Raw genomic sequence first — 106268 nt, forward strand, 5'->3', positions numbered from 1 at the left:
GCCCGCCGGGTCGATCTTGAACAGGAACTGCGCAGCAGCGAGTACCACTATCGCGGCCTGGTAGAGAGCCTGTCGGCCATCGCCTGGGAGGCAAGGGTCACCGACTACACCTACAGCTATGTATCGCCCCACGCCGAAGATCTTCTTGGCTATCCCCTCTCCCATTGGCTGATTCCAGGCTTCTGGCGCAACATCATTCACCCCGCCGACCTGATTCGTGCCCAGACTTTCTGCGATCACGAAGTGCTGGCCGGACGCGATCACCGCCTCGATTACCGGGTGATTACCGCCGACGGGCGCTGCCTGTGGGTGCGCGACATCGTCAGCCTGATCGAGCATGGGCATGAGCCGGTGATGCGCGGGTTGATGATCGACATCACCGACGCCAAGCGCACCGAAGAAGCGCTGCGCCTGTCGGAACAGAAATTCGCTTCCGTGTTCCAGCAATGCCCTGACATTCTGGTGATCGCCCGCCTGAGCGACGGTTGCCTGCTGGAGGTCAACGAAGCGTTCGAAGAACAGATCGGCCTCAAGGCCGAGGACGTCATTGGACTGACCGCCACCGACCTGAACATCTGGGGGATTCCCGGCGTTGGTCCGGGTCTGTTGCAACGCTTGCAGGCCGGCAGCATCCGCAACCTGGAAATGCCCTTCCGTCGCAGCAACGGCCAGGTGTTCACCGGGCTGATCTCCGCCGAACCGTTCGACCTCGACATGACACCGGCGCTGGTGGTCGTGGTGCGGGACATCACCCAGCTCAAGGAAACCCAGCAACAACTGCAAACGTCCGAAGAGAAGTTCGCCAAGGCTTTCCATGCGTCCCCCGACGGCCTGCTGCTGTCGCGGCAAAGTGACGGCTTGCTGATGGAGGTTAACGAGGGTTTCAGTCGCATCACCGGATTCAACAGCGCCATGTCGGTGGATCGTTCGGTGCTGGACCTGGGGATCTGGGTCAATCTCAATGAACGCAAACAAATGCTCGACCTGCTGCATCGGGACGGTTTTGTCCGCGACTTCAGTTGCCATATCCGCCGCAGCGACGGGCAGATCCGCCTCTGTGAAGTGTCCAGCCGTCCGCTGCCGATCGGCGATGACGACTGCATGCTGACCATCGCCCGGGACATCACCGAGCGGCACCTGATGCAGGAAAAACTGCAACAAGCCGCGACCGTGTTCGAAAGCACCGCCGAAGGCGTGTTGATTACCGATACCCAACAGCACATCAGTGCGGTCAACCGTGCTTTCACCGAAATCACCGGTTACAGCGAAAGCGAAGCGCTGGGCCACACGCCACGGCTGCTTGCTTCGGGCTTGCATGACAGCGCGTTCTACGCGGCCATGTGGCATCAATTGACTGCCGAAGGTCATTGGCAGGGCGAGATTTCCAATCGGCGCAAAAATGGCGAGCTGTACCCGAGCTGGCTGACCATCAGCGCCGTGCGCAACCGTGACAAGTTCATCACCCACTTTGTCGCGGTATTCGCCGACATCTCCAGCCTCAAGCATGCCCAGGCCAAGCTCGACTACCAGGCGCACCACGACCCGCTGACCGGCCTGCCGAACCGCACGCTGTTCGAAAACCGCTTGCTGATGGCACTCAACAACCAGCAGGAGAACGGCGGCCAGGGCGCCGTGCTGTTCCTTGACCTTGACCGCTTCAAGCACATCAACGACAGCCTCGGCCACCCGGTGGGCGACCTGCTGCTCAAGGGCATTGCCGTACGTCTCAAGGAGCAGTTGCGGGACATCGATACCGTGGCACGCCTGGGCGGTGACGAGTTCATTATCCTGCTGCCGGGCCTGCAACAATCCAGTGATGCCGACAACATCGCCACCAAATTGCTCAATTGTTTCGCCGCGCCGTTCCAGGCCGGCGAACACGAGTTTTTCATCAGCTCCAGCATCGGCACCAGCCTCTATCCCAAGGATGGCTGCGACGTTGCCACGCTGATCAAAAACGCCGACGCGGCGATGTACCGCTCCAAGGCCAAGGGCCGCAACCGCGTCGAAAGCTACACCCGCGACCTCACCGCCCAGGCCAGCGAACGCGTGGCGCTGGAACACGAACTGCGCCGCGCCATCGAGCGCAACGAATTGCACCTGTGCTACCAACCGAAAATCAGCCTCGACGACTACAGCCTGGTCGGCGCCGAAGCCCTGATCCGCTGGCGCCACCCGACCTTTGGCGACGTGCCGCGAGAACACTTCATCCCGCTGGCTGAAGAAAACGGCATGATCCTGCAAATCGGTGACTGGGTCCTGGAAACCGCCTGCCGGCAGATGGCCGAATGGCACCGCCAGTACGAAAGCCCCGGCCCGTTGTCGGTCAACCTTGCCGGCGCCCAATTGCGCCAGCCCAACCTGCTGGGCCGCATCGAACAGTTACTCAAGGACAACGGCCTCAACCCCGGATTCCTGCAACTGGAAATCACCGAAAACTTCATCATGAGCCAGGCCGAAGAAGCGCTGGCGGTGCTGCATCAACTCAAACATCTGGGCGTGCAACTGGCCATCGATGACTTCGGCACCGGCTACTCGTCCCTGAGCTATCTCAAGCGCCTGCCGCTGGACATCCTCAAGATCGACCAGTCCTTCGTCCGCGGCCTGCCGGACGACCCCCACGATGCGGCGATCGTACGCGCCATCATCGCCCTCGGGCGCAGCATGCAATTCACCGTGATCGCCGAAGGCGTCGAGACCCAGGCGCAACAGCAATTCCTCGCCGCCGAGGGCTGCGAACAGATCCAGGGCTACATCGTCAGCCTGCCCTTGCCCGCCGACGAATTCGCCGCGACGTTTCTTCGTACAACCGTAATGGCTTTTTCGGATAGCACAGCCGCGAAACCGTCGCTATAATCCGCGACCTACTGAGGGCCTATAGCTCAGTTGGTTAGAGCAGAGGACTCATAATCCTTTGGTCCACGGTTCAAGTCCGTGTGGGCCCACCAAACAAGAAAGCCGCGCATTGCGCGGCTTTTGCGTGTCTGACAGATCGGTTTTTGCGGAGACGTTTTTATCGCCTCAATGGGCAAAGTTCTCGATCTTCACCTGTCCGTCGGGAAAGGTTGCGATGATCTCCAGCTCGCCACCCATGGCGCGGATGTAATTGCGCAGCGTACTGATGTACATGTCGGTTCGTCGCTCCATCCTGGAAATTGCCGCCTGATTGACATGTAGCGCCTTGGCCAAGGTCTCCTGGCTCAGCTCCTGGGCCTTACGCAACTCGTGCAGAGGCATTTCTTTAAGATGCTGTTGGAACTGCCGCTCTGCGTCAGCGCGAGATTCCGGCGTCATTCGAGCTTGGAGCTCAGCAAATTTCTTAGCCATCGTTGCGGCCCTCATTACGCAGTGTTTCCAAATGTTCGTCATACAAGTTATCCGCCAGCGGGACATGCTCGTCGTACCAGCGGTCTTGACCGGTTTTGTCCCCGCCGATCAACAGTAGAGCGCATCGACGAGGATCAAACGCATACAACACACGATAAGGCCTTCCCGCATGCTGGACCCGCAGCTCTCGCAGATTGCCATGTCGCGAGCCTTTGATGTCGCTGCTATGGGGAAAACGCAGGCCTGGCCCAAAGAGCTCCAGCAGATCGACGCTGGCCGAGACAGAAGCCTGTTCCTTTGCATCCAGCCCCTCCCACCAGCCTCCAAATTGATCGGTGTACTCAACATCCCAGCCCATGCAATATGCCACCCAAGGAATATGACCTCAAGGGAATAACTCTATGGGTTTGAGCGGCCGTCCGACCACCCCCTGTTTCTTGCTGAATTGTTAATGACAGTTTCCAGCCACGCCTGAACGTTGAGTCCTGGACACACTTGCTTGATCAAAATATCGGATGACGCCTTAGGACCTTGTAGGCAAACTCCGAATCTTGCTGTTGGGCACTTTGCCGCCTTGTTGCGCTTTTCTTCGACGGGATAGTCTCCGGACGTCGCTGAGCATTCAGCGATCGGGCTTGGAAACCCGACGAAATTAGACGCAACAGATTGCCCACCTCAATTTCGAGTTATGGCGGCTGTGCGTGGGACGTCCCTGGGCGTGCCGGTTTCCTAGTTTCCCGGTTTTCCAACCTGCGCACAGCTGCCACCCATTCGCTTGGAAACGAATGTGACAGCTCCTTAAAAAATTAGGAGTTTGAACATGAGCACATCCGCACCTTCAGAACTTAAAACCGTTGGCTTCACACCCTTCCTGTTTCTCTCGGACCAACCACTGTTCCACGTCTGTCGAGACGTCCCCATCGCCGACGCCCTGGCCCAAGCCTCCGACCTGCTGTTCCTCGCAAAGTCCCTCACCGTGGACGCTGCCTACACCCAAGACTCCGACCGCCACGCCTGGGCCGCGCACTACCTGACAACGATGAGCAAAGCAGTGATTGATGATGTGGTGAAGGTGCTGACGCGACGGCCTGCCGGAGCAAGCAAGGACGCGAACCGATGAACCTGTAGGAGCGAGCTTGCTCGCGAAGAAATCACAGGCGACGCTAACTGTCTGGTTTCTCGCGTTATCGTTCACGACCTTCGCGAGCAAGCTCGCTCCTACAATGTATGTACGCGCTGCTCGGGCCAGATCCGTTCAAGCGCCTCACCCGTCAACACCACCTCATACGTATCCGCCGCCCGCCCCCATTGCTCCACAAGAGCCATCCCGTCCACCAGCGCCGCAGCCAATTCGGCAATCGTCTCAGCCTGATCCTCGATGATTTTTTGCGTCCGAACCCACACCCGATCCGTCATCGCTTTAAGCTGCGCCGTTATGCGCTCGCTCGACGCTGGGTCGGTATCGGGGTAGACGATGTTGCGCAGCAGATGCTGAAGCTCTCTGATTTTTGCGTAGTCCTGCTCCGCCCCCTGCTCGCCTTTGAGGATGGCGGTGGCTTTGGGCTTATCGACGCGTTTGGCGGCTGATGATTTTGAAGGCAGTGTCTGCGCCATGGCGCCCGCCAGGAGCACCATCATCCGGGCTTCCAGATGTTCCTTCATGGCTTCTATCGACGAAATAGGGCGCACCAGCGTAATGGAGGCCCCCCCCTGGTGTCGTAAATCCCTGGTCACGGTCAGGGTCACGCCGCCCGTTTCAAAGCCCAGGGCGCGGGCCACCACGTAGTGCCCCATTTCGTGATTGGCGATCTGCAATGCGCGGTCGCGTACAGCGGCAGGCAGGTTCATCGTCATGTCCATTGCCTCGGATCCTTCGTTCTCGCATTCGACTACGAGTGACGGTCGCTGTCCATCCTGTCGCCCCGCACAATCATGTAGGAGCGAGCTTGCTCGCGATGGACTTGAACACGCCGCGTCCATTCAGACAGCACGCGTTATCGTTAACGTCCATCGCGAGCAAGCTCGCTCCTACGTCACCTTATTTGGGCAAAGCGTAGGCAATCACATAATCCCCACGATCCGTCGACTGACGCGCACCGCCGACCGTCAGCAGGATGTACTGCCTGCCGGTTTTCGGTGAAACGTAGGTCATCGGCCCGGACTGGCTGCCCACCGGCAGGCGCGATTTCCAGATTTCGTTGCCGTTGCCGGTGTCGAAGGCGCGCAGGTAGAAGTCCTGGGTACCGGCGAAGAACAGCAGGCCCGACTGGGTGGCGAGCGATGCGCCGAGGGTCGGCATGCCGATCGGAATCGGCAGGTGCATGCGGATGCCCAGCGGGCCGGTGTCCTGTACGGTGCCTACCGGAACTTGCCACATCAGTTTGTGGGTCTTGAGGTCGATGGCGGACATGGTGCCGAACGGTGGTTTCTGGCACGGGATGCCGACCGCCGAGAGGAAGCGCTCGCGCATGGCGCCGAACGGTGTGCCTTCCTGCGGCACCACGCCCATTTCGATGCCGCTGGCCCCGGCTTTGATCTTGTCGCGCGGGATCATGTAGTTGGCCAGACCCAAGCGCATGTCGTTGACGAACATGTAGTTGGTGTTCGGATCAACCGAGACACTGCCCCAGTTCATGCCGCCCAACGAACCCGGGAATTGCAGGGCGCGGTCCATGCCCGGCGGGGTGTAGACGCCCTCGTGGCGCATGCCTTTGAACTGGATGCGGCACATCAACTGGTCAAACGGCGTGGCGCCCCACATGTCGGATTCGGTCAGGGTCTTGTTGCCGATTGAAGGCATGTCGACCGAGAACGGTTGCGTCTGTGAGTAGCGTTCGCCGGGAACCTTGCCTTGCGGCACCGGGCGCTCTTCGACGCGGGCAATCGGCACGCCGGTTTCGCGGTTGAGCAGGAAGATCTCGCCCTGCTTGGTGACTTGCGCCAGGGCTGGCTGGGTGCCGCCCTTGTCGTCCGGCACGTCGTACAGCAGCGGTTGCGCCGGCAGGTCAAAATCCCACAGGTCGTGGTGAGTGGTCTGGAAGTGCCAGCGCACCTGACCGGTCTTCACATCGATGGCGACGATGGACGAGTTCCACTTGTCGTCGAACTCGGTGCGTTGCCCGCCGAAGAAGTCTGGTGTCGCGTTGCCGGTCGGCAAGTAGACCAGACCAAGCTTGGCGTCGTAGGACATGGCCGACCACACGTTCGGCGTGCCACGGGTGTAAGTCTCACCGGCCGGCGGACGTTTGGTGGTGTTCGGATTGCCCGGATCCCACGCCCACACCAGTTCACCGCTGCGCACGTCGTAGGCACGCACCACGCCCGGCGGTTCGCCGGTGGAGTAGTTGTCGGCCACGCGGCCACCGACGATCACCACGTCCCCTGCGACCAATGGGGTCGAGGTTTGCTGGTAGTAACCGGGCTTCACTTCGCCCATGTCGGTGGTCAGGTCGACGGTGCCCTGGTTGCCGAACTCTTCGCAGGGCTTGCCGGTGTCGGCGTTGATGGCGATCAGACGGACATCGCCGGTCGGCAGAAACAGACGTTTCGTACAGGCGGTTGGCTGATTGTCCGAAGACGCCGGGGTTTCGGAATAGCCCAGGCCGCGGCAGCGCTGCCAGTTGGGCGCGGTGCCTTGCGGGTCGAACTTCCAGCGCTGGGTGCCGGTGTCGGCATCCAGGGCGAAGACTTTGCCGTAGGCGGTGCAGGTGTAGACCGTGTCACCGATTTGCAGCGGGGTGTTCTGGTCTTCGGCGCCGGCACCGGTGCTTTGCGGGATATCACCGGTGCGGAAAGTCCAGGCAACCTGCAACTTGTCGATGTTGCCCTTGTTGATCTGGTCCAGCGCGGCAAAGCGGTTGCCGGCGGTGGTGTTGCCCCAGTGCGCCCAGTCTTTCTGCTCGGTGCCCGGCAGGACCGGCGTGACCGCAGGTTCAACGGAGGCCTTGACCACGTGGGTCGGCACGAACATGTAGGCCATCGTCGCCACAACGCCCACACCCAGAATGCTGGCCAGACCGTAGGCGCCACGCCCACCGGTCGCGCCCGAAGCGCGGACCAGGGTCGGATAGATCAGCGCCACCACCAGACCGATCACGGCGAAGGTCAGCACCCGCGAGACCAGCGGCCAGTATTCGAGGCCCGCATCCCACAGGGCCCAGATCGCGGTGAGGACCAGCGCCACACCATACAGCCAGGCGCCCAGCGGCTTGCGATGGGCAATCAACAGGCCGGCCACCAGCATGGCCAGGCCCATCAGCAGGAAATACCAGCTGCCACCCAGCGCAATCAGATAGCCGCCGCCACCCGCCAGGCCGAGCCCGATCAGTGCAATCAGCACACCCAGCCCCGCCAGCAACCATTTGCTGCCGGCGGCAGCCCCAGAATTGTTCATGTCGGACATTTTCCCCATTTGTGACAAGGGCGGAATAATGTACCAACTGGTTACTTATGGCAATTTGTCGCAGGCAGAAATGTCATGAACGGTACGGAGGCCAGATCAGGGATCCGTCGCGAGCGTCGTACAGAATCTGCCTGTAACATGCTTGCGCACTGATCCATGCCGCTGGAGATAACCCTTTGCCTGACACTCGCCCACCCGTTCTCGACGAAATCGACCGCCAGTTGATTGCCGCCCTGCAGATCAATGCTCGCGAGAGTGTGGCCATGCTCGCCCGGCAACTGGGCATCGCCCGCACCACCGTCACCTCGCGCCTGGCGCGGCTGGAAAAGGCCAAAGTGATCACCGGCTACGGCGTGCGCCTCGGACAGCGGGTAGTGGATGGCGGGTTGCAGGCGTATGTCGGGATCACGGTGCAACCCCGTTCCGGCAAGGAGGTGTTGCGCCGCCTGAGCGCGATGGCGCAGGTACAGCAGTTGTGTGCGGTGAGTGGCGAATTTGATTATGTGGCGTGGTTGCGCACTGATTCGCCGGAACAGCTGGATCAGTTGCTGGATCAGATTGGCAGTGTGGATGGGGTGGAGAAGACCACGACGTCGATCATCTTGAGCAGCAAGATTGATCGGGGGCAGCCGGTTTGACTTTTCAGGCCTGGGTTCATCGGTGACTGAACTGGCGCTATCGCGAGCAAGCTCGCTCCCACAGTGGTCAGTGTGTACATCGATATCGTCATATTGACCAATAAAATGGCAAAACGACGACACTTTGCGTCTTATTAACGTGTTCTGTGCTCTCTAAAATGACCGGCATCTTTTCCTATACTCAGATGCGCATTCCGCGTCGGGTCGCCAGCAAGGTCAGCCATGAACAAGAACAATCGCCATCCTGCAGACGGTAAAAAACCAATCACCATTTTCGGCCCGGACTTTCCCTTCGCCTTCGACGACTGGATTGAACACCCGGCCGGGCTGGGCAGCATTCCCGAGCACAATCACGGTGCCGAAGTGGCGATTGTCGGCGGCGGGATTGCCGGTCTGGTGGCCGCGTATGAGCTAATGAAACTGGGGCTGAAACCGGTCGTCTACGAAGCCTCTAAAATGGGTGGCCGTCTGCGCTCCCAGGCATTCAACGGTGCCGAAGGCATCGTGGCCGAACTGGGTGGCATGCGCTTTCCGGTGTCGTCCACCGCGTTCTATCACTACGTCGACAAGCTCGGCCTGGAAACCAAACCGTTCCCCAACCCGCTGACGCCTGCATCGGGCAGCACGGTCATCGACCTCGAAGGCCAGACCCATTACGCACAGAAGCTGTCGGACCTTCCTACGCTGTTCCAGGAAGTGGCTGACGCCTGGGCCGACGCCCTGGAAGCCGGTTCCCAGTTCTCGGATATCCAGCAAGCCATTCGCGACCGCGACGTGCCGCGCCTCAAGGAACTGTGGAACACCCTGGTGCCACTGTGGGACGACCGCACCTTCTATGACTTCGTCGCCACCTCCAAGGCGTTCGCCAAGCTGTCGTTCCATCACCGCGAAGTGTTCGGCCAGGTCGGTTTCGGTACCGGCGGCTGGGATTCGGACTTCCCGAACTCAATGCTGGAAATCTTCCGCGTGGTGATGACCAACTGCGACGATCACCAGCACCTGGTGGTCGGTGGCGTGGAACAGGTGCCACAAGGCATCTGGCGCCATGTGCCGGAGCGTTGCGCGCACTGGCCGGCCGGCACCAGCCTCAGCTCCCTGCACAGCGGCGCACCACGCACCGGCGTGAAGAAGATTGCCCACGCGCCGGGCGGTCGTTTCGCCGTCACCGACAACTGGGGCGACACCCGCGAATACGCCGCCGTGTTGACCACCTGCCAGAGCTGGCTGCTGACCACCCAGATCGAATGCGACGAAACCCTGTTCTCGCAAAAGATGTGGATGGCCCTGGATCGCACCCGCTACATGCAATCGTCGAAAACCTTCGTGATGGTCGACCGCCCGTTCTGGAAGGACAAGGATCCGGAAACCGGCCGCGACCTGATGAGCATGACCCTCACCGATCGCCTGACCCGTGGCACCTACCTGTTCGACAACGGCGACGACAAGCCAGGGGTGATTTGCCTGTCGTACTCGTGGATGAGCGACGCGCTGAAAATGCTCCCGCACCCGGTGGAAAAACGCGTGAAACTGGCGCTGGATGCACTGAAGAAGATCTACCCGAAAGTCGACATCGCCGCACGGATCATTGGCGATCCGATCACCGTGTCCTGGGAAGCCGACCCGCATTTCCTCGGCGCGTTCAAAGGCGCCCTGCCCGGTCACTACCGCTACAACCAGCGCATGTACGCGCACTTCATGCAGGACGACATGCCGGCAGAACAGCGCGGGATCTTCATTGCCGGTGACGACGTTTCGTGGACGCCAGCCTGGGTTGAGGGCGCGGTACAGACCTCACTCAACGCAGTGTGGGGCATCATGAAACACTTCGGCGGTGCAACTCACGCCGAGAATCCGGGTCCAGGAGATGTATTCAACGAGATCGGACCGATCGCCCTGCCCGAGTAAGAGGAATCCGAAATGCGCGTAGCCCTTTACCAATGTCCACCGTTGCCGCTGGATGTCGCCGGCAACCTGCAACGCCTGCAACAACTGGCGCTGGAGGCAAAAGGCGCGGACCTGCTGGTGCTGCCGGAGATGTTCCTGACCGGCTACAACATCGGCGTCGATGCCGTCGGCGTGTTGGCGGAGGTGTACAACGGTGAGTCGGCGCAGCAGATCGCACGCATTGCCAAGGCAACCGGGATTGCCATCTTGTATGGCTATCCCGAGCGCACCGAGGACGGGCAGATCTACAACGCCGTGCAGTTGATCGACGCCAATGGCGAGCGCGTGTGCAACTACCGCAAGACGCACTTGTTCGGCGACCTCGATCACTCGATGTTCAGTGCAGGTTCCGATGAGTTTCCCATCGTTGAGCTCAACGGCTGGAAGCTCGGTTTCCTGATCTGCTACGACCTGGAGTTTCCGGAAAATGCCCGACGCCTGGCCCTGGGCGGCGCCGAGCTGATTCTGGTGCCGACCGCGAACATGATTCCGTTCGATTTCGTCGCCGATGTCACCGTGCGTTCCCGCGCCTTCGAAAACCAATGCTATGTGGCTTACGCCAACTACTGTGGCCATGAAGGCGACATCCACTATTGCGGCCAGAGCAGCATTGCTGCGCCGGATGGCAGCCGTATCGCTCAGGCGGGACTGGATGAATCGCTGATTGTCGGTGAGCTGGATCGACAGTTGATGGTCGATTCCCGCGCCGCCAATCGCTACCTGATCGATCGTCGTCCCGAGCTTTACGGCGAGCTGAACAAGTCCTAATCCGCTAGCATTGGCACTTCACTGTTCTGGAAGTGCCCATGCCCGCGCTGAATCACCCTCGCCCCCACACTGAAACCCTGGCCAACGGCTTGCGGGTGACGCTGCGTCATGCCCCGAATCTGAAGCGTTGCGCAGCAGCGTTGCGGGTCGCCGCGGGCAGCCATGATGTGCCGCTGGCATGGCCGGGCCTGGCGCACTTTCTTGAGCATCTGCTGTTTTTGGGCACTGAGCGTTTTCCTGCCGGGCAAGGGTTGATGGCCTACGTCCAGAGTCATGGCGGCCAGATGAACGCGCGAACCAGCGAGCGCACCACGGACTACTTTTTCGAACTGCCACCCCCGGCATTTGCCGGTGGGCTGGAGCATCTGTCAGACATGCTCGCCCATCCGCGTATGAATCCGGACGATCAGCAGCGGGAACGGGAAGTGCTGCAGGCAGAATTTGTCGCCTGGTCGCAAGATGCGGCGGCGCAACAGCAATTTGCACTGTTCGACGGACTGGCAGAAGCACATCCGCTTCGCGGTTTTCATGCCGGCAATCGCGCCACCCTGCCTGTCGAGCAGCCCGAATTTCAGCAGGCGTTGCAGGAATTTTATCAGCGGTTTTACCAGACCGGGCAGATGACATTGAGCCTGGCCGGACCGCAAAGCCTCGAAGAGCTAAGGACCCTGGCTGAAGCGTTTGGCAACGTCATCGCCAAGGGAGAAAGCATTGAGCAACACCCTCCTGTACCACTGATGTCGAGCTCAGAAAGAAGTTATCAACAGGCTGAAGCACGGCGACTGGATTGGCTGTTCGCCCTCGAATCGCTGCCCGAGTCTTGCGCCGAGGCGCTGGCATTCTTGTGCCACTGGCTGAATTCGGCAAAACCCGGTGGCTTGTTGGCGGACCTGCGAGAGCGCGGACTGGCCGATCACCTGAAAGCCCAGTTGCTGTACCAGTTCGCCGGTCAAGCCTTGCTACATATCGAATTCACCCTGCCCGCCGCCGACTCGGCAACAGGGATTCACGAACGCCTTATGGACTGGCTGAGCTTTTTTGCCCAGCAGGACTGGACCCCGTTGCGCGAAGAATACGCAACCCTGAGCCAGCGCCAGCAACAGGTCAGCAGTGCCTTGCAATTGGCCCGGCTGGACAGCGAACAACGCGAAGTCGGGTTATCTGGCCAAGGCGTTACAGCGCTCAAGCAAGTCCTCAATCAAATCGGCGCTGTGGATAACTTCAGCGGCCCATGGCAGTTACCCGCACCCAACCCGTTCCTGCGCACCGAAACACCCGCGTCCAACGCTGGACTGATTCGTGGCCAGACCAGCGCCCACCGTGGCCTGCGTACCTTTGCCCAGGATCGCTCGCGCAGCCGTCGTGAACGTTCGCCGATGCAATTCAGCCAGGCCTTGCCGGACAACAGCGCGGAAGGTGCGATTTATCTGCGCTGGCGTCTGGACTCGAGTCCCGCCAGCGCCCTTCAATCACGCCTGGAAAATAACCTGCAAGCGCTGTGCGAAGACGCACGTCAGGCCGGCGTGGATGTCTCCTTCAGTGCCTCGGGCAACGAATGGCTGCTGAAAATGACCGGACTGCAGGAGCCGATGCCCAGCGTATTGGAGCATGCGCTGAAAGAGCTGACACAACCTGAAGCTGCCGTCTCACAAGCCGCGCCGGCGAACGTCGCGCTGATACCCATTCGACAGCTGCTCAAGGTATTGCCCGATCACTGCCTTGCGCACACCGCGAACACGGACGATGCGCAGCAACTCTGGTCGAGTGCACGCTGGGATGGTCTGGCGATTGGCCTGTCCGCCCAGACTCAAGCGGCCATGGGCCTGGCCTTGAGCCGTATACCCGGCACGCCGGACAATCAATTGACCCCGGCGCCAACCTTCCCGTCACAACGTCTGTGGAACGCCGTCGACAGCGATTCCAGCGAGCACGCACTGCTGCTGTTTTGCCCTGCCGCAACCGGGGAGTTGGCCGACGAAGCCGCATGGCGCCTGCTTGCGCACTTCTGTCAGACGCCGTTCTACCAGCGCCTGCGAGTGGAGTTGCAACTGGGCTATGCGGTGTTCAGCGCCCTGCGCCAGATTCACGGGACAACCGGATTACTGTTCGGCGTGCAATCACCGAACGTAGCGCCGGCAGATCTGCTGCAACACATCGAGCAGTTCCTCAGCGGTTTGCCAATACTGATCAATGCCCTCGACGACAACGCGTTCATCGCCGGGCGCCAGACCTTGGCCGAGCAATTTTCCCAGACTGCATTGCCCACTGCCCAGGCTGCGGAATTGCTTTGGCAGGGCAAGCTGGGCGGCCGCTCGTCGGATTATCTGACGCAATTGCCCGAGGCAATCCTGCTGATCGAGCGCTCCGAACTGCTGGTCGCAGCACAGCGATTGAATCGGGCCGAGAGCGGTTGGCTTTGCCTAGCGAACAGCCCTGCACCAGGCGCGCCATGGCAAGCGGCAAAATGATCATTACCGGGGCAGTAAGGAGCTTTCTCAAAGTTTCACGGGCAATTTCTTTGAAATTTTGAGTAACATAGCAACCTAACTATTTGGAACATCTCTGACCTGAGGTGGACTAAACCTATAGATAGCGCTGTCCCACCTACCTGAAGGAGTTCAATTGATGGCCTGGACCAAACCTGCCTACACCGACCTGCGTATCGGCTTTGAAGTCACCATGTACTTCGCAAGCCGCTAATCTCTGCTTTGGCAGATGTGCAGCACAACGCCTCGGTTATCCGAGGCGTTTTATTTTCAGCGTTGAATTGATGGAGCGTCCATGTTTGTCCAGATTCTAGGTTCCGCCGCCGGCGGCGGCTTCCCCCAGTGGAACTGCAACTGCGCGAACTGCGCAGGCTTTCGCGACGGCAGCCTGCGGGCCAAGGCGCGGACGCAGTCGTCCATCGCGCTTTCCGATGACGGCGTGAATTGGGTGCTGTGCAACACCTCCCCGGACATTCGCGCCCAACTCCAGGGTTTCGCCCCGATGCAGCCTGGCCGGGCTCTGCGCGATACCGGGATCGGCGCGATTATCCTGATGGACAGCCAGATCGACCACACCACCGGCCTGCTCATGCTGCGCGAGGGTTGCCCGCATCAGGTCTGGTGTACGGACATGGTCCACGAAGACCTGAGCAGCGGTTTTCCGCTGTTCAACATGCTGACCCACTGGAACGGCGGGCTGAGCTGGAACCGCATCGAGCTCGATCTAAGCTTCACCATTCCCGCCTGCCCGAACCTGCGCTTCACTCCACTGCCTTTGCGCAGTGCCGCGCCGCCGTACTCGCCGCACCGCTTCGACCCGCATCCGGGCGACAACATCGGCCTGATCGTCGAAGACCGGGGCACTGGCGGCAAACTGTTCTACGCACCGGGTCTGGGCAAGGTGGATGCCGCGCTGCTGGAAATCATGGCCGGCAGCGATTGCCTGCTGGTCGACGGCACGCTGTGGGATGACGATGAAATGCAGCGTCGTGGCGTAGGCACCCGCACCGGTCGGGAGATGGGCCACCTGGCGCAAAACGGCCCCGGCGGCATGCTCGAAGTGCTGGAGCAACTGCCCACGCAGCGCAAGGTGCTTATCCACATCAACAACACCAATCCGATTCTCGATGAAGATTCGCCCGAGCGCGCGGAGCTGGATCGGCGCCAGGTTGAAGTGGCGTATGACGGCATGAGTATTGTGCTGTAGCTGAGGGCCCCTTCGCGGGCAAGCCCGCTCCCACAGTTGACCGCGTTCCAATGTGGGAGCGGGCTTGCTCGCGAAGACGGCCGACCATGCACCAAAGAATCCACCGGATGTATCCCGGAGAACCCCGATGACCGACACCCCGATGTCCCCCGCCGAATTCGAAGCGGCCCTGCGCGCCAAGGGCGCCTACTACCACATCCATCACCCCTACCACGTGGCGATGTATGAAGGCCGGGCGACCCGCGAGCAGATCCAGGGCTGGGTCGCCAACCGTTTCTACTATCAGGTGAACATTCCCCTGAAGGACGCGGCCATTCTGGCGAATTGCCCTGACCGCGAGGTCCGCCGCGAGTGGATTCAACGCCTGCTCGACCACGACGGCGCGCCCGGTGAAGACGGCGGCATCGAAGCCTGGCTGCGACTGGGCCAGGCCGTCGGCCTCGACCCGGACCAGTTGCGTTCCCAGGAGCTGGTGCTGCCCGGCGTGCGTTTCGCCGTGGACGCCTACGTCAACTTCGCCCGCCGCGCCAGCTGGCAGGAGGCCGCCAGCAGCTCGCTGACCGAACTGTTCGCCCCGCAAATCCACCAATCGCGCCTGGACAGCTGGCCGCAGCATTACCCATGGATCGACCCGGCCGGATACGCGTATTTCCGCACGCGCCTGGGTCAGGCACGGCGTGATGTCGAGCACGGCCTGGCGATCACGTTGCAGCACTACACCACCCGTGAAGGCCAGGAGCGCATGCTGGAAATTCTCCAGTTCAAACTGGACATTCTTTGGAGCATGCTCGATGCCATGAGCATGGCCTACGAACTGAAACGCCCGCCGTATCACAGCGTGACCGGAGAACGGGTCTGGCACAAGGGAATCACCTTATGAGTTTCGATCGCAGCAAGACCCCGACCTGGCGTCCCGGCTACCGCTTCCAATACGAACCGGCGCAGAAAGGCCACGTGCTGCTGTACCCGGAAGGCATGATCAAGCTCAATGAAAGCGCCGCACTGATCGGTGGCTTGATTGACGGTGAACGGGATGTCGCGGCGATCATCGCCGAACTCGAGCAACAGTTCCCCGGCGTACCCGAGCTCGGTGACGACATCGAGCAATTCATGGAGGTGGCCCGTGCGCAGCACTGGATCGAACTTGCCTGACTCATCAAGGCAAGTGCCGCCCAAACCAGAAGTCGGCCTGCCGCTGTGGCTGCTCGCCGAGCTGACCTATCGCTGCCCGCTGCAATGCCCTTACTGCTCCAATCCGCTGGATTTCGCCGAACAGGGCAAAGAGCTGAGCACCGAACAGTGGATCAAGGTGTTCCGTGAAGCGCGGGAAATGGGCGCGGCGCAACTGGGCTTTTCCGGTGGTGAACCGCTGGTGCGCCAGGACCTCGCCGAGCTGATTACCGAAGCCCGCAAACTGGGTTTCTACACCAACCTGATCACCTCCGGCATCGGCCTGACCGAGCAGAAAATCAGCGACTTCAAGAAGGCCGGCCTCGATCACATCCAGATCAGTTTCCAGGCCAGCGACGAGCAAGTGAACAATCTGCTGGCCGGCTCGAAAAAGGCCTTTGCGCAGAAACTGGAAATGGCCCGGGCAGTGAAGGCCCACGGTTATCCGATGGTGCTGAACTTCGTGACCCATCGGCACAACATCGACCAGATCGACCGCATCATCGAGCTGTGCATCGCGCTGGAAGCCGACTTCGTCGAGCTCGCCACGTGCCAGTTCTACGGTTGGGCGCAGCTCAATCGCGTCGGGCTATTGCCGACCCGGGAGCAACTGGTGCGCGCCGAACGCATCACCAATGAATACCGCGCCAAACTGGAAGCCCAAGGGCATCCGTGCAAGCTGATTTTCGTCACCCCGGACTATTACGAAGAACGCCCGAAAGCCTGCATGAACGGCTGGGGCAGTATTTTTCTGACGGTCACGCCGGACGGAACCGCCCTGCCCTGTCACGGTGCCCGACAACTGCCGGTGCAGTTTCCCAACGTACGTGACCACAGCATGCAGCACATCTGGTACGACTCGTTCGGCTTCAATCGCTTTCGCGGTTATGACTGGATGCCCGAGCCGTGCCGCTCCTGTGACGAGAAAGAAAAAGACTTCGGCGGCTGCCGCTGCCAGGCGTTCATGCTCACCGGTGATGCCAGCAACGCCGACCCGGTGTGCAGCAAATCGCCACAACACGGCGTGATCCTCAAGGCTCGCGAAGAAGCCGAACACGCGACCCAGACCATCGACCAACTGGCCTTTCGCAATGAACGAAACTCACGCCTCATCGCCAAAAGCTGAACCGTTCAGCGCTGCCAAAGCCGTGGCTGCCGGTATCGATTTTGCCGAACTGCAGGTCGGTCCAAGCGGCCTGTTCTGGAACGAGTACCGACCCGAAGACGCGGCGTGCCGGATCTGGCATTGGCGTGAGGGCACAGCGAAATGCCTGACGCCGCCGGGGTTCAGCGTGCGCAGTCGGGTGTACGAATATGGCGGTGGAGCGTTTTGTCTGACGGACGACGGCATCGTTTTCGTCAACGAAGCCGACCAGCAGTTGTATCGGCAATCACTGCAAGACGAAGTACCCGAAAGGCTGACGTCCGGTGCGTGCCGTTTTGGCGATCTGCAGTTCGCCAACGGGCAGGTGCTGGCGGTCGAGGAGCATCGAGACCAACACCGACTGGTGGCGATCGATCTGCTGGATGGCACACGCCATCTGCTGGCCGAAGGTGCTGATTTTTACGCGGCACCGACGCTGAGCCCTGATGCCCGACGCCTGGCCTGGATCGAATGGAGTCGCCCGGATCAGCCATGGACAGCGACCCGCTTGATGGTTGCCGAACGCCTCGCCAACGGTCGGTTTGCCGAGACTCGTTGTGTGGCGGGCGACGGCGCTCAAGAGTCTGTGCAACAGCCACGGTTTGATGCCGATGGTCGCTTGTACTGCCTGACGGATCGCGGCGGTTACTGGCAGCCATGGGTGGAATCCGGGAAAGGCCTGAGCCCATTGCCAAGTGCCAGCGCCGACCATGGCCCGGCGCCCTGGCAACTCGGCGGCAGTACCTGGTTGCCGCTGGGCGACGACCGTTATCTGGCCAGTTGGACCGAAGGCGGGTTTGGCCGTTTGGGCATCGGCGGCGACTCCTGCGCCGACTTCACCGGCGACTACAGCCGCTTCCGCCATCTCGCCGTGGATGGGCAGTTCATCTATTGCATTGCAGCATCGCCCGTCAGCTCAACCGCCGTCATCGCCATCGACCGTCAGAGCCGGCAAGTGAAAGTACTGGCCGGCGGCATCGCACCGCTTCCTCCCGAGCGGATCAGCCGCCCGCAGACCTTGCGTTACCCCTGTGGCTCCGGCGAAGCACACGGCTTCTTCTACCCGGCAATGACCGGCACGGCGAAACCGCCACTGGTGGTGTTCATCCATGGCGGCCCGACTTCGGCGTGCTACCCGATGCTCGATCCGCGCATCCAGTTCTGGACACAGCGGGGCTTCGCCGTGGCCGACCTCAACTATCGCGGCAGCAGCGGTTATGGCCGGGCCTATCGTCAGGCGCTTCATTTGAGCTGGGGTGATGTGGATGTCGAAGACGCTTGCGCGGTGGTCAGTTACCTCAACGAACGCAGCCTGATCGACGGCGACAAGGCCTTCATTCGCGGCGGCAGCGCCGGTGGCTACACAACACTTTGCGCCCTGGCGTTTCACAACGTGTTCTGTGCCGGAGCCAGTCTGTATGGGGTCAGTGACCCAGTCGCGCTGGGGCGTGCGACCCACAAATTCGAAAGCGACTATCTGGACTGGTTGATCGGCGATCCTCTGCTGGACGCCGAACGCTACGCCGCCCGCACTCCGCTGCTGCATGCCGGCAACATCCGCGTGCCGATGATCTTCTTTCAGGGAGAACTGGATGCCGTGGTCGTCCCGCAACAGACCCGCGACATGGTCGCGGCGCTGCGGGACAACGGCATTGCGGTTGAAGCGCATTACTACGCGGAAGAACGCCATGGCTTTCGCAAGGCCGGCAATCAGGCCCATGCGCTGGAGCAGGAGTGGTTGTTTTATCGGCGGGTGATGGATTCAGTGGACTGAAGCCGCTCCCACAGGTTCTGTGGTTTGCACAAATCCTGTGGGAGCGGGCTTGCTCGCGAAGGCGGCCGACCTGCCGCCGCAAAATTCAGCGCTTGGCGATGATGTAAACAGCATGCACGATCCCCGGAATATAACCGCACAACGTCAGCAGAATATTCAGCCAGAACGCTCCGCCGAATCCTACTTGCAAAAACACACCCAGCGGCGGCAACAGGATGGCGATGATGATGCGAATAAAGTCCATGGGGGCAGCTCCTGATTGGGGTGGACTCGTTCGAGCCCTACAGCTAATCGACCTGTGCCGTTTGTCAGGGTTCAGCCCGATTCTTCAGGCCAGTATTTCCAGACCGTGTTTCTGCACGATACTCAGCAACTTCAACGCCATGCCACTGGGGTGCTTATCCCCTGCTTCCCATTGTTTGACCGTGGAAGCACTGGTGTTCAGGTAGCGCGCAAACACCGGTTGGCTGACATTGTTGCGTTCGCGCAATGCCTTGATCTCCTCAGCGGGAATCGCATTCGGCACCGTTGCAAGACAAGACTCATCGAATTCACGCATGGTCGCCTTGCTGATTGCACCGATGGCGTACAGGGCACTGGCCGATTCGTGGATCGATTCCGATAGCTCACTTTTGAATTTTTTACTCATTTGGTATCTCCACAAACTCCTTTGCATCCAGCAGGCGCTGAATTTCCATTTCGGTCAGCCCACCATATGTCTTGGCCAACTCTCGCAAGTCGAGCAAATGCCTGGGACTGATATTGCTCTGATCTTTCTTCGCATACAGGAACTGATAGATCCAATAAGCACCTCCCTTGGCCAGGATAATCGAGCGATGGCGATTGGCGTTCAACGCTTCTTCCAGACCCCGCCACCCAGATTGTCAGCCTGGCCATTGAGCATTTCGGTGAATGCCTCCTGGAGTTCGTCATCACCGATCCAGGCCTTGGCGGCCTGCATCGCAAAACGTTTTGTCTTGAACAGCCTCGGCGACATAGGTATCCCTTCCGCAAAAACATACCACCCAGTGGTATGGAATTCAAAGCCAACGACGAAACAAGGTTCAATCGCTGGCACCGGCACTCCCTGCCGATGCACGCTAGAAAGCCATTGATGGGCTAACCGCTCAAGCCGAAATTGCCTTTGGCAAAAACCAGCCACAAAAAAACGCCCCACACCAAAAATTCCGGGCGTGAGGCGTGCGTATTACCGCGAGACGGTTCGGGAATGTGTGCAGGGCGCGTCGGATCAGACGGCAATCCCTTTGCGGCACTGCAATTGCGCGGTGCGTACTCGGGAGAAGGCGCGCGCCAGGCGCAGGAGCATTTCATCGATGTTGGCGTTGCTGACATTCAGCGCAGGGGTAAAGCGCAGGCAGTCGGGTTGCGGGGCGTTGAGCAATAAACCTTCGTAGAGCGCGGCCTTGACGACCGCGTCAGCGGAGTCGTCCGACAGCGTCAGCCCCCACAGCAGCCCTTGTCCGCGCAACTCGCCATGACCGTACCGATGGGCCAAACGCCCCAACCCCTCACGCAGGTGCTGACCGGCTTCTGCGACGTGCTTGAGGAAAGCCTTGTCCTGCACCGTATCGAGCACCGAAAGTCCCGCCGTGGTCATCAGTGCATTGCCATGATGGGTACCGGTCATCTCGCCGGGTTCGAAGCAGCAGGCCTTGCCCCGCGCCAGCAGCGCGGCCAATGGCACGCCGCCGCCCAGGCCTTTGCCGAGCACGACGATATCCGCCGTGACCCCGCAGGACTGTTCCGCAAGCAAGGTGCCACAACGGCCGATGCCGGTTTGCACTTCGTCGAAGATCAGCAAAATGCCGAGTTCACGGCACAAGCGTTCGACACCCTTGAGGTAATGCGCGGTGGCCGGGATCACACCGGCTTCGCTCTGGATCGGTTCGAGCATGATCGCGACGGTCCGTTCATCCACGGCCGCATGCAAAGCCGGAAGGTCATTGAACGGGACATGACTGAAGCCCGGCAGTTGCGGCTCGAATCGGTTGGCCAATGTCGAACTGTCCGACGCCGACATCGTCGCCAGGCTACGGCCATGGTTACCGTTGTTGGCCACAATGATTCCCGACGCACCACCGCGATGCTGTTGACCCCATTTGCGCGCCAGTTTTATCGCCGCCTCACAGGCTTCGCTGCCGGTATTGAGCAGGTAGGCCTGATCACTGCCGGTGCTGGCACACAGGCGTTCGGCAAGTTTGAGCATGCCGCGGTTATGCAGGCCGAAACCCGGATTGATCAGCGATTGAGCCTGGGCAGTGATGGCGTTGACCAGTACCGAAGGGCTATGACCAAGGCTGTTGGCCCCACCGCCCTGGGAGAAATCCAGATACGCACGGTCATCGCTGTCCCACAGCCATGAACCCTGGCCGCGCACAAACACCTGTTTCGGCCGCTCGATACCGGGCATCAAGTACTCGCTGGAAAGACTGTTGTCTTTGGAAGGCAGGGAGGCGTCCATGACCAGATCATCAAGACTGGGAGGACTCCGGCGCAGACTGAACAGATTCATCTGAAACAACCTCTTTTGAGGTTTTTTGCCTTACCTATGTAAACAGCATCGTAGCAAAGGGTATTCATCGCGCTCTGTGGCCCTGTAAGCCCTGTGAATGCGGTTAGACTAGGCTCAGGCAAGGCATACAGCCATTTCGATTTCCCAGCATTTTCGATAAGTAATACTTATGGATTTCAAGCAACTGCGTTATTTCGTCGCGGTCTATGAAGAAGGCCATGTGGGCCGGGCCGCCGAACGCCTGTCGATCTCCCAGCCGGCGCTGTCCCAGCAAATCCGTCACCTCGAGCAAAACCTCGATGTGAGCCTGTTCGAACGCAACAGCAAACGCCTGTTGCCGACCCTCGCGGCCCACACGCTGTACAACCACGCCCTGCCTTTGCTCGATGGCCTGCAACGGGCACGGGAGGCGCTCGGCAACTTCAAGGGTCAGGCGCTGCGCACCCTGGCCATCGGTGTATTGCAGACCGTGCATACCAGCCTCGTTCCACAGATGCTCGAACGCGTGCGCAAGGCGCAGCCGCATCTTGTCGTGCAGATCTACGAACTGACCGGACTGGAAATCGAGCGGCGACTGCTCAACGGTTCTCTGGATATCGGCATCAGCTACCTGCCGCCCCGCCAACCTGGCCTGCATGGCGTGATGCTGTACGAAGATGAACTGACCCTGGTCATCCCGGCAGAGCACCCGCTGCGTGAATTCAAGAAAGTGTCCATGAGCCAGGCCGCCGAGCTGCCGATGTTGCTGCTGGGCGAGGAGTTTCAAATCCGGCAGATCTGGCAAACCCAACTGGCGAACCTCGGACGTCGCCCGCAGGTGCAAGCCGAACTGAACAACATGGCCGGTATCCTCGACAGCCTGCCGCACACACGCCTGGCGACGGTGCTGCCCGGACGCTCGCAAAAGACCCATGGCAACCACGAACTGCTGTGGAAACCCCTGAGCGAACCACGAGTACCACTGAAAGTCGGATTGGTGTGTCGGGATGTGCAACGGCAGCAGGCCTCGCTGGCCTTGCTGCGGACATTGCTGGAAGAAGTAATCAATGGCCCGGCTGAACGCTTGAACAGCGCGCAGGCTCTGGACGGGCTGAGCTAGGAAACTTTTCTTCGGGCAAAAGAAAACCCCGCCGAAGCGGGGCTTTGCAGACTGTTTCCCTGACATCCATTTCACTCCGCCATCCTGGCAGAATCCTACGTGTCCCTGTTGTTGCTTTGCGCTTCCTGCGCTACGTCCATGAGAAGTAGATTAGCTGTGGATCCAATTTGCATCTATGGGAGAACAGCAGCACGTTATGTAAGAGAATGCTTACAAACCATTACGTCATCAGAATTGTCCTGCATCCAGCAGGAACAACGATTCGCTACCGGCCTTGACCGACGCGCTCAACGAGTGAATCCGCGGCAACAGACGGGCGAAATAGAACCGTGCGGTGCCCAGTTTGCTGGCGTAGAAATCGTCTTGCGCTTCCTTGCCCAATGCGGCCTTGGCCATCAGGGCCCACATGTAGGCATACGCCACGTAGCCGAAGACCTGCAGGTACTCGACCGATGCCGCGCCGATTTCGTTCGGATTGCTCTTCGCCCGGTCCAGCAACCACGCGGTCAATTCATCGAGGGTGGTGACGGCGTCGTTGAGCGGCTTGGTGAACTCCGCCAGGTCCGCGCTGGCCGTTGCGGTGAAGTGACGAATCTCGTCGGCGAACAGGTTGTAGAACGCCCCGCCGCTGCCGACGATCTTGCGCCCCACCAGGTCCAGCGCCTGAATGCCGTTGGTGCCTTCGTAGATCTGGGTGATGCGCACGTCACGCACCAGTTGCTCCTGGCCCCACTCGCGGATGTAACCGTGGCCGCCGAACACTTGCTGGCCGTGAACGGTGGTTTCCAGACCGAGATCGGTCAGGAATGCCTTCGCCACCGGAGTCAGCAAGGCCACCAGGTCTTCCGCACGCTTGCGGGTGGCGGCATCTTCGCTGAACTTGGCGGTGTCCAGTTGCATGGCCACGTAAGTGGAGAATGCACGGCCACCCTCGTTCGAGGCTTTCATGGTCAGCAGCATGCGACGCACGTCCGGGTGGACGATGATCGGGTCAGCCACTTTGTCCTTGTTCTGCGCGCCCGTCGGCGAACGGCTTTGCAGACGGTCACGGGCGTATTCCACGGCGTTCTGGTACGAGCGCTCGCCCGTGGCCAGGCCCTGGATACCGACACCCAGACGCTCGTAGTTCATCATGGTGAACATCGCCGCCAGGCCTTTGTTCGGCTCGCCGACCAGGTAACCCACGGCCTCATCGAAGTTCATCACGCAGGTCGCGGACGCCTGGATGCCCATCTTGTGTTCGATCGACCCGCAGTTCGCCGGGTTGCGAGCGCCCAGGCTGCCATCGGCATTGACCATGAACTTCGGCACCAGGAACAGCGAAATGCCTTTCGGCCCCGCCGGTGCATCCGGCAACTTGGCCAGCACCAGGTGGATGATGTTTTCGGTGAGGTCGTGTTCACCACCAGTGATGAAGATCTTGGTGCCGCTGACCTTGTAGGAACCGTCGGCCTGAGGCTCGGCCTTGGTGCGAATGATCCCCAGGTCAGTACCGGCGTGTGGCTCGGTCAGGCACATGGAACCCGCCCAGGTGCCAGCGTACATGTTCGGCAGGTACGCGGCTTTCAGCTCTTCGCTGGCGTGGGCGTTGATCGACAGGCAGGCACCGGCGGTCAGCATCGGATACAGACCGAACGACAGGCTGGCGGAGTTGACCATTTCTTCGACCTGGGCCGAAACGGCTTTGGGCATGCCCATGCCGCCGTAGGTCGGATCGCCACCGACACCGACCCAGCCGCCTTCCGCGTAGGTCTGATAGGCCTGCGGGAAGCCCGCCGGCGTGGTGACGGCACCGTCTGCCCAATGGCAACCTTCCTCGTCCGCGGCACGGCTCAGCGGTGCAATGCTTTTGCTGGTGACTTTGCCGGCTTCTTCCAGGATGGCTTCGACCGTTTCCGCATCGACGGTCTCGGCTAGCGCAGGCAGTTCGGCCCAGAGTTTGGCGACCTCGAAAACCTCATTGAGGACGAAGCGCATATCGCGCAGGGGCGCTTTGTAGTCAGCCATGGCAAACCTCGCAAGATCTATACAGGTGATTCACAGGAAGAGTGGTTTCGTTGGGTCGGAGTGTACCTCAACAACTTTTGTGACACATAGGGTCAGCTCATGACTATTTTGTTATTTTTAGTCATTGCGATATGGAGAGGCGAAACATAAGAACTGTAGGAGCGAGCCCGCTCGCGAAAAACCCCAAGGCGCCACTGGACATCTGGTTTACGCGTTATCGTTCACGACCATCGCGAGCAAGCTCGCTCCTACAAGGTAGGTGTCAGAGCGCAAACATCTCGGCCGGCAGTTGCATCAGACAGTCGCTCCCCGCTTCGATGGCCGCCCGATGAGCGGTGGTGCGTGGCAACAGACGCTTGAAGTAAAACTCGCTGGTCGCCAGTTTACCCCGGCAGAAGCCGGCATCACCGCTGCCAGCATCGAGCTGCGCCTGAGCCACCAGCGCCATGCGCAACCACAGGTAGCCAAGGATGATGTAACCGCTGTACATCAGGTAATCCACCGACGCGGCACCGACTTCGTCCGGGTTTTTCATCGCCGCCATGCCGACCCTGGTGGTCAGCTCACCCCACTGCTGATTCAGTTGATTGAGCTGCGCCACATACCCGGCCAATTGTGGATGTCCGGCGTTCGCCGCGCAGAACTTGTGGACTATTTTGGTGAACCCGCGCAGCAGCTTGCCCTGGCTGCCGAGTACCTTGCGCCCGAGCAAGTCCAGTGCCTGAATGCCGTTGGTGCCTTCGTAGATCGGCGCAATGCGGCAGTCGCGTACCAGTTGCTCCATTCCCCACTCACGAATGAACCCGTGGCCGCCAAACACCTGCATGCCATGGTTGGTCACTTCCAGGCCGGTGTCGGTCATGAAGGCTTTGCAGATCGGCGTGAGGAACGCCAGCAGGTCTTCGGCATCCTGGCGCGCCGTTTCATCCGGACTCAGATGTGCAACATCGAGTAACTGCGCGGTGAAGTAAGTCAGCGCGCGGTTGCCTTCGTTGAAGGCTTTCATGGTCAGCAACATCCGCCGCACATCAGGGTGCACGATGATCGGGTCGGCGGCTTTTTCCGGGGCTTTCGGGCCAGTCAGCGAGCGCATCTGCAATCGGTCGTTGGCGTATTTGATCGCGCCCTGGAAGCTCGCCTCGCCCAGACACAGACCTTGCATGCCCGTGCCCAACCGCGCGTGGTTCATCATGGTGAACATGCAGTTGAGGCCCTTGTTCGGCTCGCCGATCAAAAAGCCCTTGGCCTCGTCGAAGTTCAGCACGCAGGTGGCCGAGGCCTTGATGCCCATCTTGTGTTCGATCGAGCCGCAGGACACGTTGTTGCGCTCACCCGCTTCGCCCATCGCGTCGGGCAGGAACTTGGGCACGATAAACAGCGAAATCCCCTTGGTCCCGGCCGGTGCGTCCGGCAATTTGGCGAGCACCAGGTGAATGATGTTGGCGCTCATGTCGTGCTCGCCCGCAGAGATAAAGATCTTGCTGCCCGAGATCGCATAGCTGCCATCGGCCGCTGGCACGGCACGGGTCTTGATGATGCCCAGGTCGGTGCCGCAATGGGCTTCCGTCAGGCACATGGTGCCGGTCCATTGGCCAGCGGTGAGTTTCTTCAAATAGGTCTGCTTCTGCTCCTCGGTGCCATGGGCGTGGATCGCCGACATCGCACCGTGGGTCAGGCCGGGGTACATGCCCCACGAGGTGTTGCTGGAACCCACCATCTCGCTGATGACCAGGCCCAGAGAGATCGGCAACCCTTGGCCGCCGTAGACCGGGTCCGCCGCCAGGCCATGCCAGCCGCCCTCGACATATTGGGCGAAGGCCTGCTTGAAGCCCGCAGGCGTAGTGACCACGCCGTTGTCGAAATGGCAGCCTTCTTCATCACCGCTGCGGTTGAGCGGCGACAGCACGTTTTCGCAGAACTTCGCGCCTTCTTCGAGGATCGCATTGACCATGTCCGGGCTGGCATCGATGGCCCCCAGCGCGGCGTAGCTACTGTGAAAGTCGAAGACGTGGTCGATCAGAAAGCGCATGTCGCGCAAGGGAGCTTTGTACTCGGGCATGGTCATTCTCCGTCGGCAGTTTTTTCCAACCTACTGCCGCCGACACTACGCCACAATCAATGTCCAGTCGCTGAATGCGCGATCATCACTCAACCGTAGCGGCGTCCATGCGTACGGCGCCACGGCGGTTCTGCCCGAACGCCATCACGCAGTTGCGCCCGGCGCCCTTGGCGCTGTAGAGCGCCTGGTCAGCAGACTTGAGCACCTCTTCCGGGGTGCGTTGATCGATACGTTCGGCAACGCCGATACTGACCGTCACCGACACACTCGATGCGCCGGAACCGGCTCGCCGCTGGCGCCCCTGATTGTCGTCCTGCGGGCGGTTTTCCTGATTACGCAGCTGAATGTTGTAAGTGGCGATGGACTCGCGGATGACTTCCAGGTGCGGCATGCACTCTTCGAGGGTCTTGCCTGCAAACACCAGGGCAAATTCCTCACCGCCATAGCGATACGCCTTACCGCCACCACCGATTTTCGACAGTTTGCTGGCCACCAGCCGCAGTACCTGGTCGCCGACATCGTGGCCGTGGGTGTCGTTGAATTTCTTGAAGTGGTCGACGTCGCTCATGGCCAACACGTAGTTGCGCCCCAGCCGTTGCATGCGTTCATTCAGCGCACGGCGGCCCGGCAGCCCGGTCAGTTCGTCGCGGAAGGCCATTTGATAGGCTTCGTGGGCAACGGCGGCGGCGATCATCAGCATCACCTGGCTGCACATGATGTTCAGTGTGAACGGCAGGATAAAGGTCTTCGGCAGCATCCAGAACAACCCGAGCAATCCCACAAGTTGCGCGGCATGCAGCGGTCGCGGGTTGCGCCAGTATTGCCAGGTCAGCAGCACAAACACGGCAATGAACACCGGATAGGACAACTGGATCAGACTCATCCAGGCGCCATGCAAGGCGGGCCAGCGAATCTCCGACAACCAGATCAGCAGCGCGTGTGGATAACTTTGCTCAAGTCCCAGCGCCACGCTGCCGACCGCCAGCAATACGGCGAAACGCGCAACCATGTCCTGGAACAGATGAGTGCGTTCCTGCCACGCCGCGAACACCCCGAACAACAATGGCAGCAGCAGGCAACACAGGTGAAAGACCACGGCGGCATCGTCACGCACCTTGCCGTTGTCGCGGTAATAGTCGGTCTGGGTGTCGAGCAGGAAGTAGGCGATGTACACCGTGACCATCAGAAACAGTTCACGCTGGCGTCGGTACACCGCGCAATAGGCGCCGCCGAGTAACAACACCAGGGTGGGCAGCACGTTGAACAGCGAGGTGAAAAAGACGTTCAGATCCTTGATGTAAGCAGCCGCAAGCCCCGCCAGCAACAGCAGTAATGACGGCAGGAAATGACTGAAACGTACAGCGGATGAGCGCGGCAAGGGTAAAGCTCCGACCCGTCAGATCAATAGATGGCAATGTGCCCACTACTGTAACGGCAGAAACCCCGAATTGCTGAGTGAAATACTGAGGTAATTGTAAAAGGGCGCCACTGGCATCCATCAGATGCCAGTGGCGCAAGGGGAAATACGGTTACAGGTCGTTGTTGAACGGTTGCAGCGGACCTTCCAGACGTGTGCGACCTTCGGCACCGACCGGTCTGAGCTGGATGTCGGCGTCCTGCGCCTGCCTCGTTGTGATCTTCGGACTGGCCGGTTTTTGCCCGACGGAGTTTTCATCTCCCTTCTCGCCCTGCGGCAGTACCAGCGAAGGATGGTCAAACGGCGCCCGTTCCCACGCCACCCGAGGATCGGTCAACCCGACCTCCATGAACTTGACCAGCGCATCCACTTCATCCGGGGTGAGGTTCAGCCGGGTCATGTCCGGGTCGAGGTTCGAACCGTTGTGCTGATTGACCGCCGGGTGCTCGAAACCACTGGTATTGCTGGCATCCTCGCCACGCCGATCGCCACCACGGTTGTAGAACTCCATGACCTGCTGCAGCGTTGCGCGACTGCCGTTGTGGAAGTACGGGCCGGTCAACGCGATATTGCGCAGGGTTGGCGTCTTGAAGGCGCCATCGACCGCGTCGCGGAAATCGACATTGGGCTTGAGCGTCGCATCACAGGGGATAGCCGGGCTCAAACGCGCTTCGAAGGTGCACACATCGACGTCCAGTGGATCAGGGATCGTGCCGCCCTTCAGTACGGTGTTGTACTGACGGGTGAAAGACAACGGATTACCCCACGCATCCGAGCCACCGAGTGCCAGGTCTTCCGAGGTCGGGCGCACCCCGGTGTTGTAGAAGCCGTTGTCATAGAGCGTGGTCAGGTTGTCGGCCATGATCATCCGTTCGATACGCTCCCGAGGATGGAACAGCAAGCGGCTGCCGGCGTTGGTCAATTCCGCGCCGCCGTGGCAACTGATGCACTTGCCTTTGCCCAGGAACAGGTTCATGCCCTGGACCTGCTGGCTGTTCATGGCAGTGTGATCGCCTTGCAAATAGGCATCCAGCGGTGCCTGGTCCGAGATCAGCGTGGACTCATACATCTGAATCGCCAGCCCGAAGAACAGCGGGAAGTTCGCCTCCATCTGGGTGTATGGCGCGCCGCCCAGCGAGACCTGCTGCGTGGCATTCCACAAGCGCGGCTGGAACGCGTTCTTGATCAGCTCACGGTACGTCGGCCGACGGGCACCGGATACCGGCCCGAGCACCGAATCAGTGGATGAAATCCGCTGCTGCTTGAGCATCAAGGTGTCGAGCATGCGCCGGCCAATGTCGGCGAAGGTACGCCCGCCGCAGGACATTTCCACCGGGCTGCCGGGTGGACCTACCGCTTGCGAGGCGGCGGAAGCATCCTTGAGCGCCAGCCTGACTTTGGTCGCCACGCCACTGCGATCGCTAGTCACGAAAATCCCGGCGTCAGGGTCGCGATTGCCGAACGGCGAGAAGCCGTTGAAGACGTTATTGGCCCGGCCATCCCAGAAGTTGCGCACGTTGAACGCGGCGTTGATCACCGTGGGTGCGTTGCGTCCGGTGCTGCGGCGAACATTGATCCCGCCCACCTGGAAGATGCCGTCCGGTTGCTGGATGCACCTGTCGAAACGCGACTGACGAGGCTTGACGAAGTTGGCGTCGAACACGCCTTGCGAACCGATCACATCGTCAGTCGAATAGACAATCGCCGAATTGCGATCCAGGGGATCTGCCAGCACATGGGTCGGGAAGTCGCCTTTCTTCAGCAGGTAGTTCGGACCGCCCTTGCCTCCTGATTTGGTGGTGTAGCTTGGCACGTCCCCCGGAATGTCCGAGGCGGTGAACGGTTTGTTGAAGATCGACGAGACGTTCGCGTTAGTGTTCGCCTGACCCGGGTTGATCTGGTTGGTAGTGCGGTGATCGGCGCCCGCGTGGAAGTGACATGACGCGCAAGCCGTGGAACCGTCACTGCCGATCTCCATATCCCAGAACAGTGCCTTGCCCAGAAGCACTGCCGCCGAGCGATTGAGCACGTAGTCGGTCATCAGGTCGACTTTGCGCCCGCCTTCGGTTCCCGATGGGTCGGGCGGGAGCAGCCCACGCAGCGATTGCAGAGTGGGCACGTCCGGCACGGGCGGATCGACCACTACCGGGTCAGCGGCCCAAACGTTCATGACAGGCAGGCCGGTGACGAAGAGAGTCATCGCCATCGCCCTGGCCAAACAGGTGGTTCGGAAGATGCTCAAATACTTAAACATGACGACGCTCCCGATTCAGTACGGAGTAGTCAGCCTCCGCGGTTACCCTGTTACAAGATGAGCTCATCGCCATGAATCTTGCTGTTCGCTCGAACAACCACGCCAACTTTAAGTTACATGGGTATTGCGAGACCTGACTGGCAAAGCACTCTCGTGACTCAGGCATTCTTAAACAGTGATATTTCGCAGCACTGGGTAGCGCTTCACGAAACTCTAGACGTAACAAAACATTTCATCAGGAAAATTTCAATATTTTTTTAATTTAATCGAATCAAGAAACCCTACTAACTACAGCAACTGCGCACTATCCCTCAGTTCTGGTTAAACTTTACCCATTAGTGGGTGACATTCCCCGGACAGCCAGTAACAGGCGGCTAACAACGACCTCAAAGGCCATATTTTAAAGGGCAAAGCGACACCAGACGCATTTTTTTGAAATTGGCAGAGTATTTGCTCCTCCAAGCACCGCGATGTAAACGGCACTTTAAAAATCCTGAAACTTCGCATCGCCAGTCAATAACCCCCCACCAGACATACAACAAACCATTCGCGCGCAAGTTGCACTGCGCTAGCTATTTTTTATTTAAACCTCCCACACAAGACTACTTTCTCACCCTTTCTTAAACATCCCTCTTGCACACCTAAGACCTTAGTAGTATTCAATAGGCAACACTTCTCATCTGCCACTACCGGCGATACACTTACCTACAGTTTTCACAGAACTCCAAACTTGGGTGTATATCCCCACCTACTTTGGTGTAAACCACATAACATACAATTATGTGTATATCACCAACTTCAGCGCAGCCCGCATGTTTGCTGGCTAACAATCAATTGTGCCAATCAGGCACGACTACTGCTATGTGCCCCTCAGGCTCAAGGAAATGTCTCTCGCGTTTGCGTCCGTAACCGGCCGACGCACGCAGGTGAAAGCATCCGAACGGCAAGTGCCGACCTTACACCGGCACTGAATCCGCTGGATCGAGCCCCCATTCGACATTCACGGCTTTGCGTTTCTCTTGCGCAGGATCAAGCGCATCAGCAGATCTGTGATCCCGATTGGCCGGCAATTGGTCCTGCAAGATTCTGGAGTGAGCCATGAGCTTATCTTTGTTCGAAAAAACGCTCGCGATACCGCTGCTGCCTCACAAACGACTCAACGGCATCTTCAGTCGCCATGCTCTGCTCGCCAGTGCTGTCGCCATCGCACTGGTCATTGGTGGTGGTGGAGATGCATTTGCCAAAAACGGAGCTGGCGGTGGCGGTGGCGGTGGGGGCGGAGGCGGGACTGCCAAGCCCCCGGGAGTGCCCTCGCCGTTCACGACGCCCACACTGCCCGATCCGATTTTCACAAACCCGACGGCGATTCATGGGTTTGATGTGACCGGTTTTATCCAAAACATGACCCTGGACACCACCAATACGAATTGCCCTACAACCAGCGACCCGGGTCGCTTCGGGGGGACTGTCCAGCTGAATGGCGTCACGATTGTTGTCCCTTGCAACACCGTTATGCAGATGCCGGCCAATACCCTGACCTGGGCTGAATTCGTCAGGGGTGGAACCCTGGCGCTCGGAAAATCTCCGGCGGTCTATCCCTCGTTCGAGATCCATGTAGTAGGCAATACCGTCTCCAACAAGCAGATTGCCGGGCTGATCTTTGTCTCCCAGCAATCGGTCAACGCCGGGAGCGGTGTCATCACCCGGATCGACTACACCAACGGCAACCTCGAAGTCGACAGCGGGAACCCGACGCAACCCACGATTATTCAGATCAACGACCCGAACGGACGTTTTGGCCGCGCCCAAAGCCCCGACCCACGCTTCTCCGTCGATGATGCCAACCCGACCATCCATGCCGCCACCGGCTACCCGATGTGCGTGCCGCGCACGATTTCCGGGGACGATGCGCTCTGCCCGCAGAAAAACCGGCCAAAAGTGGTCACCCCGACCACGACCAACAACTGCCGCAACTTCAGCCAGGCTGGCGTCACGCCTCCGGCCAGCGGAGAGCTCTCAGGTCCAGCGGTGGGGCAAACCTATTGCAGCCAGTACGTCATGAAGAGATTCAGCGATGCGACACGTACGGCGACGGACCCCGACCCGACCCAACAGGCACCCTTCGAAGTCGGCGACTTCATCAGTTGGTCCGGCACTCTGTTCAAGTCAGCAACAACAGGCCTCCCGGACTTCGTCTCTGCACACACGATCGAGGCGAATGTCGGGATCTACACTCAACCGGGTTCGCAGCCCAGCTACCTGGCTATCGGGGAATTTGGCATCGGTACGGCCGACCCGGCCGCAACGGCCATCAACGGAGTAGCCCAAGAGACGCAGGACCGGATTTTCCTTGAAGCCTCGACCACCGACATCAAGACCCCGGTCGACATTTACCTGATAGATGTCAATCCATCGACGGGCGTACAAACCAATCGCTGGGTGACACCCTATGAGATGACGGGTGAATGCAACCCTGCGCTGGGCCTTGCGACCAGTTGCCTGGGAGCCTCGGGCGGTATTACCACACAGAACACCGGTCCTCAGCCACAACGCGCCAGACTACGTGCGACCAAAGCGCCCGCTGGGCTGCTTAGCCAGCCGACGCGTACCTTGCGCGTCGTTGCACGGTCACTTTGCGTTCCGCAGCAAGCCTTATCCCAGGCCGGTGTGGACAGTTGCATCCAGAATGCGGCCCGGCTGACCGTCGCCAATGGACTGGTTGCCGGACAGTATGTGGCGCCGGTGTTCGAGTTCATCTTTCCGGAAGGCGTCAAGCCTGGCGATCCGGTGGTGCCTAACGACTTCTGGCACCTGCCGTTCATACGTAACGGCGAAGGCGCGACCTCCCCGACTGGCGTCGGCCCCCTGGATCCGACGCCATGGTGATCAAGGCCTGACCCCAGTGCAAAAAAAACCGCCGCTCCCGGGAGGAAGCGGCGGTTCTTTTGAACATCCCCTAAGGCTTAGTAGCCCAGGTCGAAGTTCTCTTCTTTCATGTCCATCAGGTTGTTGGCGCCCGACAGCATGGTTGCGACGTGAGTGCGGGTACGCGGCAGAATGCGCTGGAAGTAGAAGCGCGCAGTCTGCAGCTTGGCGGTGTAGAACGCCTCTTCGGAAGTGCCGGCAGCCAGTTTCTCGGCAGCCAGACGCGCCATGTCAGCCCAGAAGTAGGCCAGGCAGGCGTAACCGGAGTACATCAGGTAGTCCACGGAGGCCGCGCCGACTTCTTCGCGATCCTTCATGGCGGCCATACCGACCTTCATGGTCAGCTCGCCCCATTCCTTGTTCAGTGCAGCCAGCGGCGCGACGAACTCTTGAACCGCTTCGTTGCCTTCGTTGGTCTGGCAGAACTTGTGGACGATCTTGGTGAAGCCTTTGAGAGCCTCGCCCTGGGTCATCAGCACTTTACGGCCCAGCAGGTCGAGTGCCTGGATACCGGTGGTGCCTTCGTACAGCATCGAAATACGGCTGTCGCGAACGTTCTGCTCCATGCCCCACTCGGCGATGAAGCCGTGGCCGCCATAGATCTGCACGCCGTGGTTGGCCGCTTCAAAACCGACTTCGGTCATGAAGGCCTTGGCGATTGGCGTCATGAAGGCCAGTAGTGCGTCGGCTTTCTTCTTCTCTTCTTCGTCCACGCCGTACTTGACGATGTCGACTTGCTTGGCGGTGAAGTAAACCATCGCGCGGTTACCTTCGGCGAACGCCTTCATGGTCAACAGCATGCGACGTACGTCAGGGTGCACAATGATCGGGTCAGCGGCTTTGTCCGGCGCTTTCGGGCCAGTCAGCGAGCGCATTTGCAGACGGTCGCGAGCGTATTTCAGGCCGCCCTGGAAACCGACTTCAGCGTGGGCCAGGCCTTGCAGCGCGGTACCCAGGCGAGCGGTGTTCATGAAGGTGAACATGCAGTTCAGGCCTTTGTTCGCCGGGCCGATCAGGAAACCGGTGGCGCCGTCGAAGTTCATCACGCAGGTGGCGTTGCCGTGGATGCCCATCTTGTGTTCCAGGGAACCGCAAGACACAGCGTTACGCGTGCCAACCGAGCCATCGGCGTTGGGCAGGAACTTCGGCACGATGAACAGGGAGATGCCTTTGGTGCCAGCCGGTGCATCCGGCAGGCGGGCCAGTACGATGTGGACGATGTTGTCGGCCATGTCGTGTTCACCGGCCGAGATGAAGATCTTGGTGCCGGAGACTTTGTAGGAACCGTCGGCCTGAGGCTCGGCCTTGGTGCGCAGCATGCCCAGGTCGGTGCCGCAGTGCGGCTCGGTCAGGCACATGGTGCCGGTCCATTCGCCGGAAACCAGCTTGGTCAGGTAGGCCTCTTGCTGCTCAGGGGTGCCGTGCTCGGAGATGGTGTTCATCGCACCGTGCGACAGCCCCGGGTACATGCCCCACGACCAGTTGGACTCGCCGACCATTTCACTGATGGCCAGGCCCAGGGATTCCGGCAAGCCTTGGCCGCCGTGCTCGACGTCATGAGCCAGGCTCGGCCAGCCGCCTTCAACGAATTGCTTGTAGGCTTCCTTGAAGCCAGTCGGCGTCTTAACGCCAGACTCGCTCCAGGTGCAGCCTTCGAGGTCGCCCACACGGTTCAGCGGAGCCAGTACCTGCTCACAAAACTTGGCGCCTTCCTCGAGAATGGCGTCAACCATGTCCGGCGTTGCGTCGGCACAAGCCGGAAGGCTCTGATAGTGCGCTTCGTAGCCGAGCAGTTCGTCACGAACGAAGCGAATATCACGCAAGGGGGCCTTGTAGTCAGGCATAGCGATAAACCTCTGCTGATGTAACCGGGAATGAACGACCGCATGGATTTGTTGTTGCGATCAAACAGTTGTTTGAAACATACGTTTACGCCGAAATCTTGTCAAGCGTCGATCTTTTGCCGTTCGTCATCGCAGCTTTGGACACACAGGCACACGGCAACGCAGCCGCGCTTTCAAAGCAGCCCGCCACACTGAAAAGATTAGTTGAGCAAGAAAGACTTACGCAGAAAAACGCCGCGAACAGGCGCGGCGTCGAGGGTGCGGTATCAGTGAAGAATCAAGCGTAGGTATCGATCAACGTTCCGAGCACTTCATCGGAGGCCTTGGCGATTTTTACGCCCAGCTCCGCCTGAATCTTGCCTTGGGCCATTTCGACCACGTTGCTGGCCAGATCCGATTGCTGGCTACGATCAACCGATCGCAGACGATCGACCTGCGCCTCGGAAGACTGGCTGGTGACCGAACGTTCGATGGTGGTGTTGGCAATCTGCCCGGCGGCTTGATCGACTCGGTTCTGCCCTGTCTGAAGAGTGCTCAGACCGGCATAAAAAGCGGTGTTTCCTGAGATTTCCATGGGAGAACTCGTCCTTTCAAAGGATCAACAACGGCCATTGAAGCAGAGTGGCAGGCAAAACACCCGTCAAAAACACTAATGGCACAGTGCCTTGCAATAGGCAAAGCCCGCATTCCCAAACCTCAGTCCAACAGGTCCAGTTGCAAGTGCTCGGCCACGGCTTCTGCCGTCACGGTCTTGAGTTTGGGCACACGCCCCAGGCACGGCGCCGGGAGGCGCTCGGCCAGGGTGGCGAGGTTTTCTTCCAGCCGCGAGGTCTTCGGGTCGATGATGTTGGCCACCCATCCCGCCAGTTGCAAACCGTCCCGGGCGATCGCTTCGGCGGTCAACAAGGCATGGCTGATACACCCCAGGCGCACGCCGACCACCAGGATCACCGGCAGCTTCAATGCAATGGCCAGGTCCGACAGATTGTCCTGATCCGCCAAGGGTACGCGCCAGCCGCCAGCGCCTTCGATCAGGGTGAAGTCCGCCTGCAGCCCGAGAATCTGCCGCATCGGCGCCAGCAACGACTGCACCGTCAACGCCACGCCCGCCTCCCGTGCCGCCAGATGCGGAGCAATGGCCGGTTCGAAGGCCACCGGATTGATCTGTACGTAGGTCAGCGGCAGCGAACACTCCGCCAGCAACGCCAGTGCATCGGCGTTGCGCAAGCCTTTGGGCGTCACATCGCACCCGGACGCGACCGGCTTGCCCGCCGCCGTGCTCAGCCCCGCCGAACGCGCCGCATGCAGCAGCCCCGCAGCGACTGTGGTTTTGCCGACATCCGTATCCGTACCGGTGATGAAATAGGCTGCGCTCATAAGGGTTTCTCCAAAACGGCGTACACCACTTGATAAGTCGCCGGCAGGCCTCGGGCCTGACGAAACTGCTCATAAGCCTCGATCAAACCCAGAATCCGCGCCCGGCCAGTCAAGCCACCCGGTCGACCGGGATTGAGATTGTGCGCACCCAGCGCCTTGAGCTCATGGGTCAGGCTGCGCACATCCGGGTAATGCAGCACATGCGCAAGGTTTTGCAGACTGACCACCCTCAAGCCGCTGGCCGCACACAACTGCTGATAAACACCAAACTCCCGAAAGCGGTTGACGTGCACCATGCCATCGACCTGTCGCCAGCTGTCGCGCAGTTCAAACAACGTCCCTGTACAAAGACTAGCAAACGCAAAAATGCCACCCGGTTTCAGCACTCGATAAGCTTCACGAAGCACCGAGTCGAAGTCCGCACACCATTGCACCGCCAGGCTCGAGAAGATCAGGTCGCAGGTCGAGTCCTGGAGTGGCAAACGCTCGGCATCGCCCGCCACGAAATGCGTGGCACCGCCCAACGGCCGGGCGTGGTTGAGCATGCCCTCGGCGATATCCAGCGCCACACCGTGACTGCTCGGAAATTGCTCACCCAAGGCACGACTGAAATGCCCGGTGCCGCAGCCCAGGTCCAACCAACGCTGCGGTACAAAATCCTGCGGCAAACACCGGAGCAATTGGCTGCCGACATCACGCTGCAACTCGGCCACGCTGTCGTAGCTTTGCGCCGCACGGGAGAAAGATGCAGCGACCTGGCGTTTGTCGGGTAAGCCGCCGGGCAGGTTGGGAAGGGATAAATCAGTCATCGCCGGACTCATGCAAAAAGGCCTGGATCGCCCCCGCCACACCGTGGGGATCTTCCAGAAGAAACGCGTGGCCGGCCTGCTCAATCAGACCGACTTCTATATCCGGCAGCAACGCCAGTAAATCGCCCGCCGCCTCCGCCGGTACCAGCCCGTCGAGGCCGGCGAACAGATGCAGTTGCGGACCCCGGAACGATTGCATTGCCTGCCGTGTATCCAGTTGCGCAAGTACTTGCAGACCGCTCAGCAGCACTGGCGCGGCGGTGTTCGGTGCGCCAGCGAGCAAAAGCCGCGACAATCCACGCGGGTCTTCGGCGCCTTGGGCGCAGAGCAGTGAAAAGCGTTTCAAGGTCGCGCGCGGATCGGCTGCACATCCCGCCAGAAACGCATCGAAGGTTTCCCCAGGCATGGCGGCCGACCAGTGTTCATGCGCGACAAAAGACGCGTTGCTGGCCAGCGTGAACACGCCGCAGCAGCGATCGCCACGCCGGGCCGCCAGTTCGCAGGCAAGCATGCCACCCAATGACCAGCCGCCCAGCCAGGCGTCTTGCGGCAATGTCGCATCAAGCTCATCGAGCCACTCTTGAAGATCGCTCGACTCCAGGTCGGGCAACGGCTCGATCTCGACACGCAGGTGCTCGTCCAGGCCGCGTAAAGCCGCAGCCAAAGGCTCCAGCGGTGAAACGCCGAGGCCCCAGCCGGGCAGCAGAATCAAACGATCACGCATGGCTTGGCTCCGGCTGCAGTTGTTGAAAACAATCGGCCAGTCCGTTTAACAATAGCTGCACCTGGGCCTCGCTGTGGGCTGCCGTCAGCGTGACCCGCAGTCGGGCGCTGCCAGCGGGTACGGTCGGCGGGCGAATCGCGGTCACCATCAACCCGCGCTCGCGCAGCATTTGCGAAAGACGCACAGCGCGCCCGGCATCACCGACCATGATCGGTTGAATCGGTGTGAAGCTGTCCATGAGTTCCAGGCCGATCTGTTCGGCACCCTGGCGGAACTGGCGGATCAGCGTCTGCAAATGCTCGCGGCGCCAGTGTTCGCTGCGCAGCAGTTCCAGGCTTTTCAACGTGGCGCAGGCCAGCGCCGGTGGCTGGCTGGTGGTGTAGATGTAAGGCCGGGCAAACTGGATCAGACTTTCAATCAGCTCTTCGCTGCCGGCCACAAAAGCGCCCGCCGTACCGAAGGCTTTGCCGAGGGTGCCGACCAGCACCGGAACCTCTTCCTGGCTCAAACCGAAATGCTCGACGACGCCGCCACCGTTGGCACCCAGCGGTCCGAAACCATGGGCATCGTCGACCATCAACCAGGCGCCTTTGGCCTTGGCCTCTCGGGCCAGTGCCGGCAAGTCGGCGATATCGCCGTCCATGCTGAACACGCCGTCGGTGACCACCAGGGTATTGCCGGTGGCTTTTTCCAGGCGCTTGGCCAGGCTCACCGGGTCGTTGTGCAAGTAGCGATTGAACCGCGCGCCGGACAGCAGCCCCGCGTCGAGCAGCGACGCATGATTGAGCCGGTCTTCGAGCACCGTATCACCCTGCCCCACCAACGCCGTGACCGCACCGAGGTTGGCCATGTAACCGGTGGTGAACAGCAGCGCGCGCGGACGACCGGTCAGGTCGGCCAAGGCTTCTTCCAGGGCATGGTGCGGGGCGCTATGGCCGATGACCAGATGTGAGGCGCCGCCACCCACCCCCCACTTAGAAGCGCCGGCACGCCAGGCTTCGATCACTTGTGGATGATTGGCCAGCCCCAGGTAGTCGTTGTTACAGAACGCCAGCAACGGCTTGCCATCAACCACCACTTGCGGCCCTTGCGGGCTTTCGAGCAGCGGACGCTGGCGGTAGAGATTTTCGGCACGACGGGCAGCAAGGCGTGCGGCGAGATCGAAAGACATGCAGGCCTCGCGAAAAAGAAAGAAACATCAATTCCTGTAGGAGCTGCCGCAGGCTGCGATCTTTTGATCTTAAAAAATCAAGATCAAAAGATCGCAGCCTGCGGCAGCTCCTACAGAGAGCGATCAGACGGCGGCGTTATAGAACTGCTCGCTGCTCTTCTGCTCCACCAGCGCCTGCTCGATCGCCGCCTGATGCACTTCATCGGCGTGCTCTTCGCGGGCTTCCGGCAGGATCCCCAGGCGCCCGAACAGTTGCATGTCCTTGTCGGCCTGCGGGTTGGCGGTGGTCAGCAGTTTCTCGCCGTAGAAAATCGAGTTGGCACCGGCGAAGAACGCCAGAGCCTGCATCTGCTCGTTCATTGCTTCGCGGCCGGCAGACAGGCGCACGTGGGATTGCGGCATCAGGATGCGCGCGACCGCGAGCATGCGGATGAAATCGAACGGGTCGACGTCGTCGGCATTTTCCAGCGGCGTACCGGCGACTTTCACCAGCATGTTGATCGGCACCGACTCCGGATGCTCCGGCAGGTTGGCCAGCTGGATCAGCAGGTTGGCGCGGTCGTCCAGCGACTCGCCCATGCCGAGGATGCCGCCGGAGCAGATCTTCATCCCCGACTCACGCACATAGGCCAGGGTTTGCAGGCGCTCGCTGTAGGTGCGGGTGGTGATGATGCTGCCGTAGAACTCCGGCGATGTATCGAGGTTGTGGTTGTAGTAGTCGAGACCGGCCTTGGCCAGCGCCTCGGTCTGCTCCTGATCCAGGCGGCCGAGGGTCATGCAGGTTTCCAGGCCCAGGGCTTTCACGCCTTCAACCATCTTCAGTACGTACGGCATGTCCTTGGCCGACGGGTGCTTCCACGCCGCGCCCATGCAGAAGCGGGTCGAACCGATGGCCTTGGCGCGAGCGGCCTCTTCGAGGACCTTCTGCACTTCCATCAGTTTTTCTTTTTCCAGGCCAGTGTTGTAGTGACCGGACTGCGGACAATATTTGCAATCTTCCGGGCAGGCGCCGGTCTTGATCGACAACAGGGTCGACACCTGAACGCGGTTGGCGTCGAAATGCGCACGGTGCACCGTCTGCGCCTGGAACAACAGGTCATTGAATGGCTGAACGAAGAGTGCTTTGACTTCGGCCAAAGACCAGTCATGACGCAGGGTTGCAGTGGTGCTGGCGCTCATGGGCGTTTCCTTTGAATTATGCTTTGGCATGCGGCTGGGTCATGGAATGTCACAGCCGCCTCACAGATGTTTCGGCATATTTAAGGAAGAGCGATGCGCTGTCAACCACAGAACAAAGGACAGGTTTACATCTGGTCAAAAAACAAACAGCCGTGCTTGCTGTGCGATGAACCCGCCGACGGCATCGCCCCGGTCTGTACGGCATGTGAAACCGAGTTGCCCTGGCTTGGCGCTCACTGCCGTACCTGTGCCCTGCCGCTCCCGGCCGCGGGCCTGACCTGCGGCCATTGCGTGAAGCAGCCACCGGCCTTCGAACAGGTGATTGCCCCCTGGACCTACAGCTTTCCGGTTGACAGCCTGATCACCCGCTTCAAACACAATGCAAAGTGGCCGTTTGGCCGCTTGCTCGCCGAACTTCTCGCTCAATACCTGCAACATCGCTTCGAAGACGATCTGCAGCGACCCGATGCGCTGATTCCGGTACCGCTGGCCAACCGGCGCCTGCGCCAGCGCGGGTTTAACCAGGCGGCGATGCTGGCCCGCTGGTTGAGTGAAGCCCTGGACATTCCATGCGACGAACGGTTGCTGCTGCGAACCCAGGACACCGATGCCCAGCAGGCCTTGAATGCCCAAGCGCGCCGCAAGAACTTGCGCAACGCTTTCAGCCTGATACCCGGTGCCGCCGTCAAGGGCCGGCACCTGGCCCTGATCGACGACGTCCTCACCACCGGTGCCACGGCCCAGGCCCTGGCCTGGTTGTTGATCGACGCCGGTGCAGCGCGGGTCGACGTCTATTGCCTGGCCCGCACGCCCAAACCCGGCGATGCGGTTTGACCTGAGCGCACAAAACCTGTGGGAGCGAGCCTGCTCGCGATGACGGTGTATCAGACACGCCAATGTTGAATCTGATGAACTCATCGCGAGCAGGCTCGCTCCCACAGGGATTGTGGCGTGACTTGACTCCCAGGCTTTCAGCCGCCACCGTCCTCCCCATCGCCACCACCCAAAGCGACTTGCCATGTCTTTGCCCACCTTGTTGTCCCAGCACATTGTCCGCCGTCCGCAGCGCATCGCCCTGCTGCAGCACATCGCCGAGCAAGGCTCGATCACCCGTGCGGCAAAAAGCGCGGGCCTGAGCTACAAGGCTGCCTGGGATGCCATTGATGAGTTGAACAACCTGGCGCAGAAGCCGTTGGTGGAGCGGATTGTCGGCGGCAAGGGTGGCGGCGGTGCCCGCCTCTCCAAAGAAGGCGAGCGGGTGCTGCGGCTGTACCAGAAGCTGCAAGCCTTGCAGGCCCAGGTGCTGGAAGCCGCTGAAGATGCCAGCGACCTCGACCTGCTCGGGCGTTTGATGCTGCGCACCAGCGCGCGCAATCAGTTGCACGGCAAGGTGGTGGCGATCGAGTCCCAGGGACGCAACGACCTGATTCGCCTCGAAGTCGCCGAAGGCTTGATCGTCGACGCGCAAATCACCCACGACAGCACCGAGCGCCTGGAACTGCAGATCGGCACCGAAGTCGTGGCCTTGATCAAGGCCGGCTGGCTCGATGTGCTGCAGATCGATTCAGCCGAAACGCCGGGAAACAATTGCCTGAAAGGCACCATCGAGAAGATTCTCGACGCCGACGACGGCCCCAGCGAGGTGCGCATCACCCTGCCTAACGGCCTGACCCTGTGCGCGCTGGACGAACCAACGCACCTGCGGGCATTGGGGCTGACCTGCGGCAAACCGGTGCGCGTGGAGTTTTCGCCCTCCAGGGTTCTGCTGGGTACGCCGCTTTAAGCAAACTGCAACAAAAGGTTCATTACTCATCATTAAGGTGTCTGCAAAACCGCAGGGAGCCTGAAATGAGCCTATTAGAAGAAAACCAGTCCACCGACCTCGAAACCATGGTCGGCCTCAGTCGTCGCAGCTTCATCGGCGCAGGTGCCCTGTGCGGCGCGGCGATGTTCCTCGGCGGCAACCTGCTGAGCCGCAGCGTGATGGCCGCCAGCGTCAGCGCCGGTAACAGCCAGTTGCTGGGCTTTGACAGCATTGCCGCCGCCACCAGCGACGCCATCACCCTGCCCCCGGGCTACAAATCCTCGGTGCTGATCAGCTGGGGCCAGCCCCTGCACAAGGACGGCCCGGCGTTCGACCCGAGCGGCAACGGCAGCGCCGAGCATCAGGAAGCCCAGTTCGGCGACAACAACGACGGCATGAGCCTGTTCGAGTTTCCGGGCGAAAAAGACCGCGCGCTGATGGCGATCAACAACGAATACACCAACTACCGCTACCTCTACGCCCATGGCGGCATGCCGCAATCGGCGCAAGACGTGCGCAAGGCGCTGGCCTGCGAAGGCGTGTCGGTGATTGAAGTGCAGCGCAAGAAGGGCCAATGGCAATTCGTCCAGGGCTCGCGCTACAACCGCCGCATTCACGGCAATACGCCGATCACCCTGAGCGGCCCGGCCGCCGGCCATGCCCTGCTGAAAACCAGCGCCGATCCCCAGGGCAAGAACGTTCTCGGCACCTTCCAGAACTGTGCCAACGGCAAGACGCCGTGGGGCACCTATCTGACCTGTGAAGAAAACTTCACCGACTGCTTCGGCAGCAGCAACGCCGAGCAGAAGTTCGACCCGGCGCAAAAACGCTACGGCGCGGTGGTGACCAGCAAAGAGATCAACTGGCACCAGCACGACGAGCGCTTCGACCTGGCCAAGAACCCCAACGAACTCAACCGTCATGGCTGGGTGGTGGAAATCGATCCGTTCGATCCGCAGTCGACGCCGGTCAAACGCACCGCCCTGGGCCGCTTCAAACACGAAAACGCCGCCCTGGCCGAAACCGGCGATGGCCATGCCGTGGTGTACATGGGCGACGACGAGCGCGGCGAGTTCATCTACAAATTCGTCAGCCGCGACAAGATCGACCACAAGAACCCCAAGGCCAACCGCGACATTCTCGATCACGGCACCCTCTATGTGGCGCGTTTCGATGCCGGGGACGGCAACGCCGATCACCCGAAAGGCCAGGGTGAATGGATCGAGTTGACCCACGGCAAAAACGGCATCGACGCCAGCAGCGGCTTTGCCGATCAGGCAGAAGTGCTGATCCACGCCCGTCTCGCCGCCAGTGTGGTGAAAGCCACGCGCATGGATCGCCCGGAATGGATCGTGGTCAGCCCCAAGGATGGCCAGGTCTACTGCACATTGACCAACAACGCCAAGCGCGGCGAAGACGGACAACCGGTGGGCGGACCGAACCCGCGGGAGAAGAACGTCTACGGCCAGATCCTGCGCTGGCGCACCGAGCGTGACGATCACGCTTCACACACCTTTGCCTGGGACCTGTTTGTGGTGGCCGGCAACCCGGCCGCACATGCCGGGACGCCCAAGGCCGGCTCGTCGAACATCACGCCGCAGAACATGTTCAACAGCCCGGACGGCTTGGGCTTCGACAAGGCCGGACGCTTGTGGATCCTGACCGACGGTGATGTGAGCAACACCGGTGACTTTGCCGGCATGGGCAATAACCAGATGCTCTGCGCTGATCCGGCGACCGGCGAGATTCGCCGCTTCATGGTCGGGCCGGTGGGCTGCGAGGTGACCGGGATCAGCTTCTCGCCGGACCAGAAAACCCTGTTCGTCGGAATCCAGCACCCGGGTGAAAACGGTGGCTCGACCTTCCCCGAGCATTTGCCCAATGGCAAGCCGCGCTCATCGGTGATGGCGATTTCGCGGGAAGATGGCGGGATCGTCGGCGCCTGATCCGGCCTCTTCGCGGGCAAGCCCGCTCCCACAGGGATTCATGTAGTCCTTGTGGGAGCGGGCTTGCCCCGGGCGGCGTTCCGACGAAGGCGTCAGCCCAGACACCACACATCTCAAGCCCACCCCCTAAAGCCCTGCCGTCTGCGCTACCATGCCTGGCCGGACGCAGCAGCCTGCTGCGCGCAGGAGTCAGCATGGCCCACCCGTTTGAAACCCTTACGCCAGACCTCGTGCTCGATGCCGTCGAAAGCATCGGCTTTCTCAGCGACGCGCGCATCCTGGCGCTCAACAGCTACGAGAACCGCGTCTATCAGGTCGGTATCGAAGACGCCGAGCCGCTGATCGCCAAGTTCTACCGGCCGCAACGCTGGTCCAACGAAGCGATTCTGGAAGAACACCAATTCACCGCCGAACTCGCCGATTGCGAGGTGCCGGTCGTGGCGCCGTTGATTCACAACGGTGAAACCCTGCACGAACACAGCGGTTTCCGTTTTACCCTGTTCCCCCGCCGCGGCGGCCGCGCACCGGAGCCGGGCAACCTCGATCAACTGTATCGCCTGGGTCAGTTGCTCGGACGCCTGCACGCGGTCGGCTCGACCCGGCCGTTCGAACACCGTGAAGCGCTGGCGGTGAAAAACTTCGGCCATGACTCGCTGGCCACGTTGCTCGACGGCAACTTCATCCCCCGCAGTCTGCTGCCGGCCTACGAGTCGGTGGCCCGCGACCTGCTAAAGCGTGTGGAAGATGCCTACAGCAACACGCCGCACCAGAACATCCGCATGCATGGTGACTGCCACCCCGGCAACATGATGTGCCGCGACGAGATGTTCCATATCGTCGACCTCGACGACTGCCGCATGGGCCCGGCGGTACAGGACATCTGGATGATGCTCGCCGGCGATCGCCAGGATTGCCTGAGCCAGTTGTCGGAACTGATGGATGGCTACAACGAATTCCACGACTTCGACCCGCGTGAACTGGCGCTCATCGAACCCTTGCGCGCCCTGCGTCTGTTGCACTACAGCGCGTGGCTCGCCCGTCGCTGGGACGATCCGGCGTTCCCCCGCAGCTTCCCGTGGTTCGGCACCGAGCGTTACTGGGGTGATCAGGTGTTGGCTCTGCGCGAACAACTGGCGGCGCTCAATGAAGAGCCGTTGAAGCTGTTTTGATCGAAAATCAAAAGATCGCAGCCTTCGGCAGCTCCTACAGGGCTGCGATCTTTTTTCTGACACGACACATCTATACAACCACCTTACAATCCCTTCTTTGTTAGCTGCCTAAGCAAGGATTCTGCATGCAAGCCGCCAACCCGCGTCGCGGGTACATTCTGGGCCTGAGTGCCTACATCATCTGGGGACTTTTTCCCCTCTACTTCAAAGCCATCGCCAGCGTGCCCGCCGTGGAAATCATCATCCACCGAGTGTTGTGGTCGGCATTGTTCGGCGCCTTGTTGCTGATGGTATGGAAGCATCCCGGCTGGTGGCGCGAGCTGCGGGAGAACCCGCGACGCCTGGCGATCCTGGCCCTGAGCGGTGCGCTGATCGCGGCCAACTGGCTGACTTACGTCTGGTCAGTGAACAACGGCCGCATGCTGGAGGCCAGCCTCGGTTACTACATCAACCCCTTGGTAAACGTGTTGCTGGGCATGCTGATCCTTGGCGAACGACTGCGGCGCATGCAGTGGATTGCCGTCGGTCTGGCGGCTGTGGGTGTGGCACAACAGGTCTGGCAAGTCGGCAGCCTGCCGTGGGTGTCGCTGGTGCTGGCACTGACCTTCGGTTTCTACGGGCTGATTCGCAAGCAGGCACCGGTCAAGGCTCTGCCCGGACTGGTAGTGGAAACCTGGATGCTGGTGCCGATCGCCATTGCCTGGTTGCTGTTCAACCCGACCGCCCACAGCGCTCAGGCCGAGTTCTGGACCACGTCAGAAGCCTGGTGGCTGGTGGCAGCCGGACCGGTCACGCTGGTGCCGCTGGTCTGCTTCAACGCGGCTGCACGGCATTTGCCATACACGACACTGGGCTTTCTCCAGTACCTGGCGCCGACATTGGTGCTGCTGCAAGCGGTGCTGCTGTTTGGCGAGCACCTGTCGTCCAGCACCCTGGTAGCGTTCATGTTCATCTGGGCCGGTCTGGCGGTTTACAGCGTGGATGCATGGCTAAGTTTGCGTCGCCGCAGCTGATCAAAAAACACACAAACCTCTACAGGCCACGAGTTCCGTGGCCTGTAGCATTCCTTCCCAAGGTTATCCACAGCGTGATCCCCGCTGATTGTGCGCAAGTGGCTGAAACTGCTGGTTTTTTGATCAGATCCCGAAGAGCCCCGGTCGGCGTGGCCTGGCGGGGTGTCTCTACAGGTTATCCACAAGCCGGTGCACGTTTAACTTGGATAACCTGATCAGGGCTCACTGCGCAGCACCAATTCGACCATCAGATCGTCGGCCAGGGTTTCCAGGCGCGATTGCAGGACGTCCAGCGACAGCGTCAGCGGAACGGCAAGAATCGCTTCGGCGTGGAACAACGGCTCGCTGCTCATCGGTGCCGGGCGCACTTCGGTAACCAACCGTTCCAGACTTACCCCCTGCTCGTTCAACAAGCGTGTGATGTCACGCACGATCCCCGGGCGATCATTGCCCACCAGTTCCATCGCGATCGGCTTCCAGGTGCAGGATTGTTCGATGCTGCTTTCGGCGATCAATACGCGGATGCCCTGGGTGGACAAGCCTTGCAGGGCATCGACCAATTCGTCATAGGCCTCGGCCGGCACCCCCACCCGCAGAATGCCGGCGAATTGTCCGGCCATGCGCGACATGCGGCTTTCCAGCCAGTTGCCGCCATGCTCGGCAATGCATTGGGCAATGCGCTCGACTTGCCCGGGCTTGTCCGGTGCAAAAACGGTGAGTACGAGGTGGTCCATGGCGCAGCCCTCTGGTCATGATTTTTGTGACAGAGAACCAAGTATAGGCAAGGGTTGAAAGGTGCCTGGGCAGATCCGGAATCAAAGGTGCATCGACTGCCCCCTTCGCGGGCAAGCCCGCTCCCACAGGGTCATGCGCTGTCCTTGTGGGAGCGGGCTTGCTCGCGAAGGGATGCACCGCCGATCTGACCGACCAAACAAATCGTGTACAACTTTTGATATTTAACTGGAACAATCTACTGGTTTTTTGAGAACATCCTGTTCCGCGCCGTGACTGCAATGCGTCATGGGGTCGCAGAACGACGTGATTAGTCTAATTTTCACATCCGCAATTCATCATGTAGTATGCCGCAGCGCGCACTACATAACGTTGGATCGATGTCTGCCGCCGGCCCGTTCGCAACCCTGAAAGCCCTGTCAGCAAGGCCCCAAGCCGTTGATTGGTCCCAACCCAGCCGCCCGTCATGGGCATGTACTGGCAGAGGGGTTTGTGGTTTAAATGGCCAAGGCTTCATTGTTAATTTGAAGAGCTGAAAAGCGAAATAGCTGAGCAGAGTGAGGCAAGCAATGACTGAACACGTTCAAGTCGGTGGCCTGCAGGTCGCCAAAGTCCTGTTCGACTTCGTGAACAACGAAGCCATTCCCGGTACCGGCCTCACCGCCGATAAGTTCTGGGCCGGTGCCGACAAGGTCATCCATGACCTGGCACCGAAGAACAAAGCCCTACTCGCCAAACGCGATGATTTCCAGGCTCGTATTGATTCCTGGCACCAGGAACGCGCCGGTCAGGCGCACGACGCCGTGGCCTATAAAGCCTTCCTGCAAGACATCGGTTATCTGCTGCCAGAAGCGGCCGATTTCCAGGCAACGACGCAAAACGTCGATGACGAAATCGCCCGCATGGCCGGCCCGCAGCTCGTGGTGCCGGTGATGAACGCCCGCTTTGCGCTCAACGCCTCGAACGCCCGCTGGGGCTCGCTGTACGACGCGCTCTACGGCACCGACGCCATCAGCGAAGCCAACGGTGCGGAAAAAGGCAAAGGCTACAACAAGGTTCGCGGTGACAAGGTCATCGCCTTCGCCCGTGCCTTCCTCGACGAAGCGGCGCCACTGGCGGCCGGCTCCCACGTCGATTCCACCGGCTACAAGATCGTCGCCGGCAAACTGGTGGTCGCCCTTAAAGGCGGCAGCAACACCGGCCTGCGCAACGACGCTCAGCTGATCGGCTTCCAGGGCGATGCCGCTGCACCGACCGCGATCCTGCTGAAAAACAACGGCCTGCATTTCGAAATCCAGGTCGACGCCAGCACCCCGGTCGGCCAGACCGACGCGGCCGGCGTCAAAGACATCCTGATGGAGGCCGCACTGACCACCATCATGGACTGCGAAGACTCGGTTGCCGCCGTCGACGCCGATGACAAAGTGGTGATCTACCGCAACTGGCTCGGCCTGATGAAGGGCGATCTGTCGGAAAGCGTCGCCAAGGGCGGTCAGACCTTTACCCGCACCATGAACGCCGACCGCACCTACACCGCGGTCGATGGCAGTGAACTGAGCCTGCACGGTCGTTCGTTGCTGTTCGTGCGCAACGTTGGCCACCTGATGACCATCGACGCGATCCTCGACAAAGAGGGCAACGAAGTGCCGGAAGGCATTCTCGATGGCCTGGTGACCTGCCTGTCGGCGATCCACAACCTCAACGGCAACAGCTCGCGCAAGAACAGCCGCACCGGCTCGGTCTATATCGTGAAACCGAAGATGCACGGCCCTGAAGAAGCCGCGTTCACCAACGAGTTGTTCGGTCGCATCGAAGACGTGCTGGGCCTGCCACGCAACACCCTGAAAGTCGGGATCATGGACGAGGAGCGTCGTACCACGATCAACCTCAAGGCCTGCATCAAGGCGGCGAGCGAGCGTGTGGTGTTCATCAACACCGGTTTCCTCGACCGCACCGGCGATGAAATCCACACCTCCATGGAAGCCGGCCCGATGGTGCGCAAGGCGGACATGAAGGCGGAAAAATGGATCGGCGCCTATGAGAATTCCAACGTCGATATCGGTCTGAGCACCGGCCTGCAAGGTCGCGCACAGATCGGTAAAGGCATGTGGGCCATGCCGGACCTGATGGCAGCGATGCTCGAACAGAAAATCGCTCACCCGCTGGCCGGTGCCAACACCGCCTGGGTACCTTCGCCGACTGCCGCTGCACTGCACGCACTGCACTACCACAAGGTCGACGTGTTCGCCCGTCAGGCCGAACTGGCCAAACGTGCCCATGCTTCGGTAGACGACATCCTGACCATCCCGCTGGCGGTGAACCCGCAGTGGACCGCCGAACAGATCAAGAACGAACTGGACAACAATAGCCAGGGCATTCTCGGTTACGTCGTGCGCTGGATCGACCAGGGCGTCGGTTGTTCGAAAGTGCCGGACATCAATGATGTCGGCCTGATGGAAGACCGTGCCACGCTGCGTATTTCCAGCCAGCACATCGCCAACTGGCTGCGCCATGGCGTCGTCACCGAAGAGCAGGTCATGGAAAGCCTCAAGCGCATGGCGCCGGTGGTTGACCGTCAGAACGCCGGTGACGCGCTGTACCGTCCGCTGGCCCCGAACTTCGACAGCAACATCGCCTTCCAGGCAGCGGTCGAACTGGTGGTCGAAGGTACCAAACAGCCGAACGGCTACACCGAGCCGGTCCTGCACCGTCGTCGTCGCGAGTTCAAGGCCGCCAATGGTCTGTAACTGAGCGTCTGCGCCAGACATGAAAAAGCCCTGATCGAAAGATCAGGGCTTTTTTGTTTGTATGATTTGTTGCTCTTTGTGGGCGCGGGCTTGGACTAAGGCTCAATCCCAAGCTCATGCTTGACCAACTCCAGCAGCTTGTCGGCATCAATCGGCTTGAGCAGAAAGTCCACCACATTCAAATGCATCGCGGCGATCGCATCTTTTACGTCGGCATCGCCCGAGACGATGATGACCGGCAACGCCGCCCGTACCGACTCGCGCACCTGTCGGATCAGGTCCAGCCCGTCGACATGCCCCATGCGCAGGTCGGTAATCACCAGTCCGATCGAAGGTTTCTCTTCCAGCATCTTGAGTGCCGCTTCGCCACTGGCCGCGGTCAGGCAACGAATACCGTCCAGTGCCAGGATCTCTGACAGCAGCTCCCGGGCGTCTTTATCGTCGTCGACGATCAGCACCCGTTGCGGTGGCAGGTCAGGTTCCAGCATGACTGCACTCAGCGCTTCGCGCTCGGCGTCGCTCAAAATATCGTGGTCGGACATGGCTTTCTCTACATATTCAATACAATTCCCTAGCACAGTGGTGAGACATCACTAAGCAGGCCATCAATGTGCACCTCGTCGGAAAATTTTCCAAGAGGGCAGAAGAGAGGTTTTTCGCACGTTTGCGTAGGATTCTTCCGACATTTCAGGATGCTAAAAGCCTACCTAGACTTACGTCCAATGGGCACCCCGGCCACAGGGGCCGACCATGTCCGGGTCATCCGACTACAACAATTCAAAAAAAGACTGCGGTAATGGTTATGAGTAAAGCGGACGCCTTCACACAGGCAGGGAAAACCGCGGTGTTGCAGAACATCCAGGGCACGTTGCAATTCCTTCAGCGCTTCCCGCCTTTCAACCAGATGGAGCACGCGCACCTGGCGTATCTGGTCGAGCAATGTCAGCTGCGTTTTTACGCCCCCGGCGAGAGCATCATCAAACCCGCCGACGGCCCGGTCGAGCACTTCTATATCGTCAAGCAAGGCCGGGTCGTGGGCGAGCGTCCGGATACGGCAAAAGGTGGCACCGAAACAGTCTTCGAGATCACCACCGGCGAATGTTTTCCCCTCGCGGCATTGCTGGGTGAACGGGCGACCCGTACCGAGCACCTGGCCGGCGAAGACACCTTTTGCCTGCAATTGAACAAGCCGGCGTTCATCCGCCTGTTTTCGCTATCGGACACCTTCCGCAACTTCGCCCTGCGCTGCGTCAGCAGCCTGCTGGACCAGGTCAACCAGCAAGTGCAGCAAAAAGCCGTGGAAACCCTCGGCACCCAATATTCGCTCAATACCCGACTGGGTGAATTGGCCATGCGCCACCCGGTGTCATGCGCCCCGCAGACCCCCTTGCGCGAAGCCGTGACGTTGATGCACGAACAACAGGTCGGCAGCATCGTGGTGGTCGATGAACTCAAGGCGCCACTGGGGATTTTCACCCTGCGCGACCTGCGTCAGACCGTGGCCAACGGCAGCAGCGATTTCAACGAAGCCATCGAAGGGCACATGACCCGGGCACCGTTTTTCCTGTCGCCGGATCACAGTGCATTCGACGCGGCAATTGCCATGACCGAGCGTCACATCGCCCATGTCTGCCTGGTCAAGGACCAACGCTTGTGCGGCGTGGTTTCCGAGCGCGATCTGTTTTCCCTGCAACGGGTCGACCTGGTGCACCTGGCGCGCACCATCCGCAACGCGCAGAAGGTGGAAAACCTGGTGGCGCTGCGGGGCGAAATCGGCCAACTGGTCGAGCGCATGCTGGCCCATGGCGCGTCTTCGACGCAGATCACCCACATCATTACCCTGCTCAACGATCACACCGTGTGCCGGGTGATCGAACTGACCCTCGCCGAAAAAGGCGATCCCGGCGTGCCATTCAGTTGGCTGTGCTTCGGCAGTGAAGGCCGTCGCGAGCAGACCCTGCACACCGATCAGGACAACGGCATTCTGTTCGAAGCCAGGGATGCAGCCCATGCCGCCGAGATTCGCGGCAAGTTGTTGCCCATCGCCCAGCAGATCAATCAGAGCCTGGCGCTGTGCGGCTTCACCTTGTGCAAGGGCAATATCATGGCCGGCAACCCCGAGCTGTGCCTGTCCCGGGCCGAATGGGCGCGGCGCTTTGCGGCGTTCATCCGCGAGGCCACCCCGGAGAACCTGCTGGGTTCGAGCATCTATTTCGATTTGCGCGTGGTCTGGGGCAGCGAGCAAGGCTGCGAGCAGTTGCGTCGGGGCATTCTCGATCAGGTCGGTGACAACCGTTTGTTCCAGCGCATGATGGCCGAGAATGCGTTGCGCAATCGCCCGCCCGTAGGGCGTTTGCGCGAGTTCGTGCTGACGCGCAAGAATGGCGAGAAGGCCACCCTGGATTTGAAAATTCAGGGGCTGACCCCATTTGTCGACGGCGCCCGGCTGTTGGCCCTGGCCCATGGCATCGAGGCCAATAACACGCTGGAGCGTTTTCGCCAATTGGTCGCCAAAGAGGTCATCGAACCCCTGGACGGCGCCGCGTACGAAGAGGCCTATCATTTCATTCAGCAAACCCGCATGCAGCAACATCAATTACAGACCCGGGAGAATTTTCCCTACTCGAACCGGGTCGATCCCGACAGCCTCAATCATCTGGACCGGCGCATCCTGCGTGAGTCCCTGCGTCAGGCCCAACGCCTGCAGAGCAGCCTGACCTTGCGGTATCAGTTATGAGCCTGTTTTCCTGGCTGCGCCCGCCGAGTCCCACCCTGCCCGCCGACCTGCAACATCGCCTGGAACGCTTGCCTGCCGCTGCCGCCTTGGGCGAATGCAGCCTGCGTGAGCAGCGCTGGGTGGTGCTGGATCTGGAAACCACCGGGCTGAACCTGAACAAGGACCATGTGCTGTCGATTGGCGCGATAGCGATCGAGGACGGGGCCATCGACTTTCGCCAGCAGTTCGAACGCACCTTGCAATATCCGCAAGTAAAACTCGGCCCCAGCGTGCTGATCCACGGCATTGGCCCCAGCGCCATTGCGGCGGGCAGCGATCCAGCAGAAGCGCTGGTGGACTTGATGGAGTACCTCGGTGACAGTCCGGTACTGGCCTTCCACGCGCCGTTTGACCAGCACATGCTCGGCCGTGCGCTGAAAGATCACCTGGGTTTCAAGTTGCAGCATCCGTTTCTGGACGTGGCGGACATTGCACCGCTGCTATGCCCCCAGGCGCACTTTCGCGAGGCCGGGCTGGACGATTGGATCGACTGTTTCAAGCTCGAAGTCTTCGAACGCCACCACGCCAGCGCCGACGCCTTGGCCACCGCCGAACTGGCGCTGATCCTGTTCAGCCGCGCGCGGCAGCAGCAGATTCATAGCCCGTTGAATTTGCAACAGCGCTTGAGTCAGTGGAAGCGTCGGCAACAAGCGCCGTCCTTCTAGTCTTCGGCGCCTGCTCTGGCCTCATCGCGGGCAAGCCCGCTCCCACAGGAGTACCGAACCCCCTGTGGGACCGGGCTTGCCCGCGATGAACGATGACGCGGTCTCCCGACCAACGCCGATTGCGGACCTCCCGCGCCTCTGCCACAATCGCGAACAATTCTCGTTAGTTAATACTTCCCAAGCGGTGATGCGGCGTGTCGTCAGTCCCAAGCCCTCAAAGTGAGCTCGTCGGTGCGTTATATCGCGACCATCGCGGTTGGCTATTGGCCTGGCTTCGACGCAATGTCGCCTGCCCACAGCGGGCCGAAGACCTGAGCCAGGACACTTTTGTGCGCTTGCTGGGCCGCGAGGAACTGAAGGAACCACGCGAACCCCGGGCATTCCTGGTGGCCATCGCCAAGGGCCTGCTGTTCGATTATTTCCGTCGCGCCGCACTGGAGCAGGCTTACCTCACCGAGCTGATGCTGATTCCCGAAGCCGAACAACCGTCGGCGGAAGAGCAGCAGATGATCCTCGAAGACCTGAAAAACATCGACCGTTTGCTCGGCAAGCTTTCCACCAAGGCCCGGGCGGCGTTCCTCTACAACCGTCTCGACGGTCTTGGCCACGCAGAAATCGCCGAGCGCCTGGGGGTATCGGTGCCGCGGGTGCGCCAGTACCTGGCCCAGGGCATTCGCCAATGCTACATCGCGCTGTACGGTGAGCCGACATGAACCCGCTCGGTTCCAAACCGGTATCGGCCAACGTGCTGGACGCGGCGATTGCCTGGCAGTTGTCCATGGAGGGCGCCAACCCGGTAGAGCGCGAAGAATTCGCCAAGTGGCACGCTGCCCACGAAGAGCACGCCCGCGCCTGGCGCCAGTTGGGCATGCTCGACCAACGCTTCAGCGCAGCCAGTGGCCCGGCCCGCACTGCCCTGCTGCAATCGCGCGAAGGCATTCGCCGACGGGTGCGCAAGCTCGGCAAAGGCGTGGCGAGTGTGGTGGCCGTGATCGGCCTGGCGCTGTTTGCCGGGCCACGTTACCTGCCGATCGATTACTGGCTGGCCGACCAGCGCACCGCCGTCGGAGAGCAGCGCACCCTGCGCCTGGCGGATGGCACGCTGGTCAATCTCAACACCCACAGTGCCCTGGATGTGCGCTTCGATGAGCAGCAGCGGCGCATCGTGCTTCAGGAAGGCGAGATTCTGGTTGAAACCGGTCACGGCGATCCCCGGCCGTTCATCGTCGAAACCCGTGAAGGCAGCATGCGCGCGCTGGGTACGCGGTTTCTGGTCAAGCGTGAAGAAGAAGGCACACGCCTGAGTGTGTTGCAGTCGGCGGTGGCGGTTCACCCAGAGTCCAGCCCGGATGAACAGATTCTGCGCGAAGGCCAGCAGGTGTTGATCCGCAATAACGGCCTGGGCCCGGTTCTGGCCGTCAACTTCGGCGCGGATGCCTGGACCCGCGGCATGCTGGTGGTGGACAACACGCGGCTGGAAGATCTGGTGCATGAAATCGGTCGCTATCGAACCGGTTACACAGGCGTTGCGCCGGAAGTGGCCGATCTGCGCATCACTGGCAGCTTCCCGCTGCGTGACACCGACCTGGCGCTCAATGCCCTGCTGCCGACCCTGCCGGTGCAGATCGAACAGCACACGCAATGGTGGGTGAAGGTAATAGCCAAGGCCGAAACAAAGCCCTGAACCCGCACACAACTCCTTTGTGGCGAGGGAGCTTGCTCCCGCTCGGCTACGAAGCAGTCGCCAAACCGCAAATGCGGTTTACCTGGTAAATCGCGGGGGCCGCTTCGCGACCCAACGGGGGCAAGCCCCTCGCCACAAAGGCGCACGCCTGAAACCCTTCAGTGCTTATTGAATAACTGAATCGAAATTATTTTCATCCAGCCCTATCACTTTCTGATTCTCGTTCGGCACACAGGCAATTGAGAAATGTTTCCATTCAGGAGCCGCTGTATGTCCCGTTCGCTGAACACCCTGTTGCGCCCCAGTTTGCTGGCGGTCGCCGTTGCCCTTTGCACACCTTTGGCGAGCAGCCAACTGGTCGCCGCTGAGCAGGCGTCAAGCGTTCGCGCCTACAACCTGCCAGCCGCACCATTGGCCAGCACCCTGAACCAGATCGCCAGCCAGGCCGGCCTGGCCTTGTCGTTGAACCCATCCCTGGCGGCAGGCAAAACCTCGGCGCCAGTCAACGGCCAGTTCGACGCCGCCGGCGCCCTGCGCGAGGCCCTGCGTGGCACCGGGCTGCAACTGGAACAAAGCAGTGCCGGCACCTACAGCCTGGTGGCCGTGCCCGAGGGCGTGATGGCTCTGCCGGCAACCAGCGTGATTGGCGTGGAAGACGCTGAAAGCGCCTGGGGCCCGGTGCAAGGCTACGTGGCCAAGCGCACCGCCGCCGGCACCAAGACCGACACCGCGTTGGTCGAGGTACCGCGCTCGATTTCGGTCGTCACTCGCGAGCAGATGGACGACCGCAACGCGCATACCCTGGACGCCGCCGTGCGCTACCTGCCGGGCATCACCGCCAGCAGCTACGGCAGCGACACCCGCGCTGACTGGCTGCGCGTGCGTGGTTTCGAGCCGACTCAATTCCTCGACGGCCTGCCCCTGCCAAAAGGCGTCTACGCCAACCCGAAACAGGAAACCTGGAACCTCGACCGCCTGGCCTTGCTGCGCGGCCCGGCCTCGTCCGTGTACGGCCAGACCCCGCCAGGCGGTCTGCTGGACATGGTCAGCCGTCGCCCGAGCGCCGAAGCCAGCAGCGAAATCCAGCTGCAGTACGGCAGCGACAACCATCGCCAGATCAACTTCGCCAGCACCGGCAAGATCGACGACGAAGGCCGGTTTCTCTATGGCGTGAGCGGCGTGGTGCGTGACGGCGGCACCCAGATCGACCATATCGATGACAAGCGCTACAACATTGCGCCAAGCCTGACCTGGAACATCGACGAAGACACCCGCTTCACCCTGCTGACACAGTTCACCCGTGACGATACCGGCGTTACCAGCCAGTTCTATCCGATTCAGGGCACCAAGATCGACATGCCGTTCGGCAAGATCTCGCACCACAAGAACCTGGGTGATCCGGACTACGATTTCTACGACCGCACCTATTACGCACTGGGTTATGCCTTCGAGCATCGCTTCAACGATGTCTGGCAGTTCCGCCAGAACCTGCGCTACACCAAGTCGGACCTGTCGTTCCAGACGGTCACCGTCAACAGCTACTTTCCCTCCATCGGATTTGTCGTGGACGATGAGGGCAACACCGGGCGCGGCACGACCAATGTCGACGAAGACATCAGCCAGTTCGCCGTGGACAACAACCTCCAGGCCGACTTCGCCACCGGCGACATTAATCACACGCTGTTGATCGGCCTGGACCACCAGCGCAGCAACACCAACTACACCTCGATTTTTGGCGGCGCACCTTCCATCAACGTCAACAATCCGGTCTATGGCTTGCCGATCACCCGTCCACCACGCTCCTCGGCGTTTTATGACTATGACCAGAAGACCTACCAGACCGGTCTGTACGTCCAGGATCAAATGGCCCTCGACCAATGGCGCCTGACCCTCGGCGGTCGTGAAGACTGGGTGCATACCGGCACCAAATTCTTCAACAAGGGTGATGCCACCAACACTCAGCGTGACAAGAACTTCAGCGGCAACGCGGCGATCAGCTATGTGTTCGACTCGGGCTTCGTGCCTTACTTGTCCTACGCCGAATCGTTCCAGCCGGCCAGCAATGCCGTCGCCTCGCCGACCGATTCGTTCAAGCCAACCGAAGGCAAGCAGTGGGAACTGGGTATCAAGTACCAGCCACCGGGCAGCAACACATTGCTGACAGCCGCTGTGTATGACCTGACCCAGAAAAACGTTTCCGTCACCAACAATGTGGGCAACGTGACGGTCACCAGCCAGACCGGCGAAGTGAGAGTCAAAGGCCTGGAGCTGGAAGCCGTTTCCGACGTGACCGAAAACCTCAAGGTCACCGCCGCCTACACCCTGGCCAGGTCCGAAGTGCAAGACGGCGCGTTCAAGGGCAATCGCCTGCAACTGATGCCTAACCAGCAAGCATCGGTGTGGGGCGACTACACCTGGCACAACGGCGTGCTCGACGGCTTCGGCATCGGCGCCGGCGCGCGCTACACCGGCAACACTTATGGCGACGAGGCCAACACCTGGCTGGGCAAGGCCGGTGCCTACACGGTGTTCGACGCCGCGGTACACTACGACCTCGGCCGCCTCGACAACAGCCTCAAGGGCGCTTCGCTGGCCGTTAACGCAACCAACCTGTTCGACAAGGACTACATCTCGACTTGCGACAGCTTCTACTGTTACTACGGCGACCAGCGCAGTGTCGTCGCCAGTGCAACGTACAAGTGGTAACAGTTTGAGCCGACACGCCCTATGACCAAGCCGTCCCCAAAGGACGGCTTTGGTTTTTCTGAAGGCCATGAAATGAAAAGTAAAACAATTCGCCGCTGGTCCGCTGTTCATACCTGGACCAGCCTGATTTGTACGGTGTTCCTGTTGCTGCTGGCACTGACCGGTCTGCCACTGATCTTCCATCACGAGATCGACCACCTCCTCGGTGATGCGGCCGAGCTGAAGCAGATGCCGGCAGACACCCCGCTGCTTGATTTGCAGCAGCTGGTAGCTGCGGCTGAAAAGCATCGCCCTGGCGAAATCATGCAGTATTTCGGCTTCGAGGACGACGAGCCCAATGCGGCGATTGCGATCATGGCCCCCACCGCCGGCACCGAGCCCAATTCGTCCCACACCTTCATGCTCGACGCCCGTACCGGCAAGGCCCTGGAGATGCCGTCGGCAAACGGTGGTTTCATGATGGTCATGCTGCGCCTGCACGTGGACATGTTTGCCGGCTTACCGGGCAAGCTGCTGTTGGCGTTCATGGGCATTCTGTTCGTGGTGGCGATCGTCTCCGGCACCGTCTTGTACCTGCCATTCATGCGCCGTCTGAAGTTCGCCACTGTGCGCCAGGACAAATCCACCCGCCTGCGCTGGCTCGACCTGCATAACCTGATCGGCGTCGTGACCTTGACCTGGGCCCTGGTGGTCGGCGTGACCGGCGTGATCAGTGCCTGCGCCGACCTGATCATTGCCGCCTGGCGCAACGACAGCCTGAGCGCGATGATCGCGCCGTACCGCGATGCGCCACCGTTGACGCAACTGGCGCCGGCCACCCGTTTGCTCGACATCGCCAAGGACGTCGCACCGGGCATGCAGCCGGACTTCATCGCCTTCCCCGGCACGCGGTTTTCCAGCGAGCACCATTACGCGGTGTTCATGAAAGGCAGCACGCACCTGACCTCGCACCTGCTGACGCCGGTACTGATCGACGCCAGTACCCTGCAAGTCACCGCCGTGGCCGAGCGGCCCTGGTATATGGATGCCATGGGCATGTCGCAACCGCTGCACTTCGGCGACTACGGCGGCATGCCGATGCAAATCCTCTGGGCGACCCTGGATGTGCTGACCATCATTGTGCTCGGCAGTGGAGTCTATCTGTGGGTGGTGCGGCGCAAGGCTGCCAGGCCTGTGCTGGAAAAAGCGGAGAGCGTGGCATGAAGCCCCGGCAGTCGAATTTCTGGAAGGTCTTTGCCATTCCCACCGTCATCGCGGTACTCAGCGCGGCAGGGCTGTTTGCCGCGTTGCTCGGGGATGGTGTGTGGGATTCACTGAGCTGGGTGGGGCTGGGCATCCCGGCTGTGCTGGCCCTGCGCGGCCTCCTGCAACGCCGCTGACCCCCTGTAGGAGCGAGCTTGCTCGCGATGGACTTGAGAACGCCGCTGGGTGTCAGGTTTCCGCGTTATCGTTAACGTCCATCGCGAGCAAGCTCGCTTCTACAGGGGTGTTTGCCATCTTGAGCTATCGCCCCAACACGCTATGCTGCCCGACACTGCCACCGATCGAGACGCTGCCATGTCCGCCCCGAGCATGACCCTGTACCACAACCCGCTCTCTCCCTTCGTTCGCAAAGTCATGGTGCTGCTGCACGAAACCGGTCAACAGGACCGCGTGGCGCTGCAGACCAGCGTCCTCACCCCGGTTACCCCGGACCCGGCCCTGATCGACGACAACCCCCTGAGCAAAATCCCGGCATTGCGCCTGGCCGACGGCAATGTCATCCATGACAGCCGGGTCATCCTCGACTACCTCGATCAGCAGCACGTCGGCAACCCGCTGATCCCCCGCGAAGGCTCGGCCCGCTGGCGGCGCCTGACCCTCGCCTCCCTTGCCGACGGGATCATGGACGCGGCCGTGCTGGTGCGCTACGAAGTCGCCCTGCGTGCCCCGGAGAAGCACTGGGACGAATGGCTCGACGGCCAGCGCGACAAGATCCGCCGCACCCTGGCCCTGCTGGAAAAAGACGCGATTGCGGAGCTGACCAGCCACTTCGACGTGGCCGCAATCAGCGTGGCCTGTGCACTGGGTTACCTGGATCTGCGCCATCCGGATCTGGATTGGCGCGAAGCCAATCCACAGCTGGCGGCGTGGTACTTCGAGGTGAGCCAGCGGCCTTCGATGATTGCGACGATGCCCAGGCTTTAAGCCTTCGAAAAATCAGCAGTCCGGCTTGTCGGCCGTAAACCGCCGCGCCGGGTTCACCGCCGCACCGAACTCGCGCAACGCCTTGGCGCCGATCAGCAACGGGTAGTTGAAGCTGCTGCGGTCTGTCAGGTTGACCTCGACCGTGCGCTTGATGTGACCCAGGCACAGCTCCAGATCGACCACGGGACGCTTGGTCGGCGCGACGACTTCGCTGTCCTCCTCGTCCTCTTCGGAGCGGGTCTTGATCTTGCTGATGCGCGCGATCTTGTGTTCATAGACCTGGTTGCCCGCATCCTTGGTGCCCAGGCGGAAACGCACCCAGTCTTCGCCGTCACGCTTGAAGGTTTCGATGTCTTTGGCCGACAGCGACGCGGTCAGGGCGCCGGTGTCCATTTTCGCCTTGAGGACCTGCCCGCCGATTTCCGGCAGGGCGATGTATTCGTAACGGCCGTACAGGGTCGGCTCGGCGGCCATGACCGGCAGGGCCAGGAGGGAAAGCAGTGCGAGGAGCGGTTTCACGTAGGGCTTCCTTGAAGGATGGGCGGCGGAATTTTAGACCGTGGCCGTTGAATTCGTTCGCAGATATTTGAAGATCAAAGCCCTGTAGGAGCTGCCGAAGGCTGCGATCTTTTGACCTTCAAGACAAAGTCAAAAGATCGCAGCCTTCGGCAGCTCCTACAGGGACGAGGGTATCCAGCCTACCGCCGCCCAGGTGAAGCATTCGTCATAGCGATTTGGCCTGTCGCCCGAAGCTGCTTATCATGGCGCGCCCAACCGCTTCCACGAGTGACTTATGCGCCGCCTGCTCACCGGCTGTTTCGTGACCCTGCTGCTTCTGCTCAATACCCTGGTCCTGATCGGGCCATTGCTGGTGTTTGCCCTGCTCAAGCTGATCCTGTCCGGCCGCTTGCGCGATTTCGCTTCCTGGGCCGTGATGTGGATCGCCGAAACCTGGTCAGAAATCGACAAGCTGATTTTCCGCGTCTGCATCCCCACCCAATGGGACATTCGTGGCGGTGAAGATCTGCGCCGCGATACCTCGTATCTGGTGATCAGCAACCATCAATCCTGGGTCGACATCCCGGCGCTGATCCAGACGCTGAACCGGCGCACGCCGTTCTTCAAATTCTTCCTCAAGAAAGAGCTGATCTGGGTGCCCTTCCTGGGCCTGGCGTGGTGGGCGCTGGATTACCCGTTCATGAAGCGCTACAGCAAGGCGTTCCTGGCCAAACACCCGGAGCTGGCGGGCAAGGATCTGGAGATCACCAAAAAGGCCTGCGAGCTGTTCAAGCGCCAGCCGGTGACGGTGGTCAACTATCTGGAAGGTACGCGCTTCACTGCAGCGAAAAGCGCTCAACAGCAGTCACCGTTCACTCACCTGCTCAAGCCCAAGGCTGGCGGCGTGGCATTCGTGCTGGCGGCAATGGGCGAGCAGCTGGACGCCGTTCTCGATGTGACGGTGGTTTATCCGCAGCAGAAGATTCCGGGGTTCTGGGACCTGATCAGCGGCAATGTGCCAAGGGTCATCATCGACATCAAGACCCGCGAGCTCGATCCGGCGCTGTGGCAGGGCGATTACGAAAACGATCCGGTGTTTCGCGAGAAGATCCAGAACTGGGTCAACCAGCTCTGGATCGAGAAGGATCGGCGCATCGACGCCTTGCGCACCGATCGCTACTGAATCAGCTTCCGGTGCCGGTGCCGGCGCCCCAGATGTTGCCCAGGCTGCTCAGCAACGTACCGCCGACGCCCTGCTGACCGAGGTACTGCAAGAGCACCGGGGTAAACAGGCCGATCATGCCGCTGTCCATGCCCAGGGCACTGAAGGCGTTGTTCAGGTCGTTGGTGTCCTTGACGTTGCCCAGGGCGTTATCCAGCCCTGCCGCTTTGCCGCTGGAGCCGAGCAGGCCGGCCAGCGCGCCCAACTCACCGCCGCCCGAGAGCATGTCGATGCCCGGCACGCTTTTGGCCAATTGCGCGTAGTCGGTCGAACTCAACTGGTTCTTCGCCAGGCCCAGCATCGCCCCGGCGCCGCCGATGGCTTGCTCCGGGGTGATGTCCAATTCACTGAGGGTGCTCAGCAAATCGGCGGTCTGCGGCGTCGGTGCGGCGGTCGCGGTCGCGTCATCGCCCTTCATGCCGGCAATGACATTGGCTGCATCGCTCAGGTTGAACTGTGCAAAGGCCGGGCTGGCAGCCAGGGTCAGGAGTGATGCCAGTGCAAAACCGCGTGAAATCTTCATTCAGACATCCTCGATGAACACCGCCCGGCAATGGGCGGCGAAAAACTGCCCATTGGACTGACGCCCTCAAGGATTGTTCCCGGCCTGTAGGAGCTGCCGGAGGCTGCGATCTTTTGATCTTGATCTGCACGCCAGGATCAAAAGATCGCAGCCTCCGGCAGCTCCTAAAAGGTCAGTGTCGTGGCAAATAGCGATCCACTGCATCCAATCCCACCCTGTCTGCGTATATCAAGCACGGACAGACACTCCTGGCCGATTCTCATCACAAGGATCATCACCATGAAACGCACTTCGATCAAAACGCCATTGATTGCCAGCCTGCTGACCCTGGCCCTTGGTGGCGGACTCGTCCTGAACACCGTGCAAGCGGCGGACATGGGCCACGGCACCGTCACGGTCGGCGGCCAGAGCATGCTGCCGAGCAAGGACATCGTCGATAACGCAGTGAACTCCGCCGATCACACCACCCTGGTCGCCGCAGTAAAAGCCGCCGGCCTGGTTGACACCCTCAAGGGCAAAGGCCCGTTCACCGTGTTCGCCCCGGTCAATTCGGCCTTCACCGCCCTGCCCGCGGGCACCGTCGACACCCTGCTCAAACCGGCCAACAAGGCCACACTGGCCCACATCCTCACCTACCACGTGGTCGCCGGGAAACTCGACATGATGACCCTGTCCGAGAAAATCAGGGCAGGTGGCGGCAAGGCCGAGCTGACCACGGTTGCCGGCGGCAAACTGTGGGTCATGATGAACGGTCCGCACAACATCACCATCAAGGATGAACAGGGCGACGTCGCCGACATCACCACCTACGACGTGTACCAGTCCAACGGGGTGATTCAGGTCATCGACAAGGTGCTGATGCCGAAAAGCTGAGCCGTGCCGCCGCCCTCGCGCATTGGGGGCGGCGGTCCTTCCGAGGTGTTCGCCGTGAATGGAACAACTGCACGCCGTGAACTAACCTCTGCCTGCAACCGGCCACCTGCCCCGCTTTCCGGGAGAACCGCCATTCCCATCGCCGACGCCGATCAGCTCAGGCAACTGTTGGCCCAGTGTTCACTGGGCGACCGCCGCGCGTTCGAGACGCTGTACCGCAGCGTCGGCCCGCGCCTGCACGGGGTAGCACTGCGTTTCATGGGTCGTCCGGACCTGGCCGAAGAGGTGCTGCAAGAGAGTTTCGTGCGCATCTGGAACAATGCATCGCGCTACGAAGCGCATCTGTCGGCGCCGCTGACCTGGATGATCAACATCACCCGTCACCAGGCCATCGACCAGTTGCGCAAACACCGCGATCGGCCATTGAGCGATCTCGAAGAACAGAGTCTCGTGGATGAAAGCCCATCGGCCCACGAGCAACTGGACAGTGCTCGCGAAGCCAGCGCCTTGAACCGTTGCCTGGACAGCCTCGAAGGCATGCAGCGCCAGTCGATAACCGTCGCCTATTTCCAGGGACTGTCGTGCTCCGAACTTGCCGAACACCTGGCCGCGCCGCTGGGCTCGGTGAAGTCCTGGATCCGCCGCGGCATGGAACGCCTGCGCAGGTGCCTTGAATCATGAACTATCGAACCCCGACCCTGCGCCGCGCCCTCGCCGCCGACTATGCCATTGGCCTGATGCCTGCCACCGCACGCCGGCGTTTCGAACAGCTGCTATTGGAGGATGCGACCTTGCGCGCAGAACTGGCACAGTGGCAGGAAAGCCTGGTCAGCCTGACCGATGCCCTGCCGGAGCAGCCGGTGCCGGATCGCGTCTGGCAAGGCATTACCGCGCGGATCGAACCACAAGTGCTGCACGTGCCAGAGAAGCGTCCGTTCTGGAATTGGCTACGAGTGACGGCGGCGGTTGGCTCGCTACTGATCGCAGTGACGCTCGGTGTGCTCTACCTCCCCGACGACGCCCGCTACAGCGCCACGCTGGTGAGCGCCGACGCGCAGCCGGCGTTGCGCGTGCAGGCCCACGAGGATTACCTGCAGGTCGAGCCCCTGGCGTTGGCCGCAATCGGGCCGGATCGCAGTCTGGAATTGTGGGCGATACCGGCGGACGGCAAACCGATTTCCCTCGGAGTGATTCCGCCGAACGGCAAAGGCAAGGTCGAATTGAGCGAGGCGCAGAAAGCGCTGATCGGCAAGCCGATTGCGCTGGCGGTCAGCCTTGAACCGAAGGGTGGCTCACCGACCGGGAAACCGACTGGCCCCGTCCTTTATCAAGGTGCTTTGGTTTTGCTTTGACGCGAACAAAGCGCACTTCATGAGCGCGCCTTGTGCCTTTCCTTTCCCTGACTATCACCCTGGCCGTTATCTCGAAACGCCACGCAAACCTATCAATACCGCCAGTACACACCGCATCCATCCTCCTCCAACATGACTACTCCAAACCATGTAAAGGAGTACATCATGATACGTAAAACACTCGCGGCAAGCGCCGTATTACTGTCGATATTCACAACTAACGCCCTGGCAGCAATCGCTGTGTGTCCGTCAGCTGAAAGCATCACACAAAAGGAAGATGGGCCAGGCTATAGCTATTCCGCTCCCGGCCCGAATGGCCGCCTCTGGGTAGGCGAAAACCCCATGGCCGAGGAAGGAGATCTTGAAACCTTCGTGTTCAAACGTGCGCTCTACCGGACTGTCAGCTCCGAAGGAAACTGGGATGTGGTGTCCTGTGATTACGAGGGTGACGGCGATTACGCGGGTGCCCGAATGACACTGTATTCCTTCAATGGGTGGGCACCCGTCAACGGGACGAAGTGGAAGCCTCAGCCCTTTAAAGAACAGGCCGGCGCCTCCCATAAAGTCAACTACTTCGCGCAATGCGAGTCACTTGTCCAAAAGGAATGTGAATTCAACTACAAGTTCCTGACCACACCCCCAACAGGTCATTGAACACAAAAAAGGGCGACCTCGGTCGCCCTTTTTTTTACCCGACGCTTACGCCGCGCTGAACATCTTGTGCGGATCGATCACAAACTTCTTCGGCACGCCAGCATCAAACTCGCCATAACCCTGCGGAGCCTGATCCAGGCTGATCACCTGAACACCCACAACTTCGGCGATGTTGATACGGTCCCACATGATCGCTTGCATGAGCGCGCGGTTGTACTTCATTACCGGGGTCTGGCCGGTGTGGAAGCTGTGGGACTTGGCCCAGCCCAGGCCGAAGCGGATGCTCAGGCTGCCCATTTTCGCGGCAGCGTCGACAGCACCCGGGTCTTCGGTCACGTAGAGGCCGGGAATGCCGATCTTGCCGGCCACACGCACAACGCCCATCAGCGAGTTGAGCACGGTGGCCGGGGCTTCGTGTTTCACGCCGTCATGGCCATGGCCACGGGCTTCGAAGCCGACGGCGTCGATGGCGCAGTCAACTTCCGGTTCGCCCAGCAGTGCGGCGATCTGTTCGTGCAGCGGCGTGTCCAGGGACAGGTCGGCAATCTCGAAGCCCTGGGCTTTGGCATGGGCCAGTCGAACGGTGTTGACGTCACCGATGATCACCACCGCAGCGCCCAGCAGGCGAGCGGATGCGGCCGCCGCCAGACCGACCGGACCGGCACCGGCGATGTACACAGTGCTGCCTGGGCCAACGCCGGCAGTCACGGCACCGTGATAGCCGGTCGGCAGGATGTCGGAGAGGCAGGTCAGGTCGCGGATTTTTTCCATGGCCCGGTCGCGATCCGGCAGTTTCAGCAGGTTGAAGTCGGCGTACGGCACCATGGCGTATTCCGCCTGGCCACCGGTCCAGTCACCCATGTCGACATAACCGTAAGCACCGCCCGGGCGGGCCGGGTTGACGCTCAGGCACACGCCGGTGTGCATTTCCTTGCAGGAACGGCAGCGCCCGCAAGCCACGTTGAACGGTACGGACACCAAGTCGCCGATTTTCAGGTTCTCGACGTCGCTGCCCTTCTCGATCACTTCGCCAGTGATCTCATGGCCCAACACAAGGCCGGTTTGCGCCGTGGTACGCCCGCGCACCATGTGCTGGTCGGAACCACAGATGTTGGTGGAAACCACTTTGAGAATGACCCCGTGCTCGATCTTGCGACCGCGCGGGTCCTGCATTTTCGGATAGTCAATCTTCTGTACTTCGACCTTGCCAGCGCCGAGATACACCACACCACGATTGCCAGACATGCTTTCACCTCGCTGTTGTTTTTATGGAACCGCGTCGCCCAGGCAGGCAGCGCGTTAAGTGCTCGGGTTATTGCCTGTTTGTCTTGTATTGCTTGTCAGGGCCCCATCGCGAGCAAGCTCGCTCCCACAGTGGATCGGGGGGTGGACACAAGATCTGTGAACAACACAAAACCTGTGGGAGCGAGCTTGCTCGCGATGGGCTGCGAAGCGGCCCCAAAAATCTAGAGAACGACCGTTCTGTTGGCGTTCAAAAACACTCTTCTTTCGATGTGATATCCAACCGCCCGCGCCAGCGTCAGCCCTTCGATATCCCGCCCCTTGGCGATCAAGTCTTCCGGGTAATGGCTGTGGTCCACTGCCTCGACGCCCTGGGCAATGATCGGGCCTTCATCAAGGTCGTTGTTGATGTAATGCGCCGTGGCGCCCACCAGTTTCACTCCCTTGTTGTAGGCCTGGTGATAGGGCTTGGCGCCCTTGAAACCCGGCAGCAGGGAGTGGTGGATGTTGATTGCCTTGCCATCGAGCTTGCGGCACAACTCTGGCGACAGCACTTGCATGTAGCGCGCAAGGATCACCAGCTCGGCACCGGACTCTTCAATCACCTGCCACACCTGACGCTCTTGCGACGGCTTGTCGTTCGGGTCCAGCGGGAAGTGGTAGTACGGAATCTGGTGCCAGTCAGCCAGCGGCTTGAGGTCCGGGTGGTTGGAGACCACTGCGGCCACATCCATCGACAATTGGCCGATGCGCTGGCGATAGAGCAAATCGTTGAGGCAGTGATCGGCCTTGGAGACCATGATCACCACTTTCGGCCGATAGTTCGGTTCAGTCAGTTCGAAGGTCATGCCGAAGGCTTCACCGCGTGAAGCGAGCCCCGCGCGGAATGATTGCTCGTCGAAGCCGTCGGGTTGACGGAATTCCACACGAATGAAGAAACGGCCCGAGAGCCGATCATCGAAAGAGTGGTGCTCGGTGACGTAGCAGCCCTGCTCGAACAGAAAGCGGGTCACCGCGTCCACGGTGCCGAGGACGCTGGGGCAGTCGGCGGTCAGAATCCATGTGTCTGGGGCGCGGCTCATGGTGCGGTGACTCCTGTTTCAACATCGGTGATCACAGAGAATCCTGTGGCGAGGGGGCTTGCCCCCGTTCGGCTGCGAAGCAGTCGTAAATCCGGTGATCGCGGTGTGCCTGGCAGACTGTGCCTTCAGGTTCTGGGGCCGCTGCGCGACCCAACGGGGGCAAGCCCCCTCGCCACAAAAAACAGCCACAGCCATAGGTCGTTTTAAGCCTGCACGCTCAACCCGTACTCGGCAGAAGCATCCTGCAACCACAGCCACCAGTAATCGGAGAAGCTGCGACGAATCAGCAGTTCCCAGGTGTCTTCGGCGGTGTGACGGATCATCAGTTGCGACTTGGCGAACACCGTGCCGACCGCTTTACCCACCGGAAAGTTGTTCGGGTGCACGTCGTAGCTGGTGGACTTCATCAGCACCTGGCGCACGTTCGGACCGCTCAGTTCGAGGAGTTGCTGGCCGCCGCTGACGTTGACGATTGCAATGTGCAGATCGCCCAGTGCTTCGCGCAGTTTCTGCTCGGCGGCCAGTTCTTCACCGGTCGGCACGATCAGCAGCCATTCATCCGGCCCCATCCACTGCAGGCTGGTTTCGCCTTTGACGATGACGCTCAGTGCGCCCGGCAATTCGATGCCCAGGGCCTTGTGCACACCGGCGGCGAACGCGGCATCGTGGCCGTCGCCACGAATGGTCAGGTGGCCGAGGAGTTTTTTCTCACGCACGGTCACGCCGGCGTTCTTGCGACCCTTGCCCACCAGGCTGGCGAGGTCGGCATGATGCAACGACGACTCGGCCTTGGCCCCGGAGGTTGGGCGTTGTTGGTAAACATTGGCTGCGGTCATAAAGCACCTGTTCTGAATTCTGTTGGTTCCGGCCCTTGTGGTGGCTGCTCTATCGCCATCGCGAGCAAGCTCGCTCCCACAGTGGACTGATGCCTGGCACAAATTTTTCTGGCGACTTCAATCCTGTGGGAGCGAGCTTGCTCGCGATGCAGACGACGCGGTTTCACGGCGCGCCCACAGGACCCGAGGCCATTTAAACGTTCTGGCGTTCGCCTTTCGGATCGAAGAACACCGAAGAAACGATTTCCGCCTCGATCACGCTGCCGTCGGCCAGCGGTGCGAACACTCGCTCGCCCATCCGCTGCAACCCGCCCTTGACCACACCCATGGCGAACGAATAGCCCAGGGAGTTGTGCAGGTAACTGGAAGTCACGTGACCCACCATGGTCATCGGGATGGCTTGCTTGGTGTTGAACACCAGTTGCGCACCTTCCGGCAGCCATTTGGTCGGATCGATAGGCTTCAGGCCAACCAGCTGTTTGCGCTGATCACGCACGCAGTCTTCACGGTTCATGCCACGCCAGCCGATCCACGAGAACGGTTTGGTGCGACCGACACACCAGCCCATGTTCAGGTCGTCCGGGGTCATCGAGCTGTCAGTGTCCTGACCGACGATGATGAAGCCCTTCTCGGCGCGCAGTACGTGCATGGTTTCAGTGCCGTACGGCGTCAGGTTGTACTTCTTGCCGGCGTCGACGATTTTTTCCAGCACGCCCATTGCATAGTCGGCTTGCACGTTGACTTCGTACGACAGTTCACCGGTAAACGAAATCCGGAACACTCGCGCCGGCACTCCGCCGACCAAACCTTCTTTCCAGGTCATGAACGGGAAGGCTTCGCTGCTCAAGTCGATGTCGGTGACTTCGCTGAGCAGTTTGCGGCTGTTCGGCCCGGACAGGGTCATGGTTGCCCAGTGGTCGGTGACGGAAGTGAAGTACACCTTCATGTCCGGCCATTCGGTCTGGTGGTACAGCTCCAGCCACTGCAACACGCGAGCTGCGCCGCCGGTGGTGGTGGTCATGACGAAATGGTTGTCGGCCAGGCAGGCCGTCACGCCGTCGTCGAACACCATGCCGTCTTCTTTGCACATCAGGCCGTAACGCGCCTTGCCCACATCAAGCTTGGTCCAGGCGTTGGTGTAGACGCGGTTGAGGAACTCGCGCGCATCCGGGCCCTGGATATCGATCTTGCCCAGGGTCGAAGCATCCAGCAGGCCGACGCTGTCGCGCACGGCTTTGCATTCGCGCTTGACCGCGGCATGCAGGTCTTCACCGGATTTCGGGAAGTACCACGGACGTTTCCACTGGCCGACGTCTTCGAACTCGGCGCCGTTTTTCAGGTGCCATTGATGCAGCGCGGTGTAGCGTACCGGCTCGAAGATGTGCCCACAGTGACGACCGGCCACGGCACCGAAAGTCACCGGCGTGTAGTTCGGACGGAACATGGTGGTGCCCATCTGCGGGATGGTCACGTTCAGCGAGCGGGCAGCGATGGCCAGGCCGTTGACGTTGCCGAGCTTGCCCTGATCGGTGCCGAAGCCCAGTGCGGTGTAGCGCTTGACGTGCTCGACCGACTCGAAGCCCTCGCGGGTCGCCAGTTCGATGGCGGCGGCGGTGACGTCGTTTTGCAGGTCGACGAATTGCTTCGGCGCACGTGCGGTGTTCTTTTCATGGGGTACCTGGAACAGCGCCAGGGTCGGCTCTTCGAGACGGCTCAGGGCTTTTGGCAACACACCTTCAATCGTCTGGAACCCGGCTTCGGCAGCGGCGCGGGCGCCACCTTCAAAACCGTCAGCCAGAGAATCGCCAAGGCCGTAGACACCGTTGATGCCACCGACGCATACGCGCTTCTGCGGTGCTTCGCCCGGTACGAAACCGAGGATGTCTTCGCGCCAGATCGGCTTGCCACCCAGGTGCGAAGCCAGGTGAACCACCGGGCTGTAACCGCCGGAACTGGCCACCACGTCGCATTCAAGCCATTCGCCAGGACTGGTCACGGCGTGGGCCTTGACGTCGATGGCGGCCACACGGGCAGCGGTCACGCGCTTGCTGCCACGAGCCTCGATCACGGCGCTGCCGGTGAGGATGCGGATGCCTTTGGCACGCGCCTCTTCCACCAGCGCACCACGCGGGTTGCTGCGGGCGTCGGCGATGGCCACCACTTGCAGGCTGGCATCGAGCCAATCCAGGGCAACGCGGTAGGCGTGGTCGTTGTTGGTCGACAGCACAAGCTTCTTGCCCGGTGCCACACCGTAACGACGCACGTAGGTCGAGATGGCGCCGGCGAGCATGTTGCCCGGCACATCGTTGTTGCCGTAGACCAGTGGACGCTCGTGAGCGCCGGTCGCCAGCACCACACGCTTGGCACGAACCCGGTGAATGCGCTGACGCACCTGGCCAATCGGTGCGCGGTCGCCGAGGTGATCGGTCAGGCGCTCGTGGATAGTCAGGAAGTTGTGGTCGTGGTAGCCATTGACGGTGGCGCGCGGCAACAGCAGCACGTCCGGGGTGTTCTTCAGTTCGTCGATGACGCTGGCGACCCACTCGGTCGCAGGCTTGCCGTCGAGGCTTTCGCGGGAATCGAGCAGGCTGCCGCCGAACTCTTCCTGTTCGTCAGCCAGAATCACACGGGCACCGCTGCGCGCAGCCGCCAGTGCAGCCGCCAGGCCGGCAGGGCCAGCACCGACGATCAGCACGTCGCAGTGCTGGTTCATGTAGTCGTAGGTGTCCGGATCATTCTCGGTCGGCGAGCGGCCCAGGCCGGCAGCCTTGCGGATGTACTTCTCGTAAGTCATCCAGAACGATTGCGGGTACATGAAGGTTTTGTAGTAGAAACCCGGCGGCATCAGCTTGCCGCCGACCTTGCCGAGAATCCCCATCATGTCGTTGTTCACGCTCGGCCAGCCGTTGGTGCTGGTGGCGACCAGGCCTTGATACAGCGCCTGTTGCGTGGCGCGCACGTTCGGGATCTGCGTGGCTTCGGTGGCGCCGATCTGCAGCACCGCGTTCGGCTCTTCGGCACCGGCGGCGAAGATGCCGCGCGGACGGGAATACTTGAAGCTGCGACCGATGATGTCGACGCCGTTGGCCAGCAGTGCAGCGGCCAGGGAATCGCCTTCGAAGCCTTTGTAGTTCTGGCCGTTGAAGGTGAAGCTCAGGACTTTGTTGCGGTCGATCCGTCCGCCGTTGGACAGGCGATTGATCTGGCTCATACCTTCTCTCCCAGAGCCGTGCTGGCCGCTTTCGGGCTATCGGTCTTGTCGGTGAATTGTGGCTTGGTGCCGATCTTGTAGGTTTCGAGAATCTCGTAGGTCACGGTGTCGCGGGTGACGTTGAAGTACTGACGGCAACCGGCGACGTGATCCCACAGCTCGTGGTGCAGACCGCGCGGGTTGTCGCGGAAGAACATGTAATCGCCCCACTCCTCGTCGGTGCAACTGTTCGGGTCCAGTGGGCGCGGGATGTGCGCCTGGCCGGATGCATGGAATTCCTCTTCGGAGCGCAGTTCGCCGCAGTGAGGACAGAAGATATGCAACATAGGAAATTTCTCCTGTTAGTGGGCGACGGCAGCAGCGCCGTGTTCGTCAATCAGCGCACCGTTGTGGAAACGGTCGATGGAGAAAGGTGCGGCCAACGGGTGCATTTCGCCCTTGGCCAGGCTTGCGGCAAACACGTTGCCCGAGCCAGGTGTGGCCTTGAAGCCGCCGGTGCCCCAACCGCAGTTGAAGAACATGTTCGGTACCGGGGTTTTCGAAATGATCGGGCAGGCATCCGGCGTGGTGTCGACGATGCCGCCCCACTGACGGTTCATGCGCACGCGCGACAGCACCGGGAACATCTCGACGATGGCCTGGATGGTGTGCTCGATCACCGGGTACGAACCACGCTGGCCGTAGCCGTTGTAGCCGTCGATACCGGCGCCGATCACCAGGTCGCCCTTGTCGGACTGGCTGATGTAGCCGTGCACGGCGTTGGACATGATCACGCTGTCGATAATCGGCTTGATCGGCTCGGACACCAGCGCTTGCAGCGGGTGGGATTCGATCGGCAGGCGGAAACCGGCGAGCTTGGCCATGTGCCCGGAGTTACCGGCAGTCACCACGCCGACGCGCTTGGCGCCGATGAAGCCCTTGTTGGTTTCCACGCCGATGCACACGCCGTTTTCCTTGCGGAAACCGATCACTTCGGTCTGCTGGATCAGGTCCACGCCAAGGGCGTCGGCGGCCCGGGCAAAGCCCCAGGCCACGGCATCGTGACGAGCTACGCCGCCGCGACGCTGGACGGTTGCGCCCATCACCGGGTAGCGGGTGTTCTTGGAGCAGTCGAGGTACGGAATCTCGTCGGCAACCTGTTTGGCATCCAGCAGTTCGCCGTCCACGCCATTGAGGCGGTTGGCGCTGACCCGACGCTCGGAATCACGGATGTCCTGCAGGGTGTGGCACAGGTTGTAGACGCCGCGCTGGGAGAACATCACGTTGTAGTTCAGGTCCTGGGACAGGCCTTCCCACAGTTTCATCGCGTGTTCGTACAGGTGGGCCGATTCGTCCCACAGGTAGTTGGAGCGCACGATGGTGGTGTTGCGCGCGGTGTTACCGCCGCCCAGCCAGCCTTTCTCGACCACGGCCACGTTGGTGATGCCGTGTTCCTTGGCCAGGTAGTAAGCCGTGGCCAGGCCATGCCCGCCACCGCCGACAATGACCACGTCGTAGACCTTTTTCGGGGTCGGCGTGCGCCACATGCGCTGCCAGTTTTCATGGTGGCTGAGAGAGTGTTTGAAGAGGCCGAAGCCCGAGTAGCGTTGCATAGTCATTTACTCCAAAACCGCACTCAGCGATAAACCGGGAAGTCCGCGCACAAGGCTGCCACTTGCTCGGCGACATTGGCCTCGACATCGGCATCGCCGAGGTTGTCGAGGATGTCGCAGATCCAGCCGGCCAGCGTGACGCACTGGGCCACCTTGAAGCCGCGCGTGGTCACCGCCGGGGTGCCGATGCGCAGGCCGGAGGTCACGAACGGCGACTGCGGATCGTTCGGCACAGCGTTCTTGTTCACAGTGATATGGGCGCGACCGAGGGCGGCATCCGCGTCCTTGCCGGTCAGGCCCTGACGGATCAGGCTGACCAGGAACAGGTGATTGTCGGTACCGCCGGACACTACATCGTAGCCGCGTTTGATAAACACGCCGGCCATGGCCTGGGCGTTGTCGATCACTTGTTGCTGGTAAGCCTTGAAGCCAGGCTCCAGCGCTTCCTTGAAGCACACCGCCTTACCGGCGATCACGTGCATCAGCGGGCCGCCCTGGGCACCCGGGAAAACTGCTGCGTTGAGCTTCTTCTCGATTTCCTCGTTGGCCTTGCACAGGATCAGGCCGCCACGCGGACCGCGCAGGGTCTTGTGGGTCGTGGTGGTAACCACGTCGGCATAAGGCAGCGGGTTCGGGTACAGACCGGCGGCAACCAGACCGGCAACGTGGGCCATGTCGACGAACAGCAGCGCACCGACCTTGTCGGCGATCTGGCGGAAGCGCGGGAAGTCGAGGGTCTTGGAGTAGGCCGAGAAACCGGCAACGATCATCTTCGGCTTGCACTCGACGGCCAGGCGCTCGACTTCGTCGTAGTCGATCAGACCGGTCTTGGTGTCGATGCCGTACTGCACCGCGTTGTACAGCTTGCCCGAGGACGACACTTTGGCGCCGTGGGTCAGGTGACCGCCGTGGGCCAGGCTCATGCCGAGGATGGTGTCGCCAGCTTGCAGCAGGGCCAGGTACACGGCGCTGTTGGCCGAGGAACCGGAGTGCGGCTGGACGTTGGCGTAATCGGCGCCGAACAGTTGCTTGGCGCGTTCGATGGCCAGCGCCTCGACCTTGTCGACGTGCTCGCAGCCACCGTAGTAGCGCTTGCCCGGGTAACCTTCGGCGTATTTGTTGGTCAGGCCGCTGCCCTGGGCCTGCATCACGCGCTTGCTGGTGTAGTTCTCCGACGCGATCAGCTCGATGTGATCTTCCTGACGTTGCTCCTCGGCATTCATCGCCGCCAGCAGTGCATCGTCGTAACCCTGGATCTGGTCTTGCTTGCTGAACATCGCGTCTCTCCCAGCGGCGGCGGTGCGCCATTCGTCTCGGTGAGGCACTGGCTTTTCGGCAGTGCCCTTTGGTAGCGATGGTATGACTGGCTTGGAGTCGTCAAATGCCTACGGGCGCCACGCAAAGGTGCGTTTACGACATGGACTGCCAAGCGGGGATACGTATGCCTCTGTAGGAGCTGCCGAAGGCTGCGATCTTTTGACCTTGCCGTTCTAAAAGATCAAAAGATCGCAGCCTTCGGCAGCTCCTACAGGGTTATGCGAGAGATTCGCGCAGGGCCAGAAGAATGAGGAAATGCGCCGGATAGAGCGCATACGCCCAACGCCGCATCGGTGGTGGATTTACGCCCTTGGCATGTCGCAACAAGAACAGTCCGAGCCATGGCGCAATCAGACAAGCGGCGATAGCCGGAATGGCTGCGTGATTGCCCAGCCGTGCCGCGTGATACAGCACCTGCCATTGATTGGCTGCCAGACAGACCAACCCCGCCAACATCCCGAAATACCAGGGTCGTCGAAACACCAGCAGCATCACCCACGGCAACAACACACCAAAGAATCCGAACATCAGCCGCTCTGAGAAAATGCCCGCCAGCACCAATGCGCCAGCTGCCAGCAGTCGCGATGCAGGCACCGGCTGCTGCCAGCCACGAACCACCAGCAAACCCAGGGCAAGGGTGGGCAGCACGTTCAAGGTGTCGGGATGGGGAATGAACATCCGGTAAGGAATTTCACTCACCGCGCTAAAAAGCAGCAACCAACCCAGATAACGCCATTGGCCACCGGTCGTCGTAGTCCGCTCGCGCGCCAGATTGGCCGCCATCGCCAGACAGAACCACGGAAACGCCAGGCGCCCCGGCACATACAACCAATCGGCGGAAAAACCGACATATCGCAGGTGATCGAGCACCATGCTCAGCAGTGCCAGCCACTTGAGCAGATCCAGTGCCCCATCGCGCTGCTTTAAGTGCATGGTCTTGTGCATGATCTCCTGCGTTGTCACGTGCATAATTGCCCTTCGACACTGTATTTTCCAAACAGCGACATCCTGTGCGCTCCACCTGACGATCTTGGGTACAGTGCGCACCCTCATTGACCACGGGACGCTTCACCATAGGCATCTCGACCACGGAAGCAGGCCATGACCGACAAGAGCCAACAATTCGCCAGCGACAACTATTCCGGCATCTGCCCTGAAGCCTGGGCGGCCATGGAACAGGCCAACCACGGCCACCAGCGCGCCTACGGCGACGACGAGTGGACCGCCCGCGCGTCCGACGATTTCCGTAAACTGTTCGAAACCGACTGCGAAGTGTTTTTCGCCTTCAACGGCACCGCCGCCAACTCGCTCGCGCTGTCCTCGCTGTGCCAGAGTTACCACAGCGTGATCTGCTCGGAAACCGCTCACGTCGAAACCGACGAATGCGGCGCCCCGGAATTTTTCTCCAACGGCTCCAAGCTGCTGATCGCCCGCACTGAAAACGGCAAGTTGACCCCGGAATCGATCCGCGAGGTCGCGCTCAAGCGCCAGGACATCCACTACCCGAAACCTCGCGTGGTGACCCTGACCCAGGCCACCGAAGTCGGCAGCGTCTACACCCCGGACGAAATCCGCGCCATCAGCGCCACCTGCAAGGAACTGGGCCTGAACCTGCACATGGACGGCGCACGCTTCTCCAACGCCTGCGCATTCCTCGGCTGCTCCCCGGCCGACCTGACCTGGAAGGCCGGCGTCGACGTGCTGTGCTTCGGCGGCACCAAGAACGGCATGGCAGTGGGCGAGGCGATTCTTTTCTTCAACCACAAACTCGCCGAAGATTTCGATTACCGCTGCAAACAGGCCGGGCAGCTTGCTTCAAAGATGCGCTTCCTGTCGGCACCCTGGGTCGGCATCCTGGAAAACGACGCCTGGCTCAAATACGCCAACCACGCCAACCGCTGTGCCCAATTGCTGGCCGAACTGGTCAGCGACATTCCTGGCGTGGAATTGATGTTCCCGGTGCAGGCCAATGGCGTATTCCTGCAACTCTCGGAACCGGCCATCGCTGCCCTGACCGCCAGGGGCTGGCGTTTCTACACCTTCATCGGCAACGGCGGCGCACGCTTCATGTGCTCGTGGGACACCGAAGAAGCGCGCGTGCGCGAACTGGCGCGGGATATCCGAGAAGTCATGGCATAACCGCGATCCCGTGTGGCGAGGGGGCTTGCCCCCGTTCGGCGGCGCAGCCGTCGTAAAACCGACTCATGCGATCTGCCTGCCAGGTCGCGTGCTCAGGCTATGGGCCTGCTGCGCAGGCCAACGGGGGCAAGCCCCTCGCCACAGGTTCGCTCACCTCTTCCCTGCCCACATTCAGTCACATCTCTTGCCGCAGCGCCTGAACGACTTCGTCTACATTGTTTGTCGAGCCAATCCGCTCACATAACAACAATCAGGAGCGTCAACATGTCCTTGCAAGGCAAAACCCTGTTCATCACCGGCGCCAGCCGCGGCATCGGCCGCGAGATCGCGCTGCGGGCCGCACGCGATGGGGCCAACATTGTGATCGCCGCCAAAAGCGCCGAACCCCATGCCAAGCTGCCGGGCACGATTTTCAGCGTGGCCCGGGAAGTGGAAGCCGCAGGCGGCCAGGCGCTGGCCTTGCAGGTGGATGTACGTGAAGAGGATGCCGTACGTGAAGCGCTGGCCCGGGCCAATGAACATTTCGGCGGTATCGACGCGCTGATCAACAACGCCGGGGCGATCAAGCTGACCGGAGTCCAGCACCTAGAACTGAAACGCTTCGACCTGATGCACCAGATCAACACCCGTGCCGTATTGCTGTGCAGCCAGGCTGCGTTGCCGTACCTGAAGAAGTCCGGCGGCCACATCCTCAACCTGTCTCCGCCGCTGAACCTGGCCACCAAGTGGTTCGCCCAATACAGCCCCTATACCGTCACCAAGTACGGCATGAGCATGCTGACCCTGGGCATGAGTGAGGAATTCAGGAATTACGGCATCAGCGTCAACTCGCTGTGGCCACAGACGATGATTGCCACTGCGGCCATCGAGTTTCAGCTGGGGTCGAAGGAATCGTTCAAACATGCGCGAACGCCTGCGATCATGGCGGATGCGGCGCACGTCATTTTGAGCAGCGCCAACCGCAGCCTGACCGGGCGCTTGTTGATCGATGAGGAAGTCTTGCGGGAGAACGGCGTGACCGAGTTCGAACACTATCGGTTTGCACCCGATAGCACCGAAAAGCTGATGACAGACCTGTTTATCGATTGAATCCCTGTAGGAGCTGCCGAAGGCTGCGATCTTTTGATCCTGATCTTGAAAAACAAGATCAAAAGATCGCAGCCTTCGGCAGCTCCTACAAAGGTATTGCGTAACGCTTAGAATTCGATGCGCACGTCACCCTTCGGCACGCTGCAGCACGACAGGATGAACCCTTCGGCTTCGTCTTCCTCGGTGATTCCGCCGTTGTGCTCCATCTCCACTTCGCCACCCAGCTTCAACACCTTGCAGGTGCCGCAGATGCCCATGCCGCACGCTTTCGGAATCATCAGGCCAACCTTGGCCGCCGCCGCATGCACGGTCTCGCCCGGGGCCACGCGGATGCTCTTTCCGGAGGCGGTGAACTCCACCTGATGCAAGTCCGCCGCATCGACTTCCGGTGCCTCGGCCGCTTGTACTGCATGTTCTACCGCATCGGCGCGCGCCTCTGGCGGGGTCGCACCGAAGGATTCTTCGTGGTAACGCGACATGTCGAAACCTGCGCCTTCGAGCAAGCGCTTGACCGCATTCATATAGGGTGTCGGGCCGCAGCAGAATACTTCGCGCTCGAGGAAGTCAGGCGCCATCAATTCAAGCATTCTGTGGTTCAGGTAACCGCGATAACCGGCCCAGGGCTCACCCATGCCGTGCTTCTCGCAGATCAGGTGCAGGCTGAAGTTTTCGATCCGCGACGCCATGTGCTCCAGCTCGCGGTGGTAAATGATGTCTTTGGGCGAACGGGCGCTGTGGATAAACACCATGTCGACATTGCCGTTGGTGTCGTAGAACCAGCGCGCCATGGACATGACCGGCGTGATACCAACGCCGCCGCTGAGGTAGAGCACCTTCGGCGCGGTGAAGTCCATGGCATTGAACAGCCCGACCGGGCCGTGCACCGCCAGCTCCTGGCCTTCGTGCAGGGTGTCGTGCAGCCAGTTCGAGACCTTGCCGCCCGGCACACGCTTGATGGTCACCGAAAAGCTGTAGGGTACCGACGGCGAACTGGAAATGGTGTACGAACGCATGATCGGCTGGCCTTCGATTTCCAGCTCCAGGGTGACGAATTGCCCCGGCTTGAAGAAGAACAGGATCGGCTGGTCGGCCATGAAGCAAAAGGTGCGCACATCCCAGGTTTCCTGGATGACTTTGACACAACGGACAATGTGTCGACCATTGGCCCAGGTCTGGGTGGTTACCGGATTCAGGAAGCTGTTGGACATGCTGATCTCCACGGCCGACTGTCGGCCTTCATGTTGGCGATTCTGCGTATAGCGCGGATCACCCATTTACCTATCTGCGACATTGACATGCTTATCGCGACCAGCCCCCAACGACCGGGGCTTGCGCGTCGGGAACAGATTGCACCATGTCGCCCATGGATAAGGTTCTGGCCTGCGCCGGCCCCACACTCGCCCCATACCAAGACACATTCTTTACACCTTGCGTAGCAACCCTGAGCAGCACACCTGATTAGCCACTTTCGCCGGCCACACAGAATGGCCTTGAGGATTAAACGATGGACGTCACTACTACCCTGAGCCTGGGCGATCCGCTGGAACCCGCACGCAAGGCCACCGCGCAGATGCTGCAGGAGCGCGAGCGCACGTTCTCGCTGCCGCAGCCGTTTTACTCCGACGAGCGCCTGTTTGATATCGACATGCAGGAAATCTTTCAGAAAGAGTGGCTGATCGCCGGCATGACCTGCGAGATCCCCACCAAGGGCAACTACCTGACCCTGCAGGTCGGCAAGAACCCGATCATCGTGATCCGTGGCGCCGAAGGCGTGGTGCACGCGTTCCATAACGTCTGCCGCCATCGTGGCTCACGCCTGTGCACCAGCGACAAGGGCAAGGTCGCCAAGCTGGTTTGCCACTACCACCAATGGACCTACGAACTCGACGGCCGCCTGCTGTTCGCCGGCACCGAGATGGGCGCCGACTTCGACATGAATCAGTACGGCCTCAAACCGGTGAACGTGAAGACTGCCGGCGGCTACATCTTCATCAGCCTGGCGGAGAACCCGCCAGCCATCGATGACTTCCTGTCGACGCTCAACCACTACATGGAACCGTACGACATGGAAAACACCAAGGTGGCGGTGCAAACCACCTTGATGGAAAAGGCCAACTGGAAGCTGGTGCTAGAGAACAACCGCGAGTGCTACCACTGCAACGCATCGCACCCGGAACTGCTGAAAACCCTGCTGGAATGGGACGACGTCACCGACCCGCGCGCCGACCAGGCGTTCAAGGACCACGTGGCCGCCTCCGCCGCCGCCTGGGAAGCCGAGAAGATCCCGTACGCCCACGCCAGCTTCGGCCTGCGCAACCGCATCGTGCGCATGCCACTGCTCAAGGGCACCGTGTCGATGACCATGGACGGCAAACAGGGCTGCGCCAAGCTGATGGGCCGCATCAAGAACCCGGACCTGGGCTCGATGCGCATCCTGCACCTGCCGCACTCCTGGAACCACTGCATGGGCGACCACATCATCGTGTTCACCGTGTGGCCGATCAGCGCCCAGGAAACCATGGTCACCACCAAGTGGATCGTGCACAAGGACGCGGTCGAAGGCGTGGACTACGACGTGGAGCGCATGCGCCAGGTCTGGGACGCCACCAACGACCAGGACCGTCGTCTGGCCGAAGAGAACCAGCGCGGCATCAACTCCACCGCGTACCAGCCAGGCCCGTACTCCAAGACCTATGAGTTCGGCGTGGTGAACTTCGTGGACTGGTACAGCGAGCGTCTGCTGAGCAACCTGGGGGCCGAGCCTGCACCGTACCTCAAGGGCGTTCCAGTCCAAGGCTAAATCCACTCCCTGTAGGAGCGAGCTTGCTCGCGATGAGCCTGAGAACGCCGCCGGGTGTCAGGTTGCCAACGTTATCGTTGACGTCCATCGCGAGCAGGCTCGCTTCTACAGGGGGCTTGCCCGTCATTCATAGAACTGTACGAAATATGACCTATCTCGTTCAGACCTATGCCCGCCGCACCTCCCAGCCTTCCGCAAACAAGTTATCCACATCTCCACCCACAGCTATTGGGGACAACTGTGGATATGCCGGAAATTTTCTTCACGAAAACCAAAGAAAAACCGTGACTTATCCAGAAGCCTGCTTCTACGGATGGACTGGTCGTTTTTTGATCTAAAGCCTGAAAGCCACGTTTTTAAAGGCGTTCATAGGATGGCAAACACCTTATCCACAGAAGCACCAACAGACTTTGGGGTTAACTTGGAAGGCTCTGTGGAAAACCGCAGAAACCTTGAAAAATCCAGCGTTTGCGTGAAAGCCGGTAATGCAAAACCACCTTTTGATCACTTTATGATCAGACGCCTGCGAACCGCTATTTACAAGGCCTGCAGCCGATAGCAAACATCTTATCCACAGAAGCGCCAACAGAGATTGGGGGCAAGTCTGCCTTAACAGCAGCACTTATCCCCTTGAAAAAGCTTGGAAAAACCACGAACCAGGCTGGTTGTTTTTTGAACGACGCTTTGCAGGGCTTGATTTACATGGGTCGTAGCGAGGGGCGAACATGTTATCCACAGAACCACCAACAGGGATTGTGGGTAAACACCGCCGTGTTCAGACTTTATTGAAGCATGAGCGACCCGAGGCCAGGTCCAGGTTCAATTCAAAGTCCTTGAAGGCGCGCCAACCGAGCAATATCGACGGCACGTATTGCCCGCCCAGCAGCGACGGCGGGATGGTGAAGCCCGGAAAGTATTTGTAGCTGACCGCCATGATGTTGCCTTGCATGACCAGTACGCCGTCGAAGCGTTGAAAGTGCTTGTTGTCGCCGGTGTAACCGTTCGAGCTTCCTGGTGTCAGTGCCTGCACGGCATTGACCTGCCTGCCAGGTGACGAGGCCGTCAGGTAGTCGACATTTCCCGTATCGATGATGGCCTGCGTTGTCCGGCGATCCAGCTGAGCGGCCACCACCAGCCGCTGGTTGAGATCCTGGCGGCTAAAGGCAATGAACGCATCGCAGCGCCTGACAGGCGCAGGATTGAGTTCCAGGGCTCTTCTGGTGATCTTCAAGCGCCCCAGTTTGCTGATCAGGTCCAGCCCCAACAAATTATCCCGGTCGCTGACAAACACCAGGACATTCCTGAACTCGCGAGTGCCGACTTTGAGTGACCCGAGAATGCCCAGCCTCGCGATCAGGCCTTTTTCGCCATAAAACGTGCTGTAGCGATACTGAGCATCGGGCAACAACCTGATGCCCATCTGTTTCGCCGTGTCGATGTTGACCCGGGTTTGCGGTGCCCCCGTGTCCAGCACAAAACGCGCCGAGACACCGTTGGCCGCACCGACATCGATAAACGGCAGCACTTCCTGCGCGATGTAAAAGTCGTTGGCATACGGATGCAGCGGCAATACCTCATGCCGCGCCGAACCGCTGACCGAGAAATTGCCAGTCGTCGCCAGGATAGCCAGTGATTTGTCGCCGAACATGGAGAACAGCGGTTTCAGATCGGCGCTGGCCTCTATCGCCCGGGCATGCCTGCCCTTGATCGCCATAAAGTATTCGGGGAGTTGGTTGGCGACCTTGGCTTCGAGCATTCTGGCCAGGACCGTCACCGAACAGTCGAGGTGCTTATCGGCATCCAGAACCTTGTCGCACTGTTGCCGCAGTTGAGCCAGGGACGCGTTGCGCCCCTGTTCGGTCTCGACCCACTGATAAAAGTCCTGATCGGCCACGGGTGCTTTTGTCTGGACGGCAGACATCAAGCCTGTGGATACCCACATGGCCGTGGCAAAGAGCACCAAAAGAGCGAAAGTCTTCATATTCAAGCCAGTCATAAAACCGGGTTTTATGAGTCAGCGCTGAATGTCTGAAAACTCCCGAAAGCGTGCCACACCCTTGATCAGCGCATAGAAAACTGTAGCTCACCGCCCTTGTCGGCGTGGAGTCAGAAAAAGAATGCGTGGCGCTGTGGATAACTGTCGCGGGTGAAACACCCCCGATCCAGCTCAGGGCCTGTGCATAAGATAGGCGTCGCCGGTGACGCGGATCATGGGATGAGGGGTGACCTGGCAGGTCTTGATGATCCCGAAACCGTGTCGCTCGTAAAAACGCCGGGCACCCGTGTTGGCGGCATAGTCGATCAGGCTCAAGCCATTGAGCCCCAGCCGGTCGGCCCGTTCTTGGGCATGGGCGAGAAACTGCATGCCCAGCCCCCGGTTACGCCAGCCTTCATGCAGGGCCAGGCTGGAGATATACAGGGTGTCGGGCACTTCCATGTCGGCATAAGGCGCCAGCACCGGGTCGGTCGTCGGCACCGCCAGTGGATCGTGGCGCATCGCGTAACTGTGCATCATGCCAATGACCTGACCATCGGCCTCGGCAATCAGGCAGTTCTGGTAGGAGAAATCGACGTCGTCCCGGGCATATCGAATGGCACCGACGTCCAGCAATGTCTGGCCAGGTTCGGCCAGTTGGCTCCAGATATAATCCGAAGCGCCTTCCGATGAAATCTGGAACAGACGCGCAATCTCACGCGCGTCTGCACGCACTGCCGAACGAAATTCAACTGCCATTGTTTTCTCTGTCAGATTTATACGATTCACATGTAGGAGCTGCCGCAGGCTGCGATCTTTTGACCTTCATTTTTAAAAACAAGATCAACAGATCGCAGCCTGCGGCAGCTCCTACAACAAGCCCTAGCGGACTACACCTTCTTCAATCAGAAGCTTGAGAATCGCCTCGGCGCCGGCCTGGGCCGTCACGCCTTTGAGCACCTGCCCGCCTCCACCACTGGCCTTGGCCGTCGCGGCTTTCATGCGGTCGGCGCCGCTCTTGGCCTTGATCACTTTCAGGCGCTTGGGCCGTGGCTTGGCCGGTTGCAGGCTGGCGACCGCGAGCAGTTCATCATCAATGACTTCAACGTCCTGCGCTTGCAGCACGCCGCGTCGGGCCGGGCCATACGCGCTCTGGCGAGGCTTGGGCGCGGCGTTGTCCACCGTTGCCAGAAACGGCAGGCGTACCTTCAGCCGACGACGTTGACCGCGCGGCAAGGCTTGCAGCACCAGCGCCGAACCGCCATCGATGGACTCGACCTGTGCCAGTCCCACCACCAGCGGCCAGCCCAGGCTTTCAGCCAGCAGGAAGGGCAACATGCCCGAACCTTCACCGGTTTCCGCCTGGCTGCCGGTCAACACCACCTGAGCACCGGCATCGCGCAGATACTCGGTCAATGCCGGCAGCGCATCGGCACCCTCGGGCTGCTCAAGCACATGCAACTCTTCCAGGCCCATACCCAGGTAAGCGCGCAGCGCAGGCTCGGCGACATCGCCGGCATGCAGCACCTGCAAGTTATCCCCAGCCAGTTGCAGGCCCAGTTCCACCGCCCGCGCATCCTGTTCCGCACGACGCGGCCGACCGGACGTCGGGTGGGCGCCGATGGACACCAGGCTGATGATTTTCGTGCTCATAACCCTTTCCTTCCCTTAAGCCGCATCGCGCTTGGCGTCGTTGCGGTAAGCCTCTACCGCGTCGATCAAGGCTTGAAGAATCTCCGCGCTCTCGCCGATTACCGAGAGGTCGGCACGCTTGATCATGTCGCAGCCAGGGTCGAGGTTGATCGCCACCACCTTGTCGCAGGCACCGATGCCCTGCAGGTGCTGGATCGCCCCGGAAATCCCCACAGCCACATAGACCCGTGCAGTCACCCAGGTACCGGACGCCCCGACCTGACGATCGCGGGCCATGAAGCCGTCGTCCACCGCCACCCGCGATGCGCCTTCGGTCGCGCCGAGGGCTTCGGCGGTCCTGTGGAAAAGTCCCCAGTCCTTGACCCCGTTGCCGCCGGAGAAAATGAACTCGGCTTCGGCCATCGGAATCGCCGCCGGGTCCACCGCTACCGCGCCCAGATCTTCGATCCGCGACAGGCTGCGCGCCACGGTTGTGGATAACTCCACCGGCAACGCTTCATGACGGGTTTCACTGACCGGTTCAGCGCACTCGGCAGCCGCCAGAATCAAGCGCGCCAACGGACGGGCAAGGTCTTGCAGACCGGCACCGGCGCGGCCGATGCACTCCTGATCCTTGACCTGCCAGACCCGAGTGGCCGGGCGTTCGCCCAGGGCAGCGGCAAAGCGCCGACCCAGTTCCCCGCCACCGGTGCGACTGTCCGGCAACAACCAGTGACGCGGGCTGAACTGGTTATCCACAGCCCGCAGCCCCTGGACCCGTTGCTCCGGTGCATAACCGCTGAATGCTTCGCCTTCCAACACCAGCAGGCGGTCGACGCCCGCCGTGGCAAAAGCGCTTTCCTTGTGCTCGCCGAACACCACGGCCAGCACTGCGCCGTCCTTGCCGGCCAGTTGATGGGCCAGGCCCAGCAGGTCGCGGTCGTGACTGCTCAAGCGGCCACCGACCATGTCCGGCACCACGCTGATGTAAAACGCCGGCGCGGCCACCTGATGCAATGGCAATTGCACTTCAACCGCGGCTGAACGTTTAGTCGTCCCGCCCTGCTGGGCCCCACTGCGGTCGATGCGCTTGATGCCATTGGGGCCGATAAAGCCAATGCCATGGGGATTCTTGCGGATGACACCGTTAGGCCCCATCCAGCTGTGCTGCGCCGGTTGCATGGCCGCGTGCAATGGATGCAGACGATTGCGGGCGATCCATTCGGCCCGCGGGTCGCGGCGGATAATGTCGCTCATCAGTGGGCCTCCGCAGGTTCGCGCTTGACGGGTGTCTTGGCGGGCGCAGCGTCGTCGAGCAACGCGTCGGCCACCAGTTCGGCGATGTCCTTGATCAGCGGCCGGGGTTCGACCACGCCTTCGAGCATCGCGGTGCACTGTGGACAACCCACGGCCACCAGTTCGGCACCGGTTTCGCGGATGTCTTCCATGCGCATGTCAGGAATGCGTTGCTTGCCCGGAATGTCGGTGATCGGTGCACCGCCACCACCGCCGCAGCAGCGGGAGCGGAAACCGGAACGTTGCATCTCTTTCACTTCGATCCCGAGGGCACGCAACACCTGGCGCGGCGCCTCGTATTCGCCGTTGTAGCGGCCGAGGTAGCACGGGTCGTGGTAGGTCACGCTGTCACCTTTGTGCTGACCGAGGTTCAGCGCGCCAGCATCGATGATTTCCGCCATGTAGGTGCTGTGGTGCTGCACCAGGTAGTTGCCGTCGAAGGCGTCGTACTCGTTTTTCAGCACGTGGAAGCTGTGCGGATCGCAGGTGACGATGCGGTTGAAACTGTACTTGGCCAGGGTCTGGATGTTGCGCTTGGCCAGCAATTGGAACGTTGCTTCATCGCCCAGGCGTCGGGCCACGTCACCGCTGTCACGTTCTTCGAGGCCGAGTACGGCGAAGTCGATTTTCGCCGCCTTGAGCACTTTGACGAAGGCGCGCAGGGTGCGCTGGTTGCGCATGTCGAAGGCGCCGTCGCCGACCCAGAACAGCACGTCGGTGGATTTCTTTTCGCTGAGCAGGTTGAGGTTCAAGTCCGCCGCCCAGTTCATCCGCCCGCCCGGCGCAAAGCCGCCCGGGTTGTCGGTGGCGATCAGGTTTTCCAGGACTTCGGCGCCCTTGTTCGGGGTCGCGCCCTTTTCCAGGGTCAGGTGACGGCGCATGTCGACGATGGCATCGACGTGCTCGATCATCATCGGGCACTCCTCGACGCAGGCGCGGCAAGTCGTGCACGACCACAGGGTCTCGGCGTCCACCAGACCATTGACGATCGGCTGATGTGGATTGCCAGCGTGCTCGCCAATCGCTTTACCGGGATATGGGCTGCCAGCGAATTTTGCATCGGTGCCACCGGCCAGGCCGACGACCATGTCTTGAATCAGTTTTTTCGGGTTCAGCGGCTGGCCGGCGGCGAAGGCCGGGCACGCGGCTTCGCATTTACCGCACTGCACGCAGGCGTCGAAGCCGAGCAATTGGTTCCAGGTGAAATCCTTGGGTTTTTCCACGCCCAGTGGCGCACTCAAGTCGCTGAGATCCAGCGGCTTCAAACCGGTGGAACGGCCGCCGCCAAAACGCTCGGCGCGGCGGTGCCAGGCCAAGTGCAAGGCGCCGGCAAAGGCGTGCTTCATCGGCCCGCCCCAAGTCATGCCGAAGAACAGTTCCGACACGCCCCACAACACGCCAACCCCGAGAATCGCCGCCAACAGCCAACCGCCGAAGTTTTCCGGAAGGATGCCCGCCACCGGCAGGGTCAACAGGAAGAACGAGGCCGAGAATGCCAGCAGGCTTTTCGGCAGGCGCATCCACGGGCCTTTCGACAGGCGCGACGGCGGGTTGCGCCGACGCAGGTAAACGAAGATCGCGCCAACGAACATCACCGCCGACATCAGCAGCAGCGCATAGCCGAGGAAGCGGTTATGCAGGCCGAAACCATGCACCAGAATCGCCAGCACGATGGACGCCACCGCACCGCCGGCCGTGGCAACGTGGGTGTTGGCAATGTATTTGTCCCGCGCCACCACATGGTGCAAGTCGACCATGTAGCGCTTGGGCATGGCGAACAGTCCACCGATCAGGTCGACTTTCGAAGCCCGGCCCCGGCGCCACATGGCCACCCGCCGCAACGCGCCCAAGACACCAAGGCCCAGGGCTGCGAACAACAGGATTGGAAGAAGGGTGTTCAACATGGTGAAGCTCCCACCAGAACATCTTGGAGAAACGCGGTCGGTGTGTAGGAGCTGCCGCAGGCTGCGATCTTTTGATCTTGATCTTGAAAACAAAATCAAAAGATCGCAGCCTGCGGCAGCTCCTACACGGGGGACGTCAAAGGCTTAGAAATCCTTGCACAACCGCAACGCGTCATAGATCGCCGCGTGCACGTTACGCTGGGCCACGCAGTCGCCGATGCGGAACAGCAGGTAGCCGTCGCCGCTCTGTTCCAGGCAAGGTTGCGGCTTGATCGCGAACAAGGCTTCGACGTCGATCTGACCTTTGTTGCGCGAGCCTTCCTTCAGCGCGTAGTAGATTTCTTCGTCCGGACGCACGCCGTTTTCCACGACCACCTGGTCAACCACCCGCTCCTCTTTGGCACCGGTGTATTCGTTTTCCAGTACCGCCACCAGCTTGTCGCCTTCGCGGTAGACCTTCTCCAGCATCATGTCGCCGGTCATGATCACTTCTTTCGGGTACATGCTGCGGTAGTAAGTCGGGAACGATGTGCCCCCGATGGCCACGCCCGGCTTGATGTCGTCGGTGACGATCTCTACCTGGCTGCCCTTGTCGGCGATGAAGTCAGCGGTCGACATGCCGGTGAATTCGCAAATGGTGTCGTAGACCAGCACGTTTTTGCCCGGTGCAACCTTGCCGTCGAGGATGTCCCAGCTGCTGACCACCAGGCCTTCAGCCGCGCCCCAGTGTTCGTTCTGCTCGATGAACGGATGACCGCCGACGGCCAGCACCACCACGTCCGGACGCAGGTCCATGATGGTTGGCGCGTCAGCCGCGGTACCCAGGCGCAGGTCGACTTTCAACCGTGCCAGTTCCAGTTGATACCAGCGGGTGATACCGGCGATCTGGTCCCGTTGCGGGGCTTTCGATGCGGTGGTGATCTGCCCGCCGATGAATTCCTTTTTCTCGAACAGGGTCACGTCGTGGCCACGCTCGGCGGCCACGCGGGCGGCCTCCATCCCGGCAGGACCGGCGCCGACCACCACCACCTTGCGTTTCACGCCAGTGGTTTTTTCGATGATGTGCGGCAGGCCCATGTATTCACGAGAAGTCGCGGCGTTCTGAATGCACAGCACATCCAGGCCCTGATACTGACGGTCGATGCAGTAGTTGGCTCCGACGCATTGTTTGATCTGGTCGATCTGGCCCATCTTGATCTTGGCGATCAGGTGCGGGTCGGCGATGTGCGCGCGGGTCATGCCGACCATATCGACGTAACCGCCTTCCAGGATACGCGTGGCCTGGTTCGGGTCCTTGATGTTCTGCGCGTGCAGCACTGGAACCTTGACCACTTCCTTGATGCCGGCAGCCAGATGCAGGAACGGCTCCGGCGGATAACTCATGTTCGGAATCACGTTGGCCAGGGTGTTGTGGGTGTCGCAACCCGAACCCACGACGCCGATGAAGTCGAGCATGCCGGTATCGTCGTAATACTTGGCGATCTGCTTCATGTCTTCGTGGGACAGGCCGTCCGGGTGGAACTCGTCACCACAGATGCGCATGCCCACGCAGAAATCGTCACCGACCTCGGCGCGTACGGCTTTCAAGACTTCCAGACCGAACTTCATCCGGCCTTCGAAGGTGCCGCCCCATTCGTCGGTACGCTTGTTGACCCGCGGGCTCCAGAACTGGTCGATCATGTGCTGGTGCACCGCCGACAGTTCAACACCGTCCAGGCCACCGGCCTTGGCGCGGCGGGCCGCTTGAGCGTAGTTACCGATCACCCGCCAGATCTCTTCCGGCTCGATGGTTTTGCAAGTGGCACGGTGCACCGGCTCGCGTACACCCGACGGCGACATCAGCGTCGGCCAGTTGAAGCCGTCCCAACGCGAGCGACGGCCCATGTGGGTAATCTGGATCATGATCTTGGCGCCGTGCTTATGCATGGCATCGGCCAGATTCTGGAAGTGCGGAATGATGCGGTCGGTGGACAGATTCACCGAACTCCACCATTCCTGCGGGCTGTCGATGGCCACCACGGACGAACCGCCGCAAATCGCCAGGCCGATACCGCCCTTGGCTTTCTCTTCGTAGTACTTGACGTACCGATCGGTGGTCATGCCGCCGTCGGTGGCATAAACCTCGGCGTGCGCGGTGCTGAGCACGCGGTTACGGATGGTCAGTTTGCCGATCTGGATCGGCTGGAACATTGCTTCGAAAGCCATGGCGGGTTCCTCGACTTACAACGGCTTGACGATGAACAAGCCGTCTTCGTGGCCCTCTTCGGAGCCACCGTAGACTTGCTCGGCCACGGTGCGGATCTTGCTGCCACGAGCGGCGAGGATCTGGTCCATCGCGCCGGCAAACCAGCCAGTGAACATATAGTCGACCTTGCGCCCGACCTTGCCGTACACATAGACGAACGCCGAGTGCTCGAGCTTGACACTGGCGGTGCCTTTGTCGAGGTCGATGTCCTGGATCTTGAACAGGCCCCAGCCGCGCTGCGACAGGCGCTTCATGTAGTGCTCGAACACCGCGACGCCTTCCAGGCCATGGCATTCGGCTTCTTTTTCACACCAGTGCCAGGCGGACTTGTAGCCGGCCTTGTAGAGAATTTCGGCATAGGCTTCAGCGCCCAGCACTTCCTCGATGCCCATGTGGTTGTTGACGAAGAAATGCCGTGGCACGTACAGCATCGGCAGGGCGTCGGACGTCCAGACACCGGTCTCGCTGTCGACTTCGATTGGCAATTGCGGGGCGATCTTGGCCATGGAAACTTAACTCCAGAAAAATTTTGGTGTTGCCCCCGGCGCGGGCGGCCGGGGGAAAGGATTCAGAGATGCAGTGGCTTATTCGCCCCAAACGTCCTTGAGGACGTTCACCCAGTTTTCGCCCATGATCTTGCGCACCACTCGCTCGGAGTGGCCGCGCTTGAGCAGGGTTTCGGTCAGGTTCGGGAACTCGCCCACGGTGCGGATGCCCAGCGGGTTGATGATCTTGCCGAAGCTGGTCAGGCGGCGGGCGTAGCCCTTGTCGTGGGTCAGGTATTCGAAGAAGTCCTGGCCATGGCCCTGGGTGAAGTCGGTGCCGATGCCGATGGCGTCTTCGCCGACGATGTTCATCACGTACTCGATGGCTTCGGCGTAGTCGTCGATGGTCGAGTCGATACCCTTGGCGAGGAATGGCGCGAACATGGTGACGCCGACAAAGCCGCCGTGGTCGGCAATGAACTTGAGTTCTTCATCGGACTTGTTGCGCGGGTGCTCCTTGAGTCCCGACGGCAGGCAGTGGGAGTAGCAAACCGGTTTTTTCGACTCGAGGATGACTTCTTCGGAAGTCTTGGAGCCGACGTGAGACAGGTCGCACATCACGCCAACGCGGTTCATCTCGGCGACGATTTCGCGACCGAAGCCCGACAGGCCGCCATCACGCTCGTAGCAACCGGTGCCCACCAGGTTCTGGGTGTTGTAGCACATCTGCACGATGCCCACGCCGAGCTGCTTGAACACCTCGACATAGCCGATCTGGTCTTCATAGGCATGGGCGTTCTGGAAGCCGAAGAGGATGCCGGTCTTGCCCTGCTCCTTGGCCTTGCGGATGTCGGCGGTGGTACGTACCGGCATCACCAGGTCACTGTTCTCGCGGATCAGCTTCTGGCTAGCTGCGATGTTGTTGACGGTGGCCTGAAAGCCCTCCCACACCGACACGGTGCAGTTGGCTGCGGTCAAACCGCCCTTGCGCATGTCTTCGAACAGTTCACGGTTCCACTTGGCAATAATCAGCCCGTCGATAACGATGCTGTCGGCGTGCAATTCGGCTGGGCTCATCAGGCTGTCCCCTTATTAGCGATTCATGCGCCGAATCGTCTGCCGGCGCTTTGGGGCCAGCATATGCCTCGGTGCCTCGGCGACCGGGTGCAAAAACGACAGAGGGTTTGCCGAAAGCGTCAATCCGCGACAAAGGGTCGTCGCCAGGCACAATCAGCGACCTGTTCAAGGCCCTCGGCTTGGGCCAGAATTCGCTGCATCACTGGAATAGAGCGGCGACCTGAATGAAATCCATCCTTCTGGCTTTGGCACTGATTGCGACCGGCGTACACGCAGCGGAGGAGTCCGACGACAACCCGTGCGATAAAGTCGAAAACGACGTCCAGACCCTCGAGTGCTCGGCCTTCAGCAAAACCACCGCCGAAGACCTGCTCAAGGAAAACCTCCAGGGCCTTAGCGATCGCATGCAGTCGCAATACGGCAAAAACCCGTCGCAACTGGCCGACATCACCGCCAAGCTCAAGGCTGCCCAACAGCAGTGGCTGAAGACCCGGGATGCCGACTGCGCCGTCGAAGCCTTCCCGGCCACCGGTGGCAGCAAGGCGTTCACCATTGCGCAGAATGATTGCGTGGCAAGAATGAGTGATGAGCGGTCGGAGTTTTTGGAGTCGATTGGGCAGGAATAGTCCTGAATATTCCGGTGAAAGCTGGAACTGCGTCCACCTTTCAACAGCACTTTCCCTTCTTCCTACAACACGTTCTGACCCTGCCTACACGTATTGCCTGGAAGCCCCAATCTGTGGGCTTTTCACGCAACATGCTGACAATCGTTGTTGATTGTGCACCTGAAAAATATAAGTAAATATTCGCAAATCTTATAAAAGACTTATATTCTTCAATGAACAGCATCCACTGGACTCGAAAGGCCGTTAAGCAACTCTTGAGATTGCATTCCGCTCACCAGATTCAGGTCGTGATGCCATCACGGCGCTGGCAGACATGCCCGATGTAGGCAATGTCAAAGCACTGGTCGGTCATGACTACGCTTATCGGCTACGTGTCGGTAATTACCGGGTTATGTTCGACTGGGATGGCGCGATCAAAGTGGTCAGTATTCAAGAGGTTAAAAAACGCGATGAACGCACCTACTGACATCCAAATCATCAACGACGCCGAAGGCAATCCAGCCTTTGTTGTCATTCCCTATGCGCAATACGTGGCACAGAAAATCGAGCCCGACTTGATCCCCCACGAGGTGGTGAGCCGCATTGTCGATGGCGCTACCCCAATCCGCGCCTGGCGCGAACACTTGAACCTTACCCAGGATGAAGTGGCCAAACGAATGGGCATATCCCAGCCGGCATTTGCCCAACAGGAAACGGTCGCCAAGCCTCGCAAGGCCACCCGCGAAAAAATCGCCGCGGCGTTTGGTATCACCGCCACTCAACTTGAGCTGTAAGCTGCACGCTTCAGCCAGTAAAGGGATTCAACATGAAAGTCTGCGGCATCGAAATCAAAGGCAGCGAAGCGATCATCGCCGTGGCCACGCTGGACGGTCTGGCGCTGAGCCATGTCGCGCTCGCCACCAAGAAAATTGCCCTGGACGATGACGACGAAGCCGCCAACGTCAAAGTGTTCGCAGCCCAGGTCGCTTCGTTTGTGCGCGAGAACTCCATCGACCGTATCGCGATCAAGAAGCGCAGCAAGAAAGGTGAATTCGCCGGTGGGCCGACCACGTTCAAGATCGAAGGGGTTTTCCAGTTGCTGGAGAATTGCGAAGTGACGCTGCTGTCGCCTCAAACAATTACCGCGCAGTGCAAGAAATTCAATGTCGAGCTGCCGGATACGCTGAACAAGTATCAGCATGAGGCGTTTAAAGCGGCTTGTTCGGCGCTGTTGAAGAAGTAATACCGCCAAGATCAAAAGATCGCAGCCTTCGGCAGCTCCTACAGGAGACCCCATGTAGGAGCTGCCGAAGGCTGCGATCTTTTGATTTTACGCTTTAGCAGTACGTCGATCCTCCCGTGGGCACCGCTCATATTTCGCCCGATAACTGCGGGTGAAATACGACGGCGACTCAAACCCGCAGGCAATGCTCACCTCCAGCACGCTCATGTCAGTCTGCCGCAACAACTGCCGCGCTTTTTCCAACCGTAACCGCAGGTAGAAATTGCTCGGCGTGTCGTTCAGGTGCAGGCGAAACAGGCGCTCCAACTGCCGCCGCGTCACCTTGATCGATTCCGCCAGTTCCAGCGTACTCAGCGGCGGTTCGCTGTGCTGTTCCATCTCGCCGATCACCTGCACCAGCTTCTTGTTACTGATGCCGTAGCGTGTGGCGACTTCCATGCGTTGGTGGTCTTTGCGCGGGCGGATGCGGCCGAGCACGAATTGTTCACTGACCTGGATCGCCAGTTCCGGGCCATGGGCCTGGGCGATCAGATCCAGCATCAGATCAATGGAAGCGGTGCCACCCGCGGAGGTGATGCGCCGGCGGTCGATCTCAAACAATTCCTGGGTGACGCTGAGCTGTGGATAAGACTCCTTGAAGGCGTCGATGGCTTCCCAGTGCAGGGTCAGGCGATGGCCGTCGAGCAGGCCTGCCTCGGCGAGGATGAAGCTGCCGGTGTCGATGGCGCCGAGGGTCACGCCTTCGTTGTCCAGCCGACGCAACCAGTGCTCCAGCGCCGGGGTGGCGAATTTCAGCGGTTCGAACCCGGCAACCACCAACAGTGTCGCGCCCTTCTTCAGCGGCTCCAGCGCCGCATCGGCGTTGACCGACATACCGTTACTGGCCAGCACCGCCCCGCCGTCCGCGCTCAGCACATGCCAGCGATAGAGTTCGCCACGAAAGCGATTGGCGACCCGCAACGGCTCGATGGCCGAGATAAATCCGATGGCCGAGAAACCCGGCATCAACAAGAAGTAGAAATCCTGGGACATGGAGCGCACTCGCTTAGCAGGTAACAAGAGGCCGGGTAACGAGAGGGCGGGTAGCGTGAGGATGTTGATACGCCAGTTGCAAGCGGCTTTCAAGAGCACAGGTCGCTGCAGTGCAAGAGCTGGTCGCCGCAGTGCGCTTTCATCGGTGCTTTGCTGCGTAACTTGGCATCACCGGCGCATCAGACACCGGAACTCACAATAAACGAACTGCCGAGGAACCTGAGAATGAAACGACTGATCAGCAGCTGTATTCTTGCACTCAGTGGTACCGCGTTACTGAGCGCCAGTGTCATGGCCGCCGAACCCGCCGCATGCCAGAACGTGCGCATGGGTGTAGTGAACTGGACCGACGTGATCGCCACCAGTACCATGACCCAGGTATTGCTCGATGGCCTCGGCTACAGCACCAAACAAACCAGCGCCTCCCAGCAAATCATCTTCGCCGGGATCCGCGACCAGCGTCTGGACCTGTTCCTCGGCTACTGGAACCCGCTGATGACCCAGACCATCACCCCCTTCGTCGATGCCAAGCAGGTCAAGGTGCTTGAAGCGCCAAGCCTGCAAGACGCCCGCGCGACCCTCGCCGTGCCGACCTACCTCGCCGACAAGGGCCTGAAAACCTTCGCTGACATCGCCAAGTTCGAAAAAGAACTGGGCGGCAAGATCTACGGCATCGAGCCGGGCTCGGGCGCCAACACCCAGATCAAGGCGATGATCTCCAAGAACCAGTTCGGCCTCGGCAAGTTCCAGCTGGTCGAGTCCAGCGAAGCCGGCATGCTCGCCGCGGTGGACCGCGCCGTGCGTCGCAACGAAGCCGTGGTGTTCTTTGGCTGGGCGCCGCACCCGATGAACGTCAACGTGAAAATGACCTACCTCACCGGCAGCGACGACGCCCTCGGCCCGAACGAAGGCAAGGCCACCGTGTGGACCGTCACCGCGCCGACCTACGCCGAGCAATGCCCGAACATCGGTCGCCTGCTGAGCAACCTGACGTTCACCGCCGAAGACGAGAGCCGGATGATGCAGCCACTGCTGGATCACAAGGACGCTTTCGAGTCGGCCAAACAATGGCTCAAGGATCACCCGCAGGACAAAAAACGCTGGCTTGAAGGCGTCACCACCTTCGATGGCAAACCGGCCGCTGAAAACCTGCAACTGACCAGTAAATAAACCCGAACCCACCACCGTCTCGCAGCCCCAAGGGGCTGCGAACGGGACCAGCACGCCTGACCAAAACCAAAAACTCGCCTGTAAGGAACCGCCAAATGAACCACGACGTCATCATCACCTGCGCACTCACCGGTGCTGGCGACACGACCAGCAAGAGCCCACACGTGCCGGTCACCCCAAAACAGATCGCGGCTGCCGCCGTGGAGGCCGCCAAGGCCGGTGCCACCGTGGTTCACTGCCATGTGCGCGACCCGCAAACCGGCAAGTTCAGCCGTGATGTGGCGCTGTACCGCGAGGTGATGGAGCGTATCCGCGAGGCGGACGTGGACATCATCGTAAACCTCACTGCCGGCATGGGCGGCGACCTGGAAATCGGTGCCGGCGAAAATCCGATGGAATTCGGCCCGAACACCGATCTGGTCGGCCCGCTGACCCGCCTGGCCCACGTCGAAGAACTGCTGCCGGAAATCTGCACCCTCGATTGCGGCACCCTGAACTTCGGTGACGGCGACACCATCTACGTCTCCACCCCGGCCCAGCTGCGCGCTGGCGCCAAACGCATTCAAGAGCTGGGCGTGAAGGCCGAGCTGGAAATCTTCGACACCGGCCACCTGTGGTTCGCCAAGCAGATGATCAAGGAAGGCCTGCTCGACAACCCATTGTTCCAGCTGTGCCTGGGCATCCCATGGGGCGCGCCGGCGGACACCACCACCATGAAGGCCATGGTCGACAACCTGCCCGCCGACGCGGTCTGGGCCGGCTTCGGTATCGGTCGCATGCAGATGCCGATGGCGGCACAAGCGGTGTTGCTCGGCGGCAACGTGCGAGTCGGACTGGAAGACAACCTGTGGCTGGACAAGGGCGTGCTGGCGACCAACGGCCAACTGGTCGAACGCGCCACGGAAATCCTCAGCCGCCTCGGTGCCCGCGTGCTCACCCCCGCTGAAGGCCGCAAAAAGATGGGCCTGACCCAGCGCGGCTAACTCCATACACCCCCCTGTAGGAGCTGCCGAAGGCTGCGATCTTTTGATGTTGCTCGCAAAAACAAGATCAAAAGATCGCAGCCTTCGGCAGCTCCTACAGGGGTCACCGAATCTTTCAGGAAATTGCCATGAGCTTTATTACCGAAATCAAAACCTTCGCCGCCCTGGGCAGCGGTGTCATCGGCAGCGGCTGGGTGTCCCGCGCCCTCGCCCATGGCCTGGACGTCGTGGCCTGGGACCCGGCGCCAGGCGCTGAAGCAGCCCTGCGCAAACGCGTCGCCAACGCCTGGGGCGCACTGGAGAAACAAGGACTGGCGCCGGGTGCATCGCAGGATCGCCTGCGTTTTGTCGCGACCATCGAAGAATGCGTTCGCGACGCTGACTTCATCCAGGAAAGTGCCCCGGAACGCCTTGAGCTGAAACTGGACCTGCACAGCAAAATCAGCGCGGCGGCCAAGCCCAATGCGTTGATCGGCTCCAGCACCTCCGGCCTGCTGCCGAGCGAGTTCTACGAGAGTGCCACGCACCCGGAGCGCTGCGTGGTCGGTCACCCGTTCAACCCGGTTTACCTGCTGCCGCTGGTCGAAGTGGTTGGCGGTAAAAACACCGCGCCCGAAGCCGTGCAAGCGGCGATGAAAGTCTATGAGTCTCTAGGCATGCGCCCGTTGCACGTGCGCAAGGAAGTGCCGGGGTTCATCGCTGATCGCCTGCTCGAAGCGCTGTGGCGTGAGGCGCTGCACCTGGTCAACGACGGCGTGGCGACTACCGGTGAAATCGACGATGCGATCCGTTTCGGCGCAGGCTTGCGCTGGTCGTTCATGGGCACCTTCCTGACCTACACCCTGGCCGGTGGTGATGCCGGTATGCGTCACTTCATGGCGCAGTTCGGCCCGGCGTTGCAGTTGCCGTGGACTTACCTGCCAGCCCCGGAACTGACCGACAAACTGATCGACGACGTGGTCGATGGCACCAGCGATCAACTGGGTAAACACAGCATTTCGGCACTGGAGCGCTATCGTGATGACTGCCTGCTGGCAGTGCTGGAGGCGGTGAAGACCACCAAAGAGAAGCATGGGATGGCCTTCAGCGAGTAAGCCCAGGCTGTGGGGCCAGCAGCACTGGCCCCATCGCGAGCAAGCTCGCTCCCACAGGGGATCTGCTGAGTGACATAGATTGTATTCACACTGCAAATCACTGTGGGAGCGAGCTTGCTCGCGATAGCGGCAGTCCAGTCACCACACAAATTGGATCAGAAACCATGCCCACCCTCACCACCTACCAAACCACCATCATCCCCGACTGGGTCGACTACAACGGCCACCTGCGCGACGCCTTCTACCTGCTGATTTTCAGCTACGCCACCGATGCCCTGATGGATCGCCTGGGCCTGGACAGCAACAGCCGGGAAGCCAGCGGCAACTCGTTGTTCACCCTCGAGCTGCACCTCAACTACCTGCACGAAGTGAAACTCGACGCCCAAGTCGAAGTGCACACCCAGATCATTGCCCACGACAGCAAACGCCTGCACCTCTATCACAGCCTGCATCTGGTCGGTGATGACAAGGAACTCGCCGGTAATGAACAGATGCTGCTGCACGTGGATCTCGCCGGACCGCGTTCAGCCCCGTTCAGCGAACAATCCTTGAATCGGCTGCAAGCCATCGTCGCCGAACAGGCGGACCTGCCAACGCCCGGGTACATTGGCCGAGTGATCGCATTACCCCCAAAAAAATAACAAGGAGATCGCCATGAACACCGCCGCTGCATTTGCCGACTTTCGTACCTATCCGTTGATCAGCGCGCTGACTGGCGTGCAAACACTGGCGGACCGGGTTCTGGTGAAGTGGGCCGACGATCGCGTCAGCCCTTTCCATCATCAATGGCTGCGGGATAACTGCCCGTGCCCACAATGCGTCTACACCGTGACCCGCGAGCAAGTGCTGGAAATCGTCGATGTGGCTCAAGACCTGATGCCTGGCGCCGTACACCTCGACACCGATGGTTGCCTGTCGGTGGATTGGCAGGATGGCCACGCCAGCCGCTTCGATCCCGGCTGGCTGCGCGCCCACGCCTATGACGATGAATCCCGCGCCGAACGTCTGGCACGCAAGCCCAAAGCCAGGCTCTGGCACAGCGATTTGCAGTTGCCGGTGTTCGAATATCAAGCCCTGATGAACGACCCGCAGGCGTTGCTGCAATGGCTGCTGGCGGTTCGTGATGTCGGCCTGACCCAGGTTCGTGGCGTGCCCACCGAGCCCGGCTCGCTGAAGCTGATCGCGCAACGGATTTCCTTCATCCGCGAAAGCAATTTCGGCGTGCTGTTCAACGTGCAATCGAAGGCCGATGCCGACAGCAACGCCTACACCGCCTTCAACCTGCCGCTGCACAGCGATTTGCCGACCCGGGAGTTGCAACCGGGGCTGCAATTCCTGCATTGCCTGGTCAATGACGCCGAGGGCGGCGAAAGCATTTTTGTCGACGGTTTTGCCATCGCCGATGCGCTGCGCCGAGAAGACCCGGAGTCATTCAAAAGCCTTTGCGAAATTCCCGTGGAGTTTCGCAACAAGGACCGCCACAGCGACTACCGCCGCCTCGCGCCGATCATTGCCCTGGATACGTTGGGGCAGGTATCGGAAATCCGCATGGCGAACTTTCTGCGCGGACCGTTCGACACCTCGGTGGAACAGATGCCCAAGCTCTATCACGCCTACCGGCGCTTTATCGCGATGACGCGCGAACCCCGGTTCCGCTTGATGCAGCGGCTCAGTCCCGGTGAGCTGTGGTGCTTCGACAACCGCCGCACCCTGCACGCCCGCAACGCCTTCGACCCCGCCACCGGGGCGCGGCATTTCCAGGGTTGCTACGTCGACCGGGATGAGTTGTTGTCGCGGATTCTGGTGTTGCAGCGTTAAGTCTCTAAAAGATCGCAGCCTTCGGCAGCTCCTACAGGTGAAACACGATCCATGTAGGAGCTGCCGAAGGTTGCGATCCTTTGCTTTTCAACCGGCAAAAAAAGCCCCGATCAAGCCGTGACAGGATCGAGGCAGAGGGTACTGTTGAGGAGCCGCCGTGCGAGGGTGACCAAACCTTCGTGAAGCGAGCTGAGCCCAGTGTGCCCACTCCTGCCCACGGCAAGTTAGTCGAAAACGACCTGTTCATAGCCATTGCGGCCATTGCGACAATTCGCCCTTGCCGCTACTGCGTGGCCCTACCAGAATCGAGCCACGACACCGTTCCCTGAAGAAGGATTGCGTCATGATGCACGCCGATTTGATAGACCAGGAAGACCTGTTGGGCCAGCTCAAGTCATTGGGGTTTCAAGTGCCGAACGGCGCCACGGCCGAGCAGGCTTGCGAGTGCGCGGTACGAGGTTTGAACAATGAACGGGCGATAGTGCTGCGCACCATGGTCAAGCAGATGTACACCAGCAGCGCGACGATCCTGCCAGCGGTGCGTCAGGCGATCGACAAGCAGTTGTTGCCAGCGTTGGCGGAGTATCAGCAAAGCCACCGCACCTGAAAGCAAAAGATCGCAGCCTTCGGCAGTTCCTGTAGGAGCTGCCGAAGGCTGCGATCTTTTAAAGGCGCCTCGGTTTAAAGCCTTACACTGGCAAACGTCGACTCATTACGCGCCTGGCTCAGCGCCGACAACGGCCCGGACAACGGCGACAGCACCAAGGCTTGCGGCAACGGCATCATCGCCACTTGCTGGGTAGTGTTGGAGCCTACACGCTCGTCACGCGGCGGAATGCCGAAGTATTCGCGGTAGCACTTGGAGAAGTGCGGCGTGGACACAAAACCGCACACCGACGCCACTTCGATGATCGACATCGGCGTTTGCTTGAGCAGTTGCCGGGCGCGGATCAGGCGCAGCTTGAGGTAGTAACGCGACGGCGAGCAGTGCAGGTATTTCTGGAACAGGCGCTCGAGCTGACGACGGGATACCGCGACATAGACGGCCAGTTCGTCGAGATCGATTGGCTCTTCGAGGTTGGCTTCCATCAGCGCAACGATTTCCTGCAGTTTTGGCTGATTCGTGCCGAGCATGTGCTTGAGCGGCACACGCTGGTGATCCTGCTCGTTGCGGATGCGCTCGTAGACGAACATTTCCGAAATGGCCGCCGACAGTTCACGGCCGTGATCGCGGCTGATCAGGTGCAGCATCATGTCCAGCGGCGCGGTGCCGCCGGAGCTGGTGAAACGGTTACGGTCGAGGGTGAACAGGCGAGTGCTCATGGCCACCCGCGGGAAAGCTTCCTGCATGGCGGCCAGGCATTCCCAGTGCACGCTGCAATCGAAGCCGTCGAGCAGGCCGGCGCAGGCCAGGGCCCAGCTGCCGGTGCACACCGCGCCAAGGCGGCGGGACTGGCGAGCCTGGCTTTGCAGCCATGACACGTGTTCACGGGTCACAGTGCGCTGGATGCCGATACCGCCGCAGACGATGACAGTGTCCATTGGCGGGGCTTTGTGCATGGAGGCGTCGGGGGTGATCTGCAGGCCGTCACTGGCCCAGACCTGGCCGCCATCGACGGTGAGAGTAGTCCACCGATACAGTTCGCGACCGGACAACTGGTTGGCCATGCGCAGGGGTTCCACTGCGGAGGCCAGAGAAATCAGCGTGAAATTGTCCAGCAGCAGAAAGCCGATGGATTGAGGCGCACGGTTCTGGGGTTGGGCCCCGGAGTTGAACGTCGTCATCGCGGTATCTCCTCACACAAAGCGGGTGATGGCCTCAGGCGGAGGCTCTTTTTATTGCCATCGTTCTCGCGTGGGAGACGGGCTTTGTAATGACAGAGCAATTGCCATGCCTATTTTTGAATGTGCGTTCAATAACTCCTAAAAACGACGTCGGAATGTGTCTATATATGTCTTGCAAGGCGTGGGGATTTAAATGGCCATCAGGACTGGCAAGCGCCCCGGCTCACGAGCGGTGAGCAATTCGGTAGCACTTGTGGGAACGGCGTTGCGCCGCACTGGAAAGGAGTGTCACCGCAGGCACAGGTGACGAGCGGTCGAGGGCTGGTTGGCCCTCGATAAGTGGCAAGACAATTTATCTGTGAGCGACGCGCTAAAAGGAGGCGCGTTTTAATCCGGGTGTTCACTTAGCGCGCAGTTTTGACTGGTCTGGCGCTATCGCGAGCAAGCTCGCTCCCACAGGGATCAAGGTGAACACAATTCTTGTGACCGACGCAAAACCTGTGGGAGCGAGCTTGCTCGCGATGGGGTCGACGCGGTGTCAACACTCCACAGCACTCACCGCCAACCCGCCCCGCGATGTCTCCTTGTATTTGTCATGCATGTCGGCACCGGTATCGCGCATGGTGCGGATCACCCGGTCCAGCGAAATAAAGTGCTGGCCATCGCCCCGCAACGCCATCTGCGCGGCGTTGATCGCCTTCACCGCAGCAATCGCGTTGCGCTCGATGCACGGCACCTGGACCAGCCCACCCACCGGGTCGCAGGTCAGGCCGAGGTTGTGTTCAAGACCGATCTCCGCCGCGTTGCACAGTTGCTCTGGCGTGGCGCCAAGGATTTCCGCCAGCCCGGCGGCCGCCATGGCGCAGGCCGAACCGACTTCGCCCTGGCAACCGACCTCGGCACCAGAGATCGAGGCGTTCTTCTTGCACAGGATGCCCACCGCCGCCGCACCGAGGAAGTAGTCGACGACATTGGCGTCGGTCACGGCCTCGCTGAACTTCATGAAATAGTGCAGCACCGCTGGAATGATCCCCGCCGCGCCATTGGTCGGTGCCGTGACCATGCGCCCGCCGGCGGCGTTTTCTTCGTTGACCGCCAGGGCGAACAGGTTGACCCACTCCATGGCGCTCAAGGTCGAGCCGATCACGTTGGGCTTATTCAGTTCCTGTAGGCTGCGATGCAGCTTGGCCGCGCGGCGGCGCACGTTCAGCCCGCCGGGCAGGATGCCTTCGTGTTTCAGGCCCTGCTCGACACAATCCTGCATGGCGCGCCAGAGCTTCATCAGGCCGCTGCGGATTTCCTCTTCGCTGCGCCAGACTTTCTCGTTGGCCATCATTAATTCCGCCACGCGCAGGTTGTGCTTCTTGCACAGCTGCAACAGCTCGGCGGCGCTGGAAAAGTCATAAGGAAGTACGGTGCGATCCAGATCCACGACACCGCTGGAGGCTTGCGCCTCATCGACGACAAAACCGCCGCCGACCGAATAGTAGGTGTCGCGATGCAGTTCGCCGTCTTCGCCTTCGACAACCAGGGTCATGGCGTTGGGGTGGAACGGCAGGTTTTCGTCGATCAGGCGCATGTCACGAGCCCAGACGAACGGCACCGACAGGCGACCGTCGAGCAACAGCGTATGGGTTTCGCGCAGGGCCTGGATACGGATGCCGATTTGCGACGGATCGATCGCATCCGGCCACTCGCCCATCAGGCCCATGATCACCGCGTTGTCGCTGCCGTGGCCGATGCCCGTGGCCGACAACGAGCCAAACAGCTGGACTTCGACACGCCGCACCTGTTCCAGCAGCCCCCGCTCGCGCAAGCCCTGCACAAACAACGCCGCTGCCCGCATGGGCCCCACGGTGTGCGAACTGGAAGGGCCGATGCCGATTTTGAACAAGTCGAAAACACTGATAGCCATGACTGACGAACTCCTGAATGGGCCCACTGCGCACGCCAAAGCGCGCGGTGACGGAGCTGCTACGCTGAAGCTGCAATCCGCCGAGATGAGCGCATCATCAAGCTTTTATCCTGTTGTTCGACGTCTCTAACCGACGCACTCATGCCCACCAACGCCGCGTGTCTTTTACGCCGTGTTTTCGCCGTTTTTTTGCGGTTCAGAGGGGAAAAAAGGGCTGAAAAAATCTGTAAACGACGTCACCGACACTGGATGCGACCATCCCTGTACTGGATACGACGCGCCCTGTAGGCGTCAGATTTTCACTGGTACATGATCATATCGACTCGATTGCAAGGCGCCGTGGTAGAGCTGTCTCCAGAACGCCATCCAACCGCAACCTATAAGTGCGGTGGTCCAGTCGGAACACTGCCAAAAAAAACACCAAGGAGTCCATCCATGAAAGGTTCCCCGTCGTTGTTGTTGGCCGCCATGCTTAGTCTGCCGGTTCTGGCGCAAGCCGCAGAACCGGCGCAGTGCAATACCGTAAACTTCTCCGATGTCGGCTGGACCGACATCACCGCGACAACCGCGACCACCAGCGTCGTGCTCAACGCCCTCGGCTACAAGACCAAGACCACCATGATTTCCGTGCCCGTGACCTACAAGTCGCTGGCCGACGGCAAGAACATGGACGTGTTCCTGGGGAACTGGATGCCGACCATGGAAAACGACATCAAGGCCTACCGCGATGCCGGCACCGTGGAAACCGTGCGTACCAACCTCAAGGGCGCCAAGTACACCCTCGCCGTCCCTCAAGCGCTGTACGACAAGGGGCTGCATGACTTCGCCGACATCGCCAAATTCAAGAAAGAGCTCGACGGCAAGATCTACGGCATCGAGCCTGGCAACGACGGTAACCGCCTGATCCAGTCGATGATCGACAAGAACGCCTTCGGCCTCAAGGACGCGGGCTTCAAGGTCGTCGAGTCCAGCGAAGCCGGCATGCTGTCGCAGGTCGACCGTGCGCAGAAACGCGACACCGCCGTGGTGTTCCTGGGCTGGGCGCCGCACCCGATGAACAAGCGCTTCAAGATTCAATACCTGACCGGCGGCGACGATTTCTTCGGCCCCGACTTTGGCGCCGCCACTGTGGCGACCAACACCCGCAAGGGCTACGCCGAGGAATGCAGCAACGTCGGTCAGTTGCTGAAAAACCTGGAGTTCACGGTCGACATGGAAAGCGAACTGATGGGCAACATCCTGGACGACAAGATGAAGCCTGACGCGGCCGCCAAGGCCTGGCTTAAAAAGAATCCACAGGTGCTCGATACCTGGCTCGCTGGCGTGACCACCACTGACGGTAAACCTGGCCTGGAAGCCGTGAAAGCCAAGCTCAACCAGCCTTGAATTAGAGAGCATCGCTTATGCCGGACGGCGCAAGCCGTCCGGGCTGTTTATTTCCTTGCATGCGGACGTTCACTACCATGCTGATTGATCAGAAAATCCCTTTAGGCCAGTACATCGCGGGCTTCGTTGAATGGCTGACGCAACACGGCGCCAGCACCTTCGACGCAATCGCCGTGACACTGGAAACGATGATCCACGGCGTGACGTTTGCGCTGACCTGGTTCAACCCGCTGGTACTGATCGGCCTGATCGCGCTACTGGCACACTTCATTCAACGCAAATGGGGCCTGACCGCGTTTGTCGTTGCCTCCTTTCTGCTGATCCTCAATCTGGGGTACTGGCAGGAAACCATGGAAACCCTCGCCCAGGTGTTGTTCGCCACCCTGGTCTGCGTGGTCATCGGCGTGCCCCTGGGCATCGTCGCCGCGCACAAGCCGATGTTCTATACTTTAATGCGTCCGGTACTCGATCTGATGCAGACCGTACCGACCTTCGTGTACCTCATTCCTACCCTGACCCTCTTTGGTCTGGGTGTGGTCCCGGGCCTGATTTCGACGGTGGTGTTCGCGATTGCCGCGCCCATTCGCCTGACCTACCTGGGTATCCGCGATGTTCCGGAAGAACTGATGGACGCCGGCAAGGCCTTTGGCTGCTCTCGGCGTCAACTGCTCTCGCGAATCGAACTGCCACACGCCATGCCAAGCATCGCGGCAGGCATCACCCAGTGCATCATGCTGTCTCTTTCGATGGTGGTGATCGCGGCACTGGTGGGCGCCGATGGTTTGGGCAAACCGGTGGTCAACGCACTGAACACTGCTGATATCGCCCTGGGCTTCGAAGCAGGCCTGGCGATCGTACTGCTGGCGATCATGCTCGACCGTATCTGCAAACAACCCGACGCCAAGGTAGGGGGTGACGCATGAGCATTATTCGCTTCGAGAACGTTGACGTTATCTTCTCCAAAGATCCACGCGAGGCGCTCAAGCTGCTGGATCAGGGCATGACCCGCAACGAGATCCTGAAAAAGACCGGGCAGATCGTCGGTGTTGAAAAAGCCAGCCTGGATATCGAAAAAGGTGAAATCTGCGTACTGATGGGCCTGTCCGGCTCCGGCAAGTCCAGCCTGCTGCGCTGCATCAACGGCCTGAACACCGTCAGCCGTGGCAAGTTGTTCGTCGAGCATGAAGGCAAACAGATCGACATCGCCTCCTGCAGCCCGGCCGAGCTGAAAATGATGCGTACCAAACGCATCGCGATGGTGTTCCAGAAGTTCGCCCTGATGCCTTGGCTGACCGTTCGCGAGAACATCAGCTTTGGCCTGGAAATGCAGGGTCGGCCCGAGAAGGAACGACGCAAACTGGTGGACGACAAGCTGGAGTTGGTGGGCCTGACCCAGTGGCGCAACAAGAAACCCAACGAGCTGTCCGGTGGTATGCAGCAACGTGTGGGCCTGGCCCGCGCCCTGGCGATGGACGCCGACATCCTGCTGATGGACGAACCGTTCTCGGCACTCGACCCGCTGATCCGCCAGGGTCTGCAGGACGAACTGCTGGAACTGCAACGCAAGCTGAGCAAGACCATCGTGTTCGTAAGCCACGACCTCGACGAAGCCCTGAAACTGGGCTCCCGTATCGCGATCATGAAAGACGGCCGGATCATCCAGTACAGCAAACCGGAAGAGATCGTCCTCAACCCGGCGGACGACTACGTGCGGACCTTCGTGGCCCACACCAACCCGCTGAACGTACTGTGCGGCCGCAGCCTGATGCGCACCCTGGACAACTGCAAACGCATCAATGGTTCGGTGTGCCTGGATCCAGGCGGTGATTCGTGGCTGGACCTGGCCGAAGGCAACACCATCAAGGGCGCTCGCCAGAACGGGTCTGCGCTGGACTTGCAGAACTGGATACCGGGTCAGGCCGTTGAAGGCCTGGGTCGTCGACCCACCCTGGTGGACTCGAACATCGGCATGCGCGATGCGCTGCAGATTCGTTATCAGACCGGCAACAAGCTGGTGCTGCATGACAACAACAAGGTGGTGGGGATTCTGGGCGACAGCGAGCTGTATCACGCACTGCTCGGCAAGAACCTGGGGTAAGGCAACAGATGCAAAAACGCCGCGAGAGAATCGCGGCGTTTTTGTTTGAAGATCAAAAGATCGCAGCCTTCGGCAGCTCCTACAGGGGGTCGCGTTCCAATGTAGGAGCTGCCGAAGGCTGCGATCTTTTGAAGCTGGACGCGGTATCACTGAAACACCGCGCCCCTCACAACTCAGCTGTAAACCCGACCAAGGAGCTGCCGATGGCTTTCAAACTGATCGAGCACGGCACGGGTGATCTGATCCTGGGTGAAACCCAGATGCAAAAACGCCGCGAGAGGATCGCGGCGTTTTTGTTTGAAGATCAAAAGATCGCAGCCTTCGGCAGCTCCTACAGGGGGTCGCGTTCCAATGTAGGAGCTGCCGAAGGCTGCGATCTTTTGAAGCTGGACGCGGTATCACTGAAAC

91 protein-coding genes, 1 tRNA gene and 2 pseudogenes (1 of these 94 only partly in view) are annotated in these 106268 nt (G+C 60.5%); 51 read left to right on the forward strand and 43 right to left on the reverse strand.

Annotated features, from left to right (window positions below; translation table 11 throughout):
* Both C9422_RS22930 and C9422_RS22935 read left to right on the forward strand, forming a co-directional pair.
* Positions 1-2856, forward strand: partial view of a bifunctional diguanylate cyclase/phosphodiesterase gene (locus C9422_RS22930; protein ID WP_116582254.1) — the 3' portion only. It extends 891 nt beyond the left edge of the window; only the last 2856 of its 3747 coding nucleotides appear in the window; its start codon lies off the left edge, out of view; it ends in the stop codon at positions 2854-2856.
* Positions 2857-2871: 15 nt separating this feature from the next.
* Positions 2872-2948, forward strand: a tRNA-Ile gene (locus C9422_RS22935).
* A 73-nt stretch (positions 2949-3021) separates the two neighbouring features.
* Here the strand turns inward: C9422_RS22935 and C9422_RS22940 are convergent.
* Both C9422_RS22940 and C9422_RS22945 read right to left on the reverse strand, forming a co-directional pair.
* Complete coding sequence (locus C9422_RS22940; protein ID WP_116582255.1) at positions 3022-3327, reverse strand: XRE family transcriptional regulator; 306 nt, start codon at positions 3325-3327, stop codon at positions 3022-3024.
* Complete coding sequence (locus C9422_RS22945) at positions 3320-3685, reverse strand: type II toxin-antitoxin system RelE/ParE family toxin (RefSeq protein ID WP_116582256.1); 366 nt, start codon at positions 3683-3685, stop codon at positions 3320-3322. Before C9422_RS22945 ends, C9422_RS22940 begins: the two co-directional genes overlap by 8 nt.
* 462 nt (positions 3686-4147) lie before the next feature.
* Here C9422_RS22945 and C9422_RS22950 point away from each other — a divergent pair, with 462 nt between their 5' ends.
* A complete protein-coding gene (locus tag C9422_RS22950) occupies positions 4148-4447 on the forward strand; it encodes a DUF3077 domain-containing protein (protein ID WP_116582257.1) in 300 nt (99 codons plus the stop codon).
* A 98-nt stretch (positions 4448-4545) separates the two neighbouring features.
* Here the strand turns inward: C9422_RS22950 and C9422_RS22955 are convergent, their stop codons facing one another.
* Together C9422_RS22955 and C9422_RS22960 are read right to left on the reverse strand one after the other, a co-directional pair.
* Positions 4546-5181, reverse strand: coding sequence for a peptidase M41 (locus C9422_RS22955; protein ID WP_116582311.1), 636 nt, complete (start codon positions 5179-5181; stop codon positions 4546-4548).
* A 184-nt stretch (positions 5182-5365) separates the two neighbouring features.
* On the reverse strand, positions 5366-7720 hold the full coding sequence (locus tag C9422_RS22960) for a glucose/quinate/shikimate family membrane-bound PQQ-dependent dehydrogenase (protein ID WP_116582258.1): 2355 nt from the start codon (positions 7718-7720) through the stop codon (positions 5366-5368).
* A 185-nt stretch (positions 7721-7905) separates the two neighbouring features.
* On the opposite strand from C9422_RS22960, the gene C9422_RS22965 reads away from it, so the two are divergent.
* From C9422_RS22965 to C9422_RS23010, 10 genes are all read left to right on the forward strand, one after another.
* Entirely contained in the window at positions 7906-8367 is a 462-nt protein-coding gene (locus C9422_RS22965; protein WP_007980298.1) for an Lrp/AsnC family transcriptional regulator, read from the forward strand.
* A 222-nt stretch (positions 8368-8589) separates the two neighbouring features.
* Entirely contained in the window at positions 8590-10272 is a 1683-nt protein-coding gene (locus C9422_RS22970; protein ID WP_116582259.1) for an NAD(P)/FAD-dependent oxidoreductase, read from the forward strand.
* A 12-nt stretch (positions 10273-10284) separates the two neighbouring features.
* A complete protein-coding gene (locus C9422_RS22975; RefSeq protein ID WP_116582260.1) occupies positions 10285-11079 on the forward strand; it encodes a carbon-nitrogen hydrolase family protein in 795 nt (264 codons plus the stop codon).
* Between the two features lie 38 nt (positions 11080-11117).
* Complete coding sequence (pqqF, locus tag C9422_RS22980) at positions 11118-13547, forward strand: pyrroloquinoline quinone biosynthesis protein PqqF (protein WP_116582261.1); 2430 nt, start codon at positions 11118-11120, stop codon at positions 13545-13547.
* A 157-nt stretch (positions 13548-13704) separates the two neighbouring features.
* Entirely contained in the window at positions 13705-13779 is a 75-nt protein-coding gene (gene pqqA, locus C9422_RS22985; RefSeq protein ID WP_003444522.1) for a pyrroloquinoline quinone precursor peptide PqqA, read from the forward strand.
* Positions 13780-13860: 81 nt separating this feature from the next.
* The gene (pqqB, locus tag C9422_RS22990; RefSeq protein ID WP_116582262.1) at positions 13861-14772 is read left to right on the forward strand and encodes a pyrroloquinoline quinone biosynthesis protein PqqB; all 912 of its coding nucleotides are present in this window, start codon (positions 13861-13863) and stop codon (positions 14770-14772) included.
* 127 nt (positions 14773-14899) lie between these two features.
* Entirely contained in the window at positions 14900-15652 is a 753-nt protein-coding gene (pqqC, locus tag C9422_RS22995) for a pyrroloquinoline-quinone synthase PqqC (protein ID WP_116582263.1), read from the forward strand.
* Entirely contained in the window at positions 15649-15924 is a 276-nt protein-coding gene (gene pqqD / locus C9422_RS23000) for a pyrroloquinoline quinone biosynthesis peptide chaperone PqqD (RefSeq protein WP_007980311.1), read from the forward strand. The genes pqqC and pqqD overlap by 4 nt, the downstream gene beginning before the upstream one ends.
* Positions 15896-17068 carry a pyrroloquinoline quinone biosynthesis protein PqqE gene (gene pqqE / locus C9422_RS23005; protein WP_116582264.1) on the forward strand — a complete coding sequence of 391 codons (1173 nt, stop codon included), beginning with the start codon at positions 15896-15898 and terminating at the stop codon, positions 17066-17068. Before pqqD ends, pqqE begins: the two co-directional genes overlap by 29 nt.
* On the forward strand, positions 17034-18860 hold the full coding sequence (locus C9422_RS23010) for a S9 family peptidase (RefSeq protein WP_116582265.1): 1827 nt from the start codon (positions 17034-17036) through the stop codon (positions 18858-18860). Before pqqE ends, C9422_RS23010 begins: the two co-directional genes overlap by 35 nt.
* A gap of 85 nt (positions 18861-18945) precedes the next feature.
* Here the strand turns inward: C9422_RS23010 and C9422_RS23015 are convergent, their stop codons facing one another.
* The 4 genes and pseudogenes from C9422_RS23015 to C9422_RS23030 all read right to left on the reverse strand — a co-directional run bounded on the left by C9422_RS23015 (position 18946) and on the right by C9422_RS23030 (position 21393).
* Positions 18946-19104 (reverse strand): YqaE/Pmp3 family membrane protein, encoded by a 159-nt coding sequence (locus C9422_RS23015; RefSeq protein ID WP_003228885.1) that lies wholly within the window; start codon positions 19102-19104, stop codon positions 18946-18948.
* A gap of 84 nt (positions 19105-19188) precedes the next feature.
* Complete coding sequence (locus tag C9422_RS23020; RefSeq protein WP_007980317.1) at positions 19189-19509, reverse strand: DNA-binding transcriptional regulator; 321 nt, start codon at positions 19507-19509, stop codon at positions 19189-19191.
* A pseudogene (locus C9422_RS23025) lies at positions 19502-19857 on the reverse strand (type II toxin-antitoxin system RelE/ParE family toxin). The gene C9422_RS23020 and the pseudogene C9422_RS23025 overlap by 8 nt, the downstream one beginning before the upstream one ends.
* 252 nt (positions 19858-20109) lie before the next feature.
* Positions 20110-21393 carry an aspartate aminotransferase family protein gene (locus C9422_RS23030; protein ID WP_116582266.1) on the reverse strand — a complete coding sequence of 428 codons (1284 nt, stop codon included), beginning with the start codon at positions 21391-21393 and terminating at the stop codon, positions 20110-20112.
* A 169-nt stretch (positions 21394-21562) separates the two neighbouring features.
* Here C9422_RS23030 and C9422_RS23035 point away from each other — a divergent pair, with 169 nt between their 5' ends.
* Positions 21563-22492 (forward strand): LysR family transcriptional regulator, encoded by a 930-nt coding sequence (locus C9422_RS23035; protein ID WP_116582267.1) that lies wholly within the window; start codon positions 21563-21565, stop codon positions 22490-22492.
* A 228-nt stretch (positions 22493-22720) separates the two neighbouring features.
* On the opposite strand, the gene C9422_RS23040 is transcribed toward C9422_RS23035, so the two are convergent.
* The 4 genes from C9422_RS23040 to C9422_RS23055 form a co-directional block, all read right to left on the reverse strand.
* Positions 22721-24499, reverse strand: a complete 1779-nt coding sequence (locus tag C9422_RS23040) for an acyl-CoA dehydrogenase C-terminal domain-containing protein (RefSeq protein WP_116582268.1) — start codon at positions 24497-24499, stop codon at positions 22721-22723.
* Positions 24500-24761: 262 nt separating this feature from the next.
* The gene (locus C9422_RS23045; RefSeq protein ID WP_116582269.1) at positions 24762-26558 is read right to left on the reverse strand and encodes an acyl-CoA dehydrogenase C-terminal domain-containing protein; all 1797 of its coding nucleotides are present in this window, start codon (positions 26556-26558) and stop codon (positions 24762-24764) included.
* A gap of 85 nt (positions 26559-26643) precedes the next feature.
* Positions 26644-27936: a GGDEF domain-containing protein gene (locus tag C9422_RS23050; RefSeq protein WP_116582270.1), complete on the reverse strand. Its 1293-nt coding sequence runs from the start codon at positions 27934-27936 to the stop codon at positions 26644-26646.
* A 151-nt stretch (positions 27937-28087) separates the two neighbouring features.
* Positions 28088-30175 (reverse strand): cytochrome-c peroxidase, encoded by a 2088-nt coding sequence (locus C9422_RS23055; RefSeq protein WP_256590019.1) that lies wholly within the window; start codon positions 30173-30175, stop codon positions 28088-28090.
* Positions 30176-31327: 1152 nt separating this feature from the next.
* Between C9422_RS23055 and C9422_RS23060 the strand changes: the two genes are divergently transcribed.
* A complete protein-coding gene (locus tag C9422_RS23060; protein ID WP_116582272.1) occupies positions 31328-33115 on the forward strand; it encodes a hypothetical protein in 1788 nt (595 codons plus the stop codon).
* A 77-nt stretch (positions 33116-33192) separates the two neighbouring features.
* On the opposite strand, the gene C9422_RS23065 is transcribed toward C9422_RS23060, so the two are convergent.
* From C9422_RS23065 to bioB, 7 genes are all read right to left on the reverse strand, one after another.
* The gene (locus C9422_RS23065; RefSeq protein ID WP_007980335.1) at positions 33193-34998 is read right to left on the reverse strand and encodes a phenylacyl-CoA dehydrogenase; all 1806 of its coding nucleotides are present in this window, start codon (positions 34996-34998) and stop codon (positions 33193-33195) included.
* Positions 34999-35275: 277 nt separating this feature from the next.
* A complete protein-coding gene (locus C9422_RS23075; protein ID WP_116582274.1) occupies positions 35276-35572 on the reverse strand; it encodes a pyrroloquinoline quinone biosynthesis protein PqqE in 297 nt (98 codons plus the stop codon).
* Between the two features lie 122 nt (positions 35573-35694).
* Positions 35695-36375, reverse strand: a complete 681-nt coding sequence (gene bioD, locus C9422_RS23080; protein ID WP_116582275.1) for a dethiobiotin synthase — start codon at positions 36373-36375, stop codon at positions 35695-35697.
* On the reverse strand, positions 36372-37184 hold the full coding sequence (gene bioC, locus C9422_RS23085) for a malonyl-ACP O-methyltransferase BioC (protein WP_116582276.1): 813 nt from the start codon (positions 37182-37184) through the stop codon (positions 36372-36374). Before bioC ends, bioD begins: the two co-directional genes overlap by 4 nt.
* Positions 37177-37908 (reverse strand): alpha/beta fold hydrolase, encoded by a 732-nt coding sequence (locus tag C9422_RS23090; RefSeq protein ID WP_116582277.1) that lies wholly within the window; start codon positions 37906-37908, stop codon positions 37177-37179. The genes bioC and C9422_RS23090 overlap by 8 nt, the downstream gene beginning before the upstream one ends.
* Positions 37901-39079, reverse strand: a complete 1179-nt coding sequence (gene bioF, locus C9422_RS23095) for an 8-amino-7-oxononanoate synthase (protein WP_116582278.1) — start codon at positions 39077-39079, stop codon at positions 37901-37903. Before bioF ends, C9422_RS23090 begins: the two co-directional genes overlap by 8 nt.
* A 123-nt stretch (positions 39080-39202) precedes the next feature.
* Positions 39203-40258 carry a biotin synthase BioB gene (bioB, locus tag C9422_RS23100; RefSeq protein ID WP_007980348.1) on the reverse strand — a complete coding sequence of 352 codons (1056 nt, stop codon included), beginning with the start codon at positions 40256-40258 and terminating at the stop codon, positions 39203-39205.
* A gap of 93 nt (positions 40259-40351) precedes the next feature.
* On the opposite strand from bioB, the gene C9422_RS23105 reads away from it, so the two are divergent.
* From C9422_RS23105 to rarD, 5 genes are all read left to right on the forward strand, one after another.
* On the forward strand, positions 40352-41092 hold the full coding sequence (locus tag C9422_RS23105) for a ComF family protein (RefSeq protein ID WP_116582279.1): 741 nt from the start codon (positions 40352-40354) through the stop codon (positions 41090-41092).
* Positions 41093-41276: 184 nt separating this feature from the next.
* On the forward strand, positions 41277-42041 hold the full coding sequence (locus C9422_RS23110; RefSeq protein WP_116582280.1) for a TOBE domain-containing protein: 765 nt from the start codon (positions 41277-41279) through the stop codon (positions 42039-42041).
* A gap of 65 nt (positions 42042-42106) precedes the next feature.
* Positions 42107-44008, forward strand: a complete 1902-nt coding sequence (locus C9422_RS23115) for a PhoX family phosphatase (RefSeq protein WP_116582281.1) — start codon at positions 42107-42109, stop codon at positions 44006-44008.
* A 194-nt stretch (positions 44009-44202) separates the two neighbouring features.
* Entirely contained in the window at positions 44203-45177 is a 975-nt protein-coding gene (locus C9422_RS23120) for a serine/threonine protein kinase (protein ID WP_015097103.1), read from the forward strand.
* 125 nt (positions 45178-45302) lie between these two features.
* On the forward strand, positions 45303-46190 hold the full coding sequence (rarD, locus tag C9422_RS23125; RefSeq protein WP_095964118.1) for an EamA family transporter RarD: 888 nt from the start codon (positions 45303-45305) through the stop codon (positions 46188-46190).
* Between the two features lie 215 nt (positions 46191-46405).
* On the opposite strand, the gene C9422_RS23130 is transcribed toward rarD, so the two are convergent.
* Entirely contained in the window at positions 46406-46924 is a 519-nt protein-coding gene (locus C9422_RS23130) for a glycine cleavage system protein R (RefSeq protein ID WP_102700735.1), read from the reverse strand.
* A 567-nt stretch (positions 46925-47491) separates the two neighbouring features.
* Here C9422_RS23130 and C9422_RS23135 point away from each other — a divergent pair.
* A complete protein-coding gene (locus tag C9422_RS23135; protein ID WP_116582282.1) occupies positions 47492-49669 on the forward strand; it encodes a malate synthase G in 2178 nt (725 codons plus the stop codon).
* Positions 49670-49764: 95 nt separating this feature from the next.
* Here the strand turns inward: C9422_RS23135 and C9422_RS23140 are convergent, their stop codons facing one another.
* Positions 49765-50211 carry a response regulator gene (locus tag C9422_RS23140; protein WP_116582283.1) on the reverse strand — a complete coding sequence of 149 codons (447 nt, stop codon included), beginning with the start codon at positions 50209-50211 and terminating at the stop codon, positions 49765-49767.
* A 254-nt stretch (positions 50212-50465) separates the two neighbouring features.
* Here C9422_RS23140 and C9422_RS23145 point away from each other — a divergent pair, with 254 nt between their 5' ends.
* The 8 genes from C9422_RS23145 to C9422_RS23180 all read left to right on the forward strand — a co-directional run bounded on the left by C9422_RS23145 (position 50466) and on the right by C9422_RS23180 (position 59687).
* Positions 50466-52406 carry a putative nucleotidyltransferase substrate binding domain-containing protein gene (locus C9422_RS23145; protein WP_116582284.1) on the forward strand — a complete coding sequence of 647 codons (1941 nt, stop codon included), beginning with the start codon at positions 50466-50468 and terminating at the stop codon, positions 52404-52406.
* On the forward strand, positions 52403-53110 hold the full coding sequence (locus tag C9422_RS23150; RefSeq protein ID WP_116582285.1) for a PolC-type DNA polymerase III: 708 nt from the start codon (positions 52403-52405) through the stop codon (positions 53108-53110). Before C9422_RS23145 ends, C9422_RS23150 begins: the two co-directional genes overlap by 4 nt.
* 194 nt (positions 53111-53304) lie before the next feature.
* Complete coding sequence (locus C9422_RS23155) at positions 53305-53823, forward strand: RNA polymerase sigma factor (protein ID WP_102700728.1); 519 nt, start codon at positions 53305-53307, stop codon at positions 53821-53823.
* The gene (locus C9422_RS23160; protein ID WP_116582286.1) at positions 53820-54794 is read left to right on the forward strand and encodes a FecR domain-containing protein; all 975 of its coding nucleotides are present in this window, start codon (positions 53820-53822) and stop codon (positions 54792-54794) included. Before C9422_RS23155 ends, C9422_RS23160 begins: the two co-directional genes overlap by 4 nt.
* A 270-nt stretch (positions 54795-55064) precedes the next feature.
* The gene (locus tag C9422_RS23165) at positions 55065-57500 is read left to right on the forward strand and encodes a TonB-dependent siderophore receptor (protein ID WP_116582287.1); all 2436 of its coding nucleotides are present in this window, start codon (positions 55065-55067) and stop codon (positions 57498-57500) included.
* Between the two features lie 72 nt (positions 57501-57572).
* Positions 57573-58703, forward strand: a complete 1131-nt coding sequence (locus C9422_RS23170; RefSeq protein ID WP_116582312.1) for a PepSY domain-containing protein — start codon at positions 57573-57575, stop codon at positions 58701-58703.
* Positions 58700-58879, forward strand: coding sequence for a hypothetical protein (locus C9422_RS23175; protein WP_056726593.1), 180 nt, complete (start codon positions 58700-58702; stop codon positions 58877-58879). Before C9422_RS23170 ends, C9422_RS23175 begins: the two co-directional genes overlap by 4 nt.
* A 178-nt stretch (positions 58880-59057) precedes the next feature.
* A complete protein-coding gene (locus C9422_RS23180; protein ID WP_116582313.1) occupies positions 59058-59687 on the forward strand; it encodes a glutathione S-transferase in 630 nt (209 codons plus the stop codon).
* 12 nt (positions 59688-59699) lie between these two features.
* On the opposite strand, the gene C9422_RS23185 is transcribed toward C9422_RS23180, so the two are convergent.
* Positions 59700-60206, reverse strand: coding sequence for an ATP-dependent zinc protease (locus tag C9422_RS23185; protein WP_116582288.1), 507 nt, complete (start codon positions 60204-60206; stop codon positions 59700-59702).
* Between the two features lie 274 nt (positions 60207-60480).
* Between C9422_RS23185 and C9422_RS23190 the strand changes: the two genes are divergently transcribed.
* On the forward strand, positions 60481-61368 hold the full coding sequence (locus tag C9422_RS23190) for an acyltransferase (RefSeq protein WP_116582289.1): 888 nt from the start codon (positions 60481-60483) through the stop codon (positions 61366-61368).
* Between the two features lies 1 nt (position 61369).
* Here C9422_RS23190 and C9422_RS23195 read toward each other — a convergent pair whose 3' ends face one another.
* Positions 61370-61930 carry a DUF2780 domain-containing protein gene (locus tag C9422_RS23195; RefSeq protein WP_116582290.1) on the reverse strand — a complete coding sequence of 187 codons (561 nt, stop codon included), beginning with the start codon at positions 61928-61930 and terminating at the stop codon, positions 61370-61372.
* Positions 61931-62209: 279 nt separating this feature from the next.
* On the opposite strand from C9422_RS23195, the gene C9422_RS23200 reads away from it, so the two are divergent.
* The 4 genes from C9422_RS23200 to C9422_RS23215 all read left to right on the forward strand — a co-directional run bounded on the left by C9422_RS23200 (position 62210) and on the right by C9422_RS23215 (position 64809).
* Positions 62210-62803, forward strand: a complete 594-nt coding sequence (locus C9422_RS23200; protein WP_116582291.1) for a fasciclin domain-containing protein — start codon at positions 62210-62212, stop codon at positions 62801-62803.
* Between the two features lie 54 nt (positions 62804-62857).
* Positions 62858-63484, forward strand: coding sequence for an RNA polymerase sigma factor (locus C9422_RS23205; protein WP_116582314.1), 627 nt, complete (start codon positions 62858-62860; stop codon positions 63482-63484).
* On the forward strand, positions 63481-64155 hold the full coding sequence (locus C9422_RS23210; RefSeq protein ID WP_116582292.1) for an anti-sigma factor domain-containing protein: 675 nt from the start codon (positions 63481-63483) through the stop codon (positions 64153-64155). The genes C9422_RS23205 and C9422_RS23210 overlap by 4 nt, the downstream gene beginning before the upstream one ends.
* 165 nt (positions 64156-64320) lie before the next feature.
* Complete coding sequence (locus C9422_RS23215) at positions 64321-64809, forward strand: DUF3757 domain-containing protein (protein WP_165824808.1); 489 nt, start codon at positions 64321-64323, stop codon at positions 64807-64809.
* Between the two features lie 45 nt (positions 64810-64854).
* On the opposite strand, the gene fdhA is transcribed toward C9422_RS23215, so the two are convergent.
* The 8 genes from fdhA to C9422_RS23265 form a co-directional block, all read right to left on the reverse strand.
* On the reverse strand, positions 64855-66054 hold the full coding sequence (gene fdhA, locus C9422_RS23220) for a formaldehyde dehydrogenase, glutathione-independent (protein ID WP_007980407.1): 1200 nt from the start codon (positions 66052-66054) through the stop codon (positions 64855-64857).
* Positions 66055-66275: 221 nt separating this feature from the next.
* A complete protein-coding gene (gene purU, locus C9422_RS23225) occupies positions 66276-67133 on the reverse strand; it encodes a formyltetrahydrofolate deformylase (protein WP_116582294.1) in 858 nt (285 codons plus the stop codon).
* 203 nt (positions 67134-67336) lie between these two features.
* Entirely contained in the window at positions 67337-67969 is a 633-nt protein-coding gene (locus tag C9422_RS23235; RefSeq protein WP_116582295.1) for a sarcosine oxidase subunit gamma, read from the reverse strand.
* A 193-nt stretch (positions 67970-68162) separates the two neighbouring features.
* On the reverse strand, positions 68163-71180 hold the full coding sequence (locus C9422_RS23240; protein WP_116582296.1) for a sarcosine oxidase subunit alpha: 3018 nt from the start codon (positions 71178-71180) through the stop codon (positions 68163-68165).
* Positions 71177-71506 carry a sarcosine oxidase subunit delta gene (locus C9422_RS23245; protein WP_007980417.1) on the reverse strand — a complete coding sequence of 110 codons (330 nt, stop codon included), beginning with the start codon at positions 71504-71506 and terminating at the stop codon, positions 71177-71179. The genes C9422_RS23240 and C9422_RS23245 overlap by 4 nt, the downstream gene beginning before the upstream one ends.
* A 15-nt stretch (positions 71507-71521) precedes the next feature.
* Entirely contained in the window at positions 71522-72772 is a 1251-nt protein-coding gene (locus tag C9422_RS23250) for a sarcosine oxidase subunit beta (RefSeq protein WP_007980419.1), read from the reverse strand.
* A 23-nt stretch (positions 72773-72795) separates the two neighbouring features.
* Positions 72796-74049, reverse strand: a complete 1254-nt coding sequence (glyA, locus tag C9422_RS23255) for a serine hydroxymethyltransferase (protein WP_007980421.1) — start codon at positions 74047-74049, stop codon at positions 72796-72798.
* A 256-nt stretch (positions 74050-74305) separates the two neighbouring features.
* A complete protein-coding gene (locus tag C9422_RS23265) occupies positions 74306-75022 on the reverse strand; it encodes a TraX family protein (RefSeq protein WP_371924835.1) in 717 nt (238 codons plus the stop codon).
* Positions 75023-75190: 168 nt separating this feature from the next.
* Between C9422_RS23265 and C9422_RS23270 the strand changes: the two genes are divergently transcribed.
* Together C9422_RS23270 and C9422_RS23275 are read left to right on the forward strand one after the other, a co-directional pair.
* Positions 75191-76228: a low specificity L-threonine aldolase gene (locus C9422_RS23270; RefSeq protein WP_116582298.1), complete on the forward strand. Its 1038-nt coding sequence runs from the start codon at positions 75191-75193 to the stop codon at positions 76226-76228.
* Between the two features lie 264 nt (positions 76229-76492).
* Positions 76493-77317 (forward strand): NAD(P)-dependent oxidoreductase, encoded by an 825-nt coding sequence (locus tag C9422_RS23275; RefSeq protein ID WP_116582299.1) that lies wholly within the window; start codon positions 76493-76495, stop codon positions 77315-77317.
* A 107-nt stretch (positions 77318-77424) separates the two neighbouring features.
* Here C9422_RS23275 and gbcB read toward each other — a convergent pair whose 3' ends face one another.
* Positions 77425-78525, reverse strand: coding sequence for a glycine-betaine demethylase subunit GbcB (gene gbcB, locus C9422_RS23285; protein ID WP_015097131.1), 1101 nt, complete (start codon positions 78523-78525; stop codon positions 77425-77427).
* Positions 78526-78821: 296 nt separating this feature from the next.
* Here gbcB and gbcA point away from each other — a divergent pair, with 296 nt between their 5' ends.
* A complete protein-coding gene (gbcA, locus tag C9422_RS23295) occupies positions 78822-80117 on the forward strand; it encodes a glycine-betaine demethylase subunit GbcA (protein WP_007975514.1) in 1296 nt (431 codons plus the stop codon).
* A gap of 775 nt (positions 80118-80892) precedes the next feature.
* Here the strand turns inward: gbcA and C9422_RS23300 are convergent.
* The 8 genes from C9422_RS23300 to C9422_RS23335 all read right to left on the reverse strand — a co-directional run bounded on the left by C9422_RS23300 (position 80893) and on the right by C9422_RS23335 (position 90731).
* A complete protein-coding gene (locus C9422_RS23300; protein WP_116582315.1) occupies positions 80893-82059 on the reverse strand; it encodes a retropepsin-like aspartic protease in 1167 nt (388 codons plus the stop codon).
* A gap of 225 nt (positions 82060-82284) precedes the next feature.
* The gene (locus C9422_RS23305) at positions 82285-82851 is read right to left on the reverse strand and encodes a GNAT family N-acetyltransferase (protein ID WP_116582300.1); all 567 of its coding nucleotides are present in this window, start codon (positions 82849-82851) and stop codon (positions 82285-82287) included.
* A 123-nt stretch (positions 82852-82974) separates the two neighbouring features.
* Positions 82975-83745 carry an electron transfer flavoprotein subunit beta gene (locus C9422_RS23310; RefSeq protein ID WP_116582301.1) on the reverse strand — a complete coding sequence of 257 codons (771 nt, stop codon included), beginning with the start codon at positions 83743-83745 and terminating at the stop codon, positions 82975-82977.
* Between the two features lie 15 nt (positions 83746-83760).
* A complete protein-coding gene (locus C9422_RS23315) occupies positions 83761-84981 on the reverse strand; it encodes an electron transfer flavoprotein subunit alpha/FixB family protein (protein WP_007975508.1) in 1221 nt (406 codons plus the stop codon).
* Positions 84981-86924, reverse strand: a complete 1944-nt coding sequence (gene dgcB / locus C9422_RS23320; RefSeq protein ID WP_116582302.1) for a dimethylglycine demethylation protein DgcB — start codon at positions 86922-86924, stop codon at positions 84981-84983. Before dgcB ends, C9422_RS23315 begins: the two co-directional genes overlap by 1 nt.
* A 144-nt stretch (positions 86925-87068) precedes the next feature.
* The gene (gene dgcA, locus C9422_RS23325) at positions 87069-89129 is read right to left on the reverse strand and encodes a dimethylglycine demethylation protein DgcA (RefSeq protein ID WP_007975506.1); all 2061 of its coding nucleotides are present in this window, start codon (positions 89127-89129) and stop codon (positions 87069-87071) included.
* A 15-nt stretch (positions 89130-89144) separates the two neighbouring features.
* The gene (locus C9422_RS23330) at positions 89145-89675 is read right to left on the reverse strand and encodes a DUF5943 domain-containing protein (protein ID WP_007975505.1); all 531 of its coding nucleotides are present in this window, start codon (positions 89673-89675) and stop codon (positions 89145-89147) included.
* A gap of 78 nt (positions 89676-89753) precedes the next feature.
* Positions 89754-90731 carry a dipeptidase gene (locus C9422_RS23335; RefSeq protein WP_015097138.1) on the reverse strand — a complete coding sequence of 326 codons (978 nt, stop codon included), beginning with the start codon at positions 90729-90731 and terminating at the stop codon, positions 89754-89756.
* Between the two features lie 224 nt (positions 90732-90955).
* Here C9422_RS23335 and C9422_RS23345 point away from each other — a divergent pair, with 224 nt between their 5' ends.
* The 4 genes and pseudogenes from C9422_RS23345 (at position 90956) to C9422_RS23360 (ending at position 92579) form a co-directional block, all read left to right on the forward strand.
* The gene (locus C9422_RS23345) at positions 90956-91357 is read left to right on the forward strand and encodes a lysozyme inhibitor LprI family protein (protein WP_116582303.1); all 402 of its coding nucleotides are present in this window, start codon (positions 90956-90958) and stop codon (positions 91355-91357) included.
* A gap of 212 nt (positions 91358-91569) precedes the next feature.
* Positions 91570-91823, forward strand: a pseudogene (locus tag C9422_RS23350) (type II toxin-antitoxin system RelE/ParE family toxin).
* The gene (locus C9422_RS23355) at positions 91807-92130 is read left to right on the forward strand and encodes a helix-turn-helix domain-containing protein (RefSeq protein WP_007975501.1); all 324 of its coding nucleotides are present in this window, start codon (positions 91807-91809) and stop codon (positions 92128-92130) included. The pseudogene C9422_RS23350 and the gene C9422_RS23355 overlap by 17 nt, the downstream one beginning before the upstream one ends.
* 32 nt (positions 92131-92162) lie before the next feature.
* Positions 92163-92579 carry a DUF3010 family protein gene (locus C9422_RS23360; RefSeq protein ID WP_007975500.1) on the forward strand — a complete coding sequence of 139 codons (417 nt, stop codon included), beginning with the start codon at positions 92163-92165 and terminating at the stop codon, positions 92577-92579.
* Positions 92580-92666: 87 nt separating this feature from the next.
* Here the strand turns inward: C9422_RS23360 and C9422_RS23365 are convergent, their stop codons facing one another.
* Positions 92667-93611: a GlxA family transcriptional regulator gene (locus C9422_RS23365; protein WP_102700689.1), complete on the reverse strand. Its 945-nt coding sequence runs from the start codon at positions 93609-93611 to the stop codon at positions 92667-92669.
* Positions 93612-93836: 225 nt separating this feature from the next.
* Here C9422_RS23365 and C9422_RS23370 point away from each other — a divergent pair, with 225 nt between their 5' ends.
* From C9422_RS23370 to C9422_RS23400, 6 genes are all read left to right on the forward strand, one after another.
* Complete coding sequence (locus C9422_RS23370) at positions 93837-94781, forward strand: choline ABC transporter substrate-binding protein (RefSeq protein ID WP_116582304.1); 945 nt, start codon at positions 93837-93839, stop codon at positions 94779-94781.
* A 95-nt stretch (positions 94782-94876) separates the two neighbouring features.
* Positions 94877-95764 carry a 3-keto-5-aminohexanoate cleavage protein gene (locus C9422_RS23375; RefSeq protein WP_007975497.1) on the forward strand — a complete coding sequence of 296 codons (888 nt, stop codon included), beginning with the start codon at positions 94877-94879 and terminating at the stop codon, positions 95762-95764.
* Between the two features lie 128 nt (positions 95765-95892).
* Positions 95893-96858 (forward strand): L-carnitine dehydrogenase, encoded by a 966-nt coding sequence (locus tag C9422_RS23380; RefSeq protein WP_095964145.1) that lies wholly within the window; start codon positions 95893-95895, stop codon positions 96856-96858.
* A 164-nt stretch (positions 96859-97022) separates the two neighbouring features.
* Complete coding sequence (locus C9422_RS23385; protein WP_102700687.1) at positions 97023-97499, forward strand: thioesterase family protein; 477 nt, start codon at positions 97023-97025, stop codon at positions 97497-97499.
* Between the two features lie 13 nt (positions 97500-97512).
* Positions 97513-98676, forward strand: coding sequence for a gamma-butyrobetaine dioxygenase (locus C9422_RS23390; protein WP_116582305.1), 1164 nt, complete (start codon positions 97513-97515; stop codon positions 98674-98676).
* 343 nt (positions 98677-99019) lie between these two features.
* Positions 99020-99283, forward strand: coding sequence for a hypothetical protein (locus tag C9422_RS23400; protein WP_103396701.1), 264 nt, complete (start codon positions 99020-99022; stop codon positions 99281-99283).
* A 74-nt stretch (positions 99284-99357) separates the two neighbouring features.
* Here C9422_RS23400 and C9422_RS23405 read toward each other — a convergent pair whose 3' ends face one another.
* Both C9422_RS23405 and C9422_RS23410 read right to left on the reverse strand, forming a co-directional pair.
* Complete coding sequence (locus C9422_RS23405; protein WP_007975492.1) at positions 99358-100461, reverse strand: GlxA family transcriptional regulator; 1104 nt, start codon at positions 100459-100461, stop codon at positions 99358-99360.
* A gap of 538 nt (positions 100462-100999) precedes the next feature.
* Positions 101000-102376, reverse strand: a complete 1377-nt coding sequence (locus C9422_RS23410) for an L-serine ammonia-lyase (protein ID WP_116582307.1) — start codon at positions 102374-102376, stop codon at positions 101000-101002.
* A gap of 435 nt (positions 102377-102811) precedes the next feature.
* On the opposite strand from C9422_RS23410, the gene C9422_RS23415 reads away from it, so the two are divergent.
* The 4 genes from C9422_RS23415 to C9422_RS32075 all read left to right on the forward strand — a co-directional run.
* A complete protein-coding gene (locus C9422_RS23415) occupies positions 102812-103762 on the forward strand; it encodes a choline ABC transporter substrate-binding protein (RefSeq protein WP_116582308.1) in 951 nt (316 codons plus the stop codon).
* A gap of 77 nt (positions 103763-103839) precedes the next feature.
* Positions 103840-104685 carry a choline ABC transporter permease subunit gene (choW, locus tag C9422_RS23420; protein ID WP_116582309.1) on the forward strand — a complete coding sequence of 282 codons (846 nt, stop codon included), beginning with the start codon at positions 103840-103842 and terminating at the stop codon, positions 104683-104685.
* Positions 104682-105860 carry a choline ABC transporter ATP-binding protein gene (gene choV / locus C9422_RS23425; RefSeq protein ID WP_116582310.1) on the forward strand — a complete coding sequence of 393 codons (1179 nt, stop codon included), beginning with the start codon at positions 104682-104684 and terminating at the stop codon, positions 105858-105860. The genes choW and choV overlap by 4 nt, the downstream gene beginning before the upstream one ends.
* A gap of 8 nt (positions 105861-105868) precedes the next feature.
* Positions 105869-106268, forward strand: a 400-nt coding sequence (locus C9422_RS32075) for a hypothetical protein (RefSeq protein WP_133249030.1), incomplete at its 3' end; no start/stop codon positions are given.

This window comes from Pseudomonas sp. B1(2018) (assembly GCF_003097365.1).
In the GTDB taxonomy this organism is placed as follows: domain Bacteria; phylum Pseudomonadota; class Gammaproteobacteria; order Pseudomonadales; family Pseudomonadaceae; genus Aquipseudomonas; species Aquipseudomonas laurylsulfatiphila.

Excerpts from the sequence above, each read along its gene's own strand:
- C9422_RS23135 (WP_116582282.1), top strand. The coding sequence starts at position 47,492 with ATGACTGAACACGTTCAAGTCGGTGGCCTGCAGGTCGCCAAAGTCCTG.
- C9422_RS23030 (WP_116582266.1), bottom strand. The coding sequence starts at position 21,393 with ATGAATCTGTTCAGTCTGCGCCGGAGTCCTCCCAGTCTTGATGATCTG.
- C9422_RS23330 (WP_007975505.1), bottom strand. The coding sequence starts at position 89,675 with ATGGCCAAGATCGCCCCGCAATTGCCAATCGAAGTCGACAGCGAGACC.
- pqqF (WP_116582261.1), top strand. The coding sequence starts at position 11,118 with ATGCCCGCGCTGAATCACCCTCGCCCCCACACTGAAACCCTGGCCAAC.
- C9422_RS23020 (WP_007980317.1), bottom strand. The coding sequence starts at position 19,509 with ATGAGTAAAAAATTCAAAAGTGAGCTATCGGAATCGATCCACGAATCG.
- C9422_RS23405 (WP_007975492.1), bottom strand. The coding sequence starts at position 100,461 with ATGACGACGTTCAACTCCGGGGCCCAACCCCAGAACCGTGCGCCTCAA.
- C9422_RS23065 (WP_007980335.1), bottom strand. The coding sequence starts at position 34,998 with ATGCCTGACTACAAGGCCCCCTTGCGTGATATTCGCTTCGTTCGTGAC.
- C9422_RS23315 (WP_007975508.1), bottom strand. The coding sequence starts at position 84,981 with ATGAGCGACATTATCCGCCGCGACCCGCGGGCCGAATGGATCGCCCGC.
- C9422_RS22950 (WP_116582257.1), top strand. The coding sequence starts at position 4,148 with ATGAGCACATCCGCACCTTCAGAACTTAAAACCGTTGGCTTCACACCC.
- C9422_RS22955 (WP_116582311.1), bottom strand. The coding sequence starts at position 5,181 with ATGACGATGAACCTGCCTGCCGCTGTACGCGACCGCGCATTGCAGATC.
- C9422_RS23170 (WP_116582312.1), top strand. The coding sequence starts at position 57,573 with ATGAAAAGTAAAACAATTCGCCGCTGGTCCGCTGTTCATACCTGGACC.
- C9422_RS23240 (WP_116582296.1), bottom strand. The coding sequence starts at position 71,180 with ATGAGCCAGATCAATCGCCTGTCCAACGGCGGACGGATCGACCGCAAC.
- C9422_RS23245 (WP_007980417.1), bottom strand. The coding sequence starts at position 71,506 with ATGTTGCATATCTTCTGTCCTCACTGCGGCGAACTGCGCTCCGAAGAG.
- bioC (WP_116582276.1), bottom strand. The coding sequence starts at position 37,184 with ATGACTGATTTATCCCTTCCCAACCTGCCCGGCGGCTTACCCGACAAA.
- C9422_RS23215 (WP_165824808.1), top strand. The coding sequence starts at position 64,321 with ATGATACGTAAAACACTCGCGGCAAGCGCCGTATTACTGTCGATATTC.
- C9422_RS23145 (WP_116582284.1), top strand. The coding sequence starts at position 50,466 with ATGGTTATGAGTAAAGCGGACGCCTTCACACAGGCAGGGAAAACCGCG.
- choV (WP_116582310.1), top strand. The coding sequence starts at position 104,682 with ATGAGCATTATTCGCTTCGAGAACGTTGACGTTATCTTCTCCAAAGAT.
- dgcA (WP_007975506.1), bottom strand. The coding sequence starts at position 89,129 with ATGGCTTTCGAAGCAATGTTCCAGCCGATCCAGATCGGCAAACTGACC.
- pqqD (WP_007980311.1), top strand. The coding sequence starts at position 15,649 with ATGAGTTTCGATCGCAGCAAGACCCCGACCTGGCGTCCCGGCTACCGC.
- C9422_RS23360 (WP_007975500.1), top strand. The coding sequence starts at position 92,163 with ATGAAAGTCTGCGGCATCGAAATCAAAGGCAGCGAAGCGATCATCGCC.
- purU (WP_116582294.1), bottom strand. The coding sequence starts at position 67,133 with ATGAGCCGCGCCCCAGACACATGGATTCTGACCGCCGACTGCCCCAGC.
- C9422_RS22945 (WP_116582256.1), bottom strand. The coding sequence starts at position 3,685 with ATGGGCTGGGATGTTGAGTACACCGATCAATTTGGAGGCTGGTGGGAG.
- C9422_RS22970 (WP_116582259.1), top strand. The coding sequence starts at position 8,590 with ATGAACAAGAACAATCGCCATCCTGCAGACGGTAAAAAACCAATCACC.
- C9422_RS23305 (WP_116582300.1), bottom strand. The coding sequence starts at position 82,851 with ATGGCAGTTGAATTTCGTTCGGCAGTGCGTGCAGACGCGCGTGAGATT.
- C9422_RS23250 (WP_007980419.1), bottom strand. The coding sequence starts at position 72,772 with ATGCAACGCTACTCGGGCTTCGGCCTCTTCAAACACTCTCTCAGCCAC.
- C9422_RS23150 (WP_116582285.1), top strand. The coding sequence starts at position 52,403 with ATGAGCCTGTTTTCCTGGCTGCGCCCGCCGAGTCCCACCCTGCCCGCC.
- C9422_RS23345 (WP_116582303.1), top strand. The coding sequence starts at position 90,956 with ATGAAATCCATCCTTCTGGCTTTGGCACTGATTGCGACCGGCGTACAC.
- C9422_RS23385 (WP_102700687.1), top strand. The coding sequence starts at position 97,023 with ATGCCCACCCTCACCACCTACCAAACCACCATCATCCCCGACTGGGTC.
- glyA (WP_007980421.1), bottom strand. The coding sequence starts at position 74,049 with ATGTTCAGCAAGCAAGACCAGATCCAGGGTTACGACGATGCACTGCTG.
- C9422_RS23400 (WP_103396701.1), top strand. The coding sequence starts at position 99,020 with ATGATGCACGCCGATTTGATAGACCAGGAAGACCTGTTGGGCCAGCTC.
- C9422_RS23410 (WP_116582307.1), bottom strand. The coding sequence starts at position 102,376 with ATGGCTATCAGTGTTTTCGACTTGTTCAAAATCGGCATCGGCCCTTCC.
- C9422_RS23235 (WP_116582295.1), bottom strand. The coding sequence starts at position 67,969 with ATGACCGCAGCCAATGTTTACCAACAACGCCCAACCTCCGGGGCCAAG.
- C9422_RS23075 (WP_116582274.1), bottom strand. The coding sequence starts at position 35,572 with ATGGAAATCTCAGGAAACACCGCTTTTTATGCCGGTCTGAGCACTCTT.
- C9422_RS23115 (WP_116582281.1), top strand. The coding sequence starts at position 42,107 with ATGAGCCTATTAGAAGAAAACCAGTCCACCGACCTCGAAACCATGGTC.
- bioD (WP_116582275.1), bottom strand. The coding sequence starts at position 36,375 with ATGAGCGCAGCCTATTTCATCACCGGTACGGATACGGATGTCGGCAAA.
- C9422_RS23035 (WP_116582267.1), top strand. The coding sequence starts at position 21,563 with ATGGATTTCAAGCAACTGCGTTATTTCGTCGCGGTCTATGAAGAAGGC.
- C9422_RS23365 (WP_102700689.1), bottom strand. The coding sequence starts at position 93,611 with ATGTCCCAGGATTTCTACTTCTTGTTGATGCCGGGTTTCTCGGCCATC.
- C9422_RS23160 (WP_116582286.1), top strand. The coding sequence starts at position 53,820 with ATGAACCCGCTCGGTTCCAAACCGGTATCGGCCAACGTGCTGGACGCG.
- C9422_RS23040 (WP_116582268.1), bottom strand. The coding sequence starts at position 24,499 with ATGGCTGACTACAAAGCGCCCCTGCGCGATATGCGCTTCGTCCTCAAT.
- C9422_RS23275 (WP_116582299.1), top strand. The coding sequence starts at position 76,493 with ATGTCCTTGCAAGGCAAAACCCTGTTCATCACCGGCGCCAGCCGCGGC.
- C9422_RS23105 (WP_116582279.1), top strand. The coding sequence starts at position 40,352 with ATGCGCTGTCAACCACAGAACAAAGGACAGGTTTACATCTGGTCAAAA.
- C9422_RS23210 (WP_116582292.1), top strand. The coding sequence starts at position 63,481 with ATGAACTATCGAACCCCGACCCTGCGCCGCGCCCTCGCCGCCGACTAT.
- choW (WP_116582309.1), top strand. The coding sequence starts at position 103,840 with ATGCTGATTGATCAGAAAATCCCTTTAGGCCAGTACATCGCGGGCTTC.
- C9422_RS23380 (WP_095964145.1), top strand. The coding sequence starts at position 95,893 with ATGAGCTTTATTACCGAAATCAAAACCTTCGCCGCCCTGGGCAGCGGT.
- C9422_RS22940 (WP_116582255.1), bottom strand. The coding sequence starts at position 3,327 with ATGGCTAAGAAATTTGCTGAGCTCCAAGCTCGAATGACGCCGGAATCT.
- C9422_RS23190 (WP_116582289.1), top strand. The coding sequence starts at position 60,481 with ATGCGCCGCCTGCTCACCGGCTGTTTCGTGACCCTGCTGCTTCTGCTC.
- C9422_RS22960 (WP_116582258.1), bottom strand. The coding sequence starts at position 7,720 with ATGAACAATTCTGGGGCTGCCGCCGGCAGCAAATGGTTGCTGGCGGGG.
- C9422_RS23335 (WP_015097138.1), bottom strand. The coding sequence starts at position 90,731 with ATGAGCCCAGCCGAATTGCACGCCGACAGCATCGTTATCGACGGGCTG.
- pqqC (WP_116582263.1), top strand. The coding sequence starts at position 14,900 with ATGACCGACACCCCGATGTCCCCCGCCGAATTCGAAGCGGCCCTGCGC.
- C9422_RS23120 (WP_015097103.1), top strand. The coding sequence starts at position 44,203 with ATGGCCCACCCGTTTGAAACCCTTACGCCAGACCTCGTGCTCGATGCC.
- C9422_RS23300 (WP_116582315.1), bottom strand. The coding sequence starts at position 82,059 with ATGTGGGTATCCACAGGCTTGATGTCTGCCGTCCAGACAAAAGCACCC.
- C9422_RS23060 (WP_116582272.1), top strand. The coding sequence starts at position 31,328 with ATGAGCTTATCTTTGTTCGAAAAAACGCTCGCGATACCGCTGCTGCCT.
- C9422_RS23200 (WP_116582291.1), top strand. The coding sequence starts at position 62,210 with ATGAAACGCACTTCGATCAAAACGCCATTGATTGCCAGCCTGCTGACC.
- C9422_RS23130 (WP_102700735.1), bottom strand. The coding sequence starts at position 46,924 with ATGGACCACCTCGTACTCACCGTTTTTGCACCGGACAAGCCCGGGCAA.
- C9422_RS23355 (WP_007975501.1), top strand. The coding sequence starts at position 91,807 with ATGAACGCACCTACTGACATCCAAATCATCAACGACGCCGAAGGCAAT.
- bioF (WP_116582278.1), bottom strand. The coding sequence starts at position 39,079 with ATGTCTTTCGATCTCGCCGCACGCCTTGCTGCCCGTCGTGCCGAAAAT.
- fdhA (WP_007980407.1), bottom strand. The coding sequence starts at position 66,054 with ATGTCTGGCAATCGTGGTGTGGTGTATCTCGGCGCTGGCAAGGTCGAA.
- pqqB (WP_116582262.1), top strand. The coding sequence starts at position 13,861 with ATGTTTGTCCAGATTCTAGGTTCCGCCGCCGGCGGCGGCTTCCCCCAG.
- C9422_RS23110 (WP_116582280.1), top strand. The coding sequence starts at position 41,277 with ATGTCTTTGCCCACCTTGTTGTCCCAGCACATTGTCCGCCGTCCGCAG.
- C9422_RS23195 (WP_116582290.1), bottom strand. The coding sequence starts at position 61,930 with ATGAAGATTTCACGCGGTTTTGCACTGGCATCACTCCTGACCCTGGCT.
- C9422_RS23370 (WP_116582304.1), top strand. The coding sequence starts at position 93,837 with ATGAAACGACTGATCAGCAGCTGTATTCTTGCACTCAGTGGTACCGCG.
- C9422_RS23415 (WP_116582308.1), top strand. The coding sequence starts at position 102,812 with ATGAAAGGTTCCCCGTCGTTGTTGTTGGCCGCCATGCTTAGTCTGCCG.
- C9422_RS23015 (WP_003228885.1), bottom strand. The coding sequence starts at position 19,104 with ATGGACTTTATTCGCATCATCATCGCCATCCTGTTGCCGCCGCTGGGT.
- C9422_RS23310 (WP_116582301.1), bottom strand. The coding sequence starts at position 83,745 with ATGAGCACGAAAATCATCAGCCTGGTGTCCATCGGCGCCCACCCGACG.
- C9422_RS23055 (WP_256590019.1), bottom strand. The coding sequence starts at position 30,175 with ATGACTCTCTTCGTCACCGGCCTGCCTGTCATGAACGTTTGGGCCGCT.
- C9422_RS23175 (WP_056726593.1), top strand. The coding sequence starts at position 58,700 with ATGAAGCCCCGGCAGTCGAATTTCTGGAAGGTCTTTGCCATTCCCACC.
- C9422_RS23165 (WP_116582287.1), top strand. The coding sequence starts at position 55,065 with ATGTCCCGTTCGCTGAACACCCTGTTGCGCCCCAGTTTGCTGGCGGTC.
- C9422_RS23390 (WP_116582305.1), top strand. The coding sequence starts at position 97,513 with ATGAACACCGCCGCTGCATTTGCCGACTTTCGTACCTATCCGTTGATC.
- dgcB (WP_116582302.1), bottom strand. The coding sequence starts at position 86,924 with ATGTTGAACACCCTTCTTCCAATCCTGTTGTTCGCAGCCCTGGGCCTT.
- C9422_RS22975 (WP_116582260.1), top strand. The coding sequence starts at position 10,285 with ATGCGCGTAGCCCTTTACCAATGTCCACCGTTGCCGCTGGATGTCGCC.
- gbcA (WP_007975514.1), top strand. The coding sequence starts at position 78,822 with ATGGACGTCACTACTACCCTGAGCCTGGGCGATCCGCTGGAACCCGCA.
- C9422_RS23045 (WP_116582269.1), bottom strand. The coding sequence starts at position 26,558 with ATGCCCGAGTACAAAGCTCCCTTGCGCGACATGCGCTTTCTGATCGAC.
- C9422_RS23090 (WP_116582277.1), bottom strand. The coding sequence starts at position 37,908 with ATGCGTGATCGTTTGATTCTGCTGCCCGGCTGGGGCCTCGGCGTTTCA.
- C9422_RS23270 (WP_116582298.1), top strand. The coding sequence starts at position 75,191 with ATGACCGACAAGAGCCAACAATTCGCCAGCGACAACTATTCCGGCATC.
- C9422_RS23140 (WP_116582283.1), bottom strand. The coding sequence starts at position 50,211 with ATGTCCGACCACGATATTTTGAGCGACGCCGAGCGCGAAGCGCTGAGT.
- C9422_RS23265 (WP_371924835.1), bottom strand. The coding sequence starts at position 75,022 with ATGCACTTAAAGCAGCGCGATGGGGCACTGGATCTGCTCAAGTGGCTG.
- C9422_RS23010 (WP_116582265.1), top strand. The coding sequence starts at position 17,034 with ATGAACGAAACTCACGCCTCATCGCCAAAAGCTGAACCGTTCAGCGCT.
- C9422_RS23180 (WP_116582313.1), top strand. The coding sequence starts at position 59,058 with ATGTCCGCCCCGAGCATGACCCTGTACCACAACCCGCTCTCTCCCTTC.
- C9422_RS23375 (WP_007975497.1), top strand. The coding sequence starts at position 94,877 with ATGAACCACGACGTCATCATCACCTGCGCACTCACCGGTGCTGGCGAC.
- bioB (WP_007980348.1), bottom strand. The coding sequence starts at position 40,258 with ATGAGCGCCAGCACCACTGCAACCCTGCGTCATGACTGGTCTTTGGCC.
- gbcB (WP_015097131.1), bottom strand. The coding sequence starts at position 78,525 with ATGTCCAACAGCTTCCTGAATCCGGTAACCACCCAGACCTGGGCCAAT.
- rarD (WP_095964118.1), top strand. The coding sequence starts at position 45,303 with ATGCAAGCCGCCAACCCGCGTCGCGGGTACATTCTGGGCCTGAGTGCC.